The sequence below is a fragment of the Microbacterium sp. genome (assembly GCF_031178445.1).
Classification (GTDB): Bacteria; Actinomycetota; Actinomycetes; order Actinomycetales; family Microbacteriaceae; genus Microbacterium.
Window position 1 is genome coordinate 1 of record NZ_JAPSIY010000008.1, and the last position, 112064, is coordinate 112064.

At 68.5% G+C, this 112064-nt stretch carries 114 protein-coding genes, 4 tRNA genes and 3 pseudogenes (1 of these 121 running past the window's edge); 75 read left to right on the forward strand and 46 right to left on the reverse strand.

Annotated features, from left to right (window positions below):
• From rpsP to trmD, 4 genes are all read left to right on the forward strand, one after another.
• Positions 1-383, forward strand: a 383-nt coding sequence (gene rpsP, locus RIN43_RS11830) for a 30S ribosomal protein S16 (RefSeq protein ID WP_309129133.1), incomplete at its 5' end; no start/stop codon positions are given.
• Positions 384-389: 6 nt separating this feature from the next.
• Entirely contained in the window at positions 390-620 is a 231-nt protein-coding gene (locus tag RIN43_RS11835) for an RNA-binding protein (RefSeq protein ID WP_309129134.1), read from the forward strand.
• 1 nt (position 621) lies between these two features.
• Positions 622-1200 (forward strand): ribosome maturation factor RimM, encoded by a 579-nt coding sequence (gene rimM / locus RIN43_RS11840; RefSeq protein ID WP_309129135.1) that lies wholly within the window; start codon positions 622-624, stop codon positions 1198-1200.
• A 20-nt stretch (positions 1201-1220) separates the two neighbouring features.
• Positions 1221-1919, forward strand: a complete 699-nt coding sequence (gene trmD / locus RIN43_RS11845; protein ID WP_309129136.1) for a tRNA (guanosine(37)-N1)-methyltransferase TrmD — start codon at positions 1221-1223, stop codon at positions 1917-1919.
• Between the two features lie 190 nt (positions 1920-2109).
• Here the strand turns inward: trmD and map are convergent, their stop codons facing one another.
• On the reverse strand, positions 2110-2892 hold the full coding sequence (map, locus tag RIN43_RS11850) for a type I methionyl aminopeptidase (protein ID WP_309129137.1): 783 nt from the start codon (positions 2890-2892) through the stop codon (positions 2110-2112).
• 105 nt (positions 2893-2997) lie between these two features.
• Here map and RIN43_RS11855 point away from each other — a divergent pair, with 105 nt between their 5' ends.
• The 8 genes from RIN43_RS11855 (at position 2998) to dprA (ending at position 9049) form a co-directional block, all read left to right on the forward strand.
• Positions 2998-3486 (forward strand): MFS transporter permease, encoded by a 489-nt coding sequence (locus tag RIN43_RS11855; RefSeq protein WP_309129138.1) that lies wholly within the window; start codon positions 2998-3000, stop codon positions 3484-3486.
• A gap of 173 nt (positions 3487-3659) precedes the next feature.
• Positions 3660-4007 carry a 50S ribosomal protein L19 gene (rplS, locus tag RIN43_RS11860; protein WP_309129139.1) on the forward strand — a complete coding sequence of 116 codons (348 nt, stop codon included), beginning with the start codon at positions 3660-3662 and terminating at the stop codon, positions 4005-4007.
• A 124-nt stretch (positions 4008-4131) separates the two neighbouring features.
• Positions 4132-4863 carry a signal peptidase I gene (gene lepB, locus RIN43_RS11865; protein WP_309129140.1) on the forward strand — a complete coding sequence of 244 codons (732 nt, stop codon included), beginning with the start codon at positions 4132-4134 and terminating at the stop codon, positions 4861-4863.
• A complete protein-coding gene (locus tag RIN43_RS11870) occupies positions 4860-5519 on the forward strand; it encodes a ribonuclease HII (RefSeq protein WP_309129141.1) in 660 nt (219 codons plus the stop codon). The genes lepB and RIN43_RS11870 overlap by 4 nt, the downstream gene beginning before the upstream one ends.
• Positions 5520-5552: 33 nt before the next feature.
• Positions 5553-5876 (forward strand): DUF2469 family protein, encoded by a 324-nt coding sequence (locus RIN43_RS11875; RefSeq protein ID WP_309129142.1) that lies wholly within the window; start codon positions 5553-5555, stop codon positions 5874-5876.
• Between the two features lie 106 nt (positions 5877-5982).
• Complete coding sequence (locus tag RIN43_RS11880; protein WP_309129143.1) at positions 5983-6345, forward strand: YraN family protein; 363 nt, start codon at positions 5983-5985, stop codon at positions 6343-6345.
• Positions 6342-7871 (forward strand): YifB family Mg chelatase-like AAA ATPase, encoded by a 1530-nt coding sequence (locus RIN43_RS11885; RefSeq protein WP_309129144.1) that lies wholly within the window; start codon positions 6342-6344, stop codon positions 7869-7871. Before RIN43_RS11880 ends, RIN43_RS11885 begins: the two co-directional genes overlap by 4 nt.
• Complete coding sequence (gene dprA / locus RIN43_RS11890; protein ID WP_309129145.1) at positions 7868-9049, forward strand: DNA-processing protein DprA; 1182 nt, start codon at positions 7868-7870, stop codon at positions 9047-9049. Before RIN43_RS11885 ends, dprA begins: the two co-directional genes overlap by 4 nt.
• Positions 9050-9059: 10 nt before the next feature.
• On the opposite strand, the gene RIN43_RS11895 is transcribed toward dprA, so the two are convergent.
• Together RIN43_RS11895 and RIN43_RS11900 are read right to left on the reverse strand one after the other, a co-directional pair.
• On the reverse strand, positions 9060-9716 hold the full coding sequence (locus RIN43_RS11895) for a response regulator transcription factor (RefSeq protein WP_309129146.1): 657 nt from the start codon (positions 9714-9716) through the stop codon (positions 9060-9062).
• A complete protein-coding gene (locus RIN43_RS11900; RefSeq protein ID WP_309129147.1) occupies positions 9716-11242 on the reverse strand; it encodes a HAMP domain-containing sensor histidine kinase in 1527 nt (508 codons plus the stop codon). Before RIN43_RS11900 ends, RIN43_RS11895 begins: the two co-directional genes overlap by 1 nt.
• 102 nt (positions 11243-11344) lie before the next feature.
• On the opposite strand from RIN43_RS11900, the gene RIN43_RS11905 reads away from it, so the two are divergent.
• The 3 genes from RIN43_RS11905 to RIN43_RS11915 all read left to right on the forward strand — a co-directional run bounded on the left by RIN43_RS11905 (position 11345) and on the right by RIN43_RS11915 (position 14008).
• The gene (locus tag RIN43_RS11905) at positions 11345-12502 is read left to right on the forward strand and encodes a phosphotransferase (RefSeq protein ID WP_309129148.1); all 1158 of its coding nucleotides are present in this window, start codon (positions 11345-11347) and stop codon (positions 12500-12502) included.
• Positions 12503-12569: 67 nt separating this feature from the next.
• A complete protein-coding gene (locus RIN43_RS11910; protein ID WP_309129149.1) occupies positions 12570-12986 on the forward strand; it encodes a hypothetical protein in 417 nt (138 codons plus the stop codon).
• Positions 12987-13108: 122 nt separating this feature from the next.
• A complete protein-coding gene (locus RIN43_RS11915) occupies positions 13109-14008 on the forward strand; it encodes a tyrosine recombinase XerC (protein WP_309129150.1) in 900 nt (299 codons plus the stop codon).
• A gap of 57 nt (positions 14009-14065) precedes the next feature.
• On the opposite strand, the gene RIN43_RS11920 is transcribed toward RIN43_RS11915, so the two are convergent.
• Complete coding sequence (locus tag RIN43_RS11920; protein WP_309129151.1) at positions 14066-14683, reverse strand: M23 family metallopeptidase; 618 nt, start codon at positions 14681-14683, stop codon at positions 14066-14068.
• A gap of 315 nt (positions 14684-14998) precedes the next feature.
• Between RIN43_RS11920 and rpsB the strand changes: the two genes are divergently transcribed.
• The 8 genes from rpsB (at position 14999) to RIN43_RS11960 (ending at position 21084) form a co-directional block, all read left to right on the forward strand.
• Entirely contained in the window at positions 14999-15877 is an 879-nt protein-coding gene (gene rpsB, locus RIN43_RS11925; protein WP_309129152.1) for a 30S ribosomal protein S2, read from the forward strand.
• 47 nt (positions 15878-15924) lie between these two features.
• On the forward strand, positions 15925-16752 hold the full coding sequence (gene tsf / locus RIN43_RS11930; RefSeq protein ID WP_309129153.1) for a translation elongation factor Ts: 828 nt from the start codon (positions 15925-15927) through the stop codon (positions 16750-16752).
• A gap of 88 nt (positions 16753-16840) precedes the next feature.
• Positions 16841-17557: a UMP kinase gene (gene pyrH / locus RIN43_RS11935; protein WP_309129154.1), complete on the forward strand. Its 717-nt coding sequence runs from the start codon at positions 16841-16843 to the stop codon at positions 17555-17557.
• Positions 17558-17626: 69 nt separating this feature from the next.
• Complete coding sequence (gene frr, locus RIN43_RS11940; RefSeq protein ID WP_309129155.1) at positions 17627-18181, forward strand: ribosome recycling factor; 555 nt, start codon at positions 17627-17629, stop codon at positions 18179-18181.
• Between the two features lie 5 nt (positions 18182-18186).
• A complete protein-coding gene (locus RIN43_RS11945; protein WP_309129156.1) occupies positions 18187-19488 on the forward strand; it encodes a phosphatidate cytidylyltransferase in 1302 nt (433 codons plus the stop codon).
• Positions 19488-20072, forward strand: coding sequence for a DivIVA domain-containing protein (locus RIN43_RS11950; protein ID WP_309129157.1), 585 nt, complete (start codon positions 19488-19490; stop codon positions 20070-20072). Before RIN43_RS11945 ends, RIN43_RS11950 begins: the two co-directional genes overlap by 1 nt.
• Before the next feature lie 46 nt (positions 20073-20118).
• A complete protein-coding gene (locus RIN43_RS11955; RefSeq protein WP_309129158.1) occupies positions 20119-20784 on the forward strand; it encodes a transglycosylase SLT domain-containing protein in 666 nt (221 codons plus the stop codon).
• 9 nt (positions 20785-20793) lie between these two features.
• Positions 20794-21084, forward strand: coding sequence for a hypothetical protein (locus RIN43_RS11960; RefSeq protein WP_309129159.1), 291 nt, complete (start codon positions 20794-20796; stop codon positions 21082-21084).
• Positions 21085-21158: 74 nt separating this feature from the next.
• On the opposite strand, the gene RIN43_RS11965 is transcribed toward RIN43_RS11960, so the two are convergent.
• Positions 21159-22238, reverse strand: a complete 1080-nt coding sequence (locus RIN43_RS11965) for an AI-2E family transporter (RefSeq protein ID WP_309129160.1) — start codon at positions 22236-22238, stop codon at positions 21159-21161.
• A 173-nt stretch (positions 22239-22411) separates the two neighbouring features.
• Here RIN43_RS11965 and RIN43_RS11970 point away from each other — a divergent pair, with 173 nt between their 5' ends.
• Together RIN43_RS11970 and RIN43_RS11975 are read left to right on the forward strand one after the other, a co-directional pair.
• Positions 22412-24280 carry a glycosyl transferase gene (locus RIN43_RS11970; protein WP_309129161.1) on the forward strand — a complete coding sequence of 623 codons (1869 nt, stop codon included), beginning with the start codon at positions 22412-22414 and terminating at the stop codon, positions 24278-24280.
• Positions 24277-25209 carry a tetratricopeptide repeat protein gene (locus RIN43_RS11975; protein ID WP_309129162.1) on the forward strand — a complete coding sequence of 311 codons (933 nt, stop codon included), beginning with the start codon at positions 24277-24279 and terminating at the stop codon, positions 25207-25209. Before RIN43_RS11970 ends, RIN43_RS11975 begins: the two co-directional genes overlap by 4 nt.
• A gap of 1 nt (position 25210) precedes the next feature.
• On the opposite strand, the gene glgB is transcribed toward RIN43_RS11975, so the two are convergent.
• From glgB to glgX, 3 genes are all read right to left on the reverse strand, one after another.
• Positions 25211-27412: a 1,4-alpha-glucan branching protein GlgB gene (glgB, locus tag RIN43_RS11980; protein WP_309129163.1), complete on the reverse strand. Its 2202-nt coding sequence runs from the start codon at positions 27410-27412 to the stop codon at positions 25211-25213.
• A complete protein-coding gene (locus RIN43_RS11985) occupies positions 27409-29481 on the reverse strand; it encodes a maltotransferase domain-containing protein (RefSeq protein ID WP_375163743.1) in 2073 nt (690 codons plus the stop codon). Before RIN43_RS11985 ends, glgB begins: the two co-directional genes overlap by 4 nt.
• Positions 29482-29568: 87 nt before the next feature.
• Complete coding sequence (glgX, locus tag RIN43_RS11990) at positions 29569-31638, reverse strand: glycogen debranching protein GlgX (protein WP_309129164.1); 2070 nt, start codon at positions 31636-31638, stop codon at positions 29569-29571.
• Positions 31639-31743: 105 nt separating this feature from the next.
• Here glgX and RIN43_RS11995 point away from each other — a divergent pair, with 105 nt between their 5' ends.
• The 4 genes from RIN43_RS11995 to RIN43_RS12010 are packed head-to-tail and all read left to right on the forward strand — an operon-like array spanning position 31744 to position 36890.
• Positions 31744-32898, forward strand: coding sequence for a cysteine desulfurase family protein (locus RIN43_RS11995; protein ID WP_309129165.1), 1155 nt, complete (start codon positions 31744-31746; stop codon positions 32896-32898).
• A 46-nt stretch (positions 32899-32944) separates the two neighbouring features.
• Complete coding sequence (gene mnmA, locus RIN43_RS12000; RefSeq protein WP_309129166.1) at positions 32945-34042, forward strand: tRNA 2-thiouridine(34) synthase MnmA; 1098 nt, start codon at positions 32945-32947, stop codon at positions 34040-34042.
• A gap of 50 nt (positions 34043-34092) precedes the next feature.
• Positions 34093-36423, forward strand: coding sequence for an NAD-dependent DNA ligase LigA (gene ligA / locus RIN43_RS12005; RefSeq protein ID WP_309129167.1), 2331 nt, complete (start codon positions 34093-34095; stop codon positions 36421-36423).
• Positions 36420-36890, forward strand: coding sequence for a hypothetical protein (locus RIN43_RS12010; RefSeq protein WP_309129168.1), 471 nt, complete (start codon positions 36420-36422; stop codon positions 36888-36890). The genes ligA and RIN43_RS12010 overlap by 4 nt, the downstream gene beginning before the upstream one ends.
• A 50-nt stretch (positions 36891-36940) precedes the next feature.
• On the opposite strand, the gene RIN43_RS12015 is transcribed toward RIN43_RS12010, so the two are convergent.
• Together RIN43_RS12015 and RIN43_RS12020 are read right to left on the reverse strand one after the other, a co-directional pair.
• The gene (locus tag RIN43_RS12015) at positions 36941-38800 is read right to left on the reverse strand and encodes a DEAD/DEAH box helicase (RefSeq protein ID WP_375163744.1); all 1860 of its coding nucleotides are present in this window, start codon (positions 38798-38800) and stop codon (positions 36941-36943) included.
• Positions 38801-38841: 41 nt separating this feature from the next.
• Complete coding sequence (locus RIN43_RS12020; protein WP_309129169.1) at positions 38842-40542, reverse strand: long-chain-fatty-acid--CoA ligase; 1701 nt, start codon at positions 40540-40542, stop codon at positions 38842-38844.
• A 75-nt stretch (positions 40543-40617) separates the two neighbouring features.
• Between RIN43_RS12020 and RIN43_RS12025 the strand changes: the two genes are divergently transcribed.
• The 7 genes from RIN43_RS12025 (at position 40618) to RIN43_RS12055 (ending at position 46804) form a co-directional block, all read left to right on the forward strand.
• Positions 40618-41202 (forward strand): dihydrofolate reductase family protein, encoded by a 585-nt coding sequence (locus RIN43_RS12025; protein WP_309129170.1) that lies wholly within the window; start codon positions 40618-40620, stop codon positions 41200-41202.
• A 26-nt stretch (positions 41203-41228) separates the two neighbouring features.
• Positions 41229-41528, forward strand: coding sequence for an Asp-tRNA(Asn)/Glu-tRNA(Gln) amidotransferase subunit GatC (gatC, locus tag RIN43_RS12030; RefSeq protein WP_309129171.1), 300 nt, complete (start codon positions 41229-41231; stop codon positions 41526-41528).
• Between the two features lie 14 nt (positions 41529-41542).
• The gene (gene gatA / locus RIN43_RS12035) at positions 41543-43039 is read left to right on the forward strand and encodes an Asp-tRNA(Asn)/Glu-tRNA(Gln) amidotransferase subunit GatA (protein WP_375163746.1); all 1497 of its coding nucleotides are present in this window, start codon (positions 41543-41545) and stop codon (positions 43037-43039) included.
• A complete protein-coding gene (gatB, locus tag RIN43_RS12040; protein WP_309129173.1) occupies positions 43039-44556 on the forward strand; it encodes an Asp-tRNA(Asn)/Glu-tRNA(Gln) amidotransferase subunit GatB in 1518 nt (505 codons plus the stop codon). The genes gatA and gatB overlap by 1 nt, the downstream gene beginning before the upstream one ends.
• Positions 44557-44634: 78 nt before the next feature.
• Positions 44635-45912, forward strand: coding sequence for a DNA polymerase IV (gene dinB, locus RIN43_RS12045; protein WP_309129174.1), 1278 nt, complete (start codon positions 44635-44637; stop codon positions 45910-45912).
• 9 nt (positions 45913-45921) lie between these two features.
• The gene (locus RIN43_RS12050; RefSeq protein ID WP_309129175.1) at positions 45922-46239 is read left to right on the forward strand and encodes a hypothetical protein; all 318 of its coding nucleotides are present in this window, start codon (positions 45922-45924) and stop codon (positions 46237-46239) included.
• Positions 46223-46804: a hypothetical protein gene (locus tag RIN43_RS12055; RefSeq protein WP_309129176.1), complete on the forward strand. Its 582-nt coding sequence runs from the start codon at positions 46223-46225 to the stop codon at positions 46802-46804. The genes RIN43_RS12050 and RIN43_RS12055 overlap by 17 nt, the downstream gene beginning before the upstream one ends.
• Here the strand turns inward: RIN43_RS12055 and RIN43_RS12060 are convergent.
• The 6 genes and pseudogenes from RIN43_RS12060 to orn form a co-directional block, all read right to left on the reverse strand.
• A complete protein-coding gene (locus tag RIN43_RS12060) occupies positions 46801-47292 on the reverse strand; it encodes a DUF2017 family protein (protein ID WP_309129177.1) in 492 nt (163 codons plus the stop codon). The genes RIN43_RS12055 and RIN43_RS12060 overlap by 4 nt on opposite strands.
• On the reverse strand, positions 47289-47579 hold the full coding sequence (clpS, locus tag RIN43_RS12065; RefSeq protein WP_309129178.1) for an ATP-dependent Clp protease adapter ClpS: 291 nt from the start codon (positions 47577-47579) through the stop codon (positions 47289-47291). The genes RIN43_RS12060 and clpS overlap by 4 nt, the downstream gene beginning before the upstream one ends.
• Entirely contained in the window at positions 47576-47920 is a 345-nt protein-coding gene (locus RIN43_RS12070; RefSeq protein ID WP_309129287.1) for a metallopeptidase family protein, read from the reverse strand. The genes clpS and RIN43_RS12070 overlap by 4 nt, the downstream gene beginning before the upstream one ends.
• Before the next feature lie 120 nt (positions 47921-48040).
• A pseudogene (locus RIN43_RS12075) lies at positions 48041-48433 on the reverse strand (GNAT family N-acetyltransferase); the annotation flags it as partial.
• Positions 48434-48552: 119 nt separating this feature from the next.
• A tRNA-His gene (locus RIN43_RS12080) sits at positions 48553-48625 on the reverse strand.
• A 36-nt stretch (positions 48626-48661) separates the two neighbouring features.
• A complete protein-coding gene (gene orn / locus RIN43_RS12085; RefSeq protein ID WP_309129179.1) occupies positions 48662-49288 on the reverse strand; it encodes an oligoribonuclease in 627 nt (208 codons plus the stop codon).
• A 47-nt stretch (positions 49289-49335) separates the two neighbouring features.
• On the opposite strand from orn, the gene RIN43_RS12090 reads away from it, so the two are divergent.
• Positions 49336-49410: transfer RNA gene (locus RIN43_RS12090), tRNA-Arg, on the forward strand.
• A gap of 6 nt (positions 49411-49416) precedes the next feature.
• On the opposite strand, the gene RIN43_RS12095 is transcribed toward RIN43_RS12090, so the two are convergent.
• Entirely contained in the window at positions 49417-49680 is a 264-nt protein-coding gene (locus tag RIN43_RS12095) for a hypothetical protein (RefSeq protein WP_309129180.1), read from the reverse strand.
• Positions 49681-49757: 77 nt separating this feature from the next.
• Here RIN43_RS12095 and RIN43_RS12100 point away from each other — a divergent pair, with 77 nt between their 5' ends.
• Positions 49758-50660 (forward strand): alpha/beta hydrolase, encoded by a 903-nt coding sequence (locus RIN43_RS12100; protein ID WP_309129181.1) that lies wholly within the window; start codon positions 49758-49760, stop codon positions 50658-50660.
• Here RIN43_RS12100 and RIN43_RS12105 read toward each other — a convergent pair.
• Positions 50632-51105 (reverse strand): Lrp/AsnC family transcriptional regulator, encoded by a 474-nt coding sequence (locus tag RIN43_RS12105; protein WP_309129182.1) that lies wholly within the window; start codon positions 51103-51105, stop codon positions 50632-50634. The two genes, RIN43_RS12100 and RIN43_RS12105, sit on opposite strands and share 29 nt — an antisense overlap.
• 166 nt (positions 51106-51271) lie before the next feature.
• On the opposite strand from RIN43_RS12105, the gene pdhA reads away from it, so the two are divergent.
• The 3 genes from pdhA to RIN43_RS12120 are packed head-to-tail and all read left to right on the forward strand — an operon-like array spanning position 51272 to position 54790.
• Positions 51272-52384, forward strand: a complete 1113-nt coding sequence (gene pdhA, locus RIN43_RS12110; RefSeq protein WP_309129183.1) for a pyruvate dehydrogenase (acetyl-transferring) E1 component subunit alpha — start codon at positions 51272-51274, stop codon at positions 52382-52384.
• 1 nt (position 52385) lies between these two features.
• On the forward strand, positions 52386-53414 hold the full coding sequence (locus tag RIN43_RS12115) for an alpha-ketoacid dehydrogenase subunit beta (protein WP_309129184.1): 1029 nt from the start codon (positions 52386-52388) through the stop codon (positions 53412-53414).
• Positions 53411-54790: a dihydrolipoamide acetyltransferase family protein gene (locus tag RIN43_RS12120; protein WP_309129185.1), complete on the forward strand. Its 1380-nt coding sequence runs from the start codon at positions 53411-53413 to the stop codon at positions 54788-54790. Before RIN43_RS12115 ends, RIN43_RS12120 begins: the two co-directional genes overlap by 4 nt.
• A 45-nt stretch (positions 54791-54835) precedes the next feature.
• Here the strand turns inward: RIN43_RS12120 and RIN43_RS12125 are convergent, their stop codons facing one another.
• Positions 54836-55429, reverse strand: a complete 594-nt coding sequence (locus tag RIN43_RS12125) for a TetR/AcrR family transcriptional regulator (RefSeq protein WP_309129186.1) — start codon at positions 55427-55429, stop codon at positions 54836-54838.
• Positions 55430-55527: 98 nt separating this feature from the next.
• On the opposite strand from RIN43_RS12125, the gene RIN43_RS12130 reads away from it, so the two are divergent.
• Genes RIN43_RS12130 through RIN43_RS12150 form a run of 5 tightly spaced genes read left to right on the forward strand, consistent with a single transcriptional unit; the run spans position 55528 to position 61443 of the window.
• The gene (locus tag RIN43_RS12130) at positions 55528-57081 is read left to right on the forward strand and encodes a carboxyl transferase domain-containing protein (RefSeq protein WP_309129187.1); all 1554 of its coding nucleotides are present in this window, start codon (positions 55528-55530) and stop codon (positions 57079-57081) included.
• A 2-nt stretch (positions 57082-57083) separates the two neighbouring features.
• Positions 57084-59003, forward strand: coding sequence for a biotin carboxylase N-terminal domain-containing protein (locus RIN43_RS12135; protein ID WP_309129188.1), 1920 nt, complete (start codon positions 57084-57086; stop codon positions 59001-59003).
• Positions 59000-60151 (forward strand): acyl-CoA dehydrogenase family protein, encoded by a 1152-nt coding sequence (locus RIN43_RS12140; protein ID WP_309129189.1) that lies wholly within the window; start codon positions 59000-59002, stop codon positions 60149-60151. The genes RIN43_RS12135 and RIN43_RS12140 overlap by 4 nt, the downstream gene beginning before the upstream one ends.
• Positions 60152-60160: 9 nt before the next feature.
• Positions 60161-60637, forward strand: coding sequence for a MaoC family dehydratase (locus tag RIN43_RS12145; protein WP_309129190.1), 477 nt, complete (start codon positions 60161-60163; stop codon positions 60635-60637).
• On the forward strand, positions 60637-61443 hold the full coding sequence (locus tag RIN43_RS12150) for a CoA ester lyase (protein ID WP_309129191.1): 807 nt from the start codon (positions 60637-60639) through the stop codon (positions 61441-61443). The genes RIN43_RS12145 and RIN43_RS12150 overlap by 1 nt, the downstream gene beginning before the upstream one ends.
• A 15-nt stretch (positions 61444-61458) precedes the next feature.
• Here RIN43_RS12150 and RIN43_RS12155 read toward each other — a convergent pair whose 3' ends face one another.
• Both RIN43_RS12155 and RIN43_RS12160 read right to left on the reverse strand, forming a co-directional pair.
• Positions 61459-62097: a histidine phosphatase family protein gene (locus tag RIN43_RS12155; RefSeq protein ID WP_309129192.1), complete on the reverse strand. Its 639-nt coding sequence runs from the start codon at positions 62095-62097 to the stop codon at positions 61459-61461.
• Between the two features lie 16 nt (positions 62098-62113).
• The gene (locus tag RIN43_RS12160) at positions 62114-62980 is read right to left on the reverse strand and encodes a Sir2 family NAD-dependent protein deacetylase (protein WP_375163745.1); all 867 of its coding nucleotides are present in this window, start codon (positions 62978-62980) and stop codon (positions 62114-62116) included.
• A 60-nt stretch (positions 62981-63040) separates the two neighbouring features.
• Here RIN43_RS12160 and RIN43_RS12165 point away from each other — a divergent pair, with 60 nt between their 5' ends.
• Complete coding sequence (locus RIN43_RS12165) at positions 63041-63844, forward strand: RNA methyltransferase (RefSeq protein WP_309129193.1); 804 nt, start codon at positions 63041-63043, stop codon at positions 63842-63844.
• 10 nt (positions 63845-63854) lie between these two features.
• Here the strand turns inward: RIN43_RS12165 and RIN43_RS12170 are convergent, their stop codons facing one another.
• On the reverse strand, positions 63855-64685 hold the full coding sequence (locus tag RIN43_RS12170) for an SGNH/GDSL hydrolase family protein (RefSeq protein WP_309129194.1): 831 nt from the start codon (positions 64683-64685) through the stop codon (positions 63855-63857).
• Positions 64686-64921: 236 nt separating this feature from the next.
• Here RIN43_RS12170 and RIN43_RS12175 point away from each other — a divergent pair.
• Together RIN43_RS12175 and RIN43_RS12180 are read left to right on the forward strand one after the other, a co-directional pair.
• A pseudogene (locus tag RIN43_RS12175) lies at positions 64922-65065 on the forward strand (MaoC family dehydratase); the annotation flags it as partial.
• Complete coding sequence (locus RIN43_RS12180) at positions 65065-65871, forward strand: CoA ester lyase (protein WP_309129191.1); 807 nt, start codon at positions 65065-65067, stop codon at positions 65869-65871. The pseudogene RIN43_RS12175 and the gene RIN43_RS12180, both read left to right, overlap by 1 nt.
• A 15-nt stretch (positions 65872-65886) precedes the next feature.
• Here the strand turns inward: RIN43_RS12180 and RIN43_RS12185 are convergent, their stop codons facing one another.
• On the reverse strand, positions 65887-66525 hold the full coding sequence (locus tag RIN43_RS12185; protein WP_309129192.1) for a histidine phosphatase family protein: 639 nt from the start codon (positions 66523-66525) through the stop codon (positions 65887-65889).
• Between the two features lie 16 nt (positions 66526-66541).
• A complete protein-coding gene (locus RIN43_RS12190) occupies positions 66542-67408 on the reverse strand; it encodes a Sir2 family NAD-dependent protein deacetylase (RefSeq protein WP_375163745.1) in 867 nt (288 codons plus the stop codon).
• 60 nt (positions 67409-67468) lie between these two features.
• Between RIN43_RS12190 and RIN43_RS12195 the strand changes: the two genes are divergently transcribed.
• Positions 67469-68272: an RNA methyltransferase gene (locus tag RIN43_RS12195; RefSeq protein WP_309129193.1), complete on the forward strand. Its 804-nt coding sequence runs from the start codon at positions 67469-67471 to the stop codon at positions 68270-68272.
• Between the two features lie 10 nt (positions 68273-68282).
• Here the strand turns inward: RIN43_RS12195 and RIN43_RS12200 are convergent, their stop codons facing one another.
• Positions 68283-69113: an SGNH/GDSL hydrolase family protein gene (locus RIN43_RS12200; RefSeq protein ID WP_309129194.1), complete on the reverse strand. Its 831-nt coding sequence runs from the start codon at positions 69111-69113 to the stop codon at positions 68283-68285.
• 132 nt (positions 69114-69245) lie between these two features.
• Here RIN43_RS12200 and RIN43_RS12205 point away from each other — a divergent pair, with 132 nt between their 5' ends.
• The 4 genes and pseudogenes from RIN43_RS12205 to RIN43_RS12220 all read left to right on the forward strand — a co-directional run.
• Positions 69246-70988 (forward strand): DEAD/DEAH box helicase, encoded by a 1743-nt coding sequence (locus RIN43_RS12205; RefSeq protein ID WP_309129195.1) that lies wholly within the window; start codon positions 69246-69248, stop codon positions 70986-70988.
• Positions 70989-71124: 136 nt separating this feature from the next.
• On the forward strand, positions 71125-72219 hold the full coding sequence (locus RIN43_RS12210) for a VIT1/CCC1 family protein (protein WP_309129196.1): 1095 nt from the start codon (positions 71125-71127) through the stop codon (positions 72217-72219).
• 128 nt (positions 72220-72347) lie between these two features.
• Positions 72348-72803, forward strand: a complete 456-nt coding sequence (locus tag RIN43_RS12215; RefSeq protein ID WP_309129197.1) for an SRPBCC family protein — start codon at positions 72348-72350, stop codon at positions 72801-72803.
• Positions 72787-73317: pseudogene (locus RIN43_RS12220) on the forward strand (glycosyltransferase family A protein); the annotation flags it as partial. The gene RIN43_RS12215 and the pseudogene RIN43_RS12220, both read left to right, overlap by 17 nt.
• A gap of 313 nt (positions 73318-73630) precedes the next feature.
• On the opposite strand, the gene RIN43_RS12225 reads toward RIN43_RS12220, so the two are convergent.
• Positions 73631-73715, reverse strand: a tRNA-Leu gene (locus tag RIN43_RS12225).
• A 110-nt stretch (positions 73716-73825) separates the two neighbouring features.
• On the opposite strand from RIN43_RS12225, the gene RIN43_RS12230 reads away from it, so the two are divergent.
• Positions 73826-75121, forward strand: coding sequence for a M20/M25/M40 family metallo-hydrolase (locus RIN43_RS12230; RefSeq protein WP_309129198.1), 1296 nt, complete (start codon positions 73826-73828; stop codon positions 75119-75121).
• Between the two features lie 57 nt (positions 75122-75178).
• A complete protein-coding gene (locus RIN43_RS12235) occupies positions 75179-76009 on the forward strand; it encodes an undecaprenyl-diphosphate phosphatase (RefSeq protein ID WP_309129199.1) in 831 nt (276 codons plus the stop codon).
• Positions 76010-76017: 8 nt separating this feature from the next.
• Here the strand turns inward: RIN43_RS12235 and RIN43_RS12240 are convergent, their stop codons facing one another.
• A complete protein-coding gene (locus RIN43_RS12240) occupies positions 76018-76860 on the reverse strand; it encodes a PAC2 family protein (RefSeq protein WP_309129200.1) in 843 nt (280 codons plus the stop codon).
• Between the two features lie 79 nt (positions 76861-76939).
• On the opposite strand from RIN43_RS12240, the gene RIN43_RS12245 reads away from it, so the two are divergent.
• The 9 genes from RIN43_RS12245 to lnt all read left to right on the forward strand — a co-directional run bounded on the left by RIN43_RS12245 (position 76940) and on the right by lnt (position 86666).
• Positions 76940-77623, forward strand: coding sequence for an HAD family phosphatase (locus RIN43_RS12245; protein WP_309129201.1), 684 nt, complete (start codon positions 76940-76942; stop codon positions 77621-77623).
• On the forward strand, positions 77620-78630 hold the full coding sequence (locus RIN43_RS12250) for a tRNA (adenine-N1)-methyltransferase (RefSeq protein ID WP_309129202.1): 1011 nt from the start codon (positions 77620-77622) through the stop codon (positions 78628-78630). Before RIN43_RS12245 ends, RIN43_RS12250 begins: the two co-directional genes overlap by 4 nt.
• Positions 78631-78640: 10 nt before the next feature.
• Positions 78641-79552: a hypothetical protein gene (locus RIN43_RS12255; protein ID WP_309129203.1), complete on the forward strand. Its 912-nt coding sequence runs from the start codon at positions 78641-78643 to the stop codon at positions 79550-79552.
• A complete protein-coding gene (locus RIN43_RS12260) occupies positions 79549-80544 on the forward strand; it encodes a WYL domain-containing protein (protein ID WP_309129204.1) in 996 nt (331 codons plus the stop codon). Before RIN43_RS12255 ends, RIN43_RS12260 begins: the two co-directional genes overlap by 4 nt.
• Complete coding sequence (locus RIN43_RS12265; RefSeq protein ID WP_309129205.1) at positions 80541-81524, forward strand: WYL domain-containing protein; 984 nt, start codon at positions 80541-80543, stop codon at positions 81522-81524. Before RIN43_RS12260 ends, RIN43_RS12265 begins: the two co-directional genes overlap by 4 nt.
• 38 nt (positions 81525-81562) lie before the next feature.
• Positions 81563-81811, forward strand: coding sequence for a Sec-independent protein translocase subunit TatA (gene tatA, locus RIN43_RS12270; protein ID WP_309129206.1), 249 nt, complete (start codon positions 81563-81565; stop codon positions 81809-81811).
• Positions 81812-81876: 65 nt separating this feature from the next.
• On the forward strand, positions 81877-82638 hold the full coding sequence (tatC, locus tag RIN43_RS12275; protein WP_309129207.1) for a twin-arginine translocase subunit TatC: 762 nt from the start codon (positions 81877-81879) through the stop codon (positions 82636-82638).
• Positions 82635-85106, forward strand: a complete 2472-nt coding sequence (locus tag RIN43_RS12280; RefSeq protein ID WP_309129208.1) for a DEAD/DEAH box helicase — start codon at positions 82635-82637, stop codon at positions 85104-85106. The genes tatC and RIN43_RS12280 overlap by 4 nt, the downstream gene beginning before the upstream one ends.
• Positions 85107-85109: 3 nt before the next feature.
• Positions 85110-86666 (forward strand): apolipoprotein N-acyltransferase, encoded by a 1557-nt coding sequence (lnt, locus tag RIN43_RS12285; RefSeq protein ID WP_309129209.1) that lies wholly within the window; start codon positions 85110-85112, stop codon positions 86664-86666.
• A 1-nt stretch (position 86667) separates the two neighbouring features.
• On the opposite strand, the gene RIN43_RS12290 is transcribed toward lnt, so the two are convergent.
• From RIN43_RS12290 to RIN43_RS12305, 4 genes are all read right to left on the reverse strand, one after another.
• Complete coding sequence (locus RIN43_RS12290) at positions 86668-87051, reverse strand: RNA polymerase-binding protein RbpA (protein WP_309129210.1); 384 nt, start codon at positions 87049-87051, stop codon at positions 86668-86670.
• 118 nt (positions 87052-87169) lie between these two features.
• Positions 87170-87946, reverse strand: coding sequence for a glycerophosphodiester phosphodiesterase family protein (locus tag RIN43_RS12295; protein ID WP_309129211.1), 777 nt, complete (start codon positions 87944-87946; stop codon positions 87170-87172).
• Positions 87943-88869: an SPFH domain-containing protein gene (locus RIN43_RS12300; protein WP_309129212.1), complete on the reverse strand. Its 927-nt coding sequence runs from the start codon at positions 88867-88869 to the stop codon at positions 87943-87945. Before RIN43_RS12300 ends, RIN43_RS12295 begins: the two co-directional genes overlap by 4 nt.
• A 9-nt stretch (positions 88870-88878) precedes the next feature.
• Positions 88879-89352: an NfeD family protein gene (locus RIN43_RS12305; protein WP_309129213.1), complete on the reverse strand. Its 474-nt coding sequence runs from the start codon at positions 89350-89352 to the stop codon at positions 88879-88881.
• A gap of 116 nt (positions 89353-89468) precedes the next feature.
• Between RIN43_RS12305 and RIN43_RS12310 the strand changes: the two genes are divergently transcribed.
• The gene (locus RIN43_RS12310; RefSeq protein ID WP_309129214.1) at positions 89469-90233 is read left to right on the forward strand and encodes an SDR family oxidoreductase; all 765 of its coding nucleotides are present in this window, start codon (positions 89469-89471) and stop codon (positions 90231-90233) included.
• A gap of 58 nt (positions 90234-90291) precedes the next feature.
• Here RIN43_RS12310 and RIN43_RS12315 read toward each other — a convergent pair whose 3' ends face one another.
• Together RIN43_RS12315 and RIN43_RS12320 are read right to left on the reverse strand one after the other, a co-directional pair.
• Positions 90292-90630: a DUF308 domain-containing protein gene (locus tag RIN43_RS12315; RefSeq protein ID WP_309129215.1), complete on the reverse strand. Its 339-nt coding sequence runs from the start codon at positions 90628-90630 to the stop codon at positions 90292-90294.
• Positions 90631-90882: a DUF308 domain-containing protein gene (locus tag RIN43_RS12320; protein ID WP_309129216.1), complete on the reverse strand. Its 252-nt coding sequence runs from the start codon at positions 90880-90882 to the stop codon at positions 90631-90633. It lies immediately after the preceding gene.
• A 166-nt stretch (positions 90883-91048) separates the two neighbouring features.
• Here RIN43_RS12320 and RIN43_RS12325 point away from each other — a divergent pair, with 166 nt between their 5' ends.
• From RIN43_RS12325 to RIN43_RS12335, 3 genes are all read left to right on the forward strand, one after another.
• Complete coding sequence (locus RIN43_RS12325) at positions 91049-93403, forward strand: excinuclease ABC subunit UvrA (RefSeq protein ID WP_309129217.1); 2355 nt, start codon at positions 91049-91051, stop codon at positions 93401-93403.
• Between the two features lie 16 nt (positions 93404-93419).
• Complete coding sequence (locus RIN43_RS12330) at positions 93420-94211, forward strand: class I SAM-dependent methyltransferase (protein ID WP_309129218.1); 792 nt, start codon at positions 93420-93422, stop codon at positions 94209-94211.
• A gap of 75 nt (positions 94212-94286) precedes the next feature.
• Positions 94287-94469: a hypothetical protein gene (locus RIN43_RS12335; protein WP_309129219.1), complete on the forward strand. Its 183-nt coding sequence runs from the start codon at positions 94287-94289 to the stop codon at positions 94467-94469.
• A gap of 346 nt (positions 94470-94815) precedes the next feature.
• Here RIN43_RS12335 and RIN43_RS12340 read toward each other — a convergent pair whose 3' ends face one another.
• Positions 94816-95181, reverse strand: coding sequence for a hypothetical protein (locus RIN43_RS12340; RefSeq protein ID WP_309129220.1), 366 nt, complete (start codon positions 95179-95181; stop codon positions 94816-94818).
• Positions 95182-95261: 80 nt separating this feature from the next.
• On the opposite strand from RIN43_RS12340, the gene RIN43_RS12345 reads away from it, so the two are divergent.
• Positions 95262-95762, forward strand: coding sequence for an HIT family protein (locus RIN43_RS12345; protein ID WP_309129221.1), 501 nt, complete (start codon positions 95262-95264; stop codon positions 95760-95762).
• Between the two features lie 139 nt (positions 95763-95901).
• Positions 95902-96348 carry a GNAT family N-acetyltransferase gene (locus RIN43_RS12350; RefSeq protein WP_309129222.1) on the forward strand — a complete coding sequence of 149 codons (447 nt, stop codon included), beginning with the start codon at positions 95902-95904 and terminating at the stop codon, positions 96346-96348.
• Between the two features lie 52 nt (positions 96349-96400).
• Here the strand turns inward: RIN43_RS12350 and RIN43_RS12355 are convergent, their stop codons facing one another.
• The gene (locus RIN43_RS12355; protein WP_309129223.1) at positions 96401-97990 is read right to left on the reverse strand and encodes a phosphatase PAP2 family protein; all 1590 of its coding nucleotides are present in this window, start codon (positions 97988-97990) and stop codon (positions 96401-96403) included.
• Between the two features lie 101 nt (positions 97991-98091).
• Between RIN43_RS12355 and RIN43_RS12360 the strand changes: the two genes are divergently transcribed.
• The gene (locus tag RIN43_RS12360; protein ID WP_309129224.1) at positions 98092-98649 is read left to right on the forward strand and encodes a GNAT family N-acetyltransferase; all 558 of its coding nucleotides are present in this window, start codon (positions 98092-98094) and stop codon (positions 98647-98649) included.
• A 7-nt stretch (positions 98650-98656) separates the two neighbouring features.
• Here RIN43_RS12360 and RIN43_RS12365 read toward each other — a convergent pair whose 3' ends face one another.
• Complete coding sequence (locus RIN43_RS12365) at positions 98657-99739, reverse strand: DNA polymerase IV (protein WP_309129225.1); 1083 nt, start codon at positions 99737-99739, stop codon at positions 98657-98659.
• Positions 99740-99912: 173 nt separating this feature from the next.
• On the opposite strand from RIN43_RS12365, the gene RIN43_RS12370 reads away from it, so the two are divergent.
• A complete protein-coding gene (locus RIN43_RS12370; RefSeq protein WP_309129289.1) occupies positions 99913-101157 on the forward strand; it encodes an MFS transporter in 1245 nt (414 codons plus the stop codon).
• 12 nt (positions 101158-101169) lie between these two features.
• Here the strand turns inward: RIN43_RS12370 and RIN43_RS12375 are convergent, their stop codons facing one another.
• The 7 genes from RIN43_RS12375 to polA form a co-directional block, all read right to left on the reverse strand.
• The gene (locus RIN43_RS12375) at positions 101170-101982 is read right to left on the reverse strand and encodes an arginase family protein (protein ID WP_309129226.1); all 813 of its coding nucleotides are present in this window, start codon (positions 101980-101982) and stop codon (positions 101170-101172) included.
• 23 nt (positions 101983-102005) lie between these two features.
• Positions 102006-102734: a formylglycine-generating enzyme family protein gene (locus tag RIN43_RS12380; RefSeq protein WP_375163747.1), complete on the reverse strand. Its 729-nt coding sequence runs from the start codon at positions 102732-102734 to the stop codon at positions 102006-102008.
• An 18-nt stretch (positions 102735-102752) separates the two neighbouring features.
• Complete coding sequence (locus RIN43_RS12385; protein WP_309129228.1) at positions 102753-103283, reverse strand: hypothetical protein; 531 nt, start codon at positions 103281-103283, stop codon at positions 102753-102755.
• A 120-nt stretch (positions 103284-103403) separates the two neighbouring features.
• Positions 103404-104159, reverse strand: a complete 756-nt coding sequence (locus RIN43_RS12390) for an SGNH/GDSL hydrolase family protein (protein ID WP_309129229.1) — start codon at positions 104157-104159, stop codon at positions 103404-103406.
• A 40-nt stretch (positions 104160-104199) separates the two neighbouring features.
• Positions 104200-105552, reverse strand: a complete 1353-nt coding sequence (locus RIN43_RS12395; RefSeq protein ID WP_309129230.1) for an MFS transporter — start codon at positions 105550-105552, stop codon at positions 104200-104202.
• 50 nt (positions 105553-105602) lie between these two features.
• The gene (locus RIN43_RS12400) at positions 105603-107276 is read right to left on the reverse strand and encodes a DUF885 domain-containing protein (RefSeq protein WP_309129231.1); all 1674 of its coding nucleotides are present in this window, start codon (positions 107274-107276) and stop codon (positions 105603-105605) included.
• Positions 107277-107286: 10 nt separating this feature from the next.
• Positions 107287-109920, reverse strand: coding sequence for a DNA polymerase I (gene polA, locus RIN43_RS12405; protein ID WP_309129232.1), 2634 nt, complete (start codon positions 109918-109920; stop codon positions 107287-107289).
• Between the two features lie 96 nt (positions 109921-110016).
• Here polA and RIN43_RS12410 point away from each other — a divergent pair, with 96 nt between their 5' ends.
• Positions 110017-110394, forward strand: coding sequence for a hotdog fold thioesterase (locus RIN43_RS12410; protein ID WP_309129290.1), 378 nt, complete (start codon positions 110017-110019; stop codon positions 110392-110394).
• A 42-nt stretch (positions 110395-110436) separates the two neighbouring features.
• On the opposite strand, the gene RIN43_RS12415 is transcribed toward RIN43_RS12410, so the two are convergent.
• Complete coding sequence (locus tag RIN43_RS12415) at positions 110437-111054, reverse strand: response regulator (protein WP_309129233.1); 618 nt, start codon at positions 111052-111054, stop codon at positions 110437-110439.
• Positions 111055-111155: 101 nt separating this feature from the next.
• On the opposite strand from RIN43_RS12415, the gene RIN43_RS12420 reads away from it, so the two are divergent.
• Positions 111156-111238 (forward strand) — tRNA-Leu (locus RIN43_RS12420).
• 59 nt (positions 111239-111297) lie between these two features.
• Here the strand turns inward: RIN43_RS12420 and RIN43_RS12425 are convergent.
• A complete protein-coding gene (locus RIN43_RS12425) occupies positions 111298-111963 on the reverse strand; it encodes an alpha/beta hydrolase (protein WP_309129234.1) in 666 nt (221 codons plus the stop codon).
• Positions 111960-112064: the 3' end of an alpha/beta hydrolase gene (locus RIN43_RS12430; protein ID WP_309129235.1), read on the reverse strand. It continues 696 nt past the right edge of the window; only the last 105 of its 801 coding nucleotides appear in the window; its start codon lies beyond the right edge, outside the window — the gene reads right to left on this strand; its stop codon occupies positions 111960-111962. The genes RIN43_RS12425 and RIN43_RS12430 overlap by 4 nt, the downstream gene beginning before the upstream one ends.

Below are 112064 nucleotides of genomic sequence, written 5' to 3' on the forward strand. Positions count from 1 at the left end.
ACCGCATCGTCGTCGCCGACTCGCGCACCAAGCGCGATGGTCGCGTGATCGAGGAGATCGGCAAGTACCACCCCACCGAGGAGCCCTCGTTCATCGAGGTCGACTCCGAGCGTGCGCAGTACTGGCTGTCCGTGGGCGCTCAGCCCACCGAGCAGGTCACCGCTCTGCTGAAGATCACCGGCGACTGGGGCAAGTTCAAGGGCGACAAGGACGCGAAGTCCACTCTGAAGACCGCTGAGCCGAAGCAGGCGTTCGAGATCGACTCCGCGAAGAAGTCGGTCATCAAGCCGAAGGCAGAGAAGAAGGAGGAGGCTCCCGCTGCGGAGGCTCCTGCCGACGCTCCCGCCGAGGACGCAGCCGAGGCTGCGACCGACGCGGAGTAATCCGTCGTGCTCGCCGTCGCGCTCGAACACGTCGTCAAGGGGATCGTCGATCACCCTGAGGACGTCCGCATCACCGCATCCGCATCGCCCCGTGGCGATCTGCTAGAGGTGCACGTGCACCCGGATGACCGTGGTCGGGTGATCGGGCGCGGCGGCCGCACCGCCAAAGCGCTGCGGACGCTCATCTCCGCACTCGCCGACGGCCGCCGCGTCCGCGTCGACGTCGCGGACGACTGACGTGGCCGCCGAGAGGAATCAGCTCCGCGTCGGCCGCCTTCTCAAGGCGCATGGCCTCAAGGGCGCGTTGAAGCTCGAGCTGTACACCGACGCACCCGAGCGCCGCTTCGTTCCCGGCGCCGAATTCACCCTGCAGGTGCCCGAAGCCTCCAGCTGGCACGGCAAGACCCTCACCGTGCGTGAATACCGGGTGATGAACGGCAACTCCGTCGTCTTCTTCGAAGGGGTCGACGACCGCACCACGGCGGAGTCCCTCGTGCGAGCGATCCTGTGGGTCGACCAGGATGGCGAGTCCGAAGAGGACGCCTGGTACGACCACCAGCTCGTCGGCCTCGACGTCGTGCGCGACGACACCGTCATCGGCCGGCTGCTGCGCGTAGAGCACCTGCCGGCGCAGGATCTGCTGATCGTGAAGACCGAAGACCGCGAGGTCATGGTTCCGTTCGTGCAGGCGTTCGTGCCCACTGTCGATCCGGCCGCGGGACGCATCGTCATCACCCCGCCCGCCGGGCTCTTCGAAGAGCTGCCCGCCGACGACGCGCCGGATGCCGGGGGCGACGCGCCCGCTGCATCCGAATGACAGCTCGTTAGCATCGTCGCATGCGCATCGACGTCGTTTCGATCTTCCCGTCGTACTTCGACGGTCTGACGCTGTCACTGCTGGGCAAGGCGCAGAGCGCAGGCATCCTCGACCTTCGCGTGCGGGATCTGCGCGACTGGACGTTCGACCGTCACCGCACCGTGGACGACACCCCGTACGGCGGGGGAGCGGGCATGGTCATGAAGCCGGAGCCGTGGGGCCTCGCCCTCGACGAACTGGCCGAAACGGGCGATTCGGCCGGCGCGCGGCCCACCATCGTCTTCCCCTCGCCCGCAGGCGAGGTCTTCACCCAGGCGACGGCGCGGGAGCTCGCAACCCGTGAGCACCTCGTCTTCGGCTGCGGCCGCTACGAGGGCATCGACGAGCGCGTCTTCGAGTACGCCGCCACACTCGGCGAAGTGCGTCTGATCAGCCTGGGCGACTACGTGCTGAACGGGGGAGAGGTCGCCGTGATGGCGATGGTCGAGGCGATCGGAAGGCTGATCCCCGGCGTGGTGGGCAACCCGGAGAGCCTCATCGAGGAATCTCACGAGGACGGTCTGCTCGAGTACCCCTCGTACACCAAGCCTGCGCTCTGGCGTGAACGCGAGGTGCCTCCCGTGCTGCTCAGTGGCAATCACGGCGCGATCGCGTCCTGGCGCCGCGAACAGCAGCTGGAGCGCACCCGCACCCGACGACCCGACCTGCTGCCCGAGTAGTTGCGTCCCGGAGTTCCCAAGGGTCAGGTTCGCTCACGCTGCTGATCTCTGCTCGCGCTGCGGGTATGCACGGAGCGCGAGCAAAGAAGTGCAGCGCGACCGAAACCGCCCGCCGGGCGTGCCCCTGGCATCCGTTTCGCTCGCGCTCTCGCAGGAACGGCGAAGTACAGCGCGTACCGGACGGAAGGGCTCAGTCGACGCCGAGGAACGACCGGTCGGTGAGCACGATCGGCCCGTCGTCGGTGATGGCGACAGTGTGCTCCGAATGCGCTCCGCGGGAGCCGTCCGCGCTGCGCAGCGTCCAGCCGTCCGCGTCGGTGATCAGCTCGTCGGTGCTCTGGAGGAACCACGGTTCGAGTGCGAGCACGAGACCGGCGCGCAGCGGGAACCCGCGTCCCGCACGGCCCCAGTTGGGCACATGCGGGTCGCCGTGCATCGTGCGCCCGACACCGTGGCCGCCGAAGTCGGTGTTGATCGAGTAGCCGTCACCCTCTGCGACCTCCGCGATGGATGCCGAGATGTCGCCGATCCGGTTGCCGACCGTGGCCGCTCGGATCGCGGCATCCAGCGCCCGCTCGGTCGTGTCGATCAGCCGCAGATCTTCCTCGCGGGCGCTGCCGACGACGAAGGACACGGCGGAATCAGCCACCCAGCCGTCCACGGAGACGGCGAAGTCCAGTGAGACGAGATCGCCGTCACGAAGCGTGTAGTCGTGCGGCAGACCGTGCAGGACCGCATCGTTGATCGACGTGCAGATGACCTTGCCGAACGGGCCGTTGCCGAATGAGGGCGCGTAGTCGATGTAGCACGACTCGGCTCCGGCCTTGCGGATGAGATCGTGCGCGTGGCGGTCGATGGACAGCAGGTTCGTGCCGACCTTCGTGTCGTCGCGCAGGGTCGCCAGCGTCTCGGCCACGAAGCGGCCGGCGGCGCGCATCTCTTCGATCTCGGCGGGGGTGCGCAGTTCGATCATGTCGGGAGATCCTCTCGTCAGCATCCATTCTCCCCGATGCGCGATCTGCGGAAGCTCACAGCGAACTCAAGCGCCCGGCGCGAGCCTGCGGCGTACGATCGAAGCATGTGGTTGCGACAGGCGTTCTTCCGCTGGCTCCTGCCGGCCGCGTTCGTGCTGCCGCTGTGGATGCTCGTGGGCTGGGCGATCTTCGGCCAGAGCGGCTGGGCGCTTCTCTGGGTGCTGCTGATGGCTGTGCCCGCCGTCTTCTTCGGACAGCTGATCCTCACGCTGCTCACCCGCTCGAGGCCGTCGGTGCGTGCCGAGCGGGCCCTGTCGTGGTGGGACGTGGCCGGGTTCGGGCTGTGGCACGGGCTGACCATCGCGGTCGGTTTCTTCATCGATGGTGCTTTCGGTTGGTTGCTGACCGGAGCGATCATCGCCGGTGTCGCACTCATCTGGCTGCAGCTGTGGCAGCTCTGGAACGAGGCGCGCGGGAGCGGTGCACGCATCCGCGAGACGATCGTCTGGTCATCGAAACCCGCGGCCGACAGTGGCGACCGTCGCCGTGCTCCTGAGGTGGTCGTGATCGAGGAGTTCCGCTCCCGGGACTGACTCACCACCGCTTTTGGTGTGGTGCGCGGTTCGTGGCAGAATGGGCTCTTGTGCCGTGAACCGGCTCTGCCTCAGGGGAGCTCACGGACGCACTGCGCGCCGTTCGGCACACACCCGTTCTTGTTCCTTTGAATCATGCACCCGACCTGTGGCGAGTGCAGAGAGAGACGATCATGCAGATCCTCGACGCCGTCGACGCGGCTTCGCTCCGTTCCGACATTCCTGTCTTCAACCCCGGTGACACCGTCAAGGTGCACGTGAACATCACCGAGGGCAGCCGCTCGCGTATCCAGGTCTTCCAGGGTGTCGTCATCGCTCGTCAGGGCGACGGCGTCCGCGAGACCTTCACCGTGCGCAAGATCAGCTTCCAGGTCGGCGTCGAGCGCACGTTCCCCGTGCACTCGCCGGTGATCGACCACATCGAGGTCGTCACACGCGGCGACGTGCGCCGCGCCAAGCTCTACTACCTGCGCAACCTGCGCGGCAAGAAGGCGAAGATCAAGGAGAAGCGCGAGAACTGACTCGCAGCAGGCTTCACGAGAACCCCGGACACACCACGGTGTGCCGGGGTTCTCTGGTTCGTGCCGTCATGTGCGAACCTGGTATCTGCCGCCATGCGCGGCACGCTCGACCGACAGGATGCAGATGACGACAGAAGCCGCTGACCAAGCCTCTCCGCCGAAGCGGCACCGCAGTCTTCTCGTGTTCCTGCGCGATGTGCTCGTGATCATCCTGATCGCGGCGCTGGTGTCGTTCGTGGTCAAGTCGTTCGTGGTCCGCTCGTTCTACATCCCGTCCGGCTCCATGGAGCGCACGCTGCTGGTAAACGACCGTATCCTCGTGGACGAGCTGACTCCGCGGTGGGCGGGGTACGAGCGCGGCGACGTGGTCGTCTTCAAGGATCCGGGTGGCTGGTTGCCTCCGGCTCCGCAGACGCCGGCCCGGCCTCCGCTCGTCGAGGCCGTCGACTGGGTACTCACCTTCGTCGGGATCTCGGCGACAGACTCCCAGGACCACCTCGTCAAACGGGTGATCGGCGTACCCGGTGACCATGTGGTCTGCTGCAACGCGCTCGGCCAGGTCACGGTCAACGGCGCACCCATCGACGAGCTGTCGTATCTCAATCTCCCCGACGGCGACACGGCGGCCTCCAACGCAGACTTCGATGTCACCGTGCCCGACGACGCGATCTGGGTCATGGGGGACAACCGCGATCGCTCACAGGACTCCAGAGCGCACCAGGACCTGCCCGGTGGTGGCTTCGTTCCGCTGGAGAACGTCGTCGGCCGCGCTTTCCTGACGACCTGGCCACTGGACAGATTCGGACTGATCGACACCCGCGACGGGGTGTACAGGGACGTGCCGGAGGCCGAATGACGGTCGTCGCCCCCCGACTCACGCTGGAGAGGTCGCTGCTCAAGGAGTTCGACCTGATCATCGCGCTCGACGAGGTGGGACGCGGAGCACTGGCCGGCCCGGTTGCCGTGGGCGCGGCTGTGATCGATGCCGCCGGCGCTCGCAGACGAGTGCCCGAGGGCCTGCGGGATTCGAAGCTGATCACCGAGAAACGGCGGCCCGCCATGGCCGAGCGCGCCCGCGGATGGGTACTCCATTCCGGGGTGGGGTGGGCGACCGCCGCCGAGATCGACGACGTCGGCATCATGAAGGCGCTCGGACTCGCTGCGTCCCGTGCGGTGCAGACGGTGGTGGATGACGGGGTGAGCCTGGAGCGGACGCTGGTCATCCTCGATGGCAATCACGACTACGTGTCGCGTGTGCATCCGGCTCCGCTGCTGGTGCGCCCGGTGATCAAAGCCGACCGCGACTGCGCGTCGGTGTCAGCGGCCTCGGTCATCGCCAAGGTCGCGCGTGACACCTTGATGGCTTCACTGCACGATGAGCATCCCGCATATCAGTGGGAACGGAACAAGGGCTACGCGAGCCTGGAGCATCGGCAGGCGATCCTCGAGCTCGGACTGTCGCCGTTCCACCGTTCGTCGTGGGCCATCGCCGGCGCACCGACCCTGTTCTGACTCCTGCGTCGGTGCTCATAGGATGGAGTCATCATGGATGAGGACTTCGACGAATACGACCGCGAGCTCGAGCTCGCGCTGTTCCGCGAATACCGCGATGTGGTCTCGCAGTTCCAGTATGTCGTCGAGACGGAGCGCCGCTTCTACCTCGCCAACGAGGTGAACGTGGTGCGCCGCGACACCGAGCACGACTTCTACTTCGAGATATCGATGAACGACGTGTGGGTGTGGGACATCTATCGCGCCGATCGGTTCGTCAAGGCCGTGCGCGTTCTCACTTTCAAGGACGTCAACGTCGAGGAGCTGCAGCGCCGCGAGTTCGAGCTGCCGGAGGAGCTCTCGCTCGACGGCAAGTGAGCCACGAGCGCTCATTCGCTCTGCACATGCACCGCTCTCGGCGTTCTCTCCACATGGGCCGTGACCAGCGCCTCGCTGTGCCCGTCGCGTGCCGCAGGCTGTCGGCATGGCTGCGAAAGACGACTTCGGAAGAGCGGGGGAGCAGCGCGCCGTCGAGCACCTGACCTCCCGTGGTTACGCGATACTCGACCGCAACTGGCGGTGTGCGGCGGGCGAGATCGACATCGTCGCGCAGCTCGAGAGGTCGCTGTGCTTCGTCGAGGTGAAGACGCGCCGTAGCGAGCTCTACGGGCACCCGTTCGAAGCCATCGACGACCGCAAGCGTCGGCGTCTCTGGCGGCTCGCGTTCGCGTGGGCGCAGGCGCACCCTGACCAGGCGAGGAACCGGACGCTGCGCCTGGAAGCCGTCGGCCTGACCGGAACGGATGCCGCGACAGCGCGGCTCGAGCATCTCGTGGACCTGCTGTGAGCACGGCACGCACGTGGGCCGTCGCGCTGACCGGCGTCGACGGGCACATGGTCGAGATCGAGGCCGACTTCTCGAACCAGACGCCCGACTTCAAGATCATCGGGCTGCCGGACAAATCGTTGGGCGAGGCCGTGCAGCGCGTGCACAACGCCTGCGCCAACGCCGGCCTGGATGTTCCACGCCGAAGGCTGACGGTCAATCTCTCACCAGCGAGCTTGCCCAAACACGGATCCGGGTTCGATCTCGGTATCGCGGTCGCGACGCTGGCTGCCGGAGGCGCCCTGCCATCTCGTGCGATCCGCTCCACCGTGCACATCGGCGAGCTCGGACTCGACGGGAGACTGCGCCCCGTCGCCGGAGTCCTCCCGGCCGTCTACGCCGCGGCGCGGGCGGGGTTCGAGCGGGTCGTCGTGCCACACGCCAACGGGCCGGAGGCCCGGCTCGTACCCGGGATCGAGGTGCGCACGGCAGCCTCCCTCGCCGAGGTGGCAGCCGCCCATGGTGCGGAGGTGGAGGTCGACGATGTCGAGCCAGTGCAGGGTCCGCAGCGGACAACTGCAGCAGAGGATGCTCTCGATCTGGGCGACGTCGTCGGCCAGGACGAGGCGGTGGAGGCGCTCATCGTGGCCGCTGCCGGCGGGCACCACCTGATGCTCAGCGGTCCGCCCGGTGCGGGCAAGACGATGCTCGCGCGGCGGCTCCCGGGAATCCTGCCGACTCTCGACGAGCGACAGGCTCTGGAGGTCGCTGCGATCCGCTCGCTGTCCGGAGAACCCGTGACGAGCCTCGACCCGGTCCCTCCGTTCGAAGCTCCGCACCACAGCGCGTCGGCGGCGGCACTGGTCGGCGGCGGATCGCGCGTCGTGCGCCCCGGCGCCATCGTGCGTGCGCACCGCGGAGTGCTGTTCCTCGACGAGACCCCGGAGTTCCAGCGGGTCGCCCTCGATGCGCTCAGACAACCGCTCGAATCCGGGCGTATCGAAGTGCACCGTACGGGCTTCACCGCCAGCTTCCCCGCCCGGTTCCAGCTCGTCCTGGCCATGAACCCCTGTCCGTGCGGCAACTACGGCGTGCGCGGCGCGGAGTGCACCTGTCCGCCCATCGCGATCCGCCGTTACGCCGGACGTCTCTCCGGGCCCCTGAGAGATCGCATCGACATCGACCTTCAGGTCGCGCGCGTCGCCGCATCCCGAGCGACGTCGGGTGAGCGGTCCGCGGTGTCTTCGGACATCGCCAGGGCGCGGGTGAACGCGGCGCGCGAAGCGGCGGAGGAGCGCTGGCGTCATTCTCCGTGGCAGTTGAACGGCGAGGTGCCGGGGGCACGGCTTCGGCAAGGTGCGCTGCGTCTCCCTCCCGCCGTGCGCGGTCCGCTGGATCGGGCTCTGGAACGTGGCGTGCTCACGCTGCGCGCTTATGACCGCGTACTCCGACTGGCCTGGACGATGGCCGATCTCGCCGGTCTCACATCGCCCGGCGCAGGTGAGATCGGGCGTGCGCTCTTTCTGAAGAAGGGACTGCTGGCATGACTGCGACGAGAGCGCACCGCGCCGTGCTCGATGCTGAGGTACTGCGCGCCGCGGCGCTGCTGCGGCCGGATGAGGATGCCGTCCAGGTGGCGGCGCGGGCCGCCTGGACGGTGCTCGTGGAGCCCGGCGACGGTGTCGCGGGCACACTCATCGCCGCGTACGGCCCGGTCGAGGCGCTCGAGCTGGCAATGTCCGACAGCTCGTTGCTGCCGGACATCGGCGACGCGAAGGCGATGTCCGAGGCGAGGGCGCGGTGGAGGCCGAGGGCGGATCCGCGTGCGGTCGCCGATGCGCTGCACGGGTGCCGGGAGGTGGGAGGACGGATGCTCCTGCCGGGAGATCCGGATTGGCCGATCGCCCTGGACGATCTCGGACCGCACGCGCCCATCGCCCTTTGGGTGCGGGGCGGAGCGGAGGCTCTCACGGCCGACCGCTCGGTGTCGATCGTCGGCGCTCGCGCGGCGACGCCCTATGGTGAGACGGCCGCCGCGGAGCTGGCGGGGGATCTCGCCGCGGACGGCACGGTCGTGGTCTCGGGCGGTGCCTACGGCATCGACGGCGCGGCGCATCGGGCAGCGCTCGGCGCGGGCGGTCAGACGGTGGCCTTCCTGGCCGGCGGGGTGGACCGCGCGTATCCGATCGGACATCAGCAGCTGTTCGACAGAATCCGCGGCAACGGTGCGGTGCTGAGCGAGGTCCCCTGCGGCGCGGCGCCGACGAAATGGCGGTTTCTGCAGCGGAACAGACTCATCGCGGCAGCCGGGCTCGCCACGGTCGTCGTCGAAGCGGGCTGGCGCAGTGGTTCGCTGAACACCGCCGGTCACGCCTCCAGCCTCGGCCGGCCGCTCGGCGCCGTTCCCGGTCCGATCAGTTCGGCCGCCTCCGCCGGCTGCCACCGGCTGCTGCGCGAGTACGACGCCATCTGCGTCACCAACGCCGAGGAAGTACGGGAGCTCTGGGGCGGAGGCGGACGAGTACTCGATCCCACTCCGGCCGAGGACCCCGATCGCCGGCGTCTTCTCGACGCCCTCAGCGACCGGACGCCGCTCACCCCCGAGGAACTCGCGCGACGCACAGGCCTCCCGACCGAGCGCGTACGAGGACTGCTCGGTCTGCTCGGGGTCGAAGGCGCGGCCCGTAGTCACGACTCAGGGTGGATCGGTCAGACCCGGCGGTGAGGGACGCCGCTCAGACCAGACGGTAGCCGACGCCGCGCACGGTCTCGATGCGCTCGGCGCCGAGCTTCTGCCGCAGATACCCGATGTACACGTCCGCGACGTTCGAGCCCGGGTCGAAGTCGTACCCCCACACGCGGCTCAGCAGCTGTTCCCGGCTGAGCACCTGACCGGCGTGGCGCAACAGCTCCTCGGCGAGAGCGAACTCGCGCGCCGAGAGCTCGACAGCGTGGTCGCGGATCCGTGCGCGCCGGGTCCGGACGTCGAGATGCAGACCGCCGTGTGTCAGCTCGGGCGCTGACGTCGCGTCCTCGCGCCGCATGCGGATGCGGATCCGGGCCAGGAGCTCGTCGAAGCGGAAGGGCTTGCCGAGGTAGTCGTCGGCGCCGCCTTCCAATCCCGCGATCGTGTCGCGCAACTCGACACGCGCGGTCAGCATGATCACCGGGAGGCGAGAGCCCGATCCGCGCAGCTGCTCCAGTACCTGGAACCCGTCGAAGCCGGGCAGATTGACATCCAGCACCAGCAGATCGAACTCATCGGTCAGAGCAAGCTGCAGCGCCTGCGGACCCGTCGCCGCGACGCAGGTCGCGAAACCGGCGGCGCGAAGGCCCTTCTCGACGAAGCCGGAGATCCGAGGCTCGTCGTCCGCGATGAGAATCGATGCCATCAGCTCAAGTCCCTTCGGACGGTCGGCAGTGGTGGGCGTGGTGGAATCAGAACGCCGTTCGGGAGTCGCGCGGCGGGCGCCGACCCACGCGGCACACGCAGTGTGAAGACGGCACCGCCGTCGTCGGCGTCCGTCACCCGCACGGATCCGCCATGCGCGCGTGCGATGACCTGCACGATGTTCAGCCCCAGGCCGCTGCTGCCGCGCACGGGCGCGCCGGCCCCGCGGTGAAAACGGTCGAAGATGCTGTCCTTCTCGTCATCCGGTACGCCTGCGCCGAAATCACGCACCCACAGTTCGATGTGATCCGCATCGGAACTGCCGCCGATCTCCAGTCGTCCTCCGCCGTGCGTGATCGCGTTCTGCGCGAGCTGCAGCATCGCCTGGGTGATGCGGGGCGCATCCAGTGCCGCGACGCCATCGGGTGTCGATGCCAGGACGACATCGGCGCCCACGATGCCCTCGGCCTTCCGTCCGATCTGCTGAAGGAGATCCGAGACATCCACGGGCGCAAGCTGCACCGGCCGTGGTCCGTGCAGCGCCGCAGCGCCGGCGAGATCCTGCACGAGCTGCCCCATGCGGTCCAACTCGTCCACGGCGAGCGCCCGTGTGTCGCGGGCGTCCTCGGGGTCGGCGGGGTCCATGACCTCAAGGTGACCGCGAACGATCGTGATCGGCGTCTTGAGTTCGTGGCCCACATCGCTCAGCAGCTGACGTTGCGAATCCAGCGCGTCGTCCAGACGGTCCAGCATCGCGTTCATGGTCCGCGCGAGGTCGGCGACATCATCATTGCCCACGACTGGAATCCGCTCCTGCAGCGAGTGCCCCGAGACGCGGTTGGCCGTCTCACGCATGTGCCGCAGCGGACGCAGCAGCCGCGTCGCGACGATCGTGCTCGTCGCTGCGATGACCGCCAGGGCGATCATCGAAGCGAGCAGGAAGATCTGCGCCGTGGCGTCGAACTCCGCTAGTTCCGCGTCGAGGTCGTACACCATCAGGAAGACGACGTCCTTCGGCGCGGGCGATCCTTCGACCAGGATCGGCGCGGCGAGATAACGCCAGGTGACCCCGCGCTCCGCATACGTGCCGATGATCGGCTCGTCGCCGGAGAGCTCCTCATGCACGTATGACGCGAAGGCGGTCGCATCGCTCAGATCGACGTCGAGCCGCACACCCGGCACCATGCTGATCGCCCCGTCGATCATCCCGGCGGCGCCCGTGTTGTCATCGGGGCTCATGCGCTCGACGACAGCACGCAGTGCGGCGGAGGAGGACGGCCACGGCGACGGATCGGTCGTCTCGGCGCCCATGGCTTCTCCTTCCGCGACGATGAAGCGCGCGGACTCCAGATTGTCGAGCAGCCGTGCGTTCACCTGATCCAGGCTGGTCTGCCGCTCGACGATGTACACCGAGACGCCGACAGCCATCAGGCCGAGCGCGGCGACGGCCGTGATCGCGGCCACGAGCCGGGTGCGAACGGACACCGGGAGGCGATGACGGCGCGGTGCGCGCCCGGTGTCTGTCATGAGACCAGTATCTCCAGCCTCCCGCGGCCGAACCCGCTCCCTAAGAGAGGTCTCATCCTGTTCACGCCCGCCACATGGTGGAATCGAAGGATGCCGCAGGTCATGAACGCGCCGCAGCCGCAGTTGGACGCGACTGCCGAAGGGGCCCTGCTCGTCGATGCCCTCGGTGACCTTCCCGCGCATCTCATCAGCCGCGAGCCGCTCGGGTACGGATCCGTCGCGGGCTTCCGCGTGCAGGACACCCTGCCGGAGCAGACGTACTTCGTGGATACATCGCAGCTGGGCGTCGCCGCCGAAACCGGGCTGACCATGGGTGATGATCCGCGTCGTCCGCAGGCCCGCATCTGGCTTCACCCCGCTGACCCGCATCTGCCCGCACTCGCAGCCTCGGCGTTCGCGCACTCGTCGCAACTCCTGCTGAGCCGCCTCGGCATCGAGGCCACGGGCCCCACGGAGTTCGTCGCCTACCGACCGGGGCGGCGCGGTGTGCTGCGAGTGGCCGCCGTCGACGGTCCCGTCTGGATCAAGGTCGTGCGCCCCCGCCGCATCCGCCGGATCGTGGAGGCCCACCGCGCGTGCGCCGAGGCAGGGCTCCCCGTTCCTGAGATGCTCGGATGGTCGGCCGACGGGCTGCTCGTCCTGGCCGATGCCGCGGGCGCTCCCGCGACGAATGCGGAGTGGACACCACGACTGCTGGTCGAGCAGGTCGCTCGACTCAGTGAAGCGATCGACGCCGTGACCTGGGCTGCGCCGGCGCGGTCGATCGTCAACCGGCTCGAGTGGTATGAGACGCGCAGCGGTCCGGAGGGCCGGATGCTGGCAGAGCGCATCCGCGCTGCTCTCACCCGTGCCGGCGAGACGGAGCCCCGGGTCGTCCACGGCGACCTGCACTTCGGTCAGCTCTTCCTCTCCGATGGACGCATTTCCGGGCTGATCGACGTCGACACTCTCGGTGTGGGAGATCCTGCCGAGGATCCGGCTGCGTTCATCGGTCACGCGATCGCCAGCGCGCGCCTGAGTAGCGCTGGCGATCGTCAGCGCGTGCTGGCGCTCGCGGAAGCGGCGATGCGGCACTGGGGGATGACAGGACGAGTCGCCGAATACGGTGCGATCCATCTGCTGGGCTATTCGGTCACCGCACGCGATCTGGGCGACCGGACTGCGCAATCCCAGCTGCTGCGTGCCGCGGGTGTGGTTCTCGACGGACGAGGCGCAACCGAGGCTAAGAACGCCCTCATGAAGATTTTCGAGAGCGTTTAGACGGCGGCGACAGGATGAGATGCATCCCGGTGAACCGCCGGGTGCGGAGAGTATCGGAGGAATCAGCATGAGTGCGAAGAGATGGATCGCCTACGGTGTCACGGGCCTGGTCGGCGTCGGCGTGCTCGCCGGCGGAGCGGCTGCGACCGCCAGCACGATGGACCTGCAGACCACGAACGGGACTGTGCTCCCGGGCGGGGCGGTCACGAACCGCGGTGACGTGCTGGACGTCGCCACGGTGAAGCTGCAGCAGACGGACACGTCGGTGACCGTGGTGAGCGCCCCTTCGGCCGCCACTGTGGCCTCGGCCGCGTCTGCGGCGTCGCCGACGACGCCCGCCAGCCCCGCATCGGCTCAGAGCCCCGCGTCCACGCCCAGCCCGGCGTCCACGCCGAGCCCGGCGTCTGCCCCGAGCACGGCGTCGGTTCCGAGCCCGGCGACCGCGCCGTCCGCAGCCTCGGTCGTCTCGGCAGCCTCTGACTGAGGCCATCGGCGCCCTCTGACCGAGGGCTATGCACGAAGCCGCTCTGGAGCCACGCGCCCCAGAGCGGCTTCGTCTCCGGCGGGGCGCGGCGCTCTGGGCGTCACGCACGCCATGCTGGAGGGGTGCAGCTCGAAGCCGCCGCGGAGGCGTTCACGACGTATCTGACGCAGGTGCGTCGACTTTCGGCGGCCACCGTGCGCGCCTATCGCACCGATCTGCGCGACCTGCTGCGTAGCGCCGGCGATGTGGAGCTGGGCGAGATCGACCTCGAAGTCCTCCGTGAGTGGATGTGGACGGCGACGCAGCGTGGGGACGCCAGGAGTACGCTGGCGCGTCGTGCCGCCGCGGCGCGCTCGTTCTTCACGTGGGCGAAGGACGAGGCGCTGATCACCGCCGACCCGAGCGTGCGCCTGGTCACCCCTCGTCGAAGCCGCAGCCTGCCGACGGTCGCCTCAGCGGAGGGCATGCGCGCACTGCTGGACGCGCAGAGATCCGCCGCCGCCGACGGCGATCCCGTCGCACTGCGGGACCACGCCATCCTGGAGCTCCTCTACGGTTCGGGCATACGCGTATCGGAATTGTGCGGCATCGACATCGACGATCTCGATCTCGACCGCGCCACCGTGCGCGTCATCGGGAAGGGCTCGAAGGAGAGGGTCGTGCCCTTCGGCGTCCCCGCCCGCGTAGCCGTCTCGGGTTATGTGACCCGTGCGCGTCCGGTGTTCACCGCTCGCGGAGGCTCGGGACCGGCGGTGTTCCTCGGAACGCGGGGAGCACGGATCGGACCACGAACGGTCTACGCCCTGGTGGCCCGGGTTCTCGCACCGATCGTCGGAGCCGACACGGTCGGCCCCCACGCGCTCCGGCACTCTGCCGCGACCCACCTGCTCGATGGGGGCGCAGACCTGCGCGCCGTCCAGGAGATCCTGGGGCACGCCAGCCTCGGTACGACGCAGATCTACACGCACGTGTCATCGGAGCGCCTGGTCTCGACGTATCGTCTCGCCCACCCGCGCGCCTGACCCCGTCCGCCCGCCTCACGTGCATGGGTGGTCCGACGCGCCACATTGCCGGTGCGCTCACTCGCAGCATGGCAGCAGAACGGCCCGTGGCGGGGTGCCGAACAGCGGCCGCGGATTCAGATACTCGCCGTGCAGACGAACCCCGACGTGCAGGGTTCCAAGTGTCGTGTGCCCGCCCGCTGCGACGTCGCCGATCACGCCGCCGGCTTCGACCCTCTCACCGGGGGAGAGCTCTGTGCGCACCGGCTCCAGCGTCGTGACGAATCCCGCACCGTGGTCGATCGTGAGCAGTGGCCTGTCGACGACCTGCCCCGCGAACGCGATCACCCCGTCGGCCGGCGCCTGGACCTGCGCTCCCGGCGCGGCGACGACATCCATACCCCGATGCCCTGGTCCGTAGTCGTGGGCAGGCGCCTGGAAGGGCTCCGCCACCGTGCGCGGCCCGTCGACCGGCCAGCGCCAGGGAAACCCGGGCGCCTCCTCTGCGGTTGCGGCCGCAGCTGCAGCCGGCGCCGGCGGGGAGTGCGCGAGCAACGGCTCGGCGGGAGCGGCCGAGACGGCCGAGGCGGGCAGGACCGAGCACAGCAGCGCCGTCAAAGGCACGATGACGGCGGCCGTCGTCCGCCTGCGGCCACCGCGACCGCCATCAGGAAGGGTCCTGTGTTCCATCGCCATGCCACGAACCTCGCAGCATCGCACCGGGCGCGGTGACGATGATCCGCAGCCGGTGGAGAACTCCTCGCGAACCGCGCGCTGTGCACAGCGTCGACGGTGCGCTCTCAGTCCGCTTCCGACCACGTGCGTCCTGTACACTGGTCGATGCACCTCGACTTCGAGGTGACTACGCGTGCCCATTGCGACTCCGGTCGCGGCATCCACTCCCACAGGTCTCTCTCACGAGGGCGGGTGTGCGCCGGGCGCCAGGACTCCGATCACCCGATCGGCGTGAGAACCTCAACGGCGCGAATGCGTCAGAACCAGGAGAAGACCATGGCTGTGGTCACCATCCGCCAGCTGCTCGACAGCGGCGTGCACTTCGGACACCAGACGCGTCGCTGGAACCCGAAGGTGAAGCGCTTCATCCTCACCGAGCGCAGCGGCATCCACATCATCGACCTGCAGCAGTCGCTGTCGTACATCGACAAGGCCTACGACTTCGTCAAGGAGACCGTCGCCCGCGGCGGCACCATCCTCTTCGTCGGCACCAAGAAGCAGGCGCAGGAGATCCTCGCCGAGCAGGCCACGCGCGTCGGCCAGCCGTTCGTCAACCAGCGCTGGCTGGGCGGTCTGCTGACCAACTTCTCGACCATCGCGAAGCGTCTGGCTCGCATGAAGGAGCTCGAGGAGCTCGACTACGAGAACCCCGCCGCGTCCGGCTTCACCAAGAAGGAGCTGCTGCTCAAGAAGCGCGAGCTCGACAAGCTGCACAAGTCGCTGGGCGGCATCCGTAACCTCTCGAAGACGCCGTCGGCGCTGTGGGTCGTCGACGCCAAGCGCGAGCACCTTGCCATCGACGAGGCCAAGAAGCTCGGCATCCCGGTGATCGGCATCCTCGACACGAACGCCGACCCGGACGACTTCCAGTACCCGATCCCCGGCAACGACGACGCGATCCGCTCGGTCTCGCTGCTGACGCGCATCATCGCCGACGCCGCCGCCGAGGGCCTGCAGCAGAAGCACAACCCCGAGTCGGGCGACGCCGAGCCGCTGGCCGAGTGGGAGAAGGAGCTGCTCGAGCAGGGCTCCGACGCACCGGCCGAGGCAGCCACCGAGACTCCGGCCGAGGCTGAGGCTCCCGCTGAGGTTCCGGCCGCCGACGCAGAGGCACCCGCCGAGGCTGAGGCTCCGGCCGAGGCCGACGCCAAGTAAGCCAAACGCACCCACACGCACAGATACGAAGCAAGGAGCCACCACACATGGCCAACTTCACCATCGCCGACATCAAGGCGCTGCGTGAGCAGCTCGGCACCGGAATGGTCGACACCAAGAAGGCGCTGGAAGAGGCTGACGGCGACGTCGCGAAGGCGACCGAGATCCTCCGTCTCAAGGGAGCGAAGGGCAATGCGAAGCGTGCCGATCGCTCCACCAGCGAGGGCCTGGTCGTCGCCCGCGAGCAGGATGGCGCTGTCACGCTGATCGAGCTCGCCTGCGAGACCGACTTCGTCGCCAAGAACGAGCGATTCATCGCGCTGGCAGACAAGGTCGCCGACGCCGTCGCGACCGTCGGTGCCGACTCGGTGGAAGCCGCTCTCGCCGCTCCGGCGGGCGAGCAGACGGTCGAGCAGCTGATCTCGGACGAGGCTGCGATCATCGGCGAGAAGGTCGAGCTGCGTCGCGTTCGCACCGTCAAGGGCGAGGGTCTCGCGGTCTACCTGCACCGCACCAGCAAGGACCTGCCGCCGCAGATCGGCGTCGTCGTCGCCTACACCGGCGCTGACGCTGACACTGCGCGCAGCATCGCCCAGCACATCTCGTTCGCCAACCCGTCCTACCTCACGCGTGAGGACGTTCCGGCTGACGAGGTCGAGAAGGAGCGCGAGATCGTCACGGAGATTTCCCGCAACGAGGGCAAGCCCGAGGCGGCCCTGCCGAAGATCGTCGAGGGCCGTGTGTCCGCGTTCTTCAAGCAGGTCGCCCTCCTCGAGCAGGACTACGCCAAGGACAACAAGCTGTCCGTCGGCCAGGTCGCGAAGGACGCCGGCATCGCCGTGACCGACTTCGCGCGCTTCAAGGTCGGCGCGTAACGACGGCAAGGGGGTTCGGATCGCATGATCCGGACCCCCTTCTTCATGCCCTGAAGGCACTATCTTGAATCGGGACGAGAGGAAACCCATGACCGAACGAACCGGACGCCGTCGCGTCCTGCTCAAGCTCTCCGGCGAAGCATTCGGCGGCGGCCAGCTCGGCGTCAACCCCGACGTCGTGAGCCAGATCGCACGCGACATCGCGGCCGCCGTAGAACGGGTCGAGATCGCCATCGTCGTCGGCGGGGGCAACTTCTTCCGCGGAGCGGAACTCAGCCAGCGCGGCATGGACCGGGGTCGCGCCGATTACATGGGCATGCTCGGCACGGTGATGAACGCTCTCGCGCTGCAGGACTTCCTCGAGCAGGCAGGAGCCGCCACCCGCGTGCAGTCCGCCATCTCGATGACGCAGGTGGCCGAGCCCTACATCCCGCTGCGCGCCGAGCGCCACATGGAGAAGGGCCGCGTCGTGATCTTCGGCGCCGGCGCCGGCCTGCCGTACTTCTCGACCGACACCGTCGCGGCCCAGCGCGCCCTTGAGATCGGCGCCCAGGAGGTCCTCGTGGCCAAGAACGGTGTGGACGGGGTCTACACCGCCGACCCGAACAAGGACGCCACCGCGGAGCGCATCGAGCGAGTCACCTACCGCGAAGCGCTGCAGAAGGGTCTGCGCGTGGTCGACTCGACCGCCTTCAGCCTCTGCATGGACAACAACATGGACATGCGCGTCTTCGGTATGGAACCGGCCGGGAACGTCACCCGCGCTCTGCTCGGAGATCCGATAGGCACGCTCGTCACCGCCTGAGCGCGCCAGCGCTCGGCGCCGATGCGCCGACGGATAGAATTGCTGAAACCCCTGACGTAAGGAGCCCCCGTGATCGCGGATGTCCTCGCTGAAACCACTGCACGCATGACACGCGCGGTCGAAGCCGCCAAGGAGGATTTCGCAACGGTCCGCACCGGGCGTGCGAACCCTCAGCTGTTCCAGAAGCTGATGGTCGACTACTACGGCTCGCCGACCCCGCTGGCGCAGCTCGCTTCGATGGCCAACCCGGAGGCGCGCTCGCTGCTCATCACCCCTTACGACAAGTCGGCTCTCAAGGCGATCGAGCAGGCGATCCGCGACATGCCCAACCTCGGAGCCAACCCGACCAATGACGGCAACGTCGTTCGCGTGACGATGCCGGAGCTCACCCAGGAGCGCCGCAAGGAGTACGTGAAGCTCGTGCGCTCGAAGGGCGAGGACGCGAAGGTGCACGTCCGTGGCATCCGCCGCAAGGCGAAGGACGAGCTCGATGCGCTCAAGGCGGAGATCGGCGAGGACGAGATCGCCCGTGGCGAGAAGGAGCTCGATGCCCTGACCCGCCAGCACGTCGACCTCATCGACGACGCGCTGAAGCGCAAAGAGGCCGAGCTCCTCGAGGTCTGAACCGGATGTCTGGCGACAGCAGCGGCACCGGCGATCGCCCGCGAACCCGGCGCGAGGCCAGGGCGGGCGATCAGCCGACGCGTCGACGGGACGAGGACGCGCCGGAACCGGCCACCGCGCCCACGTCGGCGACAACGGCGGAGGGCGGGGCGGCGACGGATGCCGAGGACGTGGTGACCCCCGTGCGGGGGATCCGACTCGAAGGAATCGCTCCGGCTCCGGCTGCACCCCGCCCGCTTGACGACGCGGCCTTCCCCGCGTTCGACGCCGCGCAGGTGCCGCCGCGCCCGCCGCTGCCCGGCCACGAGGGCCGCCACGCCGTCCCGGATCCGTCAGCGCACCACGGCCGGCTCGGCACTGCGGATCACAGCGCGATCCGCGAGCAGTGGCGAGCCGCCAGAGGCGAGCTCGAGGGTCACGTCTCGCACGCCCGGGACCAGTTCGAACAGGCCAACGAGCGCATCAAACAGCGCACAGGGCGCGATCTCATCGTCGCCATCCTCATCGGCGTCGGCTTCGGGCTCGTGCTGCTTGCCTCGCTGCTGTTCATCAAGGAGCTCTTCATCCCGATCGCGGTGGCGGTCGCCATGCTCGGCACCTATGAGCTGAGCAGGGCGCTGCGCGCGGGAGGCCGACGGGTGGACGTCGTCGCGCAGCTGATCGCCGCGGCCGTCGTCGTGCTCACGGGCTACTTCGCCGAACTGTGGCTGAGCTGGGTCGTGCTGTTCGCCGCAACATCCTTCGTGGCGGTCTGGCGGATGATCGGGCAGATGATCGCGAAGGACGGCCGCACCTACGGCGATGTGCTCGCCGACGTCATGATCGGCGCGTTCGTACAGGTGTACGTGCCCTTCCTCACCTCGGTGGCGCTGATGCTGCTCAACCGCGATCGCGGTGAGCTGTGGGTGCTGTCGTTCATCATCATCGCCGTAGTCGCGGACACCGCGGCCTACGCCTCGGGCCTCGCGTTCGGCAAACATCCGATGGCGCCGCGCATCAGCCCCAAGAAGACCTGGGAGGGTTTCGGGGGAGCGGTGCTGGGCTCCGTTCTGGCGGGCGCCCTGCTGGCCGTCTTCCTGTTGCAGCTGCCGTGGTGGTGCGGACTGGTGCTCGGCATCTCGATCCTGATCTCCGCCACTCTCGGCGACCTCGGGGAGTCGATGCTCAAGCGCGATCTCGGGATCAAGGACATGAGCTCCTGGCTCCCCGGGCACGGCGGCCTGCTGGACCGGCTCGACAGCATCCTGCCCTCGACCATCCCCGCGCTGGCGCTCTCGCTCCTGCTCACCCCCTGGACGGTGTCATGATGACCGACGCAGATCTCGACGCCCTCGCCATGAAGGCGGAGCGTCCGCCCGCGTTCCCCCTGACCAGCGGCCGCCAGAAGGGCTACCATCGCGCGGCGGTCGACACGTTCCTGGAGTCGGCGCGCGCTGCATTCGAGAACGAGCGCGCCGATTTCAGCGCCGATGACGTGCGCGTCGCGTCCTTCCCGCTCGTGCGGAACGGGTACGTCGTGACGGACGTGGATGCGGCGCTGGGACGCGTGGAGGACGCATTCGCGGCGCGCGCACGCGAGCAGGCCGTGCGCACGCTCGGCGTGGAGGCATGGGTCGCCAGGGCCCGGGAGGAGGCTCAGGTCATCCTGGATCATCTCGGACGGCCCGCCGGGCACCGCTTCGACCGCACCGGAATCCTCACCTTCGGCTACCGGGTCGACGAGGTCGATCATGTCGCCGAGCGCATTTCCGCATTCCTGCGCGACGGCGAGGAGCTCACAGTGGAGCAGGTGCGATCAGCCGCATTCCGGATGCAGCGCGGCGGCTACCGCGAGGAGCAGGTCGACGCGCTCCTCGACGCAACCGTCGAGGTGATGCTGGCCGTCCGGTGAGTTCTCATGGATGTTTCAGCGACCTCTGCGTAGACTGATGGCCATCGTGAGTCCCGATAACGAACTGATCTCGGCCTCGCCGCGCCCTGCGGCGTCCGGCCGGAAGCACCCGAAGCCCGCACGCCGGCGCGTGAGCGCAGTGTTCGCCGCGCTGGCAGTCGTCGGATTCTCTGCGGCCATGATCGCTCCCATGGGCTCCTCGTCCACCGGCTCCGCGGCTGCCGACGCCCCGGTCACGGCGTTCTCGCTCGCAGCCGCAGACACGCAGAACATCACCGTCACCGTCGAGGGTGCCGACGTCGCGCCGATGACACGCGGGACGTTCGAGGTGTACGTCAAACCGAAGCCCAAGCCCAAGCCGAAGCCGGCTCCGGCGAGCTCCGACACAGAAGGTCAGGGAGGCGGCTCCTCTGCGCCCCCGCGCTACACCGGCGGCGGGAGCAAAGAGGACTGGATGACCGCGGCGGGGATCGCTTCCAGCGATTGGGCCTACGTGGACTACATCGTCTCCAAGGAGAGCGGCTGGAACCCCAACGCGACGAACCCCTCGTCGGGTGCGTGCGGGCTCGTTCAGGCCTTGCCGTGCAGCAAGGTCCCCGGCAACGGGTACAACCCGGTCGACAACCTGCGGTGGGGCAACGGCTACGCGGTGGGTCGCTACGGAAGCTGGTCGGCGGCGTACGCGTTCTGGACGCGCAACCACTGGTGGTAGACCGGCGACATGGTTCGATCACGCAGACGACGACCCGATCCTAGGGCCGCCGCCGAGGAGTCGTTCGATCGACTCCTCGCCGGCTGGAAGCGCTCCGAGACGCGCCGCGGTCACGAGTGGACGGTGCAGCCCGTCTCCGCCGTCCAGGCCGCGAAGGAGTACGTCTGTCCCGGATGCGGGCGGACCATCCCGCCCGGTACCGCTCATGTCGTCGCCTGGCGTGCGGATGGTGTGCTGGGAGAGACCGCCGATCTGGCCGCGCGCAGGCACTGGCACTCGCACTGCTGGCGAATCGCCTGATCGCACCGGTCCATCGCGGCGGAGAGAATCGACTCATCCGCCGGCGACTCATCCGCCGGCCCCGGTCGGGAGCGTCACCTCTCGTTCATACGGGGGATCAGCACCTGGCGATAGATGATCAAGATGCTCGCCGCAACCGGGATCGCGATCAGCGCACCCAGCAGCCCGAGCAGGGAGCCGCCAGCGAGCGCCGCGATGACGACGACGGCACCAGGTACCGCAACCGCCCGGCTCATGATCCGCGGCGCGATGAAGTACGCCTCCACCTGCATGTAGATCAGGTACCAGATCGCGGCCGCCAGCGCCGTGCCGGGGGAGCCGACCCCCGGAAGCAGGCATGCCAGCACGATCAGGGTCGACCCGGTGAGCGTGCCCACCAGCGGGATCAATGAGAAGAAAAAGGCGATCACGGCCAGGACGGCGGTGAACGGGGCGCCGATGATCGACAGGTAGATGGCACTGAGGATGCCGTTGATCACTCCCAGTGTGACCTGGCCCATCACGTAGTGGCCTACGGAGTCTGTTATCTGATCGGCGATGTCGATGAACCGCTCCCGCTTGGAAGCGGGCACCAGCTGGTATACGGCGCCCTTGAGCGAGGGGGTGGAGGCGGTGAAGTAGATGGTGAGCACCAGCACGATGAACGCGCCGAACAGGCCGGCGAGCACGGCGCCGCCGACCACGAGCACGCCCTGTCCGATGGAGCCGCTCCACTCCGTGACCGTCTTCGCCCAGTCCTCCTCCTGCATCCAGTTCTCGACGTAGGCGAACACCGCGTCGACCTGCAGGTTCGGGAACGTCTCGGTCAGCCAGTCCTTGAAGTTCTGCACGGTCTCGTCGCCGTCGATGATCAGCAGCGTGATCCGTTCCACCAGCTGCGAGACCTGTTGGACCACGACCGGCAGCACGATCAGCACGATCACCACGAAGATGCCGAGCACTCCCAAGATGGTGGCCAGCACGGCGGCCCACCTCGGCAGCCCTCTTCCCTCGAGGAAGGAGACCAGCGGATCCAGGCCGAGGCTCAGGAACAGCGCTGTTCCGATGTAGAGGATCACCGTCGACAGTGTCTGAGCGCTGGTGATCAGGATGACGCCGAGACCGACGCCGAGCGTCGCGACCAGCGCGGTGCGGAACGGATTGTGGATCTTCATGTCTCTCCTGCCCGGATGCGTGCAAGCCTAATTCCCCGGCGTCCACAGGGACGTCGCGACGTGCCGTACGTCGGCCGCAGAGCGTTCGTGGGCAACGCACAGGTGCTTTCGCTAGTCTGGAATGTCGAGCGGAGACCGTCGGCGGGTGCCGGGGTCACGTAAGGAGTTGATTCGTGCGTTTCGTCTGGGCCGTCGTGGCCTTCGTGCTGGCCACGGTTCTCATCGGAGCCGGAATCGCTCAGCGCACCGTCTTCATGGGGCCGACCGAGCAGCGCATGGAGCTGAGCGTCGGGGAGCCCGAGCCGTACGTGCTCGTGGACGCCGAGGTTCTGCGCGCCCATCCGGGTCTGCAGACGCTTCTGGTCCGCGGGGAGGGTGAGATCTTCGTCGCCTACGGCCGGACGTCCGACATGACGGCGTGGCTGTCAGACACCGCCTACAACTCGATCACCCTGAACGGCGAAGGCTCGCCCAAGGCCGAACACGTCGACGCCGCACTGTCCCCGGCCGACGGCGCCGAGAGCCCGGGGCGGGACCCGCGCGGATCCGACCTCTGGCTGGATTCGTTCAGCGAGGAGGACTCGCTCGTCGCTCCGCTCCAGCTCACCGAGGGCAACAGCGTCCTGATCTCCCGAGACGGCGTCGAGCCGGCCCCTGCCGACGTCCTCGTCTCCTGGCGGCTCGACACGCGGACGCCGCTCGCAGGTCCGCTCATCACGGCGGGCGCGGTGATGCTCGCCGCCGGCCTGGTTCTGTACGTGCTGGCGATCCGCTACCAGCGCCGTGGACGCGGTCCGCGGCGAAAGGGCCCGGGCCCGCTGCCGCCGACCGAGCCCATCGGCGTGACCGCCGCGCCGGAGCGTCAGGCCATCGATGCGGGCGCGGACGCCGGTGACGGCCCTGACGAGCCACCGCGGACCGAGGACAACAAGGCCGCAGAGGGCTCGCACGCGGGACGCGCGGATCGCAGGGCTCTCACCCGTCGCGTGGGGCTGGCCGTGCCGGCCCTGGCGGTGACCGCAATCCTCGCCACCGGCTGCACCGCGGAATCGTGGCCGCAACTCGGCGCAGAGTCACCGACGCCCACACCGACGCCGAGCGTCGTCGCACCGGAGAACCAGAAGCCCCCGGCGATCGGCGAGAAGCAGGCCGATCGCGTGATCGCCGACATCGTCGCGACGATCGAGAAGGCGGATGCCGAGCGCGACATCGAACTCGCCGAGACCAGAGTGACGGGCCCGGCTCTGGAGGCGCGTCGCACCGACTACGCGCTGCGCGGGAAGCTGGCCGACCGTGAACCGCAGGTCACGGCGCCCCGCGACGAGGTCAGCATCCTGCTTCCCGAGGCGACGGACAGCTGGCCGCGAACGGTGCTCGTGCTGACCGTCGCCGAGGGGGATGAAACGGTCCCGCCCGTGATGCTGTCGATGACGCAGGCGGATCCGTGGTCCAACTACCGGGTGTCCGACATCGCCGAGATGCCGGCGTCGGGACAGTTCCCCGACGTGGCCCCCGCATGGCTGGGAACCACTCGGGTCCCCGCGGAATCGCCGTTCCTGTCGCTGGCGCCGGAGGCTCTCGCGGACGCCTTCTCCGACTTCGTCGATGCCGGCGACAAGAGCGAGTTCGCCGGCAGTTTCGACGAGGTGGCGCAGAAGCTCGCCGCTGACGTCCGTGCGAGCCGCGAGACCGTCGTCAAGGGTCTCGCCGACAAGAATGCGTCGAAGACCTCCAAGGCCAGTTTCGACATGAAGCCGGCGTCGGGAGAGCCGATGTCGATGGCGACGCTCGACAGCGGCGCGATCGTGTCGGTGAGCGTCGTCGACACCGAGACGGTCACGCCGACGACGAAGGATGCGGTCATCCGCTTCGGCGACAACGCCGAGGCGAAGGCGCTCACCGGAGCGACCGAGGCGGCCAAGGGCGTTGTGACGACCTACGGCATGCAGCTGTACTTCTCCGTGCCTGCGCAGGGCTCCAACGAGCAGATCCGGCTGCTGGCATACAAGCAGAACCTCCTCAGTGTGAAGGTGATCAAGTGAGCGATATCTCCGTTGCCGCCCTCCGTGGCGCCGTCGACCTGTCGACCCTCCGCAACCGTCCGCAAGCAGCACAAGCGGCGCAGGGCGATGCGGCTCCGGCAGAGTCCGCCGGCGTGGTGGTCGACGTCACGGATGCGACCTTCGGTCAGGTGCTGGAGCTGTCGCGCACCGTGCCCGTCGTCGTGGATCTGTGGGCGGAATGGTGCGGGCCCTGCAAACAGCTGAGTCCCGTGATCGAGAAGGTCACCCGTGAGCTCGGCGGACGCGTGGTGCTCGCCAAGGTCGACGTCGACGCGAATCCGCAGATCGCCCAGGCGTTCCGCGCCGAATCGATCCCGATGGTCGTCGCGCTGCTGGGCGGACAGCCGGTGCCGATGTTCACCGGCGCCGTCCCCGAGCAGCAGGTGCGCGAGGTCTTCGCCCGGCTGCTCGAGGTGGCTGCGCAGAACGGCGTGACCGGCACCGTCCCCGTCGAGGGCGCGCCCGCGGCGCCCGCCGAGGAGCAGGAGGCGCCGCTTTCCCCTCTGCACGCCGAGGCCTACGAGGCGATCGAGGCCGGCGATTACGCCCGCGCCGTGTCAGCCTACGAGCGCGCCCTGGCGGAGAACCCGCGCGATGAGGACGCCAAAGCCGGTCTCGGGCAGGTGCGTCTTCTCCATCGCGTGCAGGGTCTCGATCTGCAGAGGGCGCGCGAGGAGGCCGCCGCCGCACCGCTCGACGTGCCGGCGCAGCTGCGAGTCGCCGACCTCGATGTCGCGGGCGGGCATGTCGAAGACGCCTTCGGGCGCCTGCTCGATCTGTTCGCGTCACTTCCGGGCGAGGATCGCGCGCCCGTGCGCGAGCGTCTGGTCGAGTTCTTCGACCTCGTCGGTGCCGCCGACCCTCGGGTCGCCGCCGCTCGCACCCGGCTCGCGTCGCTGCTGTTCTGATCTAGTACCTGCTCGGGGTCGGCACGTGCGGCTCGGGCTGATACCGGAACCAGAGCGTGGACAGCGCCGGCAGGGTGACCGTCGCCAACGACGGTCCCTCGTCGCCGTCGGGGTGCGCCGTGATCATCCCGTAGTTGCCCGTTCCGCTGCCGCCGTACTCGAGCGCATCCGTGTTCAGCACCTCCAGCCAAGTGCCCTCGGCCGGCATCGCCAGGCGGTGGCCGGTACGGCTGGAACCCGCGAAGTTCGTCACGACCACAAGGCGTCCGCCGTGCGCGTCGCGCCGCTCGAACGCCACGACACTCGGGTCCCAGCCGGGTGCTCCCAGCCGCGAGAGAGAGGATCCGTCGTTGTCTCGCTCCCAGAGGGGTGACTGGGTGCGGTAGACCGCGTTCATAGAGGCCACGAAGGCCTGCAGCTGTGCGTGGGAGGGCTGCTCGAGCAGCCACCAGTCGAGTTCTCGGTCCACAGACCATTCGCCGATCTGCCCGAACTCCTGGCCCATGAACAGCAGCTTCTTGCCCGGGTGGCCCCACATGTATCCCAGGTACGCGCGCACATTCGCGAGCTTGTGCGCGTGATCGCCCGGCATCCGCGAGATCAGGCTGCCCTTGCCGTGCACGACCTCGTCGTGGCTGATCGGCAGCATGTAGTTCTCGCCGAAGGCGTAGACGAACGAGAAGGTGATCTCGCCCTCGTGGTGCGAGCGGTGGATCGGGTCTCGCTTCATGTACACCAGCGAGTCGTTCATCCAGCCCATGTTCCACTTGAACCCGAATCCGAGGCCGGCGTGGTCGGTCGGCGCTGTCACGCCGGGGAAGGCGGTGGACTCCTCGGCGATCATGACGATGCCCTTGTGCAGCCGGTACGCCGTGGCGTTGACCTCCTGCAGGAACCGGATCGCCTCGAGGTTCTCCCTGCCACCGTGCACGTTCGGCTCCCACTCGCCGTCGCGACGGGAGTAGTCGAGATACAGCATGGATGCGACGGCATCGACGCGCAGCCCGTCGACGTGGAACTCACTGAGCCAGTACAGCGCGTTGGCGACCAGGAAGTTGCGCACCTCGTTCCTGCCGTAGTCGAAGATGAGCGTGCCCCAGTCCTGATGCTCCCCTCGCCGCGGATCGGCGTGCTCGTAGAGAGGCTCCCCATCGAAGCGGGCGAGTGCGAAGGCGTCCTTGGGGAAATGGCCTGGCACCCAGTCCATGATCACGCCGATGCCGGCTTGGTGAAGGCGGTCGATCAGGTGGCGAAGGTCGTCGGGAGTGCCGTAGCGGCTGGTCGCGGCGTAGTAGCCGGTCACCTGGTAGCCCCAGGAGCCTCCGAAAGGATGCTCGGCGAGCGGCATGAACTCGACGTGGGTGAAGCCGGTCTCGAGCACATGTGCGATCAGCGGCTCCGCCGCCTCTCGGTAGCCGAGCCCGCCCCGCCATGAGCCGAGATGCACCTCGTACACCGACATCGGCTGCGCCACGGCGTGGGTCGCCGCGCGCCTGGTCAGCCAGGCGCCGTCGTTCCATCGGTAGGCGCTCCGCGATACGACCGACGCGGTGGCGGGCGGCACCTCGGCCTGCTGCGCCATCGGGTCCGCCTTCAGTCGCCACGTGCCGTCGCGACCGAGAATCTGATACTTGTACCGTGCACCGACTTCGATGTCCGGCACGAACAGCTCCCAGACGCCGCTCGATCCCATCGACCTCATCGCATGGCCTTCACCGTTCCAGTCGTTGAAGTCGCCGACCACGCGCACCGCGGCGGCGTTCGGGGCCCAGAGCGCGAAGTCCACGCCCGTCTCGCCGTCAAGGGACTGCGGATGCGAGCCCAGCACCTGCCAGAGCCGCTCGTGCCGGCCTTCGCCGATCAGGTGAAGATCGAGCTCGCCGATCGCACTGTGATGGCGATACGGATCTCCTGCGATCGTCTCCTCACCCTCCTCGTACGCCGTCGCGACGCGGTACGCGACGGGAGGACCATCGTGCCGGCCCTCCCAGATGCCGTGTGCCGCATGCTCGAGCTCGAGCCTGGACCCGTCCGCGAACACCGCCTCGACGGTGCGGGCAAGTGGCCGGCGCACGCGGATGGCGGTCGTGGTGCGTCCGACTGCGTCCGTCTCCGGATGCGCGCCGAGCACCGAGTGCGGGTCGTGGTGCGCCGCCTGCGCGATGCCGATCCAGTCGTGTGAGACATCCTCGATGTAGCTCATGATCGCTCCTTCACCCTCAGGATGTGCACCGGCTCGGCGAAGGCGTCGAGTCGCACGTAATTGTGATCCCGCCAGGTCCACTCCGCCCCCGTGAGCAGATCCTCGACGTCGAACTCATCGCCGGGATGCACGCCCCAGATGCGGGTGTCGAGATGCACCGTCGTCTCGCGCACGGAATGCGGATCCACGTTCGCCACGACGATCAGGGTGTCAGGGCGGCCGGTTCCGGTGAAGGCCGCATCCAGGTGTTTGGAGTACACGAGAACCGCGTCGTCGTCGCTCCAATGGAAGGAGATGTTGCGCAGCTGCCTCAGCGCCGGGTGCGCACCGCGGATCTCGTTCAGCCTGCGCAGCAGGGGCGCCAGCGACTCACCGCGCTCCTCGGCGCCGTCCCAGTCACGGAGCTTGTACTCGTACTTCTCGTTGTCGATGTTCTCTTCGGAACCGGGGCGGGCGACGTTCTCGATCAGCTCGTAGCCCGCGTACACGCCATAGACGGGTGCCGCGGTCGCGGCGATGCAGGCGCGGATGCGGTAGGCGGCTCTGCCGCCGAACTGCAGGTACTCGGTGAGGATGTCGTGGGTGTTCACGAACAGATTCGGGCGCATGTAGTCACTGGTCTCGTGAGCGACTCCCGTGAGGAACTCCTCCAACTCCGCCTTGGTGTTGCGCCAGGTGAAGTACGAGTAGCTCTGCTGGAAGCCGACCGCCGCCAGTGCGCGCATGACCGCGGGACGGGTGAAGGCCTCGGCGAGGAAGATCACGTCGGGATCCTGTGCGTTCACCTCGCGGATCAGCCACTCCCAGAACTGAAGGGGCTTGGTGTGCGGGTTGTCGACGCGGAAGATCTTCACGCCGAGCGCGACCCAGTGCATCACCACGCGCAGCATCTCGGCGTAGATCCCGGAGGGGTCGTTGTCGAAGTTCAGCGGATAGATGTCCTGGTACTTCTTCGGAGGGTTCTCGGCGTACGCGATCGTGCCGTCCGGAAGGGTCGTGAACCACTCCGGATGCGACGCCACCCAGGGATGATCGGGCGATGCCTGCAGCGCGAGGTCGAGCGCGACTTCGAGGCCCTCCTTGCGTGCGGACCGGACGAAGGATCGGAAGTCCTTCTCGGTGCCCAGATCCGGGTGGATGGCGTCGTGGCCGCCGTCAGGCGACCCGATCGCGTACGGCGAACCCGGATCGCCCGGCTCGGCGCGCAGCGTGTTGTTACGGCCCTTGCGGTTCGTGGTGCCGATCGGATGGATGGGGACGAGATAGATGACGTCGAAGCCCATGCCTGCGACCCCGGGGAGCCGTTTCGCGGCGGTGCGGAGTGTGCCGGTCTTCACGACGCCGTCCTTCTGCCTGACGGCTCCCTCCGATCTGGGGAAGAACTCATACCACGCGCCGACGCCCGCTTCTGTGCGTTCGACCTTGAGTGGCAACGGCGCCATGGTCGAGCCCACGCCCTGGATGGGGCGCGCGCGCAGGGCCTCCACCAGGGAGGGGTCCGTCGCGACCGACGCCAGCTCGGCCGCGTCCGCCTTTCTCAGACGACTGGCCGCGGCCTTCAGCAGGGTGCGCTCGGCTGCGGGCCTGTCCCTCTCACCGGCGGCGGAACCCAGGAGCTCGGCGCCGAGGGCGCTCATCACCGCGATGTCGACACCGGCCCCGGCCTTCACCGCGGAGGCGTGCGCCCATGTGGCGAACTCATCGGCGAACGCCTCGTACCCGTACGTCCAGGTTCCGGTCGTATCGAGCGCGACCTCGGCCTGCCACCGATCGGTGCCGTCGGCGAGCGGCGTCATCCTGTGCAGGGTCTGCGCGCCGGCCGGGTCGGTCAGTCGCAGGTGCACTCCGATCCGGTCGTGGCCCTCGCGGAACGCGACGACGCGGAAGGGGACGACCTCGCCCGCGAACGCTTTGGCGGGGTACCCCTGCGGCACGTGCGGGGTGGGATCGAACAGCGGGATCCGTCCCGCGCGGGAACCGCCGGGCGGCGGCGTCTCGGCGGCCGGCCGCAGAGGAATCCTGGCGGGGCTTCTCAGCCCTGCGGGTTCGAGAGCGGTTCGTGCTGCCACACCTTGAATGTACCGCTCGGGAACCGGGGCGTCACGCCCTCCCGGCCGCTGCGCGGCCAGCGTCGAGACATCCGGGCGGCAGACCGCTCACTCCACACGGAACAGGCGCATCGACGTGCCGGGAAGCGACAGCACCTCGCCAGGTGCGTATCGCCGGCTCTCCGTGCTCGGCGCCTCATCGGCGCTCGACCACAGTGACACGAAGCCGGTGGCGCCCTCGATCGAGTCGGGCAGGCGCACATCGATCGGCGCCTCCGTCCCGTGCACGATCAGCAGGATGCGGTTGCTCTCGCCGTCATGCGGGTCGCTGGCTGCGACGTACTGCAGGGTGCGGTTGCGCGGGTCGTTCCACTGATCGACCTCCATGGTCTCGCCGTTCTGGTCGTACCAGTCCATCTCCGAGGCCTCCGGCACGTGTTCGCCGAGTCGGGCGTACCGGCTCGGCCTGAGGGCACGGTTCTCGGCGCGCAGCCGGGTCAGCAGCGTCACGTGCGCCATGAGGTCGAGCTGCCACTGCTCGTGCTCCCAATTGAGCCAGCTGAGCGCCGAATCCTGGCAGTAGGCGTTGTTGTTGCCGCGTTGCGTGCGACCGAACTCGTCGCCGGCGGTGATCATCGGAATCCCTGCCGACAGCAGCAGCGTGCCCATGAGGTTGCGCATCGCCTTGCGCCGCACGGCGAGGATCGTCGGATCGTCGGTCGGCCCCTCGACGCCGTGGTTGAACGACCTGTTCATGTCGGCGCCGTCGCGGTTGCCCTCGCCGTTGGCCTCGTTGTGCTTGACGTCGTAGGCGACGAGATCGTGCAGGGTGAAGCCGTCGTGGGCTGTCACGTAGTTGATGCTCGCGAGAGGGCCGCGCTCCTCGCTGTAGGTGTTCGCCGATCCGGCGAGCCGGTTCGCGAATCCGCCCACGCCGACCGGGGCGGAGGCGCGCCTCGCATAGTCGATGTCGCTCAGCCAGAAGTTGCGCACTCGGTCGCGGTAGCGGTCGTTCCATTCGCTCCAGCCGACCGGGAAGTTGCCGGTCTGCCAGCCGCCCAGGCCCACGTCCCACGGCTCAGCGATGATCTTGGCATCGCGCAGCGCAGGGTCTTCGCGGATCGCCACCAGGAGAGGATGCTCACGATCGAACTCGTGGTTCGAGTCGCGCCCCAGCGCGGTGGCGAGGTCGAATCGGAACCCGTCGATCTGCATCTCGGTCGCCCAGTAGCGCAGCGAATCCAGCACGAGTCGGGCTGCGGCATCCGTCGCGGTGTTCAGCGTGTTGCCGACGCCGGTGGTGTCGATGTAGGTGCCGTCGACCTGCTGACGGTAGTAGGCGGCGTTGTCGATGCCGCGAAAACTCGACCGCGGTCCGCCGATGCCCTCTTCGCTGGTGTGGTTGTAGACGACGTCGAGGATGACCTCCAGGCCGGCCTCGTGCAGCAGCTTGACCATGCCCTTGAACTCGGCGAGGACGGCCTCGGGGCCGCCCTTGCGCGCCGTCTCACTCGCGTACGCCGTGTGCGGTGCGAAGAAGCTGAGGGTGTTGTAGCCCCAGTAGTTGGTGAGCCCACGTTCGAGCAGTCGGGGCTCAGGCATGAATGCGTGCACCGGCAGCAGCTCGATCGCCGTCACCCCGAGGGAGCGGAAGTACTCGATCATGGCGGGATGCGCCAGTCCGGCGTACGTGCCGTGCAGGGCGGGCGTCACATCAGGATGGCGCTTCGTGAGCCCCTTGATGTGGCCCTCGTAGATGACCGTACGGTCCAGAGGAGTCAGCGGCTTCCGAACATCCCCCCAGTCGAAGCCGTCCTCGATGACGACGGATCGCCACTCCTCGTAGCCCTCGCCCTGGGCCAGCCCCCGGGCGTACGGATCGAGCAGCAGGGTCTCCGGGTTGTAGACGTGCCCCGGTCCGTGCGGACCGTCTACACGCAGCGCGTAGCGGGTGCCGGGTTGCAGAAGCTCGGTAGTGACCTGCCAGACGCCGCCCGGGCGCCGCTCCAGGGGCACCTGCGCCGTCTCCCAGTCGAGATCGTCGGCGTCGAAGACGACCAGTTCGATCGAGGACGCATGCTGAGACCACACGCGGATCGTTCCGACGCCGTCGTGAAGACGGACGCCGAGATCGTCGAGTGCGGCGCCGCCGAGGGGCGGCGTGGTCGGGGCGGGCATGACGAACAGCCTAAGCGCGGCCGGGGCAGTGGGGTGAATCCACGTACCAGGATGATTGAGCCTCGGTCCCGCTCCCTTCAGCGTGACCGATGGGAGAATGGGCGGATGCGGTTCTACCTCGACCATGCAGCCTCCGCGCCGCTCAGGCGCGAGGCGAGGGACGCATGGCTTGCGGCGAGCGATCTCGTCGGCAACGCCTCGTCGACGCACGGCGCCGGACAGGAGGTTCGCCGCACACTGGAGGACTCGCGTGAGCGCGCGGCGGAGGTGCTCGGCTGCGACCCGATCGAGGTGGTGTTCACCTCCGGCGGCACGGAGTCGATCAACACCGCGTTGCGGGGGCTGTGGGCCTCGCGCGCGCGCGGGACCGAAGCGATCGTGATGCCGGACGCCGAGCACCACGCCACGATGGACACCGTCGCCGCGCTCCACGATGAGGGCTCTGAAGTGCGCAGCGTGCCGGTCGATCGCGAGGCACGGATCGACTCGGCGGCGTTCGCCGAAGCGCTGCCCGGTGCCGCTGTGGCGACAGCCCTGGTGGCGAACAACGAGGCAGGCACCGTCAACGACATCGCGACGCTGGCGGGCGCCGCCGCGGATGCTGCCGTCCCGCTGCATCTGGATGCCGTCGCCGCATGGGGTCATGTTCCGCTCTCGTTCCGAGGGCTGCGTGCGCAAGCCTCTGCCGGCGCCGGCCTGGTGGCCATGAGCGTGGCAGGCCACAAGATCGGTGCGCCGGTCGGCACAGGAGCGCTGGTGGTCGCCCGAACAGCCCGACTGGCACCGCTGATTCACGGGGGAGCACAGCAGCGTGGTCTCCGCGCCGGCACGCAGGACGTGCCGGGCGCTGCTTCGTTCGCCGCTGCGCTGGCAGCCGCCGAGGCGGAGCGGGAAGCTGAGTCGAAGCGACTGGGCGCCCTGCGTGACCGGCTGATCGATGGTGTTCGCAGGGCAGTGCCGCAGGCCGAGCTGCTCGGCGATCCGGTGCGGCGCCTGCCAGGCAACGCTCACATGCTGTTCCCCGGCGCCGTGGGGGAGAGTCTGCTGTTCCTGCTCGACATGGCGGGCATCGCGGCGTCGACGGGCTCAGCATGCCAGGCGGGCGTCTCGGAGCCCTCGCACGTGGTGATAGCGATGGGCCGCAGCGAGCAGGACGCGCGGAGCGTCCTGCGCTTCACGCTCGGACGCACGTCCACCGACGCCGATGTGGACGCCGTGCTCGCCGTGATCGCCGACGCATACGCGCGGGCGTCGCACTGATCCGGCATCCGGCCCGCGGTCAGCCTTGCGCTCGTAGACTGGACTCATGCGTGTTCTGGCGGCGATGAGCGGGGGAGTGGACTCCGCTGTGGCTGCCGCGCGCGCCGTCGAGGCCGGTCACGATGTCGTCGGGGTGCATCTCGCTCTGTCGCGCGCAGGCGGCACGCTGCGCACGGGCAGCCGGGGCTGCTGCACCATCGAGGACGCGCTGGACGCCCGTCGCGCGGCCGACCTGCTCGGCATCCCGTTCTACGTGTGGGACTTCAGCGAGCGGTTCCGCGACGATGTGATCGATGACTTCATCTCCGAGTACAAGGCCGGCCGTACGCCGAACCCGTGCCTGCGTTGCAACGAGAAGATCAAGTTCGCCGCGCTGCTGGAGAGGGCGATAGAGCTCGGCTTCGATGCCGTGTGCACCGGACATTACGCGACTCTCGTCGACGGTGAGGGCGGGCTCGAGCTGCACCGCGCGTCCGACGCGGCGAAGGACCAGTCCTATGTTCTGGGCGTGCTGAACGCTGAGCAGTTGGCTCACACGTACTTCCCGCTGGGCTCGACGCCCTCCAAGGCGCTCGTGCGCGCTGAAGCCGAACAGCGTGGTCTGAGCGTCGCGCAGAAGCCCGACAGCCACGACATCTGCTTCATCCCCGACGGGGACACCCGCGGCTGGCTGGCTGAGAAGGTGGGCTCCGAGCAGGGCGAGATCGTGGATCGCACGGGTGCCGTGGTGGGCTCGCACGACGGTGCCCACGCGTTCACGGTCGGCCAGCGTCGCGGCCTGCGCCTGGGCGTGCCAGCGCCGGACGGCAAGCCGCGGTTCGTGCTCGAGGTGCGACCGGTGACCAACACGGTCGTCGTGGGGCCGAAGGAAGCGCTCGCAATCGCGGAGATCTCCGGGGCGCGGTACTCGTGGGCTGGTGCCGCACCGACCGACGCCGAATTCGACTGCGAGGTGCAGATCCGCGCGCACGCCGAGCCGGTGCCTGCTCGCGCCTTCGTGTCCGACGGATTCGTGCGCGCCGTTCCGGATGCACCCCTCGACGGTGTCGCCCCGGGACAGAGCGCTGTCCTGTACATCGGCACGCGAGTGCTGGGTCAGTTCACCATCGACACCACGGTATCGGCCGTCCCCGTCGGGGCCTGAGACGCCCGAGTCCGCCTCGCGATGTCGGCTCCCGCTCATAGACTTGCGGGGTGCCGGAGAACATCTCGCTGGAAGACGCCCGCATCGAGGCCGATGAGCTGACCACGCGCATCCTCGAGGCGAAGGACGCGTATTACGGGCGCGACACGTCGCTCGTGGACGATGCCACCTACGACGGCTGGATGCGCCGGCTCGAGGAGCTGGAGCGGCTGCACCCCGAGCTGCAGGGTCAGGACTCGCCGACGCAGATGGTCGGCGCGGCGGACGCCACTGCACTCGCCACGATCGAACACGCAGAGCGGATGCTGAGCCTCGACAACGTCTTCTCCGTCGACGAGCTGCGCGATTGGGCGGCGAAGACCCGCGCCGCTGCCGGTCGCGACGTGGCGTGGCTCACCGAGCTGAAGATCGACGGATTGGCCATCAATCTGCGCTATGAGAACGGCATGCTCACATCGGCCGCGACCCGCGGCGACGGGCGCGTCGGCGAGATCGTCACCGAGAACGCACTGCGGCTCGCCGACATCCCGCAACGGCTGAGCGGGGAGGGCCATCCCCGCATCGTGGAGGTCCGCGGCGAGGTCTTCATCCCGGTCGCCGCGTTCGAGAGACTCAACGCAGCCCAGGCGGAGTTCCGCGATCGCGCCTACGCCGATGCGCTCGCTCGGTGGGAGGCGCGCACCGGAGCGAAGCGGCCCTTCGACGAGGAGAAGGCGAAAGCCGCGGCGGCGCGGCGCTTCCCCGCGTTCGCGAACCCGCGCAATGCCGCCAGCGGAGGGCTCCGCCAGCAGCTCGACAAGAAGGCGGGCCTCGAGCACGAGGCAGGCCTGCTTCGGGTGAACTCGCTCTCGCTGTATGTGCATGGGATCGGCGCCTGGAAGAACCCGCCGGTCGCTGCGCAGAGCGAGGTTTACGAGCTGCTGAGCGAGTGGGGGCTGCCGACCAGCCCGCACACGAGGGTCTGCCACGGCGTCGACGAGGTCGTCGCCTTCGTGGAGCACTACGGCGAGCACCGGCACGACATCGAACACGAGCTCGACGGCATCGTCGTCAAGGTCGACGAGCTGGCACTGCACGACGAGCTCGGCGCCACCAGCCGGGCCCCGCGGTGGGCGATCGCCTACAAGTACCCTCCGGAGGAAGTCCAGACGAAGCTTCTCGACATCGTCGTGTCGGTGGGGCGCACGGGTCGGGCCACACCCTACGCGGTCATGGCGCCTGCCCACGTCGCCGGCTCCGTCGTGCGCCAGGCGACTCTGCACAACAAGGACGTCGTCAAGGCGAAAGGCGTGCTGATCGGCGACACCGTGGTGCTGCGCAAGGCCGGTGACGTCATCCCCGAGGTGCTCGGTCCTGTCGTCGAGCGCCGGGACGGCACCGAACGCGAGTTCGTGATGCCGGAGCTGTGTCCTGAGTGCGACACCCCGCTGCGCCCCATGAAGGAGGGCGACATCGACCTGCGCTGCCCGAACTCGCGCTCCTGTCCTGCGCAGGTGCGTGGTCGTGTGGAGCACATCGGGTCGCGCGGTGCGCTCGACATCGAGGCGCTCGGCGAGGTCACCGCAGCCGCACTCACCCAGCCCAGCCACCCGGCCGTGCCGCCGCTCGAGACGGAGGCGGGACTGTTCACCCTGACTCTCGAGCAGATCGTACCCATCGAAGTCGTCGTTCGGGACGCGGAGACGGGGCTCCCCAAGGAGGATGACGACGGCGTGGTGAAGACCCGCGCCCCGTTCCGTCGCAATCCGACGGCGGCGGAGAGGAAGGCGGGCGACACCGGTCCTCAGCCGTCTTCGCAGGCGGTCAAGCTGCTCGCCGAGCTCGAGAAGGCGAAGACCAAGGAGCTGTGGCGGCTTCTCGTCTCGCTGAACATCCGTCACGTCGGTCCTGTCGCTGCGCGAGCGCTGGCACAGTGGTTCGGGTCTCTGGACGCGATCCGCGCCGCCGGCCGCGATGAGCTGGCAGCTGTGGAGGGCGTGGGAGGGATCATCGCCGACTCGCTTCTCGACTGGTTCCAGGCGGAGTGGCACCAGGACATCGTGCGTCAGTGGGCGGCCGCCGGAGTGCAGTGGGCGACACCAGGACATCCCGGCCCAGGCGCCGCGATCGCGGAAGGCGGTGTGCTCGAGGGGCTCACGGTCGTGGCGACCGGAAGCCTGGAGGGGTACACCAGAGAAGGCGCGCAGGAGGCGATCATCAAGGCCGGCGGCAAGGCCGCTTCGAGTGTCTCGAAGAAGACCGACTTCGTTGCGGCCGGACCTGGCGCAGGATCCAAACTGGCCAAAGCCGAAGACCTCGGCATCCGCATCCTCGATGCCGCGCAGTTCCACATCCTCGTCACCGAGGGGCCAGACGCGCTGGACTCCGGCAGCGAGTCGTGAGGCGGTACGGTCCGCTGATCGCACTCCCCGGCGCCCTTGCGGTCGGAGATCCCGGTCGCTGGCATCTGCGGCTCACGGCGGATGCGGTCGCCCATCGCGAAGGCGCAGAGCACCGGGATCGCTTCGCGTGGGAGCAGATCTCACTGCTCCACGTCGACGTTCCCACGACTCGATTCAGATACCCAGGGATGCTCGGCACCGTCGCGCTGAGCATCCTCACCGCAGTGACCGGGGAGAACCTCGGCATCGACCCGGACGACGGCGCCACCGATGTGGTCGTCGACGGCGAGCCGCGGCGCCTCCCGCTCAGCCGTCACCATGTGGGCGGCTATTGGTTGCGCACCGTGACGGGCGCGCAACGACTGCTCGACCACCTGCTCGTGAACCCGCAGCAGCGTTCGCTGCTCAGCCGACCCGAGTCGCTGGTCGAGCTCGCGGCGCGACTGGCACGCACCGGCCGGCTCTGAAGGCGGCCGGAGGGCGGGCTTGCCGGAGCGGACCGGGACGGAGCCGCGAGTCAGCCTTTGTGCCGGGGCTTGCGGAACGGCCTGTCCTCACCGCGATCAGCGCCGCGCGAGCCGCGGTCATCACGCGGGCCGTACGACGGGCGCTCTCTGCGCTCGTAGCCGCCGCCTTCACGCGGTGCGCGCCGGCCGGCAGGACCACGATCGGGTTTGATCTCGATCAGGCGCCCTGAGATGCGCGTGTCGCGCAGTCGGTCGAGCACGCCGGGATCCAGATTGACGGGCAGCTCCACGATCGAGAAGTCGGGCTTGATCGCGATCGCACCGAAGTCGTCGCGCCCGAGTCCGCCTTCGTTCGCGAGAGCACCGACGATCTGGCGGGGTTCCACACGATGACGGCGCCCCACCTCGATACGGTAGGAGGTGTAGTCGCCGCGCCCCCTGCGCTCACGCGGTGCGCGGTCAGGACGTTCCTGACGCTCACGCGGCGGACGGTTGTCCCTCTCCACTGCGCGCGAGAGCTCGTCGCGCTCGGGATCGAGGAGCAGCGGTGTCTCGCCCTGCGCCACCACGGCCAGCGCTGCAGCGACATCGGCCTCCGGTACGTCGTTGTTGCGCACGTAATGGGCGATGATGTCGCGGAACGCCTCGATGCGACCGGTCTCCTGCAACGCCGACGTGATCGCGTCATCGAAGCGCGCGAGGCGCGTGGTGTTCACGTCCTCCGTGGTCGGAAGCTGCATCTGAGCCGGCTGCTGGCGCGTCGCCTTCTCGATGTGCTTCAGCAGGTACCGCTCCCGCGGGGTGATGAAGCTGATCGCATCGCCCGTGCGGCCCGCGCGGCCGGTGCGGCCGATGCGGTGCACGTAGGACTCGGTGTCGGTCGGGATGTCGAAGTTCACGACATGGCTGATGCGTTCCACGTCCAGTCCGCGCGCGGCGACGTCGGTGGCGACGAGGATGTCGAGTTTGCCGTCCTTGAGCTGATTCACGCTGCGCTCGCGCTGCACCTGGGGCACATCGCCGTTGATCGCGGCCGCGGAGTAGCCGCGGGCGCGGAGCTTCTCGGCCAGCGCCTCGGTCTCGTTCTTCGTCCTGACGAACACGATCATCCCGTCGAAGTTCTCGACTTCGAGGATGCGGGTCAGCGCGTCGACCTTCTGCGCGTAGGAGACGACGAGATACCGCTGGGTGATGTTGGTGTTCGTCGCCGTCTTCGACTTGACGGTGATCTCCTCCGGATCCCGCAGGTACTGCTGTGCGAGCCGACGGATCGTCGCGGGCATCGTCGCCGAGAACAGCGCGACCTGCTTCTCCTCCGGCGTCTGCGCGAGAATCTGCTCGACGTCCTCGGCGAAGCCCATCTTCAGCATCTCGTCGGCCTCGTCGAGCACCAGGTAGGTGAGCTCGGAGAGGTCGAGCGTGCCCTTCGCGAGGTGATCCATGATGCGGCCTGGCGTGCCCACGACGATGTGCACACCACGACGCAGCGCGGACAGCTGCACTCCATAGCCCTGTCCGCCGTAGACCGGCAGCACGTGTACGCCCTTCATCCGCGAGGCGTAGGACTCGAACGCCTCGCACACCTGCAGGGCGAGCTCGCGGGTCGGGGCGAGCACCAGAGCCTGCGGCGTCTTCTGCGACACGTCAAGACGCTCGAGCACGGGCAGGGCGAAAGCGGCCGTCTTACCGGTGCCGGTCTGCGCCATGCCGACCACATCGCGCCCCTGAAGCAGAGTGGGGATGGTGGCCGACTGGATCGGCGAAGGCGACTCGTAGCCCAGATCGCGGATCGCCTTGAGCACCGGCCCGGTGATGCCGAGCTCCTCGAAGCCGGGCTTCGCGTTCTCCTCAGCGCTCTCAGTCGAGGGGGAGTGGTCGGGCTCGGCAGCGGCGATATCGTCAGCAGTCACCAGCCCACGATAGTGCCTGCGCCTGTACGGACGCCGGGCGCTCAGGAGCCCGACGTCAGTGCGAGGAGCTTCTCCTTCACCTGCCGGCGCAGCACCTTGCCGATCAGCGACTTGGGCAGCTCATCCACGACGAACACTCGACGCGGCACCTTGTACGGCGTCAGGATGCCGCGAGCGTACTCCCTGATCGCCTCCACATCGACCTCGCGATCGCCGTCCACGACGACCGCGGCGACGACCTCCTCGCCGGAATGCTCGCTGGGCAGACCGACGACCGCAGCGTCCGCGACGTCGGGATGCTGTCGCAGGGCACCCTCGACCTCCGTGGGCGCGACGTTGAAGCCGCCCGTGATGATGAGTTCCTTGATGCGGTCGACGATGCGGACGAATCCTGCCTCGTCGATCGTCACGATGTCTCCGGTTCGGAACCAGCCGTCGACGAAGACGGCATCCGTCTCCTCGGGCTTGCCGTAGTAGCCGGAGAAGACCTGCGGCCCGCGCACGATCAGCTCACCCGGTGATCCGGCGGGGACATCCGTCGTCGGATTCTCCGGGTCGACGACGCGGCATTCCGTGCCGGGAAGAGGAAGGCCGACCGTGCCTGCGACGCGGTGCTCGGCGACCGGGTTCGCCATTAGCACGGGGGAGCACTCGCTCAGCCCGTATCCCTCGACGAGGAATCCGCCGGAGGCGTCCTCGAAGGGCATGACGAGGTCGTGAGAGAGGGCCATGGCGCCTGAGATGGCCACCTTCGTGCCGCGGAGCGGTACACCCTTCGCCTTCGAAGCGGCCAGCAGCCGCTCGGCGATCGGCGGCACGAGGGGCAGGAACGTCGCCGGGTGCTTCTTCGTCACTTCGAGCACGAGATCGGGATCGAACTTCGGGAAGAGCACGAGACGCGCACCCATCGACATCGCGAAGGTGAGGCAGAGCGTGAGGCCGTAGGCGTGGAACATCGGCAGGACGGCATAGACGACGCAGCCGTCACCGCGGGTTATGGACGGGACCCACGCCCTGGCCTGGGCGGCGTTCGCGAGCAGGTTGCGGTGCGTGAGCGCGGCCCCCTTAGGCGTGCCCGTCGTGCCCGAGGTGTACTGGATGATCGCAAGATCGTCGGTCTCCGGTCGCGGGTGCGACGGGGAAAGCGGAGAGGAGCCGACGACCGCGCTCCAGGAGATCGCACCACGCACCCGGGCTGTGAGCGCCTCACGCGCGTCGCGCGCCTTCGCGATCGGCAGCTTCAGCGCCAGACGGGTGTGAAACGGCATGGCCTGCGTGACGTCCACGGAGATCAGGCTGGTCACGGTGAGGTCGGCGGGGAACTCCTGCACCGTCTCGACCACCTTGGTCCACACGATCGCATGCTTCGCGCCGTGGTCCTCGAACTGCTTGCGCAGCTCGCGAGGCGTGTACAGCGGATTGTGCTCGACCACGACGGCGCCCAGACGCAGGACGGCGTAGAAGGCGATGATGTGCTGCGGACAGTTCGGCAGCACGATCGCGACCGGATCGCCGGCCTTCACTCCGAGTTCCCTCAGTCCTGCCGCGGCACGGTCGATGGCGTCCTGCAGTTCGCGGTAGGACGTCTCGCGACCGAAGAACTGCAGCGCCACAGCATCCGGGTAGTCACGGGCCGAGGCCGCCACGATATCGACGAGCGAGCCCGAGACGGGGGAGAGATCCTCGGGGACGCCCTCCGCGTAGCTGGAGGTCCACGGGCGAGGAGGAACGAACTCTGTCACGGCTCACAGCCTACGCGCGATCGCTCTTACGCCCGGTGCGGGCCCCTGCTAGGTTCAGCCGGACGGGAGGTCGACATGGGCGTCATCATCGTGGAGCAGAACATCTCCGCCGACGGGTTCGCGGCCGACTCCGAAGGGGGGATCGGCTTCTTCTGGGACGTCGACTTCGGCGACGAGTCGGATGCCGATACCGAGCAGCTGAGACGCATCGAGGCGATGGACGCGATCCTGTTCGGACGTCGGACGTACGAGATGTTCCGCGACTACTGGCCCTCGCGCACGGTGGACCAGGAACCGGTGTCGGGGCCGATGAACCGCATCCCGAAGCACGTGCTGTCCTCGACGCTCGAACACGCTCCCTGGGGCGACGGCGAGGTGCAGATTCTCCGCGGGTCGGCTGAAGCGGCCGCCGCCGACCTCCGTGAGCGATACGGATCGATCATCGTGTGGGGCAGCCTCGATCTCACTGATGCGCTGTTCCGCGTCGGCCAGGTCGACATCCTGCGTCTGCGCGTGCTGCCGGTCGTTCTCGGGCGCGGGCGATCGTTCGCACCCGATGACATCCCTCACGTTCCGATGCAGCTGGTGCTCACCGACATCGGATCCACAGGGATCGTCACCCTCGAGTACCTCGTCGGCGGGCGGGCCGCGCGCGAGTGATCTCGCCCCTCTCATAGACTGTGGTGGTGTCTGAAATCACCCCTGATCTCGTGCGCCATCTCGGCGTGCTCGCGCGCATCAAGCTCACCGACGACGAGGTGACGCAGCTGACGGGTCAGCTCGACGTCATCGTCGACAACATCGCCAAGGTGTCGGAGGTGGCCACCCCCGAGGTGCCGGCCACCAGCCACCCCATCGCGCTGGCCAACGTCTTCCGCCCGGACGAGGTGGGGCAGACCCTCTCACCCGAGCAGACACTGCAGAATGCACCGGATGCCGCCGACGGCCGCTTCCGCGTCACCGCGATCCTGGGAGAAGAGCAGTGAGGGACATCATCCGGATGACCGCGGCGGAGCTGGGAGAGAGGCTGAGCGCGGGGGAACTCTCCAGCGTCGAGGCCACCCAGGCCCATCTCGACCGCATCGCCGCCGTCGACGCCGACGTGCACGCGTTCCTGCACGTCAGCGAGCACGCTCTCGCAGCCGCCGCCGACATCGACTCCCGCCGCGCCGCGGGCGAACAGCTCGGCGCGATCGCGGGTGTGCCCCTCGCCGTCAAGGACGTGCTCGTCACGACCGATCAGCCTTCGACGAGCGGTTCGAAGATCCTCGAAGGCTACATGTCGCCGTTCGATGCGACCGTCGTCGCCCGATCGCGCGCCGCCGGCCTGATCCCGCTCGGCAAGACCAACATGGACGAGTTCGCGATGGGCTCCTCAACCGAGCACTCGGCGTACGGGCCCACCCGCAACCCGTGGGACCTCGACCGCATCCCCGGCGGCTCCGGCGGCGGATCGGCGGCAGCCGTCGCGGCCTTCGAGGCTCCGCTCGCGCTCGGCTCCGACACCGGCGGGTCGATCCGCCAGCCCGCCCACGTCACCGGGACGGTCGGCATCAAGCCGACCTACGGCGGTGTGAGCCGGTACGGCGCGATCGCGCTTGCGTCCAGCCTCGACCAGGTCGGGCCAGTCACGCGCACCGTGCTCGACGCAGGGCTGCTGCACGACGTCATCGGCGGGCACGACCCCAAGGACTCCACGTCGCTCGAGGAGCAGTGGCCGTCCTTCGCCGAGGCAGCGCGCGAGGGATCCGCCGGTCAGGTGCTCAAGGGCCTCAAGGTCGGCGTCATCAGAGAACTCCCCGACTCGGGCTTCCAGAGCGGTGTCGCCGCTTCCTTCCATGACGCGCTCCGCCTCATGGAGGCGCAGGGCGCTGAGATCGTCGAGATCTCGGCACCGCACTTCGAGTACGGCGTGGCGGCCTACTACCTGATCCTGCCGGCCGAGGCATCGAGCAACCTGGCGAAGTTCGACTCGGTCCGCTTCGGCCTGCGCGTGACTCCTGGTGGGAATCCCACGGTCGAGGACGTGATGTCGGCGACCCGTGAGGCGGGTTTCGGCCCCGAAGTCAAGAGGCGCATCATCCTCGGCACCTACGCGCTGTCGGCCGGTTACTACGACGCGTACTACGGCAGCGCGCAGAAGGTTCGCACGCTGATCCAGCGCGACTTCGACGAGGCCTTCGCACAGGTCGACGTGATCGCAACCCCGTCGGCTCCGACGACGGCGTTCCGGATCGGCGAGAAGATCGACGATCCGCTGCAGATGTACCTGAACGACCTGACGACCATCCCCGCGAACCTCGCCGGAGTGCCTGGGATCTCGATCCCCTCCGGCCTGGCCGAAGAGGACGGTCTGCCCGTCGGCATCCAGTTCCTCGCTCCCGCCCGCCAGGACGCGCGTCTGTACAAGGTCGGCGCGGCCCTGGAAGCCGTGCTGCTGGATTCATGGGGTGCGCCCCTGCTCGACAAGGCACCGATCCTGGGAGGGACGCGCTGATGGCCGCCGCCAAGCTGATGGATTACGACAAGGCGCTCGAGCTGTTCGAGCCGGTGCTCGGCTTCGAGGTGCACGTCGAGCTCAACACGCGTACGAAGATGTTCTCCGACGCGCCGAACCCGGCCAACGACGAGTATCACGGCGCCGAGCCGAACACGCTCATCGCCCCGGTCGATCTGGGGCTTCCCGGTTCGCTGCCCGTGGTCAACGCCACGGCCGTTCGATCGTCGATCAGCCTGGGCCTGGCACTCGGCTGCTCGATCGCGGAGTCCAGCCGGTTCGCCCGCAAGAACTACTTCTACCCCGATCTCGGCAAGAACTACCAGATCTCGCAGTACGACGAACCGATCGCCTTCGAAGGCTCGGTCGAGGTCGAGCTCGAGGACGGCACGCTCGTGACGATCCCGATCGAGCGGGCCCACATGGAGGAGGACGCCGGCAAGCTCACGCACATGGGCGGCGCCACCGGCCGCATCCAGGGCGCGGAGTACTCACTGGTCGACTACAACCGCGCCGGTGTGCCTCTTGTCGAGATCGTCACCAAGCCGATCTTCGGCGCGGAGCACCGTGCTCCCGAGATCGCCAAGGCGTATATCGCAGCGATCCGCGACATCGTCCGCGGGCTGGGCATCTCGGAGGCGCGGATGGAGCGCGGCAACCTGCGCTGCGACGCCAACGTGTCGCTGCGTCCCCGCGGCCAGGAGAAGCTCGGCACCAGGACCGAGACGAAGAACGTCAACTCGATGCGCTCGGTGGAGCGTGCGGTCCGCTACGAGATCCAGCGTCAGGCGCAGATCCTCGCCGACGGCGGCACGATCATCCAGGAGACCCGTCACTGGCACGAGGACACCGGCACGACGTCACCAGGTCGCCCGAAGTCGGATGCCGACGACTACCGCTACTTCCCGGAGCCGGATCTGCTGCCAGTGCGCCCGCCGCGCGAGCTGGTCGAGGAGCTCCGTGCGGCGCTTCCCGAACAGCCCGTCGCCCGCCGCCGCCGGCTGAAGGCCGAGTGGGGCTTCACCGATCTCGAATACCAGGACGTGCGCAACAGCGGGCTGGTCGATGTGGTCGAGGCGACCATCGCCGCCGGCACCACCCCCGGTGCGGCGAGGAAGTGGTGGACCGGTGAGATCGCACGCATCGCGAACACTCAGGAGCGAGAGGTCACCGCACTCGTCGCCCCCGCCGATGTCGCCGCCGTGCAGAAGCTGGTGGACGAGGGCACGCTCAACGACAAGCTCGCACGCCAGGTGCTGGAGGGTGTCATCGCGGGTGAGGGCACACCGCAGCAGGTCGTGGATGCTCGGGGACTCGCGGTGGTCTCGGATGACGGAGCGCTGATCGCCGCGATCGACGAGGCGCTGACCTCTCAGCCCGACGTGCTCGCGAAGATCAAGGACGGCAAGGTGCAGGCCGCCGGGGCGATCATCGGCGCCGTCATGAAGGCGATGAAGGGCCAGGCGGATGCCGCGCGCGTCCGCGAGCTGGTTCTGGAGCGCGCCGCGCAGTCGTGACACGTTGTACTCCGTCGGCTCCGGCGTTCGCGGGGGAGCCGACGGAGCAGTGTCCGTGCCCGCAGGGAGAATGGGCGCATGGGACGCGGTGACGGATCGGGGCGGATGGTCTCGCCCGAAGGGGCCGATGACAGCGGCACCGGCATCCTGCATGTGGACATGGACGCGTTCTACGCGTCGGTCGAGGTGCTGCACGATCCCTCCCTACGCGGCCTGCCACTGATCATCGGCGCACCGGACGGGCGTTCCGTCGTCTCCAGCGCGTCGTACGAGGCGCGTCGCTTCGGGGTACGCAGCGCCATGCCCGTGTCGCAGGCCCTGCGCCTGTGCCCGACCGCCCGCGTCGTGCCGCCCGACTTCCGGCGGTACCAGGCGGTCTCGCAGCAGGTGATGACCATCTTCGAGAGCATCACGCCGCTCGTCGAGCCGCTCTCGATCGACGAGGCCTTCCTCGATGTGCGGGGAGTGCGCCGTCTGTGGGGTAGTCCGGGAGAGATCGCGGTCCTGCTCAGGCGCCGTGTTCGCGACGAGGTCGGGATCACGTGCAGCGTGGGCGTCGCAGCGACGAAGCACGTCGCGAAGATGGCCTCGACGATCTCCAAGCCGGATGGCATGCTCATCGTCCCCGCTGCTCGGACGAGGGAGTTCCTCGATCCCCGACCGGTGAGTGCGATGTGGGGAGTGGGGCCGAAAGCGGCCGAGGCTCTGCAGAGGCGCGGTATTCGGCTCGTCAAGGATCTGCGGGAATCACCCCCGGAAGCGCTGGAGCGGGCGGTGGGGGCGGCCTTGGCGTCCCGGCTGCAGCAGCTGGCTCGCGGGCAGGACGCCCGTGCGGTCGAGACGCACCGCGCGGAGAAGAGCATCGGACACGAGGAGACGTTCGATCGCGATATCGGCGACCTCGAGCTGCTGCGCTCGGAGCTGCTCAGGCTCGCTGATCGTGTCGGCGTGCGGTTGCGATCGTCCGGCTGGCAGGCGGGGGCGGTCTCGATCAAGATCAGGTTCGCCGATTTCACCACGCTGAGCCGCACGCTCTCACTCACAGAGCCCACGGATGTCGGGCAGCGCATCGGAGACACCGCGCTGACGCTGTTCGGTCAGCTCGATCGCCGCGATCCCGTGCGACTCGTCGGTGTGCGCGCCGAGAAGCTGCGGGAGGCGGGCAGCGGCGCTCTCGCCCTGTGGGACGATGACGCCGACCGGCGGCGGCTGGAGGGCACCCTCGATGACGCGCGTGCTCGCTTCGGGGTGGGGATGGTCACCCGCGCGCGTCACATCGGCCGTGGCGACGGTCGGGGTGCGCCGCAGCGACCGAACTCCGGCGCGGAGGGAAACCAGGGACCCGTCGTCGAGTAGCGTTGAACCATGCCGAATCTCGCAGTTGAACTCGGAAAGCAATCCGCCGCATTCGGAGTGAAGAGCGCCTATGGCGAACCGTTGGACGTCGACGGCATCGGGATCACGCCGGTCGCCATCACGTGGTCGGGTTTCGGCGCGGGCAGCGACGGTGAACGCGACGGCGGGGGCGGCGGCGGCGTCGCGATACCCGTCGGGGTGTATGTCCGCCGAGAGGAGGGCCTGAGGTTCGAACCGAACTTCGTGACCCTTCTGGCGGTCGCCGTGCCCTTCGTCTGGGTCACCGGGCGCGCCCTGGTGCGCATCATCCGTGCACTCAAGAAGTAGCGATCCGTTCGACGAGCGCCTCACCGCGGCCGTCGAACGTCTCATCGCCGCGATCGTCTCGATGTCGGCGGCGAATCCTGTCGTGTTGATCGACGGCCGGAGCGGTGCGGGAAAGAGCAGCCTCGCCTCCCGGTTACGCGATGCGTGGCCCCTGAGCGGACGCGTGCAGCTCGTGGCGCTCGATGCCATCTACCCGGGGTGGGACGGATTGGAGCGAGGCGCTGAGATCGCGCGCGAGAGCATCCTCGTCCCGCACGCCAGGGGCTCGATCGGAACGTGGCACCGGTGGGACTGGAAACGTCACGAGGCGGCGGAGGCGCACGCCGTGGACCCCGCTCTCGGCCTCATCGTCGAAGGATGCGGTGCCCTCACACCGTCGTCTGCACGCCTTGCCGATGTCACCGTATGGGTCGACGGTCCGGCCGCGACGCGCAGACGTCGCGCACTGGAACGCGACGGCGACGCCTTCCGCACGCACTGGGACATGTGGGCGAGCCAAGAGGAATCCCACATCAGGGCGCACCGGCCCGAGCGCCTCGCTGACGTGCGAGTGGATGTGCCCTAGCGGGGGAGATCGTGCTCGTCCGCAGCGCGCACGAGCAGTTCCAGACGGTAGCCGAGCCAGTCGTAGACGGCGAACCGCGGATCATCCGGATCGTGATCGTCGGATCCCACGATCCCCAGTCGCGGCGCCACGACGAGCCGCATGGCGGCCAGCGTCCTCATCCAGGCATCGCACTGTTGCGGGGTCAGCACCAGCCGCTGCTCACGCAGTGCAACCTCGACAGGGTGTGCGCTGTCAGCGAGCGGCTCGAGGGTGTCCCTGACGGTGATCGCGTCGGCACGTCGCCGTTCGAGCAGAGAGTCCCTGGTCGCCTGACGGAACTGCCTCGATGCCGCCTCGTCTGCGGGGTACGCATCGGGCGTGAGACGCGCCATGCCAGGGTCGGCCGCCGATCGCGGATCGTCGAAGACGGTGACGAGCTCGTCGACGAGAGAGAGCAGATTCGTCACCTCGATCGCTGCGAGCTGGATGCTGACGTGCGCGCTCACTCGCCCGCACTCCTGACCGTCGCCCACAGTCCGTAGTCGTGCATCGCCTGCGCGTGCGCCTCCATCGTCTCGCGGGGGCCCGTCGCGACCACCGCGTGACCCTCGTTGTGCACGGAGAGCATGAGTCTGGTGGCGTGTTCCTCGCTGTATCCGAAGTAGCGGCGGAACACCCGCACGACGTAGCTCATGAGATTGACCGGGTCATCCCAGACGACCAGCTGCCATGGCAGCAGCGGCGCAGCGGTCAGCTGCTCGTCCAGCGCGGGGACGGATGCGGGTGAGCTCATGCCCACCCCAGCTCATGCAGCTGATCGTCGTCGAGTCCGAAGAAGTGCGCGATCTCATGCACGAGGGTCGTGTGCACTTCGCCTCGCAGCTCCTCCTCGCTCTCGCTCGCTGCGAGATGCGCGTGGCGGTAGATGATGATGCGATCGGGCAGCTCGCCCATCCCGTACTGCCCGCGCTCGGTGAGTGCGAGGCCCTCGTAGAGTCCGAAGAGGTCCTCGCCGTTCTCCGGGCGGTCCTCGACCACGAAGACGACGTTCTCCAGTCCCGCGACCATCTCGTCCGGCAGGCGGTCCAGTTCGTCCACCACGAGGGCCTCGAATGCCTCCGCATCCATCTGCATCCCTCGGGGCAGCTCCCGCTCCATATGCACCCGCCTGCCGTGACGCGACAGGTCCAGTCGGATCTCAGCGGCCAGGAGCGATCGATGGAAATCGTCATCGGGATCGGGCTTCTCTCTGAACCCCGCTGAGGCGTAGAACGGTCCGTTCCACGGCACGTCGGCGTAGGTGCGCAGCGTCATCCTGGTCGCGCCTCGATCCGCCGCTTCATCGAGCGAGGCGGCGAGCAGCGCACGACCGTGTCCCTGCCCTGCATGCTCGGGCCGCACCGAGAGCTGCTCGAGATGCGCGGTGGCCTCGTGCTCGATGACGTGCGCGAATCCGACCGCCGGGCCCGCATCGGATTCGGCGACGACGAGGATGAACCCGGGATCGTTCAGCCTCTCCCGGCCGGAGGGCGCTGATCCCCAGTCGACTGTGCCGAACAGCGGGCCGAACACCGTGTCCGCAGCGGCCTCGATGCCGGCGAGGAGATCCAGGTCGGTGTCGTTGGCGGGACGGACGTGGGAGGGCATGTATCGATGCTATCGATGCGTGTGGCGGTCGGGGCGAGCTGCTGCCGTCAGGGGAACGGGCTGCGACGCCGAACGGCAGAGGAGCCCGGCGGTCACAGACCACCGGGCTCCTCTATCTGGGTGAGTAACGGGGCTTGAACCCGCGACCCCCGCGACCACAACGCGGTGCTCTACCAGCTGAGCTATACCCACCATGTTCCCGCCGGAACGGGCAACCCCACAAGTGTATTACATGTTCGCGGTGAACTCCGACACGACGCGGTCGGCGATGTCGCGTGCCTCATCTGAGGAGGGGCCGGGGTCGTTCACGAAGACGGCCTCGCGATAGTAGCGCAGCTCCCGGATCGACTCGAGGATGTCGGCGAGAGCCCTGTGCCCACCGTCCTTCGCGGGGGCCTGGAAGAAAACCCGGGGGTACCAGCGACGGGAGAGTTCCTTGATGCTCGAGACGTCGACGTTGCGGTAGTGCAGATACTGGTCGACCGACGGCATGTACTTCGCGAGGAACATGCGATCGGTCCCGATCGTGTTGCCAGCCAGGGGCGCCTTGCGCTCGAGCGGAACGAACCGCTTGATGTAGGCGAGAGTCTGCGCTTCGGCGTCTGCCAGGGACACTCCGTGCGGGATCTCCTCGATCAGCCCTGACGTGCGGTGCATCTGGGTGACGAACTCGTTCATGTTCGCCAGGGCTTCCGCACCGGGCTTGATGACGATCTGGAACCCGGGGTCGATCGGGCGCAGTTCGAAATCGGTGATGACGACGGCGATCTCGACGAGCTCATCGACGGCGAGGTCGAGGCCGGTCATCTCGCAGTCGATCCAGACGAGCCGGTCGTTCTCAGAGGCGGAAACCATGGGGTCGATCCTATCGGTGGGGCTGCTCGCGGTATTCTTGAAGGGTCGCCTCCTTAGCTCAGAGGAAGAGCATCGGCTTTCTAATCCGTTGGTCGCAGGTTCGAATCCTGCAGGGGGCACCACGGGGATCAGTGGCGCAGTGCGGCCACCGCGTCATCGGCGTCCCAGAACTCGCCTACCAGACGGAAGGCGCCGGAAGGCAGGTGCAGGCGTTCGGCCCGGTACCGGATGCCCAGCGGGTCGGCGATCACACGGAGATGGCCCCGGATGCTGCCGTGCGAGTCGATGACGCGCCAGAGGTGTTCACCGGCCCGATCGAGATGCTCGGCGCGTGACCGCAGCACCGGCGTGCACCACGGCATCGATGGGAGGGTCTCGGTCAGTGTGCGCATGGTGGCTCCTTCCTGCTTCGAAGATACGGACGACCACCGACATCGCCTGCCCGTCGGCCGACCGTAGACTCGGAGGCATGCCCGCACCGTCCCCGTACGCCGCCCGCCTCGGCGAGATCCCGGTCGTCCGTCGTGAAGTGCGGGTCGCCGGCGGTAGCACGGCGTATTGGATCTATGGGCCTGCGACCGATGACGCACCGACGATCGTCGCCGTGCACGGCTTCCGCGGTGAGCACCACGGTCTCGAGCCGGTCATCGCCTACCTTCCCGGCGTACGGGTGATCTCACCCGATCTGCCTGGCTTCGGCGAGACGCCGCCTGTGCCGGGTCGCGTGCATGACCTCGAGCTGTACGCCGCCTGGTTGACGGAGTTCGTGCGGGTGGTCGCGCCCGGCGCGGCCGTTCTCGGGCACTCGTTCGGGTCGATCGTGGCGTCAGCCGCGGTCGCGGCCGGTCTCGAGACACCCCGGCTCGTGCTCGTCAATCCGATCGGCGCACCGGCACTGCAGGGACCGAAGGGCGTGCTCACCCGCCTGGCCGTGCTCTACTACACGCTCGGAGCCCGCCTGCCCGAGCGGATCGGAACCGCACTGCTGCGGCATCCGCTCATCGTGCGGGTCATGAGCATCGCGATGGCCAAGACCCGGGACCCTGCGCTGCGGCGCTTCATCCACGACCAGCACGACACGTACTTCTCGCGGTTCGCCGATCGCGACGTGCTGCACGACGCCTTCGTCACGAGCGTGTCGCACGACGTGCGTGCGTTCGCGGGGGATATTCGCGTGCCGACGCTGCTGGTGGCGGCGCAGCGCGACGACATCACTCCCATCGAAGCGGAGCGCGCCCTCGCGAGGCTGTTCCCCGAGGCCGAGCTCGTCGAGATCGCCGACGTCGGGCACCTGATCCACTACGAGACGCCGGCCGAGGCTGCCGGCGCGATCCGCCGGTTCCTCAGGCTTCCCGTCGCGCCAGACCGATGAGCCCTGCGACCCGGAACGGGATCACCTCGCCCATCGCCAGCGACGTCTCGGTCCGCTCGACCCCGTCGATGGACAGGATGCGGGCATCCGTGTCGAAGAGATGACGAGCGTCGCGGCACGCCACGCGAGCGAGCAGGTCGATCGAGCCGCTCAGGCCGTGCGCCTGCACGACCTCGGGAACGCGCGCCAGCTCGGCGATGATGCGCGGCAGCTCGGTCTGTCGCAGGCCGATGCTGATGAACGCCTGCAGCGGGAAGCCGAGAACCTCGGTGGAGAACGCTCGCTCGTAGGACTGGAAGACACCGGTCTGCTCCAGGCGGGACATCCTCGCCTGGATCGTGTTGCGCGAGAGACGCAACCGCTCGGCCAGCGCGACCACCGTCGTGCGCGGATCCTCTGACAGGGCGGTGAGCAGTTCGAGATCGATTCGGTCCAGCGTGGGCATAGTGCCACACGTTAGCAGGGCTGCATGGAGTCCATCTGGGCAACATGCTCAGCGATCCCGATGATGCTTGAGCGAGGTGTCAGGCCGACGTACCCTTCAGATAAGCCGACGCAGCTGTCGGAAGCCGTGTACGCCCCACGAAGGCCATCACGTCAGGAGGACGCAGATGTCACCGAACACCACACCGATCGTCGACACCGAGAACGATCTGGAACCCGCCGAGCGCATCATCGCTCCAGACGGTTCCCGCCAGCCGAATCCGCAGCTGGACAGGTACATCGCAGACGTCGACCTGCAGCTGCTGCGTGATCTTCATCGCGACATGACGGTGCTGCGCCGCATCGACGCCGAGGGAGTGGCGCTGCAGCGCCAGGGTCAGCTCGGCCTCTGGGCGCCGTGCAACGGCCAGGAGGCCGCGCAGATCGGAACCGCGCGGGCTCTCTCGCCGCAGGACTTCGTCTTCCCCAGCTATCGCGAGACCGGCGTGATGCACGTGCGCGGGGCGCAGCCCGGCGACTACGTGCGCATGTGGCGCGGCGAGGACGGCGCCGCCTACGATCCTGCGGCCCTGCGCATGGCGCCTCTGCAGATCATCATCGGTGCCCAGTCGTTGCACGCTGTCGGCTACGCGATGGGCATCCAGCACGACGGCGCCGATGAGGTCGCGGTGACCTACTTCGGCGACGGCGCGACCAGCCAGGGTGACGTCAACGAGGCGATGGTGTTCGCCTCCTCCTACCGTGCGCCTGTCGTGTTCGTCTGCCAGAACAACCACTGGGCGATCTCCGAGCCCGTCGGCCTGCAGTCGCAGTACCCCCTGGCGGGACGTGCTCCCGGTTTCGGCATCCCCAGCATGCGCGTCGACGGCAACGACGTCGTCGCCTGCCTCGCGGCCATGCGGTGGGCGCTAGAGCACGCCCGCTCCGGCAAGGGTCCGGCATATCTGGAGCTCGTCACCTACCGCATGGGTCCCCACACGACGGCTGACGACCCGAAGCGCTATCGGGACGAAGCCGAGCTCGAGCAGTGGCGCCGCCGCGATCCGATCGCCCGGCTGGAGGCGCATCTGCGCGCGGGGGGTGCGCTGACAGACGAGCATCTCGCTTCCGTGCAGGCGGAGGCGGACACCGTCGCGCGAGAGATGCGCGCCGCCTGCCTCGGCATGACCACGCGCCCCGCACTCGCCGTCTTCGACGGCGTGTACGCCGAGCCGCACTCAGGACTCGAGCGGCAGCGCGACGAGTTCCGGGCGTACCTCTCGACGTTCGAGGAGGCGTGAGATGGCTGTGATGACCCTCGGCAAGGCGCTGAACGCCGGCCTTCGTCAGGCCATGCGTGACGACGACAAGGTCGTCCTGCTCGGTGAGGACATCGGCACCCTGGGCGGCGTGTTCCGCATCACCGACGGTCTGAAGGACGAGTTCGGTGCGCAGCGGGTGATCGACACACCGCTCGCGGAATCCGGCATCGTCGGCACCGCCGTCGGTCTTGCATTCCGCGGCTACCGGCCCGTGATCGAGATCCAGTTCGACGGCTTCATCTACCCCGCCTTCGACCAGATCGTGTCGCAGGTCGCGAAGCTGCACTATCGCACCCAGGGAAGGGTGAAGATGCCGATCACCATCCGCGTGCCCTGGGCGGGCGGCATCGGTGCGGCCGAGCACCATTCGGAGTCGCCCGAGGCCTACTTCGTTCACACCGCAGGCCTTCGCGTGGTCGCGGTGTCGAATCCTGAGGATGCGTACCGCTGTCTGCGCCAGGCGATCGCCAGCGATGACCCGGTGATCTTCTTCGAACCGAAGCGGCTCTACCATCACAAGGGCGAGGTCGACCTCGAGGCTCCGCTGGCGGACGCGGCGCCGATGGGTCTCGCCCGCGTGGTGCGCGAGGGGACCGACGCCACGCTGATCACCTACGGCGCGATGGTCACCACGGCGTTGGACGCGGCAGAGGCCGCGGCGGACGAAGGAGTATCGCTCGAGGTGATCGACCTTCGCGCCCTCTCACCGGTCGACTACGACACCGTGGCGGCGGCGGTACGTCGAACGGGCCGCGTCGTCGTCGCGCACGAGGGGTCCCGGGAGGCAGGGGTCGCCGCCGAGGTGATCGCCAGCATCACAGAGCGCTGCTTCGAGTACCTCGAGGCCCCGCCGGTGCGGGTTACCGGACACGACATCCCTTACCCGCCGGCGAAGCTCGAGCGGTACCACCTGCCCGATCTGGACCGCCTCCTCGACGCCGTCGATCGCGTGTTGGATCGTCCGAACAGTCTCAGCGAGGCCTCGCAGACGACGGGAGCGCACCGATGATCGCGGAGTTCCGGCTTCCTGACCTCGGAGAGGGCCTCACAGAGGCGGAGGTCGTGCAGTGGCTGGTCGAGCCGGGCGACAGCGTCACGCTGAACCAGACCCTCGCCGAAGTCGAGACCGCCAAGGCCGTCGTGGAGCTGCCGTCCCCATACGAGGGCACGGTCGCATCGCTGCACGCCGAGGCGGGACAGACGGTCGCCGTCGGCTCCCCGCTGATCGCGTTCGATGTCGCGGGCTCCGAACCCGCCGACGAATCCACAGCGCAGCCGACCGGTGAACAGGCCGAGGAGAAGGCGCAGCCCAACCTCGTCGGCTACGGCGCGGCGCCCGCGGCCGGAGGCCGCCCGGCGCGTCGTGCGAGACGAGGTGCCACGACATCGGCCGCACCCGCGCAAGTCGATGCCGCCGTGCTGGAGGCAGCGCCGCACGATGTTCTGCCGCCTGCTGCCGCGGAGCCGGCCGTCGGCGAGCGTCCGCGCTCGACACCCCCGGTGCGTGCGTACGCGAAGCGCCTCGGTGTGGATCTCGTCCTCGTCGCCGCGGAGGTCGGCGACCGGGTCATCACCCGTCAGGACGTCGACGCCTACGCGCAGCGCATCGGAGCCGCCTCCTCGGATGCCCCTGTCGCATCCGGCGAGGCCGGGATCGCTGACTCGGGCCCCACCGTCGCGGATGATCGCCGGCAGACCCGGATCCCGATCCGCGGGGTGCGCAAGCACACCGCTCAGGCGATGGTGCAGAGCGCCTTCACCGCACCGCACGTCACCACCTTCCACACGGTGGACGTGACCTCGACGATGGAGCTGATCGAGCAGCTTCGCGCCGATCGATCCCTCGCGGAGCACCGCATCGGCCCGCTCGTGCTGATCGCGAAGGCCGTGTGCCTGGCACTCGGGCGCAGCCCTTCGCTCAACTCCCACTGGGATGAGGCCGCGGGTGAGATCGTGCAGAATCACTACGTCGACCTCGGCATCGCCGCGGCGACCGATCGCGGGCTGATCGTTCCGAACATCCGCAACGCCGAGAAGATGTCGCTCACCGGTCTCGCCGGTGCCCTGCAGCAGCTGACGACGACGGCCAGGGCGGGGAAGACCAGCCCTGCCGAACTCGCCGGCGGCACGTTCGCGATCACCAACATCGGAGTGTTCGGCATCGATGCCGGTACGCCGATCCTGCCTCCGGGCCAGTCCGGCATCCTCGCCGTCGGGGCAGTCCGGCGTCAGCCATGGGAGCATCGCGGGGAGATCGCGCTGCGTCAGGTGATGACGCTGAGCCTGTCGTTCGACCATCGTCTCGTCGACGGAGCGGAGGGCGCGCGGTTCCTGAAGGACGTCGCCGACATTCTGGAACAGCCGGGCAGGGCCATGCTGTTCTGATCTCGGCTGCGGGGCGGCGCGTTCTGCGCTCGCCCCGCGGTGTCGTCACGCGTCTGCGAGGAGCGCGGACATCGCCATCGTGCTCAGCAGCTGAGCGGTCTGCGCTCGGGAGCGCAGGGCGGCTCGGGTGCTGTGCGGCGTGGAATTGATCAGACCGAAGCACGCCTGCACGCGCAGCCTCAGTTCGTCGCGCTCCGCCTCTCGGATGCCGCTGAGCGCATCGATCCACAGGTCGATGTAGGCGCGCTGCAGTCGACGAACCTCCATCTGCGCGCCGGGGGAGAGGTGTGCCAGATCGCGATCCTGCACGCGGATCACCTCGGCATTGCCCAGTGCGAAATCCACATGGAAGTCGACCAGCGCCTGCATCCGCTGCAGTGGAGTCGATGTCGCGGCGGCCTCCGCAGCGCCGCCGGAGACCAGCCGTTCGCTCACGCCGATGAGCAGGGCGTCGAGCAGCGCGTGCTTTCCGTCGAAGTGACGGTAGACGGCCGGCCCTGATACGCCGACTGCGGCGCCGATGTCCTCGAGGCTGACGCCCGAGTAACCGCGGGTCGCGAAGAGCCGAGCCGCCGAGGACAGGATGGCGTCGGTGCGCTCGGCCTTCGCTCGATCGCGGGCGGTGACGGGCGTTGTCATTTCGGTTAATCCTCGCTAACCTGAATCGTCGGGTTAATGAACCCTAACTGAGGTGGCGGTCGCGCCACCAGCCCTGTGTGAGTCGAGGAGGACGCACCATGTCCGCGGACCAGCAGACGCTCGCCGAAGAGCTGCGTGAGCGGCTTGCAGAGACCTCTCTCGGGGGACCTGAACGCTCGCGTGATCGGCACGTGTCCAGGGGGAAGCTGCTGCCGCGCGAGCGGGTCGATCGGCTGCTCGACGAGGGCAGTCCCTTCATCGAGATCGCTCCGCTCGCCGCCCACGGTCTGTACGGGGGAGAGGCCCCGGCCGCCGGGGTCATCGCCGGCATCGGCCTGGTGCACGGCAGACATGTGATGGTCGTCTGCAACGACCCGACGGTCAAGGGCGGGACGTACTTCCCGCTCACGGTCAAGAAACACCTCCGCGCCCAGGAAGTCGCCCTCGAGAACCGTCTGCCATGCCTCTACCTGGTCGACTCGGGCGGAGCGTTCCTGCCCATGCAGGACGAGGTCTTCCCGGATCGCGACCACTTCGGACGGATCTTCTTCAACCAGGCGCGCATGTCGGCAGAGGGGATCCCGCAGCTCGCAGCCGTGCTCGGATCGTGCACGGCCGGGGGCGCCTATGTGCCCGCCATGAGCGATCAGACCGTCATCGTGCGCAACCAGGGGACGATCTTCCTCGGGGGCCCGCCCCTGGTGAAGGCCGCGATCGGCGAGGTCGTCACCGCGGAGGAGCTCGGCGGCGGCGAGCTGCACGCCCGGCGCTCCGGCGTCGCCGACCACCTCGCCGAAGATGATGAGCACGCACTTGAGATCCTGCGTGACATCGTCGCGACGCTGCCCCGCCCCGCCGCTCCGGCATGGGACGTCGTACCGTCTCGTGGGCCGGCGGACGGCACCAGCCTGTACGACGTCGTACCCGTCGACGTGAACGCGGCCTACGACGTCCACGAGGTGATCGTGCGCCTGGTGGATGCAGACAGCTTCAAGGAGTTCAAGCCGGAGTACGGCACCACGTTGGTGACCGGCTTCGCGGTGCTGCACGGTCACCCGGTCGGCATCGTCGCGAACAATGGCGTCCTGTTCAGCGAATCCGCGCTCAAGGGAGCGCATTTCATCGAGCTCTGCGATCAGCGCGGCATCCCGCTGCTGTTCCTGCAGAACATCACCGGCTTCATGGTGGGCAGCGACGCCGAGGCGGGCGGCATCGCCAAGGACGGCGCAAAGATGGTGACCGCGGTCGCGACGACCCGTGTTCCCAAGCTCACGGTGATCATCGGCGGTTCGTTCGGAGCGGGAAACTACTCCATGTGCGGGCGGGCGTACTCGCCGCGGTTCCTGTGGAGCTGGCCCGCCAGCCGCATCTCGGTCATGGGGGGTCAGCAGGCGGCGTCCGTCCTCGCCACGGTCAAGGAGGACCAGCTCACGGCGTCGGGCGCATCCTGGTCGGCCGACGAGCGCGCGGACTTCGAATCCCCGATCCGCGCGCAGTACGAGGCGCAGGGCGAGCCGTACTACGCCACCGCCCGACTCTGGGACGACGGGATCATCGACCCGGACCAGACCCGCGATCTGCTCGGCCTCGCGCTCGACGTCGTCTCCCGCAGCCCATTGCCCGAGCCTCGCTTCGGCCTCTTCCGGATGTGATCATGCCACCGACGATCGACCACCACGCTTCCGGCGGTTTCGACACCGTCCTCATCGCGAACCGCGGTGAGATCGCCCGCCGCGTCATCCGCACGCTGCGCGAACTCGGCATCCGAAGTGTCGCCGTGTTCAGCGACGCCGATGCCGACGCGCCGCATGTGCGCGAGGCGGACGAGGCCGTACGGATCGGTGCGGCGCCGGCATCCGAGTCCTACCTGCGCGTGGACGCCATCATCGACGCGGCGCGGGCGACGGGCGCTCAGGCGATCCACCCCGGATACGGCTTCCTGTCCGAGAGCGTCGCACTCGCGCAGGCCTGTCGGGACTCCGGCATCGTCTTCGTCGGCCCCGACGCACGCGCTCTCGAGATCATGGGGGACAAGGCCAGGGCCAGAGAGCATGTGTCGCAGCACGGCGTGCCCGTGGTACCGGGCTTCAGCGCCGACGGCCTCGGCGACGAGGAGATCCGTCGCCGCGCCGACGAGGTCGGCTATCCGCTGCTCGTGAAGCCGAGCGCCGGCGGCGGCGGCAAGGGCATGGAGATCGTGCGCGACGGTGCCGGACTGGCGCCGGCGCTGGCAGCCGCCAGACGAGTCGCCATCGCCGCCTTCGGCGACGACTCGATGGTGCTCGAGCGGCTGATCCGCCGTCCCAGGCACATCGAGGTGCAGGTCTTCGGAGACCGCCACGGCTCTGTGCAGGCCCTTGGCGAGCGCGAGTGCACCCTCCAGCGCCGGCATCAGAAGGTGATCGAGGAGGCACCGGCAGCGCATCTGACCGACACGGTGCGTCAGCGCCTCATGGACGCGGCCGTGGCCGCCGCACGGAGCGTCGACTACGTCGGCGCCGGAACCGTCGAGTTCCTGATAGACGCGGATGCCGTTGACGAGGTGTTCTTCATCGAGATGAACACCCGGCTACAGGTGGAGCATCCGGTCACCGAGGAGGTCACGGGGCGCGACCTGGTCGCCATGCAGCTCGCCGTGGCAGCGGGCGAGGCACTGCCCCCGCCGGCCCCGGTGAGCGGTCACGCGATCGAGGCCAGGGTCTACGCGGAGTCGCCGGAGCGGGGCTTTCTTCCCTCCACCGGGCGCGTCCTGCTTTTCGACGCTCCACGCGGGGTTCGCGTAGACGCGGCAGTGGAGACCGGATCCGAGGTGAGCGGGTTCTACGACCCGATGATCGCGAAGGTCATCGCGTTCGGTGCCGATCGTGCGACCGCACTGCGCCGGCTCGACGCGGCTCTCGCTCGCACCGTGGTACTGGGCGTGGAGACGAACATCGCCTTCCTGCGCGCGCTCTCCCGTCATGAGCGCGTAGTCGCAGGGGACCTCGACACCGGCCTGATCGAGACCATGCTGCCGCTCGCACCGCAGAAGCCGAGCGAGCGGATGCTGGCGGCGGCTGCCACCATGACCACGGAACCGCGAGCAGGTGCCGGCGACATCTGGCACGCTCTGCCCGGGTGGCGGCTCGGCGTGCCGGCGCCCGCGGCGCCTACGGTGTTCCTCACCGACGAGGATGAGCCCGTGGAGGTCACTGTGCACGCTCAGGGGCACGCCGCCGCGGCAGCGGTCGACGCGGACGGGGCGATCTGGGTGGCCGATGGCGGCGACACGAGACGTCTGCGCCGGCTCACCCGACGCGCACGGCTCGAACGTCGTCTGGCGCAGAGCGCCCCAGCAGGAGTCACCCGCGAACCAGAGGGCCGCGCACCCATGCCCGGCGCGATCGTCGCCGTGCACGTCACCGACGGAGCGAGGGTGCAGGCGGGTGACCCGCTCGTCTCGATCGAGGCGATGAAGATGGAGCATCCGGTGCTCGCGCCGCAGTCCGGCACGGTGCACCTGCTGGTCGCACTCGGCGATCAGGTGCGGCGCGACCAGCCGGTCGCCCGTGTGAGCGAAGAGGAGACAGCATGACGTACGACCTCAATGACGAGGAGCGCGAGCTCGCCACGATGGTGCGCGACTTCGCGGATCAGGTGGTCGCCCCGCAGGCGTACGAGGCTGACCGCACCCACACCCTGAACCTCGACGTCGTGCGGCAGATGGGCGAGCTCGGCCTGTTCGGATTGCCGTTCCCCGAGGACCACGGCGGTCAGGGCGGCGACTACTTCGCGCTCGGACTCGCGATCGAGGGGATAGCGCGCGTCGACCAGTCGCTCGCCATCACCCTGGAGGCTGGGGTCAGCCTCGGCGCCATGCCGATCCACCGATTCGGCAGCGAGGAGCAGAAGCGCGAGTATCTGCCCGGTCTGCTGGCGGGCGAGCAGCTCGCCGGGTTCGGGCTCACCGAGCCAGAGGCGGGAAGCGACGCGGGTGCCACCAGGACGACGGCCCGCCTGGATGGCGAGGAGTGGGTGATCGACGGCAGCAAGCAGTTCATCACGAACTCCGGAACGGCGATCACCCGGTTCGTCACGGTCACGGCGGTGACCGGAGAGCGCGACGGACGCAAGGAGATCTCCACCATCATCGTGCCCAACGGCACACCCGGCTTCACTGTGGAAGCCGCCTACGACAAGGTCGGCTGGAACGCGTCGGACACGCATCCGCTCACCTTCCAGGGCGCGCGCGTTCCGGCGGCGAACCTGGTCGGCGAACGGGGGAGCGGGTTCAGGAACTTCCTCAGCATCCTCGATGAGGGGCGCATCGCGATCGCAGCGCTGGCGACGGGGGCGGCGGAGGGCTGCCTGGAGGCGGCGGTGGACTACGCCAACAAGCGCACCGTGTTCGGAGCCGCCCTCAGCACCCGCCAGAACGCGCAGTTCACTCTCGCCCGAATGCGAGCGAGGGTGCACTCGGCGCGACTCGCGTGGCATCACGCGGCGCGTCTTCACGATGCGGGCAAGCCGTTCGCCGAGGAGGCCGCGATCGCGAAGCTCGTCTCGGGAGAAGCGGCGATGGACAACGCCCGCGACGCGACGCAGATCTTCGGCGGAAACGGCTTCATGAACGAGTATCCGGTCGCCAGACATTACCGCGATTCCAAGATCCTCGAGATCGGGGAGGGGACGACAGAGGTGCAGCTGCTCGTCATCGCCCGCGCGCTGGGGCTGGCGGGTTAGGGGGCGGGGATGACCGACATCGTGCAGCGGGGCCTGTACTACGAGGAGTTCGAGCTCGGGGCCCGATACCTCCACCGGCCGGGCCGGACCGCCACCGAAGCCGACAACGTGCTGTTCACGACCCTCACGATGAACACGCAGGGTCTGCATCTCGACGCGGCGCACTCCGAGACGCAGCAGCCCTTCGGACAGCGACTGATGAACTCGATGTGGACTCTGTCGACCATGGTCGGTGCGTCGGTCGCCCAGCTCACGCAGGGCACGCTCGTGGCGCAGCTCGGGCTCGGCGACATCTCCTTCCCGCATCCGCTCTTCCACGGCGACACGCTCTACACCGAGAGCGTGATCACCGCTAAGCGTCTCTCCTCGTCCCGTCCCGGTCAGGGCGTGTGCACCATCGCGCACACCGGTCGCAACCAGGAGGGCATGGTGGTTGCGACCGCCAGCCGCACCGTGCTCGTGCGCTGCACCCCGAAGGGGGACTGATGGTGTTCGACCTCGGCCCCGCCCTGCTCTTCTGCCCCGCCGACCGCCCGGAGCGCTTCGCCGGGGCTCTCGCGAAGTCGGATGCGGTCATCCTCGACCTCGAGGATGCGGTGCTGCCGCAGGCCAAGGCTATGGCGCGTGAGAACATCGTCGCGGCTGACGGACTCGACCCCGACCGCGTGATCGTGCGGGTCAACGATCCGGCTTCCGCGGAGTTCACCGCGGATCTGGAGGCGCTCAGCGAGTCGCCGTTCCGCACCGTCATGGTCGCGAAGACCCAGAGCCCGTCATCGCTGGACGCGTTCGCCACCGACTACTCGGTGATCGCGCTGTGTGAGACCGCAGCCGGCGTGCTCAACGCAGGGCCCATCGCCGCGCACCCGCGTACCGTGGCGCTGATGTGGGGTGCGGAGGATCTCGTCGCCTCTCTCGGCGGCATGAGCAGCCGGTTCCCTGACGGCCGCTATCGCGATGTGGCCAGGCACGCGCGATCCACTGTGCTCGTCGCGGCGGCCGCTCATGGCAGGGCGGCTGTGGACGCTGTGCATCTCGACATCGAGGATGCCGAGGGTCTCGCCCTAGAGGCAGCCGATGCGGCTGCGTCGGGTTTCCGCGCGACGGCGTGCATCCACCCGAAGCAGGTCGCCGTGATCCGCGACGCCTACCGACCGGACCCGGCCACCGTCGACTGGGCGCGGGCTGTGCTGGCCGCAGCCCAATCCGAACGCGGGGTCTTCCGATTCGAGGGACGGATGGTCGACGAACCGGTGCTCCGCCACGCCCGTGCAGTGCTCGCGCGATCCTGATCGGGCCTTCTGTCGTCAGGCCGGTTCCCTCGTCGCCGCCACGACGTCGGCGGCAGCAGCCGTCACCACCTGGAGCGGCGTCTCGTCGAGCAGGCGCAGAGTCCCCCGTTCTGCGACGAAGCGGTGCACGGAACCGTTGCGCAGAACGTCGCCCTCACGGGGAAGGGTTCCTCCCGATACGTGCAGGAGCAGAGCGCGGATGACCCCGCCGTGACTGACCACCACCAGGGACTCGGCGCGGGGCGCGGACCGGCGCCTCGACGCGCGGACGATGCGGTCGAGCGAGTCCAGCGCGCGATCGCGCACCTGGGCCAGGGTCTCCGCGCCGGGAACCTCCGCGTGCCAGTCGCCGTAGCGCGCCAGATAGTCGGCGACGAGCATTCCTTCGCCTTCCCCGAACTCCCGCTCGCGCAGACCCCGCGTGATCGCGGGCGCCGCGAGGCCGAGCTGACCGGCGATGATCTGCGCCGTCTCCTGCGCGCGCACCAGCGGGCTCGCGTAGATCGCGTCGGGCTTCAGTGCGCTGAGAGCGGACGCGGCGGCGTGCGCGTCGGCGCGGCCCGTCTCGTTCAGCGGGATGTCGGTCGTCCCCTGGATGCGACGCTCCAGGTTCCAATCGGTCTGGCCATGGCGCACGAGGGTGAGGAGGGTCACCTCTCGACCCTAACCGTCAGGAACTGAGCAGTCGCTGCGCGATGCCTTCGAGCACGGGGCTCGTGCCGCCTGCGATGACGGCGTTCGCCCATGTGTCGGCGCGTGTGGGCTCGCGATTGACTATCACGATCGGGATCCCGCGACGGCGGGCGCGTTCGATCACGCGGATGCCGGAGTTCACCATGAGCGAGGTGCCTGCGACCAGCAGCGCGTCCGACGAGTGCAGCACCGATTCCGCCGCTCGGAAGCGCGCGGCCGGCACGAACTCGCCGAAGAAGACCACCTCGGGTTTCAGCATCCCGCCGCAGACCGTGCACGGAGGGATCACGAATCCCTCTGAACTCTCGGGCGTGACGTCCCCGTCGGGGTTGAGCTCGATGCGCTCGGGCCGCGTGACCCATGGGTTGAGACTCTCGAGGCGCTCGGCGACGGCACGCCGGTCGAACACCTGACCGCAGTCCAGGCACAGCACGCGGTGCATCGTGCCATGGATCTCGACGACGCGCGTGCTCCCGGCCCGCAGGTGCAGACCGTCGACGTTCTGGGTGACGACGCCGCTCACGAGGCCCGCGCGCTCCAGGCGGGCGAGAGCGATGTGACCCTGATTCGGGTCGGGCGAGGTGAAGGCACGCCAGCCCAGGTGTCCGCCGAGCCAGTATCGACGCCGAGCCGCCTCATCGGCGAGATATGTCTGAATGGTCATCGGGTTCGCGCGGGTGCGTGCGCCCGCTCCGCGGTAGGCAGGGATGCCGGAGTCGGTCGAGATACCGGCTCCGGTGAGCACGGCCGTGCGTCGGCCGCGCAGCAGATCCGTCGCGTGGGTGATGGCCGCGCTCAGCTGCTCGAGCTCGGTCTCGTCGTCTGCACGGTCGGTGGCCTGCACGGTGATCAGGATATGCCCGTGCCGGGCGGCGCGGGCCGTCGCACCTGCGAGAGTGGACGCATGAACCCTGTGCGCATCGCTGATCCCGCCGATCCCCGGCTCGACGATTACCGCTCCCTCACCGATGTCGCGCTCCGCCGTGCGCGTGAGCCGCAGGGCGGGCTGTACATGGCCGAGTCGGCGAAGGTGATCGGCAGGGCCGTCGCAGCGGGTCACCGCCCGCGGTCCGTGCTGACGCAGGAGAAGTGGCTGCGCGCGGTGTCCGAAGCGCTCGGCGAGACCGACCCTCCCGTGTACGTCGTCGACGAGGCACTGGCGGAGCGGGTGACCGGGATCGCGATCCATCGCGGTCCGATGGCGGCGATGCATCGTCCGGCCGAGCCGTCGCTGGCCGAAGTCGTGCGCGACGCGCGGCTGGTGCTCGTGCTCGAGGACATCGTCGATCACACCAACGTCGGGGCCGCCTTCCGGGCCGCCGCAGGGCTGGGCGCCGACGCGGTGCTCGTGACCCCCCGCTGCGGCGACCCGCTCTATCGCCGCAGCGTACGCGTCAGCATGGGCACAGTGTTCCAGGTGCCGTGGACGCGGATCGGCGAGTGGTCCGCCGCCGCCGCCGAGCTGCATGCGCACGGCTTCGAGCTCGCCGCCCTGGCGCTGGATGACGGCGCGGTGGCTCTGGACGCGTACGCGGCCGGTCGTCCACCCCGGGTCGCGCTGATGATGGGCACGGAAGGCGACGGCCTGTCCCGCGCCGCGCTAGACGCCGCCGACAGTGTCGTCACCATACCGATGGCGGGTGGAGTCGATTCCCTCAACGTGGCGTCCGCAGCCGCGGTCGCGCTCTGGGCGATGACCAGGGGCTGACGGGGCGAGGTCAAACCTCGATGTCGCGGATGCGCACCGGCCGGGGCTCAGGACGCTTCGCCTGCACGTTGTCGCCCGAGGACTGATGGCGGAGCCGGCGCAGCACCCATGGAACAAGATGCTCCCGCGCCCATCCGATGTCACCCGCCCTGGCTTCTCGCCAGTTGCGCACGGGAACGGGGTCGGGCTGCATCGCCTGCAGCTCGTTCGGCACGTTGAGGGCGCGCAGCACCATGCGTGCCACCTCGTGATGGCCGAGCGCGTTGTAGTGCAGGCGGTCGTCGTCGAAGAAGCGCGGATCCTGGACCACCTTCAGCGACCACTGATCGGCGACGATGCAATCGTGCCGCTCGGCGATGGCGCGCACGTTCTCGTTGTAGATCGCGACCTTGCCCCTGAAGGGACGGAACACCGGCGTGAATCCCGTGTCGATACCTGTGAAGAGCACCACGGCCGCGCCGGTCGATGACAGTCGCGCGACGGCGTCCTCCAGCAGCGTTGCGATGTCGTCGGGGTCGGTGCCGGGTCGGATCACGTCGTTGCCGCCCGCGCAGATGGAGATCAGGTCGGGGTTGAGGGCGACCGCCGGCTCGACCTGATCGCGTACGATCTGCGCGATCAGCTTGCCGCGCACGGCCAGATTGGCGTAGGCGAAGTCGTCGACGTCCTCCGCGAGCACCTCGGCCACGCGGTCGGCCCAGCCGCGGTGTCTGCCCGGCACGGCGGGGTCGGGATCGCCGATGCCCTCCGTGAACGAATCTCCGAGAGCGACGAAACGACGCCACGGATGCGGCCCCTCGTTCGGCACGTACGGCGTTCGGGACGTTTCCTGATCGACCATCGGGTTCTCCTTCGGCATCCGGCATCCGGCATCCGGCGCGCGAGGTGCTGCCTCGCGCGCCGGGTGAGAGCCTACCGGGATGGCTCCCCGGCGTGCAGGGCAGCGTCGGCGGGCTGGATTATCGTTGATGCGATGCTCTCTCCGTCCTTCCCTCAGCGCGCTCCGTGGGGTACCGCGAGCAAGCTCAGGGCATGGCAGCAGGAGGCGCTCTGCGTTGAGATGAAAACTATTCTCACGTGATCACCGCTAAGCGTCTCTCCTCGTCCCGTCCCGGTCAGGGCGTGTGCACCATCGCGCACACCGGTCGCAACCAGGAGGGCATGGTGGTTGCGACCGCCAGCCGCACCGTGCTCGTGCGCTGCACCCCGAAGGGGGACTGATGGTGTTCGACCTCGGCCCCGCCCTGCTCTTCTGCCCCGCCGACCGCCCGGAGCGCTTCGCCGGGGCTCTCGCGAAGTCGGATGCGGTCATCCTCGACCTCGAGGATGCGGTGCTGCCGCAGGCCAAGGCTATGGCGCGTGAGAACATCGTCGCGGCTGACGGACTCGACCCCGACCGCGTGATCGTGCGGGTCAACGATCCGGCTTCCGCGGAGTTCACCGCGGATCTGGAGGCGCTCAGCGAGTCGCCGTTCCGCACCGTCATGGTCGCGAAGACCCAGAGCCCGTCATCGCTGGACGCGTTCGCCACCGACTACTCGGTGATCGCGCTGTGTGAGACCGCAGCCGGCGTGCTCAACGCAGGGCCCATCGCCGCGCACCCGCGTACCGTGGCGCTGATGTGGGGTGCGGAGGATCTCGTCGCCTCTCTCGGCGGCATGAGCAGCCGGTTCCCTGACGGCCGCTATCGCGATGTGGCCAGGCACGCGCGATCCACTGTGCTCGTCGCGGCGGCCGCTCATGGCAGGGCGGCTGTGGACGCTGTGCATCTCGACATCGAGGATGCCGAGGGTCTCGCCCTAGAGGCAGCCGATGCGGCTGCGTCGGGTTTCCGCGCGACGGCGTGCATCCACCCGAAGCAGGTCGCCGTGATCCGCGACGCCTACCGACCGGACCCGGCCACCGTCGACTGGGCGCGGGCTGTGCTGGCCGCAGCCCAATCCGAACGCGGGGTCTTCCGATTCGAGGGACGGATGGTCGACGAACCGGTGCTCCGCCACGCCCGTGCAGTGCTCGCGCGATCCTGATCGGGCCTTCTGTCGTCAGGCCGGTTCCCTCGTCGCCGCCACGACGTCGGCGGCAGCAGCCGTCACCACCTGGAGCGGCGTCTCGTCGAGCAGGCGCAGAGTCCCCCGTTCTGCGACGAAGCGGTGCACGGAACCGTTGCGCAGAACGTCGCCCTCACGGGGAAGGGTTCCTCCCGATACGTGCAGGAGCAGAGCGCGGATGACCCCGCCGTGACTGACCACCACCAGGGACTCGGCGCGGGGCGCGGACCGGCGCCTCGACGCGCGGACGATGCGGTCGAGCGAGTCCAGCGCGCGATCGCGCACCTGGGCCAGGGTCTCCGCGCCGGGAACCTCCGCGTGCCAGTCGCCGTAGCGCGCCAGATAGTCGGCGACGAGCATTCCTTCGCCTTCCCCGAACTCCCGCTCGCGCAGACCCCGCGTGATCGCGGGCGCCGCGAGGCCGAGCTGACCGGCGATGATCTGCGCCGTCTCCTGCGCGCGCACCAGCGGGCTCGCGTAGATCGCGTCGGGCTTCAGTGCGCTGAGAGCGGACGCGGCGGCGTGCGCGTCGGCGCGGCCCGTCTCGTTCAGCGGGATGTCGGTCGTCCCCTGGATGCGACGCTCCAGGTTCCAATCGGTCTGGCCATGGCGCACGAGGGTGAGGAGGGTCACCTCTCGACCCTAACCGTCAGGAACTGAGCAGTCGCTGCGCGATGCCTTCGAGCACGGGGCTCGTGCCGCCTGCGATGACGGCGTTCGCCCATGTGTCGGCGCGTGTGGGCTCGCGATTGACTATCACGATCGGGATCCCGCGACGGCGGGCGCGTTCGATCACGCGGATGCCGGAGTTCACCATGAGCGAGGTGCCTGCGACCAGCAGCGCGTCCGACGAGTGCAGCACCGATTCCGCCGCTCGGAAGCGCGCGGCCGGCACGAACTCGCCGAAGAAGACCACCTCGGGTTTCAGCATCCCGCCGCAGACCGTGCACGGAGGGATCACGAATCCCTCTGAACTCTCGGGCGTGACGTCCCCGTCGGGGTTGAGCTCGATGCGCTCGGGCCGCGTGACCCATGGGTTGAGACTCTCGAGGCGCTCGGCGACGGCACGCCGGTCGAACACCTGACCGCAGTCCAGGCACAGCACGCGGTGCATCGTGCCATGGATCTCGACGACGCGCGTGCTCCCGGCCCGCAGGTGCAGACCGTCGACGTTCTGGGTGACGACGCCGCTCACGAGGCCCGCGCGCTCCAGGCGGGCGAGAGCGATGTGACCCTGATTCGGGTCGGGCGAGGTGAAGGCACGCCAGCCCAGGTGTCCGCCGAGCCAGTATCGACGCCGAGCCGCCTCATCGGCGAGATATGTCTGAATGGTCATCGGGTTCGCGCGGGTGCGTGCGCCCGCTCCGCGGTAGGCAGGGATGCCGGAGTCGGTCGAGATACCGGCTCCGGTGAGCACGGCCGTGCGTCGGCCGCGCAGCAGATCCGTCGCGTGGGTGATGGCCGCGCTCAGCTGCTCGAGCTCGGTCTCGTCGTCTGCACGGTCGGTGGCCTGCACGGTGATCAGGATATGCCCGTGCCGGGCGGCGCGGGCCGTCGCACCTGCGAGAGTGGACGCATGAACCCTGTGCGCATCGCTGATCCCGCCGATCCCCGGCTCGACGATTACCGCTCCCTCACCGATGTCGCGCTCCGCCGTGCGCGTGAGCCGCAGGGCGGGCTGTACATGGCCGAGTCGGCGAAGGTGATCGGCAGGGCCGTCGCAGCGGGTCACCGCCCGCGGTCCGTGCTGACGCAGGAGAAGTGGCTGCGCGCGGTGTCCGAAGCGCTCGGCGAGACCGACCCTCCCGTGTACGTCGTCGACGAGGCACTGGCGGAGCGGGTGACCGGGATCGCGATCCATCGCGGTCCGATGGCGGCGATGCATCGTCCGGCCGAGCCGTCGCTGGCCGAAGTCGTGCGCGACGCGCGGCTGGTGCTCGTGCTCGAGGACATCGTCGATCACACCAACGTCGGGGCCGCCTTCCGGGCCGCCGCAGGGCTGGGCGCCGACGCGGTGCTCGTGACCCCCCGCTGCGGCGACCCGCTCTATCGCCGCAGCGTACGCGTCAGCATGGGCACAGTGTTCCAGGTGCCGTGGACGCGGATCGGCGAGTGGTCCGCCGCCGCCGCCGAGCTGCATGCGCACGGCTTCGAGCTCGCCGCCCTGGCGCTGGATGACGGCGCGGTGGCTCTGGACGCGTACGCGGCCGGTCGTCCACCCCGGGTCGCGCTGATGATGGGCACGGAAGGCGACGGCCTGTCCCGCGCCGCGCTAGACGCCGCCGACAGTGTCGTCACCATACCGATGGCGGGTGGAGTCGATTCCCTCAACGTGGCGTCCGCAGCCGCGGTCGCGCTCTGGGCGATGACCAGGGGCTGACGGGGCGAGGTCAAACCTCGATGTCGCGGATGCGCACCGGCCGGGGCTCAGGACGCTTCGCCTGCACGTTGTCGCCCGAGGACTGATGGCGGAGCCGGCGCAGCACCCATGGAACAAGATGCTCCCGCGCCCATCCGATGTCACCCGCCCTGGCTTCTCGCCAGTTGCGCACGGGAACGGGGTCGGGCTGCATCGCCTGCAGCTCGTTCGGCACGTTGAGGGCGCGCAGCACCATGCGTGCCACCTCGTGATGGCCGAGCGCGTTGTAGTGCAGGCGGTCGTCGTCGAAGAAGCGCGGATCCTGGACCACCTTCAGCGACCACTGATCGGCGACGATGCAATCGTGCCGCTCGGCGATGGCGCGCACGTTCTCGTTGTAGATCGCGACCTTGCCCCTGAAGGGACGGAACACCGGCGTGAATCCCGTGTCGATACCTGTGAAGAGCACCACGGCCGCGCCGGTCGATGACAGTCGCGCGACGGCGTCCTCCAGCAGCGTTGCGATGTCGTCGGGGTCGGTGCCGGGTCGGATCACGTCGTTGCCGCCCGCGCAGATGGAGATCAGGTCGGGGTTGAGGGCGACCGCCGGCTCGACCTGATCGCGTACGATCTGCGCGATCAGCTTGCCGCGCACGGCCAGATTGGCGTAGGCGAAGTCGTCGACGTCCTCCGCGAGCACCTCGGCCACGCGGTCGGCCCAGCCGCGGTGTCTGCCCGGCACGGCGGGGTCGGGATCGCCGATGCCCTCCGTGAACGAATCTCCGAGAGCGACGAAACGACGCCACGGATGCGGCCCCTCGTTCGGCACGTACGGCGTTCGGGACGTTTCCTGATCGACCATCGGGTTCTCCTTCGGCATCCGGCATCCGGCATCCGGCGCGCGAGGTGCTGCCTCGCGCGCCGGGTGAGAGCCTACCGGGATGGCTCCCCGGCGTGCAGGGCAGCGTCGGCGGGCTGGATTATCGTTGATGCGATGCTCTCTCCGTCCTTCCCTCAGCGCGCTCCGTGGGGTACCGCGAGCAAGCTCAGGGCATGGCAGCAGGAGGCGCTCGACGAGTACTTCGCCGCCGACAAGAGGGACTTCCTCGTGGCCGCGACCCCCGGTGCGGGGAAGACGACGTTCGCGCTGACGCTCGCCGTCGAGCTGCTCAAGGCCGGCGAGGTGAACCGGGTCATCGTGGTGGCGCCGACCGAGCATCTCAAGACGCAGTGGGCGGATGCGGCCGCCCGGGTGCACATCCGGCTGGATCCGCGCTTCCGCAACAGCCACTGGGCGCCTGCCCGGCACTATCACGGGGTGGTCGTCACCTACGCGCAGGTCGCCGCGAAGTCGAGCGTTCATCGTCATCTCACCGAGGACGCCAGAACCCTCGTGATCCTCGACGAGGTTCACCACGGCGGCGACGCACTGAGCTGGGGCGACGCGATCCGCGACGCCTACGCCCCGGCACAGCGGCGGCTGCTGCTGTCGGGAACGCCGTTCCGCAGTGACACGGCGCCGATCCCGTTCGTGGAGTACCTGCCCGACGAATCCGGTGGGCGCGTGTCGAGCACCGACTACCGCTACGGGTACGGCCGTGCACTCGCCGACGGGGTCGTGCGGCCCGTGCTGTTCCACATGTACGCGGGGAAGATGCGGTGGCGCACCAGCGCCGGCGACGAGCTCGAAGCGCATCTTGGACAGGACAACACCAAGGACGTCACCTCCCAGGCCTGGCGGACCGCGCTGGATCCCGAGGGGGAGTGGATGCCGGCAGTGCTGTCGGCGGCCGACCGGCGTCTGAGCGAGATCCGCCAGCACGTGCCTGATGCCGGGGGGCTGGTGCTCGCCACCGACCAGACCGTGGCTCGCGCGTACGCGAAGATCCTGCACAGCCTGACGGGTGAGCAGCCGACCGTCGTGCTGTCCGACGACGCGGCGGCCTCAGAGCGCATCGAGAAGTTCAGCGCGAACGATCGCCGCTGGATGGTCGCCGTGCGCATGGTGTCGGAGGGCGTCGATGTCCCGCGGCTCGCCGTAGGCGTCTACGCGACGTCGTCTTCCACCCCGCTGTTCTTCGCGCAGGCGATCGGCCGCTTCGTGCGAGCTCGCCGGCGCGGCGAGGCCGCCAGCGTGTTCCTGCCGAACGTTCCCGTGCTGATGGGCCTCGCCAACGAGATGGAGCGTCAGCGCGACCATGCGCTCGACCGTCAGTCGAAGGACGACGATGGTCTCGACGACTCACTGCTCGAGAGCGCGAACCGGGAGGACGACGCCTCGGATGCGCTCACGCAGGAGTTCAGCTACCAGGCGATCTCCTCGCTCGCGCATTTCGACCGAGTGGTGTTCGAGGGTAAGGAGTTCGGGCAGCTGGCCGAACCGGGCACCCCCGAGGAGGAGGAGTTCATCGGCCTCCCCGGTCTGCTGGAGCCCGAGCACGTGCACGAGCTGCTGATGCAGCGTCAGGCGCGCCAGTCGCGGCTCCGCGAGGCGAGAGAGGCATCGACACCGCCGGAGGTGACGACCACGCTGCCCGCGCCGCTGCACCGGACCCTGCGCGAACAGCGACAGCTGCTCAACAGTCTCGTCGGCCTGTACGCGCGTCAGAGCGGCGAGCCCCACGGCGCCGTGCATGCGGAGCTGCGTCGTGTCTGCGGTGGCCCCGCCGTCGCGCAGGCGACGGTCACGCAACTGCAGTCGCGTATCGACGTGCTTCGCAAGCGCGTGCGCTCCTGACGCACCTTCTCGCGCCGAACGGGCTGGTCCTGCGCACCGTTCGGAAACCCGAAAACCTGTCAATCCCGGGCTGGATGCGATCGCGGCCGAGCGCGCTCGATAGCGTGAGTTGTCCCTACACGAGCTCGGAGGCTCCATGACCGCGCCCGAACAGTCCACCGCCGCCGACCGGAAGCGGTGGGCGAGGTACCTTGCCGAAGAACGAGCCGAAGGCGCCGTGTACTCGCGTCTCGCGGCCAGGCGCGACGGCGAGGAGCGGGAGATCCTGTTGTCGCTCGCCGAGGCCGAGAATCGCCATGAGCAGCACTGGCTCGACCTGCTCGGTGGTGAGCCCGCGCGGACGCCGAGCGCGGGACTGCGCTCGCGCATGCTGGGCTGGATGGCTGGACGCTTCGGCTCGATCTTCGTGCTCGCACTCGCGCAGAGCGCCGAGGCGCGCTCACCCTATGACGCCGAGAAGTACGCCACTCCCGCGATGCGGGCCGACGAGAAGGTGCACCACGAGGTCGTCAGAGGTCTCGCCGCGCGTGGCCGGCGGCGACTCTCGGGCTCGTTCCGGGCCGCGGTGTTCGGCGCGAACGACGGGCTCGTCTCCAACCTCGCCCTCGTGCTCGGCATCGGCGCCACCGGAGTCGCGCCGTCGTTCGTGCTGTTCAGCGGCGTCGCCGGGCTTCTCGCCGGGGCACTGTCGATGGGGGCAGGCGAGTTCGTCTCGGTGAGGTCCCAGCGCGAGCTGCTCACTGCGACCGAGGCGAACAACGATGCCGATGCGACTGCGGCCGATCTCGACATCGATGCCAACGAGCTCGCCCTCGTCTACCGTGCACGTGGGGTGGGCGAGGCCGAGGCGCTTGCCAGAGCGGAGCGAGTGCTGACGGCGGCACACGCCGGAGTGCGGCGCACGGCGACGGGGCCGATCGGCACCCACGCCGGGCATTCAGATCATGACATCGTCGGGAGCGACTGGACCGCGGCGGTGTCGAGCTTCCTGCTGTTCGCGTCAGGCGCGATCGTGCCAGTGCTGCCGTGGATCTTCGGATTGAGCGGTGCGACCGCGGTGATCGTCGCGCTCGTACTCGTCGGCGTCGCGCTGCTCACCACGGGTGCGATGGTCGGCATCCTGTCGGGCGGCCCGCCGCTGAAGCGTGCGCTGCGGCAACTCGCGATCGGTTTCGGTGCCGCTGCGATCACCTATGTGCTCGGACTGGTGTTCGGCGTGGGAGCGGTGTGATCCTTCTTCACGCGCCGCGGCCCTGACATCTTCGTTACGGAGATCGCGCCGGCAGTCAACCCCCCTCCCGAGATCGGGCGTGATGCGCATGACTGGACTCTCCATCCCCGAACAGCGAGGAGTTCAGAATGACTCGGATCATCGAGACCGTCGATGTGGATGTGCCCGTCACGGTGGCCTACAACCAGTGGACCCAGTTCGAGAGCTTTCCCCACTTCCTGGAGGAGGTCGTATCGATCACGCAGACCGACGAAACCCACACGCGCTGGGTGGTGAAGGTGGCGGGTGCGGAACGAGAGTTCGACGCCGAGATCACGGAGCAGCATCCCGATGAGAGGGTGGCGTGGAGAAGCATCGGGGGCGAGACGGCGCACGCGGGCGCTGTGACCTTCCACCGTCTCTCCGAGAACGAGACGCGCGTGACCGTGCAGATCGACTGGGAACCCGAGGGCCTCGCCGAAAAGCTCGGCGCTGCGATGGGAGTCGCGTCGCACGCGGTGAAGAAGGATCTCGAAAACTTCAAGGAGTTCATCGAGGGCCGCGGCTCGGCGACGGGTGCTTGGCGGGGTGACGTCGAGGCCTGACGGCGTCCCGGCCCCGCGGCTGTCCGTCGTCATCCCGGTACGCGATGATGCGATCCTGCTCGAGAGATGCCTGGAGGCGCTCAGCCGTCAGGCTCTTCCGCCCCACGAGGTGATCGTCGTCGACAACGCCTCCTCCGACGAGTCGGCGGCGATCGCCAGGGCGGCGGGAGCCCGCGTGGTCGGCTGCGCGATGCCTGGGATCCCGGCAGCGAGTGCGGCGGGGTACGACGCCGCCACGGGAGACCTGATCCTGCGGCTGGATGCCGACTGCATCCCCGCGCCGTCCTGGACCCGCGACGTCGACAGCGCCTTCCGCCGCGATCCCGAACTCGCCGCGGTCACGGGTGCGGCCACGTTCGTGGACGGGCCTCGAGCGCTGCGATCGGGTGGCGCACGACTCTATCTTGGTGCGTACCGGCTTCTCACAGCGACGGCGCTCGGTCATAGGGCGTTGTTCGGGTCGAACATGGCGATGCGAGCGGACACGTGGAACCGTGCCAGGGATGGCGTGCACCGATGCGACCCCGAGATCCATGACGATCTCGACCTGTCGTTCCATGTCGGCGAACTAGGCCGTGTCGGTTGGCTGCGCTCGGAGCCGATGGGGATCTCGAGCCGTCCGATGTGGAGCGCAGCCGCGTTCGCACGACGGGTGCGCCGGGGGATGCGGACGGTCGTCCTGCACTGGCCGGAGGATTTTCCGCCCCGCCGATGGAGACGGCTGGCCCGACGGCGCAGACGTGATCGCGGGACGGCGCCCGCAACGCGGCCATCCGGCAATGGCCGAGGGCCCGGATCCATTCGGATCCGGGCCCTCGGCCTTGCTGTGCGCGAGGGGGGACTTGAACCCCCACGCCCTATTCGGGCACTAGCACCTCAAGCTAGCGCGTCTACCTATTCCGCCACCCGCGCAGGTGATGAACAGTCGTTGCCGACCGAAGAATGACTTTAGCACGGACGACAGGGCGGCACGAACCGGCACGACGCCCGGGCGTGGCAGGCAGCTTCGATAGCCTGGAGCAATGACCGATTCCCCCCTGCCCGAAGTCGTCGAGATCGCACGCGACCTGATCCGCATCGACACCTCCAACTGGGGAGGCGGCAAGGCCAACGGGGAACGCGAAGCCGCCGAGTACGTCGGTGCCTACCTCGAACGACTGGGGCTGGAGCCCGATTACCACGAGCCGGTCCCTCGACGCACGAACGTGATGGCCCGAGTGCGGGGCCGCAATCCCGAGCGTCCAGCGCTGGTCGTCCACGGTCACCTCGACGTCGTACCCGCGGTGGCGGAGGACTGGAGCGTCGACCCGTTCGCCGGGGTGGTCAAGGACGGGCTGCTGTGGGGTCGCGGCGCTGTGGACATGAAGAACATGGACGCCATGATCCTCACCGCCGTCAGCGACATGCTGCGCGCGGGGGAGCAGCCCGAGCGCGACCTCATCGTCGCGTTCTTCGCCGATGAGGAGAACGGCGGCGTTGAAGGCTCCGCTCTCGTCGTCAAGGACAAGCCCGAGTGGTTCGCCGGCGCGACGGAGGCGATCAGCGAGGTCGGCGGGTACTCCATCACCGTCGATGATCGCAGGGCATATCTGCTCCAGGTGGGTGAGAAGGCGCTGATGTGGCTGCGCCTCGTCGCCAAGGGCCGCGCCGGGCACGGCAGCCGTTACCACGAGGACAACGCCGTGACGAGGCTCGCCGAGGCCGTGGCTGCCATCGGGCGCACCCGCTGGCCGATCCACCTCACTCCCACCACGCGCGCCCTGCTCGCTGGCCTGAGCGCGCTCACCGGCAGGCCTGTCGACGATCCGGATTCGCTGGCGGCCGCGTCCGGCCCCGCCGAGGCGTTCCTGCGCTCGACGTTCCGAACCACCGCCAACCCGACCGCGCTCACCGCCGGCTACAAGCACAACGTGATTCCCGAGACCGCCGAGGCTCTCATCGACGTGCGTGTCATCCCCGGTACCGAAGACGACGTGATCGCCGAGCTGCAGCGCATCGTCGGAGACGGCGTCGAGATCCAGACCGTCGTGCGCGACATCGGCATGGAGACGCCGTTCGAGGGCGATCTCGTCGATCAGATGGTCGCGGCGCTGGGCAGGCACGATCCCGGAGTTCCCGTGATCCCGTACCTGCTGGGCGCGGGAACCGACAACAAGGCGCTCGCATCGATCGGCATAACCGGCTACGGCTTCGCGCCTCTGCGGCTGCCGGCCGACCTGGACTTCACAGGAATGTTCCACGGAGTCGACGAGCGCGTGCCCGTAGAATCGCTTGTCTTCGGCCAGCGCGTGCTGGCCGATCTGCTGCGGTTCTGCTGACCGGCATCCGCCTGTGCGCGTCCTCCCGCGCCGACGTACCTCCCGAGAAAGCGACGCATGAACCTGCTCGAAGCACTCATCCTCGGCATCGTGCAGGGACTCACCGAGTTCCTGCCGATCTCCTCCAGCGCGCACCTGCGGATACTCGGCGCGTTCCTGCCCTCCGGCGAGGACCCGGGGGCCGCTTTCACAGCGATCACGCAGATCGGCACCGAGGCGGCCGTGGTCGTGTTCTTCTGGCGCGACATCGTGCGGATCATCGGGCGGTGGTTCCGCTCGCTGGCCGGCTCAGTACCCCGCAACGACCCCGACGTGCGCATGGGATGGCTGATCATCCTCGGCAGCATCCCGATCGTGGTGCTCGGGCTGGTGTTCCAGGACAGGATCGAGACCGTGCTCCGCTCGCTATGGCTCGTCGCGATCATGCTGATCGGTTTCGGCCTGCTGCTCGGCATCGCCGACTACGTGGGCGCCAAGAAGCGCAAGCTGAACGACCTGACCTACCCGCACGGCGTCGCGTTCGGGTTCGCGCAGTCACTCGCACTGGTGCCAGGCGTCTCGCGGTCCGGCGGCACCATCACGATGGGTCTCTTCCTCGGCTACGAACGCGCCGCCGCCGCGCGGTACGCGTTCCTGCTGGCGATCCCGGCGGTGTTCGGCAGCGGCTTCTACCAGCTGTTCAAGCACTGGGACGACCCCGAGCAGCACTTCACCCTGTTCGAGACGTTCGCCGCGACAGGGATCGCGTTCGTGGTGGCGCTCGGTGTGATCGCCTTCTTCATGAACTGGATATCGAAGCGCAGCTTCCTGCCCTTCGTCATCTACCGTGTGCTGCTGGGTGCGACGATCATCGTCCTGCTGTCGACGGGGGTCATCCCGGCGACGTGACGTCCCGCTCAGCGCTTCTCCGGCCCGTCGCCGCGACGGCGGAGGTAGCGCTCGAATGCCTGGGCGATCGCATCGCCGGAGGCGTCGGGGGAGTCCCACGTGTCTCGGGTGCGCTCGAGCTGGCGGATGTACTCGGTCATATCCTCGTCCTCGGCCGCGGCGGCATCGATAGACGCCTCCCACGCCGCGGCCTCGGTCCGCAGGTGCTCGCGCTCGGGGCCCACCCCGGTGAGCTCCTCGAGCCGGTCCAGCAGCGCCAGCGTCGCCTTGGGCGACGGGGCGGCGGTGGCGACGTAGTGCGGCACGCTCGCCCACAGGCTCGCCGTCGGGATGTCGACCCGCTCGGCGAAGTGCTCGAAGACGCTCAGGATGCCGACAGGTCCTTCGTATGTGGACTTCTCCAGCCCTTGCGTCTCGCGCAGACGCTCGTTCTGGCTCGAGGCGAACACCGAGATCGGTCGTGTGTGCGGCACGTCGGACAGCATCGCCCCTAGGGTGATGAATCCGGTGATGTCATCGCGCAGCGCGACATCGATGAACTCGTTCGCGAAGGCCTGCCAGGCACGTGCCGGCTCCGAGCCGGTCAGCAGCCAGATCTCGGTTCCGTCATGCGAAGGCGAAGGTCGCCACAGGGTCGCCTCCGGCCAGTGCAGCTCTCGCCGCCCGCTCGCATCCATCCTGCTCGCCGGTCGCGTGTACTGGTAGTCGAAGTACAGTTCGGGATCGACGCTGTGCACCCGGGTGTACTCCGCCGACGCGCGCAACGCGGCGATGGCGCCGCTGGCTGCTTCACCTGCGTCGTTCCAGCCGTCGAACGCGGCGACGATGATGCGAGAACCGAGAACGTCCACCGCTCTCCTTCCGATCGGTGCGGAGGTATCCCTCAAGGCTAGTCCTCGCGGGCCGGCAGGGCACGGACGCCCAGCTAGCATGGGTACGGTGATCAGACCCAGCGCAGTCCTGTGGGACATGGACGGTACCCTCGTCGACACCGAACCGTACTGGATGGCGGCCGAGACCGAGCTCGTCGCCTCCTACGGCGGCAACTGGACCCACGACGACGCTCTGCAGCTGGTCGGCAAGGGTCTGATCGACAGCGCCGAGATCCTGCGCGGTCGTGGCGTCGACATGCAGCCCGAGTCGATCGTGCAGCATCTGACCGACCAGGTCACCGCGCGGCTGCGGACCGATGGCGTGCCGTTCCGTCCCGGCGCACGCGCCCTGCTCGCCGACCTCAGGGAGAAGGGTGTGCCGACGGCCCTCGTGACGATGTCGATGCGCCGCATGGCGCTCGACGTCGTCGAGCTCATCGACTTCACCGCGTTCGACCTCGTCGTCGCCGGAGACGATGTGTCCCGCCCGAAGCCGTACGCGGACCCCTATCTGCAGGCGGCCGAGCAGCTCGGAATCGAGATCGCCGACGCCGTCGTTATCGAGGACTCTGTCACCGGCGTCACCGCAGGCGTCGCCTCCGGCGCCGTGACGCTGGGCGTGCCGCACATCCTCTCGCTCGAGGACTCCGGCGCTCACGAGCTGTGGCCGACCCTCGAGGGGCGAACCGCCTCCGACCTCCGCGACCTGCACGCACGCTTCACGATGGAGACCACGCGATGAGCACCAGCCGACCCAGCGGCCCCTTCCGTGAGGGAGACCGCGTTCAGCTCACCGGCCCGAAGGGGCGCCTGCACACCGTCACGCTCCGCGCCGACGGGGAGCTCCACACGCATCACGGAGTGCTGCGCCACCGCGATCTGATAGGGCAGGCGGACGGATCGGTCGTGACCAACAGCTCCGGGCACGACTATCTCGCCCTGCGTCCGCTTCTGCGCGACTTCGCCATGTCGATGCCGCGCGGAGCGGCGATCGTCTACCCGAAGGATGCCGCCCAGATCGTCATGCAGGCCGACATCTTCCCGGGAGCGACCGTGGTGGAGGCCGGCGTCGGCTCCGGTGCGCTGTCGCTCGCCCTCCTTCGGGCCATCGGTGCGGACGGCCGATTGGCCTCCTTCGAGCGTCGCGAGGACTTCGCGGAGGTCGCCAGGGCGAACGTCGAGACGTTCTTCGGCGAATCGCCTGCGACGTGGGAGGTCGTCGTCGGCGACCTCGCCGAGCAGCTGCCGAACCAGTTCGAGCCCGGCACGGTCGATCGCGTCGTGCTCGACATGCTTGCTCCCTGGGACTGCATCGACGTCGTCGCAGATGCGCTGACACCGGGCGGCGTGGTGATCTGCTACATCGCCACCGCGACCCAGCTCTCCCGCGTGGCCGAGTACATCCGGGGCACCGGGCTGTTCACCGAGCCCGATGCGTCGGAGACCATGGTCCGAGGGTGGCACGTCGAGGGTCTCGCCGTACGACCCGACCACCGCATGGTCGCCCACACGGGATTCCTGCTCACGGCCCGGCGGCTCGCACCGGGCGCCGTGCCCCCCGAGGTGCGCCGACGCGCCTCCAAGTCGAGCTACGGCGACGAGGATGTCGAACTCTGGACCCCCGGCGCCGTCGGCGATCGCGAGATCACGGACAAGAACCTGCGCAAGCGGGTGCGCGAGGCGCAGAAGGCCGCTTCTGGTGCACGCGTCGCGGCCGAGTCGCGCGAGCGGGAGCAGGCATCGGAATAGACTGGGGCGCGTGCGTAAAACGACCGCTGCCTTCTCCGCCATCGCCCTTGCCGCCTTCGCCCTGACCGGCTGCGCTGCAGCCCCAGGGAACGACGGCGCGGACTGCGCGCCGCGCGAGAGCTCGACCACGCTCGCGTCATCGGCGAAGGTCAGCGGCGACCTCGGCTCGCCGAAGCTCGACCTCGATCGTCCGGTTCGCACCTCCAAGCTGTCGTATGTCGACGCCATCGAGGGCGAAGGGCGCGCGGTCGCTGAAGAGACGCAGAGCGCGATCGTCACCCTGGCCCTCCACAACGGCGCGAGCGGCGAGGTCCTGCAGCAGGGCGTCGGGCTGTGGAGCCCCGAGAGCCTTTCGCAGCAGCTTCCCGGCGTGGGCGAGGTTCTGGAGTGCGTCACGGCCGGGAGCCGCGTCATCGCCTCGATTCCGGCTGCGAGCCTTCCGGAGGGCATGGCAGCGCAGGTCGGTCTTCAGCCCGGCGACAGCCTGGTCGGCGTGTTCGATGTGCACGACGTGCTGCACACCAGCGCGGAGGGCCGGGACGTTTTCAACGATGCGAGCGGTCTGCCCACAGTCGTCCGTGCAGCTGACGGTCGTCCCGGGGTCATCATCCCCGATGGCGACGCTCCCAAGGACGCGGTCATGCAGACGCTGATCGAGGGCGAAGGCGACGAGGTCGGCGACGCGGTTCCGCTGTTCAACTTCACGGCCGTGAGCTGGTCGGACCGCAGCGTGACCGCGTCGAACTGGGGAGAGAGCGTGTCGTCGAGCACGAGCGGCCTGCCCGAGCAGGTCGTCGAGGCTATGAAGAAGGCCGCCATCGGATCGCAGCTGCTCGTGGTCGTGCCCGGCGAGGACAGCGATGCCACCGCGTACGTCGTCGACGTCCTCGGCGTGATCCCGGAAGAGCTGACTCAGGGATGACAGCGGTTCGCATCCCCGCGGAGGAGCGCCTGACGAATCTCGTTGTGGCGCTGATGGCCACGGAGATCGGCCTCACCAAACAGCAGATCCTCGACAACGTCTCGGGGTACCGTCAGCGCGCGGAGGCCGGCGCGAAGTCGGACGCGCTCGAGAAGATGTTCGAGCGCGACAAGGACGAGCTCCGTGCGCTCGGCATCCCCGTCGAGACGATCGGCGATCCGACCGATCCGCAGGATCTCCGCGAGGCCCGCTACCGCATCCCGCTCGCCGAGTACGACCTTCCCGCCGACATCGAGTTCACTGCGGCAGAGCTGGCCGTGCTGCGGCTCGCCGGAAGCGTCTGGAGCGCTGGATCGGTGTCGACGGATGCGCAGTCCGGCGTGCGCAAGATCCGCGCGCTCGGCATCGACGGCGATGAGCAGATCATCGGCTTCGCACCGCGCATCACCGCGAGGGACGCCGCGTTCCCCGCGCTGCAGGCCGGCATCGAGAGGTGCAGGGTCGTGGTGTTCGACTACCTCAAGCCGGGGGAGGCCGCGCCCACCCGTCGCCGCATCCGACCGCTCGCACTCGTCGAGTATGAAGCGCGCTGGCATGTCTATGGTTTCGACCTGGATGCCGACGCCGACCGCACCTTCCTGCTGAGCCGGGTCGTCAGCGACGTGAAGGTCACGGGACAGACCTTCGACGCGGCGCTGCGCGATGGCGCAGCGGAGAGGGCTCTCGCCGGGCTGAAGGCGGTGGCCGAGTCGCAGCAGGCTCTTCTCGAGGTCACGCCCGGCACGGAAGCGGCGTTGCGCCTGGGGCGCAAGGCGACCCCTGCGAGACAGGGCATCCATGTCCCATATGTCGATCGACACATCTTCGCCGATGAGCTCGCTTCGTACGGCCCTGAGGTGCGTGTGGTCGAGCCCGCCGACCTGAGGGATGCCGTCATCGAGCGGCTCCAAGCCATCGCCGCACGTCATTCCGATGAGGGGGGTCCCGCATGAGCCGGTCCAGTCAGCCGCTGCTCGCAGCGGACCGCGTCCGCCTTTATCTCACTCTCGTGCCCTACCTGATCGAGCGCGGTCAGGTGACGCTCGACGAGGCTGCCGCCGACTTCGACGTGTCCCCGGCCGAGATGCGGTCGATGGTCGAGAAGCTGACCGTGATCGGCCTGCCCGGCGACTCGGGGTACTGGCAGCTGCCGCAGGAGATGTTCGACATCGACTGGGATCTGCTCGACGAGCATGACGTCATCGAGATCACCAACGACGTCGCGCTTCGTCGCGTGCCCCGATTCACGGCCCGAGAAGCGGCGGCTCTGCTCGCAGGCCTCCAGATAGTCGCCTCTGTTCCCGCAGTGTCGGAGTCCGGCCTGGTCTCGGGGCTGATGGCCAAGCTCTCCAAGGGTTCCGCCGACGCCCCGCCCGATCTCGTGGTCGCCCCCGTCGCGGTGAGCGAGGTTCAGACCGTCGTCTCCCGCGCGCTGCACGAAGGCGTCGCCGTGTGCTTCACCTATCAGGCGCCGGACGCAGAGCCCACGACCCGCACCGTGGATCCGATGCAGATCCTCATCACGAACGGTCAGTGGTACCTGCAGGGCTGGTGCCATCTGCGTCAGGCGATGCGCACTTTCCACCTCGACAGGGTGAGCGATCCGAAGCTGACGGACATCGCCATCACCCATCGTGACGTGGCGGTGCCGGAGGCGTTCGGTCAGGATGCCGCCGCGGGTGAGGTCACCGTGCGACTGCCCGAGCGCCTGAGCGCTCTGCTGGACGGGTTCACGCGTGAAGAGGTCTCGCGCACGGACGGCTGCCTCACCGTGCGACTGCGCATGGCGGACCCTCGTGGGATCAAACGCATCGCCGCTCGATTCGGGGGAGCCCTCGAGGTGGTGGACCCGGGTATCGGGCGGGCCGCCACACGCGAATGGGCCGAAGCGGGGCTCGCGCTTTACCGTGCGTCCTCCGCCGCCGTTGTGTAGGTAGACTGAACGAAACCACCTACTTTTAGGAGTACGACATGTTCGGCAATCTCAACGGCTGGCACCTGGTCATCCTCCTCGTCGTCATCCTTCTGCTCTTCGGCGCGGCAAAGCTGCCTGCGCTGGCCAAGAGCATGGGCCAGTCGGCTCGCGTCTTCAAGGGCGAGATGAAGGCGATGCGCGAAGAGGACGCGTCTGCGGACGCCTCGAAGACCGATGACCAGGCGGCAACGCAGGCTTCGACGTCCGAGACGCCCTCGCCGTCCTCTGATCGTCCCTCCAGCTGACGGTCGTGGCAGCGGCAGGGTCCCGCGGCGCCACGGATAAGAAGCCAGAGCGCGCTGAGCGGCGCATGTCGCTCGGTGCGCATCTGCTCGAGTTCCGTCGCCGCCTCATGCTCGCGGCGGCGGGCCTTCTGGTCGGGATGATCGTCGCGTTCCTCGTGACGGATCCGATCATCGCGTTCATCGTCGAGCCGGTCAACAAGATCGCCGAGGAACGGGATGCCCTGGTGGGGCTGACCTTCAACTCGGTCACCGAACCGTTCGATCTCCGCATGCGCATGGCGTTCTCGATCGGCATCTTCCTCTCGGCACCCATCTGGATGTGGCAGATCTGGGCTTTCGTGATGCCCGGCCTGACGCGCAAAGAGATCAAGTACACGCTGGGATTCATGGCTGCCGCGATCCCGCTGTTCTTCGCCGGTTGCTACGTCGGCACGCTCGTCGTCCCGCATGTCATCGAGCTGATGGCGAACTTCACCCCCGAGGGGGCGAACAACCTCTACTCCGCGAAGATGTACTACGACTTCGTGTTCAAGATGATGATGGTGATCGGCGTGGCCTTCGTGCTGCCTGTCTTCCTCGTCGCGTTGAACTTCGCCGGCATCATGTCGGGGCGCGCGATCCTGAAGGGCTGGCGTGTGGCGGTGCTCATCGCGACGACCTTCGCGGCGCTGGCAACGCCGGCTGCGGATGTCGTCAGCATGCTGATGCTGGCGGGAATGCTCATCGTGCTGTACTTCGCGGCAGCGGGGCTCTCGGTTCTCCTCGACCGCCGTAAGCGCAAGCAGCGGATCGCCGCCGGACTCGATCCCGACATCGCCACGGCATGAGTTCGCCGGCTGAGCGCTACGCCGCCGCACGCTCCGCGTCGCAGCATCCTCAGACGCGGGCCTTCGCCGAAGCACAGCGCTTCGAGCTCGATCCCTTTCAGATCGACGCGTGCCAGGCTCTGGAGCGCGGCCACAGCGTGCTGGTCGCCGCGCCGACCGGCGCCGGCAAAACGATCGTCGGCGAGTTCGCGATCCACCTGGCCATGCAGACGCCGAACGACAAGGCGTTCTACACGACCCCGATGAAGGCGCTGTCGAACCAGAAGTTCCGCGAGTTGGTCGACGTCTACGGCGCCGCCGAGGTGGGTCTGCTCACCGGCGACACAAACATCAACGGCAACGCGCGCATCGTGGTGATGACCACGGAAGTGCTGCGCAACATGCTCTACGCCGGCTCTGACGCGCTGCGCGGTCTCCGCTTCGTGGTGATGGATGAGGTGCACTATCTCGCCGACCGGTTCCGCGGACCGGTGTGGGAAGAGGTGATCCTGCATCTCGCCCACGACGTGCGGCTGATATCCCTGAGTGCCACCGTCTCGAACGCGGAGGAGTTCGGCGACTGGCTCGACACTGTGCGCGGCGACACCGAAGTCATCGTCTCGGAGACCAGGCCGGTGCCGCTCGAGCAGCACGTTCTCGTGCGGGATGATCTCCTGCCGCTCTTCGACGATCGCGCCGGCGTCGCGACCGCGCAGGTGAATCAGGAGCTGTTCCGTATCCGGTCCTTCACCGGGTCGCGCTACGACAGCAACAGCCGGGCCCAGGCCTACAACAGCGCCCGTCACGCCGGCCGGCAGGCGCAGCGGCCGCCCCGCGGCGGCAAGCGCCCTGTCCGCGCGGCGAACATGCGCCGCATCGAGCGGATGGATCGCCCTGACGTGGTGCAGCTCCTGGAGCGATCGAACCTGCTGCCGGCGATCTTCTTCATCTTCAGCCGCGTGGGATGCGACGCCGCCGTGCAGCAGGTGCGGCGGGCGGGCATCCGTCTGACGACGCAGGAGGAGCGCGATCAGATCCGTGCGACCGTCACGGAGCGCACTGCCGCTCTGCAGGACGAGGATCTCGACGTGCTCGGATTCTGGGAGTGGCGCGACAACCTCGAGCGCGGCGTCGCTGCCCATCACGCGGGCATGCTGCCCGTGTTCAAAGAGGTCGTCGAGGAGCTCTTCCAGCGCAAGCTGGTCAAAGCGGTGTTCGCCACCGAGACGCTCGCTCTCGGCATCAACATGCCTGCCCGCACCGTCGTGCTGGAGAAGATGGAGAAGTTCAACGGCGAGGCCAGGGTGGCGATCACGTCGGGGGAGTACACGCAGCTCACCGGTCGTGCGGGTCGGCGCGGCATCGACGTCGAGGGTCACGCCGTGGTGCAGTGGACCGAGGGCATGGACCCGCAGTCCGTCGCGGCACTCGCGTCGCGGCGCACCTATCCGCTGAACTCCAGTTTCCGTCCCACCTACAACATGGCGGTCAACCTGATCGACCGCTTCGGTCGCACCAGGGCGAGAGAGATTCTGGAGTCCTCCTTCGCGCAGTTCCAGGCGGACCGCTCGGTCGTCGGGCTGGCAAGGAAGGTGCGAGACGCTGAGGAGTCGCTCGACGGCTATCTCAAGGCAATGCAGTGCGAGCGCGGCGACTTCCTCGACTATGCGGCGATACGGCGCGAACTGAGCGATCTCGAGAAGAAGAACCGTCGTGACGCCGGGCCTCGCGCCGCACGTGACAAGCGCCTCAAGAAGATCCAGCAGCTGCGCACCCGCATGCAGCGCCACGCATGCCACGGCTGCCCCGATCGCGAGGCGCACGCACGCTGGGCCGAACGCTACTTCACCCTGAAACGCGACACCGACCGGATCCGCAAGCAGATCGAGAAGCGCACCGGCAGTGTCGCCCGCATCTTCGACCGAGTGATCGATGTCCTGCAGATCGTCGACTACGTCTCCGGAACCGGTGACGAGCTGGAGCTGACGGATGCAGGACGCACCATGCGCCGCATCTACGGTGAACGCGACCTGCTGGTGGCCGAGGCGCTGCGCGCGCGGCTTTGGCGGAACCTGGACGCGCCTTCGCTCGCGGCGATGGCCTGCTGCCTGGTGTACGAGCCGCGCCGTGATGAGCAGAACGCGGGGGAGCGGGGCCTGCCACGCGGCGCGTTCCGCATCGCATACGACGCGACCACTCGCTTGTGGGCCGAGCTCGACGAGCTCGAGGAGGCGCACTCGCTGCCCCGCACGGAACCTCTTGCGCCAGGGCTCTCCGGCGCCATGCACTCCTGGGCGCGCGGCGGCGCTCTCGACAGGGTCCTGGTCGACGCCGACATGGCTGCCGGTGACTTCGTCCGCTGGGCCAAGCAGACCATCGACCTGCTCGACCAGCTGTCGATCGTCGCCGACGACGACGAGCTGGCGCGCACCGCGAGACGGGCCCTCGACGGCGTGCGGCGGGGCATCGTCGCCTACTCGGGGGTGTGACGGATGCTCTCCCGCCGGACCGGGGCTCGACCGCGCCCGCACGACGCGCCCGCCGCGCCTGAACGCCCGATGCTGCCGCTCTGGGCGGCGGTGCTCAGTGCGGCGCTGGCCGGGGTGTTGATGGATCTCGCATTCCCCTCAGTGGGTCTGTGGCCGTGCGCCTTCGTGGCGGTCGGGCTGTTGCTCCTCGCCCTGGACGGTCGCCGTATCGGAGGCGCGATCCTCGTCTCTGCGGTCTACGGCGCGGTGTTCTTTCCCCTGCTGGTGTTCTGGGCGACGCGATACCTGGGCGCCGTGCCATGGCTGGGGCTCGCCGGCGCCGAAACGGTTCTGACCTCGGTCGCCCTGGTGCCGATCGCGCTCGCCTACCGCTGGCTACCGCGCGCCTGGCCCGGGGCGAGGTCCGTTCTGCTGCCCGTCGTCGTCGGCGCCCTGTGGGCGATGTACGAGCTGTTCCTGGGCAACTGGCCATACGGGGGGTTCCCTTGGGCCAGATTGGGAATGACGCAATCGCAGGGCCCCATGGCCCCTGTCGTGTCGTGGATCGGCGTGACGGGACTCAGCTTCCTCATGGTCACGGCCGTGGCGCTGATCATCGAGTGCGTGCGCGCGTCGGGGTGGCGTCGCCCGATCGCGCTCGTCGCGCCGGCGGCGACAGTCGCCATTCTGCTGCTCACTCCGCTGTTCCCGACCTCTTCGACGGGGGCGATGCGCATCGGCGCGGTGCAGGGCAATGGCACCACCGGCTTCTTCGACGATCGAGAGCCGTACGGCGTGATCGAGGCGCAGACACGGGCCACTGAACCGCTCATCGGCGAAGAGGTGGATCTGCTGGTCTGGCCGGAGGGCGGCGTCGACTACGATCCGTTCCAGGACTCCGCCACCGCGCGGATGCTGACGCGTGTCTCCGCCCGCGTCGACGCCCCGCTGCTGGCGAACACCGCGACGGAGCGAGGCGACAATGCCTTCAACACCTCGTTCGTGTGGAATGAGGACGGCGCCACCGGTCAGACGCACGACAAGCGGCATCCCGTGCCGTTCGGCGAGTACGTGCCGAACCGAGAGTTCTTCAACGCGCTCGCGCCCGACCTGGTCGGCCTGCTCACCCGTGAGTACACGCCGGGAAGCAACTCACCGACCGTCGAGGTGGGCGGCATCGGGGTGGGTCTGGCGATCTGCTTCGACGTGATCTACGACGAGGTGATCCGCGAGAGCGTCGGAGCGGGAGCGGAGGTCCTGGTCTTCCAGACCAACAATGCCGATTTCCGCGGCACTGACGAGAATCTGCAGCAGCTGGCGTTCGCCCGCATGCGGGCAATGGAGACCGGCCGCAGTGTGGTGAACGTCTCGACCGTCGGCACGAGTCAGGTCATCCGCCCCGACGGGTCGACCGTCTCGAGCCTGGACGCGAATGAGGCCGGAGCGCTGCTCGAGGATGTCGAACTTCGCTCCGGCCTCACGGCTGGGGTGGTGCTGGGCCCGTGGGTGCAGCTTGTGCTGGCGCTCGCGGGGCCGGCCGCCCTGGTGGCCGCCTACGTCGGCTCACGCCGGCGACCGTGACTCAGGCGCCGATGCGCTCCCGTGTCGGGTCCTCGCCCGCGCCGCGACGTGCGCGCACGTAGGCGAGACGCTCCTCGAGCAGCTCCTCGAGCTCTGCGCGCGTACGGCGCTCGAGCAGCATGTCCCAGTGGGAGCGGGCGGACTTCTCCTCGGAATCGTCGAGCTTGACCGACTCGCCGTCGACCTGCAGCAGCGCCTCGGCGCCGCAGGTGCGGCATTCCCAGGTCTGCGGAGGCTCAGCATCGGCGGCGAACATCAGCGTGGTGTCGTGTCCGCACGTCGCGCACTTGTACGTGGTGGCGCGTCGCTCCATGAACACGACGCCCTCTTCACTCTGAAGGCTCTGGGCACCCAGTCGGATGCCTCGAAGGCTGCGATCTGCCATTGTGTGGTCCTCTCGTCGCTGTCAGGTATAACGGTCGCGGCTGTGCGGTTCATCCACACCGGCGAGAAGCGGCAGGGATTCACAGTGGAATCCCAGGGGCAGCGCTTTCCTGCCTCGGTCAGTCCCGATGCAGCAGCGAGACGGCGACGTCGGCGCGATCGCTGACGATGCCGTCCACCCCCATGGCGACGAGGCGGCGGATGTCGTCGGGCTCGTTCACCGTCCACACGTGCACTTCGACGTCGCGTGAATGAGCGGCGCGCAGCAGAGCGGGCGTGAGCACGCGGACGCCGTTGTACCGTTCCGGGATCTGCACCGCGTCGAGATCGGCGAGGATCCTGCCGGGGGAGAGGCGCATGCTCGACGCAGCGCGAAGCGCCATGATCGTACGGCGACCGCCGGAGGTGGCGGGTCGCAGGGCGGCACCGGCGCGCAGCGCGGCTTCGACCGCCGTGCGGCGACGCCGATCGGAGAAGCTGGTCAGCAGCACGCGTTCTGTGTGAGGTGCGACGAGCCGGCCCGCCGGTTCCGCGGCGGCATCCGTCTTCACATCGATGTTGAAGCGCGTGTCGGGAAACAGCTCCAGCGCCTCCGCAACCGTCAGCAGGCCGCCGTGATCCTCGAAGAGGGTCCGCAGTTCGGCGGTGCGGACGGTGGCTGTGGCTCTCGCGTCACCGGCGAGACGAATGAGCGTCTCGTCATGCACCAGCACCACGTCGCCGTCGACGGTGAGACGGCAGTCCGTCTCGATGTACTCCGCCCCGGAAGCGTGGGCGGCGGCGAAAGCGGCGGCGCTGTTCTCCCAAACCGGCGAGTCCTCGCGCGTCGTGGGTATCAGCCCGCGGTGGGCGAGGACTCTGGGGTGCCGGGTTCCGGCGAAGTACGGGTGCCTCACTCGGTGCGCTGCGAATCGAGCGGCGCTGCGCCCGGGCGGGGCGTGAACGCGCTGCCGATGCCCTTGAGCGCCTCGGTCAGCTCACTCGGGATGATCCACAGCTTGCTGGATTCGCTCTCGCTGATCTTCGGGAGCATCTGCAGGTACTGGTAGGCCAGCAGCTTGTCGTCGGGCTGACCCTGGTGGATGGCGGTGAACACGTTCTGGATGGCCTCGGCCTCGCCCTGTGCGCGCAGCACCGCTGCCTGCTTGTCGCCCTCTGCCTTGAGGATCGCAGCCTGACGCTGCCCCTCGGCCTCCAGGATCTGCGACTGCTTCGATCCCTCCGCGGTGAGGATGGTCGCGCGACGCTCACGCTCGGCGCGCATCTGCTTCTCCATCGAGTCCTGAATCGAAACGGGCGGGTCGATCGCCTTCAGCTCCACGCGCGAGACGCGGATACCCCACTTGCCCGTCGCCTCGTCGAGCACGACACGCAACTGGCCGTTGATGTTGTCGCGGCTGGTCAGGGCCTCTTCGAGGTTGAGCCCGCCGACCACGTTTCGCAGCGTCGTCGTGGTGAGCTGTTCGACCGCGCCGAGATAGTTCGCGATCTCGTACGTGGCGGCGCGAGCATCCGTCACCTGGAAGTAGACGACCGTGTCGATCGAGACGACCAGGTTGTCTTCGGTGATGACCGGCTGCGGTGGGAAGGACACCACCTGCTCGCGCATATCGATCAGCGGCCGCAGGCGGTCGATGAAGGGCACCAGCAGATTCAGACCCGGCGTGAGGGTCTTGTGGTAGCGGCCCAGCCGCTCCACAACCCCCGCAGTCGCCTGCGGAATGATCCGGATCGAGCGTGCGAGCGTCACCAACACGAAGATGATGACTGCGATCGCGAGGATCCAGGCGATGGCTGCGGGAAGGAACGAGTCGTCCATCGGATGCTCCTATTCGGCGACGGGTCGGACGATGGCGGTGGCACCGTGGATCTCGGACACCGCGACGCGGGCGCCCTGGGGGATGGGCACGCCGTCGAGAGCGCGCGCGGTCCAGGTGTCGCCGTTGCTGAGCTTGACCTGCCCGGAGATCTGGGTGATGTCCTGAAGCGCGGTGCCGCGCAACTCGATCAGCGCGTCGACATTGGACTTGGCCGGATCCTCTCCACGGCGAAGCCGATGCAGGAGAGGCGGGCGGAGGAAGAGGATGAATGCGGCAGCGCCGGCGGCGGCGATGATCACCTGCGCCCAGAGCGGCAGGCCCACGAGGTCGGTGACCAGTCCTGCCACGCCGCCGAGCGAGAGCATGAGGAAGGTGAAGTCGAGGGTGAGCATCTCGACCACAAGGAAGACCGCGATCAGCACCAGCCAGCCGATCCAGGCCCACTGCTCGATGCCTTCGACGAATGCCGTGAAACCGTCCATGCGCCCCTCCTGCGGTCAACCTACCACGGGCGTGCTCCGCGGGCCGCGGTGCGCCGGCGTTGTAGGCTGAAGTGTCGCCCTCCCGGGCGATTTCCGCGCATCAGGAGGAGTCAGAAATGACCCAGGTTCTCCCGGCCGGAGCCCTCGACGGCAAGGTGGCGCTCGTCACCGGCTCGTCGCGTGGCATCGGCGCCGACACCGTCCGCTACTTCGCCGAGGCCGGCGCGGACGTCGTCATCAACTTCCGCAACAAGGCGCCGCGAGCCGAGAAGCTGGCCTCCCAGATTCGGGAACTGGGCGTGCGCGCGCTCGTGGTCGGCGCCGACCTGACCGACCCTGAGTCGGTGCAGGCGATGTTCGATGCCGTTCGTCAGGAGTTCGGCCGCCTCGACATCCTCGTGTTGAACGCCTCCGGGGGCATGGAGTCCGGCATGGCCGAGGACTACGCGCTCAAGCTCAACCGAGACGCTCAGGTCGGCGCGCTGAAGGCGGCGGAGCCGCTGCTCGGCGACGGTTCGCGCGTGGTGTTCGTGACGAGCCATCAGGCGCATTTCATCCGCACGACTCCGACCATGCCCGAGTACGAGCCCGTCGCGAAGTCCAAGCGAGCCGGCGAGGACGCTCTGCGTGAGCTGGTGCCCGAGCTCGCCGAGAAGGGCATCGGCTTCACCGTGGTTTCCGGCGACATGATCGAGGGCACCATCACCGCGACACTGCTCGAGAGGGCGAATCCGGGAGCGATCGCGGGCCGCCGCGAGTCCGCCGGGAAGCTGTACAACGTGGCCGAGTTCGCAGCCGAGGTCGCCCGAGCGGCTGTCGATCCCGTGCCGGCCGACAACACGCGTCTGGTCGGAGACACCGCGGACTTCGTCACCGAGTGATTCATGTGAGGAGCCGGTCCCGCCGCACTCGACGGGACCGGCTCCTCACATCTCTGGATCAGACGATCTCGGCCGCGAGTGGATCGATCTGCTCGGCATCGCGCTTCATCGTCAGGGCGCGCATCAGCTGCAAAGCGCCCAGTACCACGAGCGACGCCCCCAGCATGATCCAGAGCACGGTGGCCGCGTACAGAGGCGAGAAGAGCACGACTACGCCGGCGATGATTCCCAGTACGGCGTAGAGCAGCGTCCACGCTTTGGAGGCGTCGGCACCGAGCAGACTGAGTGCGACGAAGCCGTCGACGATCCAGCTGACGCCGATGAAGACGGCAACGACCAGGGCGAAGGTGACGGTCGCTGCGGGCAGGTTGGCGAACGCGATGATCCCGGTCGCCATCTAGAGCAGGCCCAGCAGGATGTGACCTGCGCGCGCCCAGCCGCCTCCATTGCCGGAGAAGATGCCGAGCGCGATATACACCAACCCGCCGACGATCAGGTACGAGGCGAAGATGCCAGTGACGATGACCGCGGACTTCGTCGGCCAGATGAGCAGCACGAGCCCTGCTATCAATGCCAGCGCACCCGACACGGCCAGGAAGATCCGGACGGAGCGGACGAAGCCCTTCGTCTCAGCGAGCACATCGGTCATGATCAGCCCTTCTCTCGAACGAGTTCGCGCTCAGGATAGCGCTGTGCCATCGCGACTGCCACGATCGAAGGGCTGACGCATCGCTTCGGCGCGTGCGCTTCCCTGCAGCGCATGTGACGCTAGCCTCTCATCTGCACCCATCGTCTACGACCAGGAGTGACCCGCCTTGCCTGCACTGCATCCGGCCGACGGCCACGACGCCATCCGCGTCGAGGGCGCGCGCGAGAACAATCTGAAGAACGTGAGCGTGGAACTGCCGAAACGGCGTCTCACCGTCTTCACCGGGGTGTCGGGCTCCGGTAAGAGCTCCCTCGTCTTCGACACCATCGCTGCGGAGTCCCGCCGCATGATCGACGAGACGTACAGCGCCTTCGTGCAGGGGTTCATGCCCTCCGTACCACGACCCGACGTCGACGTGCTCGAGGGCCTCACCACCGCCATCATCGTCGACCAGGAACGCCTGGGCGCGAATCCCCGTTCGACCGTCGGCACCGTCACGGACGCGAATGCGATGCTGCGCATCCTCTTCTCCAAGCTCGGCAAGCCCTACATCGGCGGCCCGACCGCGTTCTCGTTCAACATCCCGACGCAGAAGGCCAGCGGCGTGATGACGGGCCCCGGTGGCGAGAAGAAGATCGTCAAGGACGCGATCTACCTGGGCGGGATGTGTCCGCGGTGCGAGGGCAGGGGAGCGGTGTCGGACATCGACCTCACGCAGGTCGTCGACGAGACGAAGTCGCTCGACGAGGGCGCGATCATGGTTCCCGGTTACACCGCCGACGGCTGGATGGTGAAGGGGTTCTCGCAGTCCGGCTTCTATCCGTCCGACAAGCCCATCGAGCAGTTCACCGAGAAGCAGCGGCACCTGTTCCTGTACGGCGAGGTGACGAAGGTCAAGATCTCGGGGATCAACATGACCTACGAAGGCCTGATCCCCAAGATCACGAAGGCGATGCTGTCGAAGGACCTCGACGCCTTGCAACCCCACATCCGGCGTTTCGTAGAGCGCGTTGCGACGTTCGCGACCTGCCCGGAATGTGACGGGACGCGGCTGACCGAGGGGGCGCGATCGTCGAAGATCGCGGGCATCAGCATCGCCGATGCATGCCGGATGCAGGTCACAGATCTGGCCGAGTGGGTGCGCGGGCTCGATCTCGCAGAAGCGGGACCACTGCTGAAGGCGCTCAGCGCCAACCTCGACGCGTTCGTCACCCTCGGCCTGGGGTACCTGAGCCTCGACAGGCCGTCAGGCACGTTGAGTGGGGGAGAAGCGCAGCGCATCAAGCTGCTGCGTCACCTCGGCTCATCGCTCACCGACGTCACCTACGTCTTCGACGAGCCGACCATCGGTCTGCATCCGCACGACATCCAGCGGATGAACGGACTGCTGCGCGAACTGCGAGACAAGGGCAACACGGTGCTCGTCGTCGAGCACAAACCTGAGGCGATCGCGATCGCCGACCACGTCGTCGACCTGGGCCCCGGCGCGGGGAGCAACGGCGGCGAGATCTGTTTCGAAGGCACCGTCGAAGGGCTGCGAGCGAGCGGGTCTCTCACCGGCCGGCACCTCGATGACCGGGCGGCGCTCAAACCCGCGGTGCGCAAGGCGACCGGCGTGATCGAGGTGCGCGGGGCAACCGCGAACAACCTGCAGGACGTGGACATCGACATCCCCACGGGCGTGCTCACCGTCGTGACCGGCGTGGCGGGATCCGGCAAGAGCTCGCTGATCCACGGATCGGTGTCGCCGCGAGAGGGCGTCATCGCGATCGACCAGTCCGCGATCCGGGGATCGCGACGCAGCAACCCCGCCACCTACACAGGGCTGCTCGAGCCGATCCGCAAGGCGTTCGCCAAGGCGAACGGCGTCAAGCCGGCGCTGTTCAGTGCCAACTCCGAGGGCGCGTGTCCCACATGCAAGGGGGCCGGTGTCATCATCACCGAGCTCGGGTTCATGGACACGATCGAGACGCCGTGCGAAGACTGCGGTGGCAAGCGGTTCCAGGCCGCAGTACTGGAGTACAAGCTGGGTGGGCTCGACATCACCGAGGTGCTGGACCTGCCGGTCGCGAAGGCGCGGGAGTTCTTCTCCTCGGGCGAAGCGAAGATCCCCGCAGCGGCTGCGATCCTCGGCCGGCTCGAAGATGTGGGGCTCGGCTACCTCTCGCTCGGTCAGCCCCTGTCGACTCTGTCGGGCGGTGAGCGGCAGCGCGTCAAGCTCGCCATCCAGATGGGGGAGAAGGGCGACGTCTACGTGCTCGACGAGCCGACCACCGGTCTGCACCTCGCAGACGTGCGTCAGATCCTCGGCCTGCTCGACCGGCTGGTCGACGACGGCAAGACCGTGATCGTCATCGAGCATCACCAGGCGGTGATGGCCCACGCGGACTGGATCATCGACATCGGCCCGGGTGCGGGCCATGACGGAGGCCGGGTCGTGTTCGAGGGCACACCCGCCGATCTCGTGGCTGCGGCATCGACCTTGACGGGTCAGCATCTGGCCGAGTACGTGGCCGGCTGAACGAGGAGAGCCGACGATGGCCACCGATCAGCGCGAGATCGACGAGCGGATCCAGACCTACTACGGTGAAGTCTTCGACGAGGAAGCCAGGCTGACCAGCCGCTCCGCCCAGGGGCCGCTGGAGTTCGCTCGCACGCAAGAGATCGTCCGGAGGCATGTGCCCGAGGGAAGCATCCTCGATATCGGCGGAGGAGCCGGCGTGCATGCCCGAGCGCTGGTGGACGGCGGATACGACGTCACCCTGATCGACCCCGTCTCACGGCATGTCGCGCAGGCGCGGGCCGCCGGCGTGCGAGCATCCGTTGCCGATGCACGTGACCTGCCGTTCGAGGATGCAGTCTTCGACGCCGCGCTCATGCTCGGGCCGCTCTACCATCTGGCGTCGAGCGCTGACCGGCAGGCAGCGCTCCGCGAGGCGCACCGCGTCGTGCATCCCGGCGGACACGTGTTCGCCGCAGGCCTTTCAAGATATATCGCGTTCGGCAAGGTCTCGCTCGCACGCGCGATGCCTGAGGAACTGCCGGGGGAGTGGGCCGCTCTCATCACCGGTGGAGCGCCCGTCTCGGGGATGCGGTTTCCGGCGGGGCATTACCACACAGCCGAAGAACTTCACGCTGAGCTGGAGGAAGCCGGGTTCTCCGAAGTCTCCGTCGTGGGCTTGGAGGGTCCCGCAGGCCTGTACCTGGAGACTGTCGCCGAGGCTGATGCGGAGTTGTCGGACGCGGCGCTCGAGCTCGCGCGGGCGGCCGAGGCCGTGCCCGGTATCCGCGACTTCAGCGCGCACCTGATCGGGATCGGCCGGGCCTGACCGCGTAGACGCCGTCCGTCTGCGAGCCCCGCCGGGGGTCTACTCTGTGAGTGTCTCTGACGGAAGGGGTCGGCCATGGGCGTCGAAAGCGGGCAGCTGGCTGAGCATCACGTGCCCGGCCCCGGCGAGAGCAGTGTCCCAGAGCTCGAAGAGGACGAGACCGTGGCGCCGCGGCCCGAGGAGGCCATCGCCGACGTGCTGCGGGCGAAACCCGACGTCGCCGACCACAGTCGCGGTACAGGTGGGAACCTGCGGTGAGAACGCTTGCGCGGAGTCTGCTGTCGGCAGGATTCGCGTTCGTTCTCGCATTCGCCATGCTCATCCTCGAGAACGGAATCATCGCTGACGTGTCCGGCGGCGTCGGTACGGTCACGTCCGTACAGGCGGGCGTGGGAATCGCGGGAGCCGGGCTGGTTGTTCGGGGTTCGGTCTGCTGGTCATCGCTGCGCGTCGCCTCACCGCGCGCACACCGGCGCCCAGGGCTGCGACCTAGGTGCGGGATCGCGAGCCTGCAGACCGCATCAATATAATCCGATAATGCACATTATGTCAGCTTGAGGACCTCCACGAACCAGTTGAGTCGCGGAGTCGGGTCGGTCCTCTCTCACGCGAGCGCAGGGACCACCCATGCGGCAGCAGCGAACCCTGCAACAGACACGAGCAGCAGAAGAACGATCCCTGCGCCGACGACCCACGACCGCCGCCTGGAGAGCACCACCGTGGCAAGGATCGCTGCTAGACACGCAACTGCTATGACGACAGTCCAAACGGTGGCCGCGACTTGCCGATCGTGGGCGAAGCAGTTTCGCGGGCCTGGCATCGTCAGAGCACACACCTCTGGCCCGACCGGGACGGCAACCCACCAGATCAAGCCGACCGCGATGAGCGCGAGCAGTGTCATGATCAGAATCCCGACCACCATGGCCGCAGTCGGCCGGACTGAGGAGCGTCTTCCCTCGAGGGCCGTCATTTCCTCATCATAAGAGGGCCGCCGTCTCCCCCGCGTTCGCCGGTCCACCGGGACAGCACTCGCGAGAATCCCCTCCTCGCGTGGGACAATCTTTTGTGCTTCCGACCACGCATGAACCAGCGGGCTACTCCTGCCCGTTCTGCAGGCTTCAGCAGGGACTGTTCGACGAGCGGAACGCGGCATCCGACATCATCGCTGTCACGGAACGTGCTTATGCGCGCATCGCCCCTAAGTGGTGGCCGGGCAATCACGGCGCGGTTCTCGTGATCCCGCGCGTGCACGTGGAGAACATCTATGGAATCTCGGCGGCGGACGGGTTCGCCGTGTGGGACCTCGTGCAGCGCGTCGCCACGAGCATGCGTTCCGCCTACGGATGCGACGGTACTTCGATCCGGCAGCACAACGAGCCGGGTGGCGATCAGGACGTCTGGCATCTCCATGTGCACGTCTTCCCCCGCCACGAGAACGATCGTCTCTACCTTCGGCACGATGAGTCCGGGTGGTTCTCTCCTGCCGATCGTGAGCCGTACGCACTGAAGCTGCGCCGTGCACTACAGCTGCCGTACACGTTCGACGACTGACCCGCGCGCGAGCGACCATCACCACTCCCCTGCGCCGGCGCTCGAACCGCGGTCACCGCCGCCCATGGTCTGCTTGATGAGACGTCGGTCATTCCTCGGACGTGACAACGCCGCTCCCCCGTCGCCTAGGCTCTCGAATGTGAAGGCCGCCATACAGATCACGATCGCGGAGAGCCTGGCAGCCGGCGACCTCGCCCGGATCGAGGCGCTCCTCGCGCAGTTGTCATTGACGGCCACCTTCGAGCCGTCTCGCGTGCAGATGATGCTCACGACACCGGGAGTGGACCTCTTCGTCGCCCGCGACGCGGAGCGCATCGTCGGGATGGCGACGCTCGTGACGTTTCCACTCGTCACCGGCTGGCGCGGGATCGTCGAGGATGTGGTCGTGGACCATCTGGCCCGTGGGCGAGGCGTAGCGCGATCGCTGCTCGAAGCGATCATCGACGAGTCCGACCGGCGCCGTCTTCGCACCCTCGACCTCACGTCTCGTCCGTCACGCGAGTCAGCGCTTCGTCTCTACGAATCGGTCGGGTTCCGGCCTCGCGACACGAATGTCCTGCGATACGCCCCGCCGTCGGACGGCTGAACAGCAGCCATACGGAAATGCCAACACGCAACCTTGTGCAGGGCCGGCGGGATCACGCCGGCCTGCTCGGCGATGCAAGGCCGTAGACGTCCAGCCCGCCCGGCACGACAGCGACGGTCGCCGACACCGTACGATCTTCGGACGCACTCGGCGTGACCTCGCCGTCGTGCGCAAAGCCGACAGGCTCCGACACACCAGCCTGCGCCTCGATGCGCAGCGACGTCGTGGTGAACGACTCGATCGTTGCCAAGCGCGCACGCCCCGGAACGCGGTCGAGCATGGCCGAGGCCCGTACACCGAAGGCAAGCGCGACCAGCCCGCGAAGCCGCGGCATGCGACCTCGAGCATGCAGCACCCGCACGTCCAGCACCCCATCGTCGAGGCGTCGACGCTGCAGTGGCACCATGGAGGTCGACGAATTCGCCCCTGTCGCGACCGCCACCGACCAGACTCTGGCGGGGCGCCCGTCGACGCGGACGTCGATCGTCACAGCGCGCGCCAGCACCTTCGCGGCTGCGACAAGAGCTGCGACCGGCTTGCCGAGACGGTTCTCCATCGACTCCCGCTCCGCCACGAAGTCGGGATAGATTCCGACGGACGCCGCGTTCAGCACCGTGAGCGGCTCGTCCCCTTCGATCGTCAGCTCGGCGATGTCCACGCGCCGTCCTGCACCAGAGCGCACCGCGTCGACGGCGTCGTCGATCGTCGGCGCGCCCGCGGTGCGGGCGAAATGATTGAACGTCCCGCCGGGGAAGATCAGCAGCGGAAGGCCGGCGCGTCGAGCGGCATCTGCGACGGCCGCGACCGAGCCGTCGCCACCCCACACGCCGAGCACTAGAGGCGGCCTCGCCGACGCGAGCGCGTCGCGAACCAGTTCGGCGATGTCATCGCCTTCCTCGAGGACGTGAGTCGCGGCACCGGGCAGCGCCTCGGAAAGGAAGTTCACAGGCTCAGGTCGCAGTGGATCGATACCTGATGCGGTGTTCACGAGGATGAGCGCTCCGGTACCGTCGGGCAGCGCAGGCAGCTCGACCGCGGGCGCCGAACGCGCAGGCTCCCGGATGCTGCGTGCAGGCACCAGCAATCTCCCGGTTACCGCGACGGCCGACCCGAGCGCCGCTCCGCCGACGACATCGGAGAGCCAGTGAGCACCCGTGTGCAGACGCGAGTAGGCCACGGCGGCACCGAGCGGTGCGAGGATCACGCCGCTGCGGCGCGATTCCAGGGCCACCCCGGTGACGAACGCCGCAGCCGAAGCGGAGTGCCCCGAAGGGAAGGAGGCCGACGTCGGCGTCTTCTTGAGCCGTCGTGGCACCGGCACGTCCTTGAGCACCGGACGGTCACCGCCGAAGATCTGCTTTCCCACGAGATTGGCCAGTGCGCTGCCGACGACAAGCGATGCGACACCGCGGACCGCTCCCCGCCGCGCCGCTCCCCCGAGCGCGTAGAGAACCACGGCGATGCCGATCCACAGTCGGCTGCGATCTGCCAGGTGCGAGAGCCGCGCAAGGGCTCGGTCCAGACTCGGCAGATGCCGGTGACCGTTGATGGCTCTGGAGGCGAGCGCGTCCGCCCGGCGCATCCACCGCGGCAGGATGCGCACGCGACGCAAGGCGATGAACGGATGTGCGGTCAGCCCCATCTTCTGAGCGTAGACCTCTGGACCGGCGGCGGGGAGGGGCAGACCCGGCTCCGGAGTGCGCGACGACCCCCGCCGCTGTCTGGCTGGTGCAGGATGGAGCCGTGCCCAGCTTTCCCGATGCGACGCTCACGACCTCCACGGGTCTGACGCTTTCATCCCTCATGGCCTCAGATGCATCTGCACTCATGAGCGCGTTCTCGGATGCCGAGCTGCGCCGCTGGCTGCCGTTGCCATCGCCGTACACGATGGATCTCGCGGAGTCCTGGTGCACGAGCACCTCCAGGGAACTGCTCGAGTCGGGCCGGGGTTTCGTTCTCGGGGTCCGCGATCGTGACGCGCTGGTCGCGAGCATCGACGCGAAGCGGGTCGACTGGCGCGCGCGCACGCTCGAGCTGAGCTACTGGACTGCCGCCTCCCATCGCGGGCACGGCGTCATGTCGACCGCGGTCCGGCGCGTGGCCGACTGGGTCATCGGCGAGCTGGGCTTCGAGCGCATAGAACTGCGCATCGCGACCGAGAACGTCGGCTCCCTGCGAACGGCCGCCCGCGCCGGTTTCGTGCGGGAGGGAGTCGCCCGCAACGCGGGATTCACGGATGCCGGGCGCGTGGATCTCGCCGTCTTCTCTCTGATCCGTTCAGATCGGCCGAGCAGCGGCTGACCCGCGGTCAGATCCGACCCCGCATCGGGGTGCGCTCGACGGGATCGCCCTCCTCCGGCATCGTCATCTCGGCACGCACGCCCAGCAGGCGCACCTCGCGCGTACGGTCGAGCATCTGCCCCAGCGCAAGCGCAGCATCCACGAACTCACCGCGATCCAGGGTCGGTTGCGGCAGCTTCCTTCCGATGGTCTTCGTCTCGAACGGTGCGTACCGCACCTTGAGATGCACGCGGGTCACCGGTCGTCCCTCGGCCGCGCAATCGGCGTACGCATGCTCGGCGAGTTCCCGAATCGCGACGTCGACTTCGCCCGGTGCGGCCAGGTTCTGCTGAAAGGTGATCTCTCGGCTGTGGCTGCGCGCGACCCACGGTGTGTCGTCGACGACCGCGGGGCCGTTCCCCGAACCGAGGCCGTGGTACCAGGCGCCCAACTTGGGCCCGAACTCCCGAAGCATGGCTTCATGGTCGGCGTCCGCCAGCTCGCGCACTGTGCGGATCCCGTGTGACGCGAGACGCTTCTCGATCTTCGCGCCGACGCCCCACAGCTCCCGCGTGGAGCGCTCGCCCATCACGTCGAACCAGTTCTGCTCCGTCAGACGGAAGACTCCCCCGGGCTTGCCGAACTCTGTGGCGATCTTCGCCCGCACCTTGTTGTCGCCGATGCCGACCGAGCACCTCAGGCCGGTCGCCTCGAGCACCGCCCGCTGCGCCTCACGGGCGACAGCCTCGGGGTCGGCGGTCCGGACGCCGAGAAAGCATTCGTCCCACCCGATGACCTCGAGCACGACATCGGGAAGCGCGCGAAGGGTCGCCATCACGTGATCCGACGCCGCCTCGTACGCCTCGTGATCCACCGGCAGGAAGACGGCGTCCTCGGGTGCCTTTCGCGCAGCGATCTTCAGCGGCATGCCCGACCCGATCCCATACTGTCGCGCCTCGTACGAGGCCGTCGAGACCACGGCGCGCTCGGTCGGATCCCCGCGCCCGCCGACGATGACCGGGCGTCCTGCCAGCTCGGGCCGACGCAGCACCTCGACCGCCGCGATGAACTGATCCATGTCGACGTGCAGCACCCACGAAGCGAACCCCATGCCTCGAGTGTGCCGTGCGCAGGCCCTGTTCGTCACTCCTGTCGACTCGCTTCGCACGATCGCGCCCGCACTCCTCGCGGGACTAGCGTGGGAACGTGACCTCCTCCCCGCCGCTTCGCTCGACACCGGCCTGGCGCGCGTGGCTGATCTGGTCGGTCGCCGTCGCCGCGTACATGCTGGCGATCGCGAACCGGGCGTCCCTCAGCGCCGTCGGCGTCGACGCCGCTGAGCGTTTCCAGGCAGACGCCTCCACTCTCTCACTCTTCGCGGTGGTGCAGCTCGCCGTGTACGGCGGGATGCAGCTGCCGATCGGCGTGCTGCTCGACCGCCACGGCTCACGCCCGATCATGGCGATCGGTATGGTCCTGATGGCGCTCGGTCAGCTGGTCATGGCCCTCTCCCCCAGCATCGGCATCGCCTTGATCGCGCGAGTGCTCCTGGGCGCCGGCGACGCGGCCGTCTTCCCCGCCGCGCTGCGTCTGGTCGCGACTTGGTTCCCCGCACAGCGCGGTCCACTGATGATGCAGCTGACAGGCCAGCTGGGTCAGCTCGGCCAGCTCGTGGCGCTGATCCCCGTCGCCGCCCTGCTGCATGCGACGACGTGGACCATCACCTTCGGCAGCATCGCCGGCCTGGGGGTTCTCTTCGCGATCCTCGTCTGGGCGCTGATCCGCAACCGCCCGCCCGAGCGCGCCGCCGATGTCACCGTGAACACCGAGACCGGAGTCGTCAAGGTGGTGACCTCGGCCATCGACACCGGCGTCGGCATCGGGGCCGCATGGGCGCATCCTGGCACACGGCTCGCATTCTGGTCGCACTTCACGACGCCGTTCGCCGGCACGGCGTTCGTGCTGCTGTGGGGCATGCCGTTCCTCACAGCGGGGGAAGGCCTGCCGACGGCCGCAGCTGCCGGCGTGCTGTCACTGTTCGTCGTCGCCGGCATGGTGTTCGGACCCCTGCTCGGCGAACTGTCCCGCCGCATTCCCACGCGACGATCCCTCGGCCTCGTGCTGCCCACGGTCGCCGTTCAGCTTCTCGCCTGGATCGTCGTCATCGTCTGGCCCGGGCCGGCGCCGACCTGGCTGCTTGTGCTGCTGGTGATCGCGCTCGCCGCCGGCGGCCCTGCCTCGATGATCGCGTTCGACCATGCGCGCACGCACAACCCCGCCCATCGGCTGAGCACGGCTACCGGCCTGACGAACGCTGGCGGCTTCCTCGCCGCACTCATCGCGATCTTCCTGATCGGCCTCACTCTCGATCTGCAGGGTGCCGGCACGCCGGAGACGTACTCACTCGACGCGTTCCGTCTCGCGTTTCTCACCCAGGTTCCGCTGTGGCTGCTGGGCGCCGTGTTCATCGTGATCGAGCGCAAGCGCACTCGGATCCGGATGGGGCTCGATCCGGAGAGGAAGCGATGATCAGCGCTCGTGTCACAGACCGAGAGCCTGGAAGGTCTCCACGACCAGTTCGACGCTGACGCGGGCGGGCACCTCGGCATCCCCGTCCTCGAACTCCGCGAACTCGACGCCGCGGACGCTGTCGGCGGGCACTGCGGCGAAGATCGCCGCGACCTGATGCGGCAGCAATCCGCCGCCGACGCGGTATGCAGCAGGGATGTATCCGGGCTCGAGCACATCCCAATCCACGTGGATCCACACGTCGCGCCCTGCGACGACTCGAGCCACGCTCTCGGGCGTGCTCTCGGATGGGCTGAGCACGGTCACGCCGTGTTCGGCGAGCAGACGCTCCTCGGCGGCGTCGATGTCGCGCGCCCCGACGATGACGACCTGCTGAGGGTTCAGCCCGGCGCCATGCCCGCTGTCCCACAGTCCGCAGGCGGCGGCGACCACCATGCCACCCAGATAGCCGGACTCGGTCGTGGCAGGCGTGTTGAAATCCCCGTGCGCGTCGATCCACAGCAGGACCGCGTCCGGGAAGTTCTCAGCGACGGTCGGAAGGGTGCCGAGGCTTGCCGCGCACGTGTTCGTGGCGAGCACGGGCCGGCGTCCGGCGTCGAGTGAATCCCGCAGCGCCGCACGGAGCGCGATGAGTGTGTCGGATGCCGCCGGCAGACAGACCGACCAGTCGTCCGTCGCCGGAGCCGAAGGCGAGCCGACGATGCGCGGCGGCACGTCGAGAAGTGCGGACAGCGCTTGGCCGGTCTTGAGCGCGCCGGGGATCGCCCCCGACGTCCGATCTGCGACCCGCCCCTGCGAGACGATGACGTCGACCTTCTGTGCCATGTGCATACTCTCCTCGTTCCTGCTCATCGTCGTGGCGTCCAGCCGAGCGGACGCGCTCCTCCCCTGGCACCGCGCTCCACATCCGCACGAGCCGACCAGCCTTGGGCGGCATCCCGTCCGTCGAAGCCTCCGCGCGCCATCCGCATGCCCACATCGTCATGGTGCATACGGGGCCCGCCACCGCGGCGCACCGACGCGCGCACGCTCCAGGCTCCGTCCGCGAACCCGCCGCCACGGAAGACCCGGTAGTCGTCGTAACGTTCCGGATCGAGCAGGTCCCAGCACCACTCCCAGACGTTGCCCAGCATGTCGAACAGCCCGTTCAGGTTCGGCAGCCGTCCGCCGACATCCTGCGGCGCGTCCACGCCGTCGAGTGCGGTCCACGCGGTCTCCCCCAGCGGGCCGTAATGCGGTCCGCTGGACCCTGCACGGCAGGCGTACTCCCACTCCGCCTCGGTGGGCAGCCGGAAGCCTTCGCTGTCGACATGCCACGTGACGTCCTCGCCGTCGAAGGAGTACGCCGGATCGAGTCCTTCCCACTCCGACGCCGCATTGCAGAAGCGGATCGCCCGCAGCCAGCTGAGGTCCCGAGCGGGGCGCCGCGGATGCTGCGCGGGGATGCCGATCACCTCGGCGAACTGCTCCTCTGTGACGGCGTACACACCGATCTCGAACGGCTCCAGCCGCACGGTGCGGTGCTCTCGGCGACGTGCATCGTGCAGGCTGACGACGCCGGCCGGGAGTGACCGCATCTCCCAGGTGTCCACGATTCAACCCGCCACGGTATCTGGACGCCGACGGCCTGCGGCGTGCTCGTCGCCACCGCTCAGGCGCACGGCGAAGATCCGCATGAAGAACTGGCACATCGGTCCGACGAGCAGGGCGAATGCGACGGTGCCGACGCCGACAGTACCGCCGAGCGCCCATCCGATGGCGACGACGGTCACCTCGAGCGCGGTGCGCACCACCCAGATCGGCAGGCCGAGTCGCGCGTGAAGCCCGGTCATCAGTCCGTCGCGCGGCCCCGGACCGAAGTGCGCGCCGATGTACATCCCCGTCGCGGCCGCGAGCACGGTCAGTCCGATCGCGAAGAACAGCACCTGCAAGGCCAGCGCGTCGGGGTACGGGATGACCATGAAGCCGACATCGGCCGAAGGCCCCACGAACAGGGCGTTCACGATCGTTCCGATCCCCGGCCTCTGTCTGATCGGTATCCACAGCAGCAGCACCAACACGCTCACCAGCACCGTGATGACGCCGAAGCTGAGCGGCACGTGGAAGGAGAGCCCCTGGATGAGCACATCCCACGGTGCTGCACCGATGGACCCCGCGGATGATGAAGGCGATCCCGATGCCGTACAGGAACACGCCGACGCAGAGCTGCAGGATGCGCCGCGGGAGCCTGACGCCGCTCACGCGGCTCATCGCGGTGTCCGCTCGACCCAGGTGGCGTGCTTGGGCGCCCGGCCGTCGCCGGAAGACGTGCGGGTCACTCGCCGCTGAATCCACGGGCCGACGAACTGACGGTAGTAGGCGAAGCCCTCCGGACCCGCCGGCGGATGCTGCGAGGGCGACCACCATTCCGCAGGCGGCTCGAGTCCCAGCGCATGCAGCACGCGGGCAGCGACCCTGTGGTGGCCATGCGCGTTCATGTGCAGGCGATCCTCTGACCAGTACTGCGGTGCGGAGAGCTCGGTGTCGGGCCAGTTCAGCGCTCGGATCACATCCGGTCTGTCCTCGATGCGCCGGAGCACTGCGGCCGAAAGCTCATCCCCACGGCGCTGCACCAGGCGCCCGACCGGCAGGCGTGCGCTGGGATTCGCACCGGACAGCACGATCAGCCGAACGCCCTCCTCGTCGCAACGGCGCAGCACACGGCTGAACGCATCGGCGATGTGCTCGATGTCGGCGTTCGGCCGCAGCATGTCGTTGCCACCGCCGTTGAACGAGAGGTGGGTCGGCCGCAACGACAGTGCCGGCTCGAGCTGCTCTTCGACGATGGGCCAGGCGAGACGGCCGCGGATCGCGAGATTGGCGTACTGGATCGGATGCCCCGTCGCATCGGCCCAGCCCTGAGCTGCGATGTCGGCCCAGCCGCGCACACGCCCGTCCGGCAGCTCGTCGCCGACGCCCTCCGTGAAGGAGTCCCCGATCGCCACGAAACGCACTGCTGCCATGCCTTCCAGCCTAGAGCCGCAGTGCACCCGTGGTGCGTCGTCAGCGGTCGTCCAGGGACTTGCCGCGACGGTCTGCGAGGCCCCACGCGGCCACCGCGGCGACGACGAAGAACCCTGCGAACACGGTGAAGGCGAGCGGCGCCCCGCCCGTCTGCAGCAGCATCGGAACCATGAGTGGGGCGATGATCGACGCGATCCGGCCGACGCCCGCAGCCCAGCCCGCACCTGTCGCCCGCAGCGACGTGGGATAGATCTCAGGCGTGACGGCGTACAGGGCGCCCCAGGCTCCGAGATTGAAGAACGACAGAGCCATGCCCGCTGCGACGATCGCGAAGGGCTCGCCGGCGGTGCCGAAGAAGAGTGCCGCCACCACGGAGCCTGCCAGGAACACCGACAAGGTGAGTCGCCGTCCCCAGAGCTCGATCAGCCACGCGGCGACAGCATAACCGGGCAGCTGGGCGAGCGTGATCAGCAGCGTGAAGCCGAAGGAGCGCACCAGGTCGTATCCGGCGTTGAACAGGATCGTCGGGATCCAGATGAACGCTCCGTAGTACGCGAAGTTCACGCAGAACCAGACAAGCCAGACGCTCGCCGTCCGCAACCGCAGCTCGCGCGACCACAGCATCCGCACTCGCGCGGAGGAGGATTCGGCCAGCACGCGATGCCCCGGTTCCGCCCGCGAGGCAGGACGGCGGCGCAGGTCTGCGGAGGTCTCCAGCGTCAGGACGACCCGTTCTGCATCCGCGATCCGTCCGCGGGACGCGAGCCAGCGCGGAGATTCCGGCAGTCCCCAGCGGACGAACAGCGCGTACGCCGCGGGCACGGCGCCGAGGGCGAAGGCCCACCTCCAGCCCGCCTCGGATGCCGGGATGACGAAGTACCCGATCAGCGCGGACGCGGTCCACCCCACCGCCCAGAATGCCTCGAGGATGACGATCAGCCGACCGCGGATCGCGGCGGGTGCGAATTCGCTGACGTAGGTGGAGGCGACGGGAAGCTCGGCGCCGAGGCCGAGCCCGACGAAGAACCGCAGCACCATCAGCATCGCGACCCCGCCGACAAGCGCGCTGGCACCCGTGGCGAGCCCGTAGACGAGCAGCGTGATGGCGAAGACCTGCCGCCGCCCGATCCGGTCGGCGAGGAGACCACCGACGCCGGCGCCCACAGCCATACCCACGAATCCGATGGACGCGATCCAGCCGGTCTCGGCGGGTGTCAGCGCCCACTGCTGCGCAAGCGCGGCGATGATGAACGAGATGAGGCCGACGTCCATCGCGTCCAACGCCCATCCGATTCCCGAGCCGCTGAGCACGCGGAAGTGGGCTCTGGTGAACGGCAGGGCATCGAGGCGGGCGGCGAGCGACGATCGGCTCGGCAGCGCGGGGTCCGGCATCCTCTCATCGTAGAGGCGCGCGACCCCGCGCCGGAGCACGCGTGACCGGCTCAGACCGAGAAGACCGAACGCAGGGTGTCGAGGCCGACGCCGCCCAGGTCAAGGGCACGCTTGTGGAAGTCCTTGAACGAGAACGCATCACCCTGACGCGCACGCACGGTGTCGCGCACCTGCTCCCAGATGCGCTGTCCGACCTTGTACGAAGGCGCCTGACCCGGCCAGCCGAGATAGCGGTTGACCTCGAACTGGCGGAACTCGTCGGGCATGTTCACGTTGCGGCGCATCATCTCGAGTGCGTAGTCGTGGTCCCAGACCCCATCGGCGTCGAGGCGGGGCTTGCCCAGGTGCACTCCGATGTCGAGCACCACGCGCAGCGCCCGCATCCGCTGCCCATCGAGCATGCCGAGCCTGTCCGCCGGGTCGTCGAGGTAGCCGAGTTCCTCCATGAGCCGCTCGGCGTACAGCGCCCAGCCCTCGGCGTGTCCGGAGGTGCCGGCGAGCACCCTTCGCCAGGTGTTCAGCTCGGCCCTGTTGTACGTGGCCTGGCCGATCTGCAGGTGATGCCCTGGAACGCCCTCGTGATAGACCGTGGTCAGCTCGCGCCAGGTGTCGAACTCGGTGACGCCCTCCGGCACCGACCACCACATGCGTCCGGGGCGGGAGAAGTCGTCGGTCGGACCGGTGTAGTAGATGCCGCCCTCCTGGGTGGGGGCGATCATGCACTCCAGCGCGCGGATCTCGTCCGGGATCTCGAAGTGACTGGCACCCAGCTCGGCGATCGCCCTGTCGCTCGTCTCCTGCATCCAGTGCTGCAGGGCCTCCGTGCCATGGAGCTTGCGAGCGGGATCGGCCTCCAGGTGAGCGACAGCCTCTTCGACGGTAGCGCCGGGGAGGATCTCGTTCGCGATCGACTCCTGCTCGGCGATCATGCGGGCGAGCTCCTCGCGACCCCACTCGTAGGTCTCGTCGAGGTCGATCGTCGCCCCCAGGAAGCGGCGGGAGTTCAGGGCGTACAGGTCTCGTCCGACCGCGTCCTGTTCCGCCGCGGCCGGCGCGAGCTCGGAGGTGAGGAACGAGCGCAGTTCGTCGTACGCCACACGAGCGGCGCCCGCGTGATCGGCCAAATCTCGAGCGAGGGATGCCGGGAGCTGTCCGTCCTGCGGCGCGGCGGTCGCCACGAAGGAGGCGAAGAAGCCGTCGTCCGCGCTGTACCTCGCCACCTGGGTGGCGACCTCGATCACCTGCCGGCGTGCGGGGACGACCCCGTGGCGGATGCCCTCACGGAGCGTCTCGATGTACCCCTTCAGCGCCGCCGGCACCGCTGCGAGGCGCTCGGACACCACGACCCAATCGTCGCCGCTGTCGGTCGGCATGAGGTCGAACGCCTGCCGGAAATCCTGCGGGGCGGACGCGATGACGTTGAGGTCGCGCAGGTGCCACTGCGCGTCATGCAGCTCGATCTGCAGGCGCAGCTCGGCCGACAGATCGGCTTTCGTGACCTCGTCGATCGAGTCGACAGGATCGATCGAGTTCAGATCGGCGAGCGTCGAACGGGCCGCCGCCACGGCGCGCTCGTGTCCCTCCGGGCTGACGTCGTCGAGCCGGCCGTTCGCCTCGTTGCGACCGATGTACGTCGCCAGCGTCGGCGACAGCTCGGTGAGGGTGTCGACCCAGCGCTCGGCGACCTGATCGATCGCGGACGGGGTGCGGGGTTCAGCAGTCATGCAGATGAGCCTAGTGCGCTGCCTCGTTCCAATCGCGACCGCGACCGACCTGCACGTCGAGCGGCACCGAGAGGTCTGCGGCGCCTGCCATGCGTTCCTTCACGACACCCTCGACCGTGTCCCACTCCCCCGCTGCCACCTCCACGACGAGCTCGTCGTGGATCTGCAGCAGCACACGTGAGGCGAGACCCCGCGACACGAGGTCGTCGTGGATGCGGAAGAGCGCCACCTTCATGATGTCGGCCGCGCTTCCCTGGATGGGAGCGTTCAGCGCGGCGCGCTCCGCGTTCTCACGCAGGACGCGGTTGGGGCTGGACAGATCGGGGAACGGGCGGCGCCGGCCGAAGATGGTCTCGGTGTAGCCGTCCTCCTTCGCCTTCATCACCGACGCACGCAGGTAGTCGCGCACAGCGCCGAACCGCGCGAAGTACTCCAGCATCAGCTGCTTCGCCTCGGACTGCTCGATACGGAGCTGCTTGGAGAGACCGAACGCACTGAGCCCATAGACCAAGCCGTATGACATCGCCTTCACCTTGGTCCGCATCGCCGAGGTGACGTCCTCCGGCTCGACCCCGAAGACCCGCGCCCCCACGAAGCGGTGCAGGTCCTCACCGGAGTTGAACGCCTCGATGAGCCCCGCGTCGCCGGACAGGTGCGCCATGATGCGCATCTCGATCTGCGAGTAGTCCGCGGTGAGCAGCGTCTCGTATCCCTCACCCACTTCGAACGCACTTCGGATCCGGCGGGACTCCTCGGTGCGGACCGGAATGTTCTGCAGATTCGGATCGGTGCTCGAGAGCCGGCCCGTCTGACTGCCGGTCTGCACGTACGTGGTGTGGACGCGTCCGTCGGCGCGGATGGCGGTGTCGAGAGATTCGATGATCTGGCGCAGCTTCGTCGCCTCGCGGTGCTGAGAGAGCTGCTCGAGGAAGGGGTGCGGCGCCTTCTCCTGAATGTCGGCGAGGGACGCGGCATCCGTCGAGTAGCCGGTCTTCGTCTTACGTGTCTTGGGCAGCTGAAGCTCTTCGAACAGCACCTCCTGCAGCTGCTTGGGAGAGCCCAGGTTCACCTCGCGACCGATCGTCGCGTACGCGTCCTGCGCGATCGCATCGGCGCGGGTGGCGAGCTCGGCCGAGAACTCCGACAGCACGGCGTGCGACACGGCGACGCCCGCGAGTTCCATGTCCGCCAGCGTCATCAGCGAAGGCAGCTCGATATCGGTGAGGACGGCGGACACGCTGTCCGGCATGGCCTCCCGGATCGCGGCGGAGGCGCGCAAGGTGAACCACGCCTCCTGTGCCGGCGTCGCACCCTCGTGCTCGGGCACCAGCTGGGTGGGATCGGCTTCCGGGAGCTTCTCGCCCAGATAGCGCTCCACCAGGTTGCCGAGGGTCTTGTCGGGAAAGCTCGGGCGCATCAGCCAGCCGCCTAGAAGAGTGTCATCGCTGAGCCCGCCGAGGCGGATCCCGGCGGACAGCAGCGCCTTGACCTGCGGCTTGGCGTCGTGAAGCACCTTCGGCGCCTCCGCTTCGAGCCACTCGCGCAGGTCGGCCGCCGCATCCACCGACCAGTCGCATTCGTAGAGCTCGCTCTCGTCGGCGACCCCGATGCGCACGATCTCACCGTCGGCCGTCACGAACGTGACACCGAGCGGCCCGTCCTGCGACGACGCCCAGGAGGCCAGCGATGCAGCATCCGCCTGCACCGGCTCCGGCATCTCGACCGCGGTCTGGTCGTCGGCGCCGTCGTCCTCGGCACCCACGGCCTCGAACACGCGAGGCAGGAGCGTGCGGAACTCCAGCCGGGCGAAGATGTCGCGCACGGCCTGGGCGTCGATCGGCGTCACGGCGATCTCAGCGGGTCCGACGGGCAGCTCCACGTCGCGCAGCAGCCGGTTCAGCCGGCGGTTGCGACGCACATCCTCGATGTGCTCGCGCAGGTTGCCGCCGACGACGCCCTTGATCTCGCCGGCGCGCTCGAGCAGCTCATCGAGCGAGCCGAACTGGGTCAGCCACTTCACGGCCGTCTTCTCCCCCACCTTGGGCACGCCGGGGAGGTTGTCGCTGGTCTCACCGACCAGTGCCGCGATGTCGGGATACTGTTCCGGGCGCACACCGTATCGCTCGGCCACGGCGGCAGGATCGTATCGCTTGAGCTGCGATACGCCCTGCACCGAGGGGTAGAGCAGGGTGATGTCGTCGTTCACCAGCTGGATGGTGTCGCGATCACCGGAGACGACGAGCACGTCGTACCCCTGCTCCGCCCCCTGTGTGGCCAGCGTGGCGAGGATGTCGTCGGCCTCGACGCCCTCCTTGGTGAGCACGGGCACCGACATCGCGGCCAGGCAGTCCTGCAGAAGCGGGATCTGGCCACGGAACTCCTGTGGCGTCTCGGAACGGGTGGCCTTGTACTCCGAGTACACCTCGGTGCGGAAGGAGTGCCGCGACGTGTCGAAGGCGACCGCCAGGTGCGTCGGCTTCTCGGCCTTGATCAGATTGACGAACATCGACAGGAATCCGTAGATGGCGTTCGTGTGCTGGTTGTCCCTGGTGGTGAAGTTGTCGACCGGGAGGGCGAAGAACGCCCGGTACGCGAGGGAATGGCCGTCGACGACCATGAGGGTAGGCTTTGCGGAGTCCGTCACTCTGCAAGCCTAACGAGCACGACGGACACTCGCTGAGGAGGATGAGTGAACGAGCCGACCCTGACCCCCGGACTGGAGTGGGCCGCACAGCGCGGCATGGGCGCCCTGGCCGAGAAGATGGGCATCCGTTGGGTCGAGTTCGCTGTCGATCGATGCGTGGCGACCATGCCGGTGGAGGGCAACACTCAGCCGGCCGGACTGCTCCACGGCGGTGCGTACGTCGTCCTCGGCGAATCGCTCGGTTCCATGGCCGCGAACCTGCATGCAGGACCCGGGCGTCTTGCCGTCGGCATCGACATCAACGCGACGCACACGCGCTCCGCCACCAGCGGGATCGTCACCGGCGTGTGCACGCCCATCCACCTCGGACGCAGCCTCACGGTGCACGAGATCGCGGTCTCCGATGAGCAGGGCCGTCGCTGCTCGACGGTGCGCATCACCAACATGATCAAGGACCTGCCGGCCGGAGGCTGACAGGTCCTCGAGGAGGAACGGACCGGCGCGCGCCGGCCCCGCTCAGGACTTCTTCGGTGCGAGCTGCTCGATGATCGCCTTGGCGACGTCCTGCATGGTCAGACGGCGGTCCATCGACGCCTTCTGGATCCAGCGGAACGCCTCCGGCTCCGACAGGCCCATCTTCTCGTTCAGCAGGCCCTTGGCCCGGTCCACGAGCTTGCGGGTCTCGAAGCGCTCGACCATGTCGGCGACCTCGGCCTCGAGCGTGATGATCTGCTCGTGACGGGCCAACGCGATCTCGATGGCCGGGAGCAGATCGTTGGGGGTGAACGGCTTGACCACGTAAGCCAGTGCGCCGGCCTCGCTGGCGCGTTCGACGAGCTCCTTCTGGCTGAACGCGGTGAGCAGCACCACCGGGGCGATGTTGTTCTTGTGCAGCTTCTCGGCGGCGCTGATGCCATCGAGTTGCGGCATCTTCACGTCCATGATGACGAGGTCCGGACGCAGCTCGGTGGCGAGCTGGACAGCCGTCTCGCCGTCTCCAGCCTCTCCCACGACGTCGAAGCCGTTGTCGCGGAGGATCTCGACGATGTCGAGGCGGATCAGCGACTCGTCCTCGGCGACGACGACGCGTCGGGGTGCGGATGCCGTGGGCTGCTCAGGCTGTTCTTCGGTCACCCGTCCATCCTACGGGAGACTCGCCCCTGCCCGGAGGAAGCGTCGCCTCATGGGACGGAGGATGCGCGTGGCTGCGCTACAGTCGAAGACGCGACACACGAGCCGGCGTGGCGGAATGGCAGACGCGGAGCACTCAAAATGCTTTGTCCGAGAGGACGTGTGGGTTCGAGTCCCACCGCCGGCACTCGAATCGAACTGGCCCGAACGACCTGAGGTCCCAGATCCCGGCCTCGCCACGGGGGCTCAGCCCGCCAGCGCCGCCAGCTCTGCCATCACCCGCGGGTGCGTCAGCACGCGGAAGTGGCCGCCGGTGTCGAGCTCCACGTTCTTCGCCCCCGGGAGCCGGCTGCCCTCCGGGATGTGCGGGTCGAACCGTGCGTACACCGACACGATCCGGGCGTTGGCGGCGCGTTGCTGCGACAGGCTCACGATCGAGGGGTGGCCTGGCGACAACGTGCGCAGCGTGCGAGGGAGCATCAGCCGCGCGTACCTGGACCCGCCGAACGGGGTGGCTACGGCCAGCATCCCCCGCACGCGCTCCGCGTCCGGTCCGAGCATCGCCAGCTTGCCGGCCAGCCCGCCCTTGCTGTGCGCCAGAAGCACGACGTCACGCAGATCGCGCTCGGCCAGGAACGCGCCCACGCCTTCCGCCATCTCTTCGATCGGACGGAGGTTGCGGGCAAGACCGTCGACGACGTGTATCGGGTGATCCAGCTCATGTGCGCGTTGGATGACCGGCTGCATGAACTTCCAGGTCTCGTAGATGCCGGGAAGGACGATGATGGGCGTCCCCCGCCCGTGAGCAAAGCTCTCGGGCTCCTGCCGACTGCCGAAGGCACGCGCCTGCCACACCGCGGCGTAGGCGTAGTCCTCCACCCACCACAGGGCGCGCCGCAGAAGCTCGCTCATCGCCCGTTCCCCCGCGACGGCTCATGCCGATGAGCGTCACTCGTCGGCATTGACGCGCATGCATGCACGATCGCCGCGGCCACCGCGCGAGGCGCGGAGTG

Bases quoted from the DNA above. Each gene is read 5' to 3' on its own strand.
- RIN43_RS12135 (WP_309129188.1), top strand. From the start codon at position 57,084: ATGCCACCGACGATCGACCACCACGCTTCCGGCGGTTTCGACACCGTC.
- tatA (WP_309129206.1), top strand. From the start codon at position 81,563: ATGTTCGGCAATCTCAACGGCTGGCACCTGGTCATCCTCCTCGTCGTC.
- RIN43_RS11910 (WP_309129149.1), top strand. From the start codon at position 12,570: ATGAGTGCGAAGAGATGGATCGCCTACGGTGTCACGGGCCTGGTCGGC.
- RIN43_RS12250 (WP_309129202.1), top strand. From the start codon at position 77,620: ATGAGCACCAGCCGACCCAGCGGCCCCTTCCGTGAGGGAGACCGCGTT.
- RIN43_RS12115 (WP_309129184.1), top strand. From the start codon at position 52,386: ATGGCTGTGATGACCCTCGGCAAGGCGCTGAACGCCGGCCTTCGTCAG.
- RIN43_RS12290 (WP_309129210.1), bottom strand. From the start codon at position 87,051: ATGGCAGATCGCAGCCTTCGAGGCATCCGACTGGGTGCCCAGAGCCTT.
- RIN43_RS12230 (WP_309129198.1), top strand. From the start codon at position 73,826: ATGACCGATTCCCCCCTGCCCGAAGTCGTCGAGATCGCACGCGACCTG.
- RIN43_RS12050 (WP_309129175.1), top strand. From the start codon at position 45,922: ATGCCGAATCTCGCAGTTGAACTCGGAAAGCAATCCGCCGCATTCGGA.
- RIN43_RS12205 (WP_309129195.1), top strand. From the start codon at position 69,246: ATGCTCTCTCCGTCCTTCCCTCAGCGCGCTCCGTGGGGTACCGCGAGC.
- RIN43_RS12095 (WP_309129180.1), bottom strand. From the start codon at position 49,680: ATGCGCACACTGACCGAGACCCTCCCATCGATGCCGTGGTGCACGCCG.
- RIN43_RS12335 (WP_309129219.1), top strand. From the start codon at position 94,287: ATGGGCGTCGAAAGCGGGCAGCTGGCTGAGCATCACGTGCCCGGCCCC.
- map (WP_309129137.1), bottom strand. From the start codon at position 2,892: ATGATCGAACTGCGCACCCCCGCCGAGATCGAAGAGATGCGCGCCGCC.
- RIN43_RS11855 (WP_309129138.1), top strand. From the start codon at position 2,998: ATGTGGTTGCGACAGGCGTTCTTCCGCTGGCTCCTGCCGGCCGCGTTC.
- mnmA (WP_309129166.1), top strand. From the start codon at position 32,945: ATGCGTGTTCTGGCGGCGATGAGCGGGGGAGTGGACTCCGCTGTGGCT.
- RIN43_RS12235 (WP_309129199.1), top strand. From the start codon at position 75,179: ATGAACCTGCTCGAAGCACTCATCCTCGGCATCGTGCAGGGACTCACC.
- orn (WP_309129179.1), bottom strand. From the start codon at position 49,288: ATGGTTTCCGCCTCTGAGAACGACCGGCTCGTCTGGATCGACTGCGAG.
- RIN43_RS12260 (WP_309129204.1), top strand. From the start codon at position 79,549: ATGACAGCGGTTCGCATCCCCGCGGAGGAGCGCCTGACGAATCTCGTT.
- RIN43_RS12320 (WP_309129216.1), bottom strand. From the start codon at position 90,882: ATGACCGATGTGCTCGCTGAGACGAAGGGCTTCGTCCGCTCCGTCCGG.
- RIN43_RS11960 (WP_309129159.1), top strand. From the start codon at position 20,794: ATGGTTCGATCACGCAGACGACGACCCGATCCTAGGGCCGCCGCCGAG.
- RIN43_RS12100 (WP_309129181.1), top strand. From the start codon at position 49,758: ATGCCCGCACCGTCCCCGTACGCCGCCCGCCTCGGCGAGATCCCGGTC.
- pyrH (WP_309129154.1), top strand. From the start codon at position 16,841: ATGACCGAACGAACCGGACGCCGTCGCGTCCTGCTCAAGCTCTCCGGC.
- RIN43_RS12210 (WP_309129196.1), top strand. From the start codon at position 71,125: ATGACCGCGCCCGAACAGTCCACCGCCGCCGACCGGAAGCGGTGGGCG.
- RIN43_RS12145 (WP_309129190.1), top strand. From the start codon at position 60,161: ATGACCGACATCGTGCAGCGGGGCCTGTACTACGAGGAGTTCGAGCTC.
- RIN43_RS12365 (WP_309129225.1), bottom strand. From the start codon at position 99,739: ATGGGGTTCGCTTCGTGGGTGCTGCACGTCGACATGGATCAGTTCATC.
- RIN43_RS11880 (WP_309129143.1), top strand. From the start codon at position 5,983: ATGGCTGCGAAAGACGACTTCGGAAGAGCGGGGGAGCAGCGCGCCGTC.
- RIN43_RS11875 (WP_309129142.1), top strand. From the start codon at position 5,553: ATGGATGAGGACTTCGACGAATACGACCGCGAGCTCGAGCTCGCGCTG.
- RIN43_RS11900 (WP_309129147.1), bottom strand. From the start codon at position 11,242: ATGACAGACACCGGGCGCGCACCGCGCCGTCATCGCCTCCCGGTGTCC.
- RIN43_RS11905 (WP_309129148.1), top strand. From the start codon at position 11,345: ATGAACGCGCCGCAGCCGCAGTTGGACGCGACTGCCGAAGGGGCCCTG.
- rpsB (WP_309129152.1), top strand. From the start codon at position 14,999: ATGGCTGTGGTCACCATCCGCCAGCTGCTCGACAGCGGCGTGCACTTC.
- RIN43_RS12395 (WP_309129230.1), bottom strand. From the start codon at position 105,552: ATGCCGGACCCCGCGCTGCCGAGCCGATCGTCGCTCGCCGCCCGCCTC.
- RIN43_RS12410 (WP_309129290.1), top strand. From the start codon at position 110,017: ATGGGCGCCCTGGCCGAGAAGATGGGCATCCGTTGGGTCGAGTTCGCT.
- RIN43_RS12400 (WP_309129231.1), bottom strand. From the start codon at position 107,276: ATGACTGCTGAACCCCGCACCCCGTCCGCGATCGATCAGGTCGCCGAG.
- RIN43_RS12105 (WP_309129182.1), bottom strand. From the start codon at position 51,105: ATGCCCACGCTGGACCGAATCGATCTCGAACTGCTCACCGCCCTGTCA.
- pdhA (WP_309129183.1), top strand. From the start codon at position 51,272: ATGTCACCGAACACCACACCGATCGTCGACACCGAGAACGATCTGGAA.
- RIN43_RS12315 (WP_309129215.1), bottom strand. From the start codon at position 90,630: ATGGCGACCGGGATCATCGCGTTCGCCAACCTGCCCGCAGCGACCGTC.
- RIN43_RS12370 (WP_309129289.1), top strand. From the start codon at position 99,913: ATGCTGGCGATCGCGAACCGGGCGTCCCTCAGCGCCGTCGGCGTCGAC.
- RIN43_RS11945 (WP_309129156.1), top strand. From the start codon at position 18,187: ATGTCTGGCGACAGCAGCGGCACCGGCGATCGCCCGCGAACCCGGCGC.
- rplS (WP_309129139.1), top strand. From the start codon at position 3,660: ATGCAGATCCTCGACGCCGTCGACGCGGCTTCGCTCCGTTCCGACATT.
- RIN43_RS12245 (WP_309129201.1), top strand. From the start codon at position 76,940: ATGGGTACGGTGATCAGACCCAGCGCAGTCCTGTGGGACATGGACGGT.
- RIN43_RS12375 (WP_309129226.1), bottom strand. From the start codon at position 101,982: ATGGCACAGAAGGTCGACGTCATCGTCTCGCAGGGGCGGGTCGCAGAT.
- lnt (WP_309129209.1), top strand. From the start codon at position 85,110: ATGCTCTCCCGCCGGACCGGGGCTCGACCGCGCCCGCACGACGCGCCC.
- RIN43_RS12340 (WP_309129220.1), bottom strand. From the start codon at position 95,181: ATGACGGCCCTCGAGGGAAGACGCTCCTCAGTCCGGCCGACTGCGGCC.
- clpS (WP_309129178.1), bottom strand. From the start codon at position 47,579: ATGAGCTCACCCGCATCCGTCCCCGCGCTGGACGAGCAGCTGACCGCT.
- RIN43_RS12305 (WP_309129213.1), bottom strand. From the start codon at position 89,352: ATGGACGGTTTCACGGCATTCGTCGAAGGCATCGAGCAGTGGGCCTGG.
- RIN43_RS12265 (WP_309129205.1), top strand. From the start codon at position 80,541: ATGAGCCGGTCCAGTCAGCCGCTGCTCGCAGCGGACCGCGTCCGCCTT.
- RIN43_RS11920 (WP_309129151.1), bottom strand. From the start codon at position 14,683: ATGGCGATGGAACACAGGACCCTTCCTGATGGCGGTCGCGGTGGCCGC.
- trmD (WP_309129136.1), top strand. From the start codon at position 1,221: ATGCGCATCGACGTCGTTTCGATCTTCCCGTCGTACTTCGACGGTCTG.
- dprA (WP_309129145.1), top strand. From the start codon at position 7,868: ATGACTGCGACGAGAGCGCACCGCGCCGTGCTCGATGCTGAGGTACTG.
- RIN43_RS12355 (WP_309129223.1), bottom strand. From the start codon at position 97,990: ATGGGGCTGACCGCACATCCGTTCATCGCCTTGCGTCGCGTGCGCATC.
- glgX (WP_309129164.1), bottom strand. From the start codon at position 31,638: ATGCCCGCCCCGACCACGCCGCCCCTCGGCGGCGCCGCACTCGACGAT.
- RIN43_RS12215 (WP_309129197.1), top strand. From the start codon at position 72,348: ATGACTCGGATCATCGAGACCGTCGATGTGGATGTGCCCGTCACGGTG.
- RIN43_RS12070 (WP_309129287.1), bottom strand. From the start codon at position 47,920: ATGCAGATGGATGCGGAGGCATTCGAGGCCCTCGTGGTGGACGAACTG.
- RIN43_RS12130 (WP_309129187.1), top strand. From the start codon at position 55,528: ATGTCCGCGGACCAGCAGACGCTCGCCGAAGAGCTGCGTGAGCGGCTT.
- RIN43_RS11870 (WP_309129141.1), top strand. From the start codon at position 4,860: ATGACGGTCGTCGCCCCCCGACTCACGCTGGAGAGGTCGCTGCTCAAG.
- RIN43_RS12170 (WP_309129194.1), bottom strand. From the start codon at position 64,685: ATGGTCGATCAGGAAACGTCCCGAACGCCGTACGTGCCGAACGAGGGG.
- RIN43_RS12200 (WP_309129194.1), bottom strand. From the start codon at position 69,113: ATGGTCGATCAGGAAACGTCCCGAACGCCGTACGTGCCGAACGAGGGG.
- dinB (WP_309129174.1), top strand. From the start codon at position 44,635: ATGGGACGCGGTGACGGATCGGGGCGGATGGTCTCGCCCGAAGGGGCC.
- glgB (WP_309129163.1), bottom strand. From the start codon at position 27,412: ATGAGCTACATCGAGGATGTCTCACACGACTGGATCGGCATCGCGCAG.
- RIN43_RS12140 (WP_309129189.1), top strand. From the start codon at position 59,000: ATGACGTACGACCTCAATGACGAGGAGCGCGAGCTCGCCACGATGGTG.
- RIN43_RS12195 (WP_309129193.1), top strand. From the start codon at position 67,469: ATGAACCCTGTGCGCATCGCTGATCCCGCCGATCCCCGGCTCGACGAT.
- tatC (WP_309129207.1), top strand. From the start codon at position 81,877: ATGTCGCTCGGTGCGCATCTGCTCGAGTTCCGTCGCCGCCTCATGCTC.
- RIN43_RS12300 (WP_309129212.1), bottom strand. From the start codon at position 88,869: ATGGACGACTCGTTCCTTCCCGCAGCCATCGCCTGGATCCTCGCGATC.
- RIN43_RS12150 (WP_309129191.1), top strand. From the start codon at position 60,637: ATGGTGTTCGACCTCGGCCCCGCCCTGCTCTTCTGCCCCGCCGACCGC.
- RIN43_RS12280 (WP_309129208.1), top strand. From the start codon at position 82,635: ATGAGTTCGCCGGCTGAGCGCTACGCCGCCGCACGCTCCGCGTCGCAG.
- RIN43_RS12310 (WP_309129214.1), top strand. From the start codon at position 89,469: ATGACCCAGGTTCTCCCGGCCGGAGCCCTCGACGGCAAGGTGGCGCTC.
- RIN43_RS11950 (WP_309129157.1), top strand. From the start codon at position 19,488: ATGACCGACGCAGATCTCGACGCCCTCGCCATGAAGGCGGAGCGTCCG.
- RIN43_RS12025 (WP_309129170.1), top strand. From the start codon at position 40,618: ATGGGCGTCATCATCGTGGAGCAGAACATCTCCGCCGACGGGTTCGCG.
- lepB (WP_309129140.1), top strand. From the start codon at position 4,132: ATGACGACAGAAGCCGCTGACCAAGCCTCTCCGCCGAAGCGGCACCGC.
- gatA (WP_375163746.1), top strand. From the start codon at position 41,543: ATGACCGCGGCGGAGCTGGGAGAGAGGCTGAGCGCGGGGGAACTCTCC.
- RIN43_RS12425 (WP_309129234.1), bottom strand. From the start codon at position 111,963: ATGAGCGAGCTTCTGCGGCGCGCCCTGTGGTGGGTGGAGGACTACGCC.
- RIN43_RS12390 (WP_309129229.1), bottom strand. From the start codon at position 104,159: ATGGCAGCAGTGCGTTTCGTGGCGATCGGGGACTCCTTCACGGAGGGC.
- RIN43_RS12330 (WP_309129218.1), top strand. From the start codon at position 93,420: ATGGCCACCGATCAGCGCGAGATCGACGAGCGGATCCAGACCTACTAC.
- tsf (WP_309129153.1), top strand. From the start codon at position 15,925: ATGGCCAACTTCACCATCGCCGACATCAAGGCGCTGCGTGAGCAGCTC.
- RIN43_RS12180 (WP_309129191.1), top strand. From the start codon at position 65,065: ATGGTGTTCGACCTCGGCCCCGCCCTGCTCTTCTGCCCCGCCGACCGC.
- RIN43_RS12125 (WP_309129186.1), bottom strand. From the start codon at position 55,429: ATGACAACGCCCGTCACCGCCCGCGATCGAGCGAAGGCCGAGCGCACC.
- RIN43_RS11965 (WP_309129160.1), bottom strand. From the start codon at position 22,238: ATGAAGATCCACAATCCGTTCCGCACCGCGCTGGTCGCGACGCTCGGC.
- RIN43_RS11895 (WP_309129146.1), bottom strand. From the start codon at position 9,716: ATGGCATCGATTCTCATCGCGGACGACGAGCCTCGGATCTCCGGCTTC.
- RIN43_RS12380 (WP_375163747.1), bottom strand. From the start codon at position 102,734: ATGCGGTCACTCCCGGCCGGCGTCGTCAGCCTGCACGATGCACGTCGC.
- RIN43_RS12120 (WP_309129185.1), top strand. From the start codon at position 53,411: ATGATCGCGGAGTTCCGGCTTCCTGACCTCGGAGAGGGCCTCACAGAG.
- RIN43_RS11995 (WP_309129165.1), top strand. From the start codon at position 31,744: ATGCGGTTCTACCTCGACCATGCAGCCTCCGCGCCGCTCAGGCGCGAG.
- RIN43_RS12165 (WP_309129193.1), top strand. From the start codon at position 63,041: ATGAACCCTGTGCGCATCGCTGATCCCGCCGATCCCCGGCTCGACGAT.
- gatB (WP_309129173.1), top strand. From the start codon at position 43,039: ATGGCCGCCGCCAAGCTGATGGATTACGACAAGGCGCTCGAGCTGTTC.